Raw genomic sequence first — 115,343 nt, forward strand, 5'->3', positions numbered from 1 at the left:
GATATTCATGAAAAATACTCTATGAAGTTAGCATATCGACTTCATAGAGTATTTTTTAACGCATGAATGAATTTCATAATTACCAAAGTCAGCTTCACCATCACCATATGTAGTTGGGAACGAACCAACTCAACTACATATGGTGATGGCGAAGCATTAAATACGTATTATGAAATTCATTAGCATGTTTCGTAATTTAAAATAAAGATACGGTGGCTAACTATATTTACTGCTATTAGCCACGGCCGGCTGCAGCGCCGAGCGACTATCAAACTTCACACTCCATGAGTTTGTACGTCGCTAAACAGACGCTTCCGCCTTTGTTCTTATTGCAATAGGTCTGTCAGCTTCTCTTCAATTGGTTCATCCACTGCACCTGGCCCACCGAAGATTGCTAGACTTTCAAAGTTCTTCGTGTTCATATAGCTCGCGACAGATGCCGGTACATCGTGGTGAACGAGGAGAATCGCGCTGTTTTCTTTCGCTGCGAGTACTCCGCCCGTTAATGCGTCGGCAAAGTTATTTCCTGTTGCGACATATACATGGTTGCTGTCAACACCGAAGTGACCAGCAATGGCAATATTCGTCTCGTAACGGTCCTTACCGCTTAGACGGGTTGCGTCAGGGAGTGCTTTTTCTACCGCTTCAGAAATTGCTGCTTCGCCTCCAACAACAATCGTTTCTTCCACACCTAAGCTTTCAACTGCTTCTCCGGTAGCTTGAGCAACCCGGTCGTCCAATGTGAGAAGAATTGGCAAGCCTTCTTTTGCCGCGTAAGATGCTACAGAAAGCGCGTCAGGGAAGTCCATTCCGTTTGCAACAACGGCTTCTTTTGTTCCCTCTGGCGCGACGAGGTCAGCGATTAATGCTGCTGTTTCGAAACGGGAATCTCCGTTCAGACGCTCGACTTCCAGTCCTTCTTCCGCTAATACTTCAAAGACATCTTTACTAACTGCTGTCTCTCCACCTAAAATAATGACATTTTCTGCACCGAGACGTTTAATTTCTTTGAGTGTATTTTCCCAAAGTTTATTCGGCTGTGTCATTAAAATTGGCGCGTCCAGCTTGTGTGCTAGTGGTACGCCAGCTAACGCGTCGGCAAAGTCATCACCGCGAGCGATAATAACGGTGTCTGCCTCATCCCAGCCTTGTTTACTTGCTTCGATTGCCGTGTCATATCTTGTATGGCCATAGAGACGCTCTGCTTCCGGTTTTACCGTAAGAACAGCTGCTTTACTTACATTGCCTGCTTTATCTGTTGCTGTTACTGTAATTTCTGTTCCAGCTGCTTGTTTTACAATCGGAATTTCGAATTCACCTGATTCCGGAACAGTGATTCTACCAAGCTGGCTATCTCCTGCATTGGCGATAACGGTAGATTCGGCTTCAGCTGTTCCTGTAATCGTTGTCGTTTTTTCCGAGATTGTGTTGACTTGTGGTGCTGCTGGTGCTGTAATGTCGACTACTTTCACAATGACAGGGTAGCTAATATTGCCCGCTCTGTCTGTTGCTGTCAGTGTAATCGTTGTATCATGCTCCTGTGCCTCAATCTCAATTACGAAACTGCCATCTTCTTCGACTGTTGCAGCACCAATTTCCTCACCAGCAATAACGGCTGATACGGTCGTGCCCGGTTCTGCTGTTCCCGTAATTTCGGTTGCTTCATCTGTCACCTGCTCTACCTCTGGTGATTCAGGTGGAATGACATCCGTAACTTCTACTGTTTTTGTGATCGTTTGCTTGAAGTTATTCGTAAGTTCAAATACAACCTGATCTGTTACCATGTCGTCGATCGTAACCGTAAATTCTCCCCGGTCATCTGATTCGACTGCTTCACCGCGGGTAGCGATATCTAAGAATAGTAACGTCTTTCCTTCAATAGTAACGCTGCGTGATTTGTTCGTTAAATCTTCATTGTATACTTCGAAAGGAACATCGTAAGCTTCTTTACCGATGACACGCTCGTCGATATCATTTGTCCCTTCGAGTTGTACTTCACCTTGATAGATTGGAGTATTAATTTCTTCCGTTAGATTTCTCGCATGAAGCGTACCGTTAACAAACAGGCCGCCCTCACTGCGTAATCCGCCGTAAACGTAAATGTCTCCGTTAATTTTTACGTTATTTTTAATTGTAAGGATGGAGTTCGGACTGATATAAACGTCTGTATTGATAACAGTGTTCGACCATTCTTCGTTACCTTTTGTCACATAATAGTCCTCGTTGTCATCGATTACAATGTCTTTTAAAACATTTGCTTCCTTGTCTTCTGATAGAGCTTCACCAGTTGCGGCAAAGGTTTGCACCGGTAGGAAAATGCTTAGCGCTAGAACGAGTGCCATGAAAATAGATGAAACTCTCTTTGATGATTTGTTGTTCATTTTGTTCTCCTTTCTATTCTAGTTGGTAATTTTTCTCTTTTTCTATTATATATGATAGAACGATAATTTACTAAGAAAGCAGCAATGTTGGCAAAAAAAGAGATGCATATACTCATAGAGAAAGGAAAAGTCTGCATCGTAAAACCGCTCCGGGGATAATCCGCTTGCTATGAACGGCTGGTGTCTCTTATCTTTCCGGAGCTGATTGTTCGTTCGGAGCTAAATAATTCAAATTTCACGGTCTGAAGCAGTAAGTATCCTCCGCTGAATTAATGAAAGCAATCGTTCATTATAGTGATGGACATGATGTTAAGACTTTTTTCGAATGATAGAGGGTTCTAATCGCTCGGGCGAGATAGATTCCTTTTTGTTCGAGTAAATAGAAGGGCGCTAATTGCTCGAGTGAAACAGATTCCGGTTTGTTCAAGTGAATAGAGGCGCTCTAATCGCCCGATTGAAGGATTCCGGTTCGTTCAAGTGAATAGAAGCGCTCTAATCAACCGAATGCACCGAATTTCAGTTCATTCGGGCTGAGAGATCTTATGAACATCTAAATTTCATTGTCCTTGCTCAATTTCGCCAGTGAAACTCACCAGTACGATCATTAAACTTATCTATCAAAACATCTTAAGTATCTTTCATTCTCTATAACCCCTCCGCTACTTTTTAAAGTACCATTTCCACAGAGAAAGGCCGATAATGGCATAGATGATAAGTGAACCGTAGAGCCAGACGGATAGCATTTCATTAACGAACATGGATCTTTCTCCCTTCATTCTGCTTTTGCTAAATCTTCAGCGACTTGCTGCTTATCTTTCATAATGAAAGCGAGTAGAATCATAGAAACGATTCCGATACCCGTGGCGACTGCACCGGCCGTCATCGTGCTTGGTATGATTCCGCCAAAGTATAAAATCAGATAAGCGAGTAAACCGATAATCATGGAACCTTCTGCTGCCCGGGGTGATGCTTTCCGTTTTCCATACACCGCATATAAAATTGGTCCAAGGGTTCCAGCTGCAATCCCGGAAATTCCAATCCACATGACGTCTCCCATATACATCGGTGGTTTGAGAACAATGAGAAATGCGAGCAGCCCGACAACTGGTACTGCTATTCTACTAATCCGTAATGCTATCTTTTCCGCCCTTTCATCATCTACTTGAACAATTCCGCGTTTTACGAGGAATTTCAGGAAAATATCATTCGCAAAGACAGTGGAAATCGATACGAATAATCCATCTGTCGTGGACATCGCCGCAGCAAGAATCACCACTCCGAAGAATGCGACAATAATAGCCGGGAATGCCCATGTGACATATTCCATTAAGGCTAAGTCGGCAACGATATCTGCTGGTCCGAGCGCAACTCTACTGTAAAGTCCACCGAATAAAACAACGACACAGAGAGAAGCCGTGATGACGTAGGTGAGAATCATTTTCCCTAGATCTTTCTCATTTTTCAAGCCCAATACTTTGTTAAATAGATGCGGAGCTGAGGCAAACGCCCACTGAATCGTAATCGCACCGATAACGGCACCAATCGAATAAAAATGGGCAGAATCGGGGTTAAATACTTTCACCAAATTGCCATCTTGCGCAGCTAAATTGTCTACTATTCCGGAGAAAGTGGCTGTAATCCCGTCATTCCAGAAAATCACAATCCCGGAAATGAATACGATAATTCCTGCAATCGCCATTAAGATGACTTGGATCGCATCTGTATAAATATCTGCTAATGCCCCTCCGCCGAAAACATACAGCACAACAACGGCCGTAATGAGAATGAGTCCGACTGTATAATCCAACCCGAGTAAATATTCGAAAATCCTTGCACCTGCTACAAACTGGGCGGCGATATAGAAGATATTAAACAGTAAAATCAAGCCTGTCCCTACCCGTAAAATATCACTATTATAATAGTCGCCTAACCAATCCGGCAGGGAAAGGGACTGCTGCGTTTTATTTAGTGCCCTGATTCGTTTTGCAACCATCAAGACCCCGATGGCTCCTCCGCCAATCATGGCGATCACTAACCAGAGGTTGGTCAGCCCCCAATCATAGGACCAGCCGGGATAACCTAGAAACGTCGCTGCACTTAAATAGGTGGCAGCAAAAGAAAGGCCGAGCACAACCGGGCCAAGTCCTCCACCGATCGCAAAGTCGCGGACGCTTTTTGTTTGCTTCGTTCCGAGTAAGCCGAGTGCCAACATAATCCCAAGAAACAATAGAAAACCAACCCATGTATAGACCGTTACACTGTTCAAGATTTTCCTCCTTCCGATAAAGCATTTTAAAACTTTTTCTCGCGTTTATTATTTTACTAGTGTAGAAATTCTTTTTGCCGGATGATTCGCAGGTAAACGAGCGGAATCGGTATCAAACAGGTTTTCCCGTAATGTTTTTCCTGTGTATTCCTTCCGGTAGATGCCGCGTTTTTGCAATTCCGGTACGACATGATCGACAAACTCACGGAACGTTTCCAAGGAATAGCTTTGTGCGATGTTAAATCCGTCGACATCACCTTCTGTTGCCCATTCTTGGATCCGATCTGCAATTTGCTCTGGTGTCCCAATGAATTTCGCTGTTCCATTGCCGAGGCCATGATTTTGGATTGCTTCTCGTAATGTCCACTTTTTATTCGGGTCCTTCGTATACATGTCCAGATTCCCTTGAACAGCTTCTGTTTCAATATCTTCAATATATTGATCCGGGTCATATTTCGAGAAATCAATTCCTGTATGACCGGAAAGCATTGCTGCCGTTCCTTCATAACTGACATGATTCTTCAAATCCTCGTATTTCTCGTAAGCTTCTTCTTCTGTAGAACCGACAATCGGCAGAACCATTGGGAAGATGCGAACACTATCTGCATTTCTTCCTTGTTCGACGACCCGCTTTCGTAAGTCTTGGGAGTAATTCCTCTGCGCTTCAAGAGAATGTCCTTTCGTAAAGACGCCTTCCGCATGTTTCGCTGCAAAATCCCGCCCCCTTGGGGAAGCACCAGCTTGGAATAATACCGGTGTACGCTGTGGGGATGGTTCCGTTAAATGAATTCCCGGTACATTGAAAAACTCCCCGTGATGATTGATGGCATGAACCTTCTCTGGATCTGCAAACGTATCTTTCGCTCTGTCATGCACTACCGCGTCATCTTCCCAGCTATGTTCCCAAAGCTTATAAACGACTTCTAAAAATTCATCCGCCCGGTCATACCGCTGACGCTTCGGCAGACGCCCAGACAAGCCAAGGTTAATCGCTTCACTTTCCAAATAGGAAGTAACAACGTTCCATGCAATCCGGCCTTTCGTTAAATGATCCAATGTAGACAATTGCCGCGCCAATGCATAGGGCTGGGCATATGTAGCGGAAACGGTTGGTGCAAAGCCAATATGCTCGGTTACTTGTGCCATGGCAGAAATAATTAATAACGGATCATGGGCAGGCAACTGAACCGCATGGCGGATTGCTGCATCATGACTGTTTCCATAAACGGAATAGGTTCCTAACACATCCGCGATAAATACAGCATCAAATTTACCACGTTCCAATACTTTCGCTGTTTCCGCCCAGTAGTTTAGACTATTATGCTTCCGTCCTTCATCTTTTTCATGTTTCCATAGTCCAGTAGAATGTGGGGATGGTGAATTTTGAATGAAACCGTTTAAATGAATTTGTTTCTTGTTGCTCATTTTAGCCACTCCTTTTTTGTTTTCTTACCTTTCTTAATGAATTTCATAATACGTATTTAATGCTTCACCATCACCATATGTAATTGAGTTGGTTCGTTCCCAACTACATATGGTGATGGAAAAGCCGACTTTGGTAATTATGAAATTCATTCTTCTCACTACCATATATTACTTTTCCTATCTTTTTAATCAGATTTAGGGCAATGAAAAAACTCTCCCAAGATGAGGAAGAGTTTGTTTGATAGCTTCACCCCTCATCTTTCAAGCATCTGCTTGCTGGAATTAGCACCTTATTACGAAACGTAATGGTTGCCGCGGGGTCAACGGACCAGATTCCTACCCCGGCTCTTGATAAAGGTAATTCATATGTGATTAGTAAGAATTAAATATCATTCTACATAATGAGCAGGGTGTCTGTCAACAGTTAATTTTCAGAAAAGGTCTTTCCTACCAGTTAATGGGGAAAAAAATCCCCTGTAAAGCAGGTTGTCTGCTCTACAGGGGATTCCTTATACTTACTTCAATCGTTTTGTTAACTCATTTTTGATGGAGTCGTCAACTGCTCCGGTTCCTCCGAAGATGGAGAGACTCTGGAATTTTTGTTTGTTCATATAGGCTGTAACAGATGCCGGGACGCTATGATGGACGAGTAAAATTGCACTGTTCTCTTTCGCTGCAAGTACTCCGCCAGTCAATGCATCAGCATAGTTCTGACCAGTTGCGACATAAATATGCTTGCTGTCTACACCAAAGTGTTTTGCAATTGCAATATTCGTTTCATAACGGTCCTTACCGCTTAAACGCTCGGCTTTCGGCAATGCTTGTGCTACCTTTTTAGAAACTACCGATTCTCCGCCAACGACAAGCGTTTCTTTCACGCCGAGTGATTGCACTGCGGACTCGGTCGCTTTTGCAACACGGTCATCTAGTGTTAAAAGAATTGGCAGACCTTCTTTTGCTGCATAAGATGCGACGGAAAGTGCATCAGGAAAATCCATGCCATTTGCTACGACTACTTTTTTCGTTCCATTTGGTGCAATTTTCTTAGCGATCAATGCTGCTGTTTCGAAACGAGAATCACCATCGATTCGTTCTACTTTCAGTCCCGCTTTTGTTAATTCATTTGCTACTGTTTTACTTACCGCACCTTCTCCACCAAGGATGATCGCATTCTTCGCACCAAGGCGTTTGATTTCTGTGAGACTGTTATCCCATAGTTTGTTGCCTGGTGTCATTAGAATGGGTGCATCCAGTTTATGAGCTAGCGGTACTCCTGCAAGGGCATCTGCAAAATCATCGCCACGCGCGATAATGACCGTTTCTGCTTTATCCCAGCCTCGTTTACTTGCTTCCACTGCTGTGTCGTAGCGCATGTATCCAGAGATACGCTCGACTTGTTTTTTCACGATAATGGTTGCTGCTTTACTTTCGTTACCAGCTTTATCTTTTGCTGTTACGGTAACTTTCGTATCTGCAGCTTGTTTTTTAATCGGCATTTCGAATGTACCGTCAGATTCAGCAGTCACGCGACCGATCTGCTGATCGTTAGCTGTTGCAACTACGACAGATGCTGCTTCTGCTGTTCCAGTGATTTTCGTTGATTGGTCTATTAGTTGGTTAACTGCAGGCGCTTCTGGAGCAGTTACGTCTTTTACAACAACTTTACTTGCCTCGCTAACATTTCCTGCTTTATCTGTCGCGGTGACGACGATTTCTGTTTCAGCAGCTTGTTTAGCGATTTTTATTGTAAAATTACCGTTCGCGCTTGCTGTCGCCTGGCCAATTTCCTCATCTGCTACTTTTGCAATGACCGTTGCATTAGCTTCTGCTTTACCGGTAATTTCCGTTGATTGGTCGGTTACTTCATTAACTTCTGGAGCTGTAGGTGGTGTGGTGTCTGACACCGTTATCTTCGCAGCTTCACTTTCCTTTCCATTCTTTCCAGCTGCAACTACTGTCAACTCTGTTCCCGCAGTTTGTTTTGATATAGCTAGGTTGAATGCACCTTTTGAGTCTGCATGACCTATTACTAATTCTTTTCCTGCAGCACTTACTTTAATGACAGCGTCTGAACTTGATGTACCAGTTACTTTTTCATCTTGGTCTGTCACTTCATTAACAACTGGAATCGCTGCATTCGTAATTATTTCAAGAGTATTTTTTTCGCTTTTATTTCCACTATTATCTTCAGCTGAAATAGAAAGATTGTAATCTTTATTAGCTTCTAGGTTAGTGAATGTATAGCTATTTTCTCCAGTATATACTTCATCAATTTTCTCATCATTTACATATAAATTATAGTGTGAAAGATCAGCATCGTTAACGCCTTCCCAAATTACATTGATAAAATCTGACCCGTACTGGTCAACATTAAAATCTGATACGTTATTTGGTGGCAAAACATCAGCAATGCTTACACTCTTGTATGTTTGGCCGCCAAAAATATCGACCAATTCAAACTCCACGCTATTGGACGTGAAATTATTTAATGTGACTGTAAAGAATCCTTTGTCATCTAAAGTAACTTCTTGTCCTTGAACATATACTTCAAGGAATGGTAGTGTTTGACCTTCAATCATTACCGTACCTGATTCATTTGTTAAATCATCCGTAAACACTACAAATGGAACATGATAAGGTTGATTACCAACATGTACAGAGTAAACAGAGTTTGGACCAGATAATTTAACGCTTCCATGGTAATATGGTCCACCAGTTGTTCCATAGCTTACATTTTTGGCATATAGTGTTCCGCCAACTGATAATCCTCCGCGAGCATCTAACGCGCCATAAACATATAAATCTCCTGGTACGAATCCATAACCGTTAACAATAACAACTGCATCTGGTCCAATATAGACATCGTTGTCAAAAGCAGCAAAATTCCAAGCCTGACTATTTAAAATAACGTCATAGTCCTGCTCAGTTTGTTGAGCAGAAGCTTGGTCTTCCTCTTCAATAATTTCAAGTTCTTCAAAAGTTAGAATTTCTCCAACTTGATCCGTTGCAACATCCTCCGCTTGAGCTGCCAATATAGAGCTTGGCAGGAAAACATTAAGAAATAAGATTAACACCATAAAGCCGTATGTAATTCTACTAAACTTTCTTTTCATCCAATTTCCCTTCCCTTCTGTTATTTTTTCCCTATACCCATTATAGGTGAATCGGGTATATTTTACTAGACAAATAGATAGATAACTTCTATACTTCAAAATAAGTTCATACTGATAACCCTTACAAACTAAAATTAAACACAAAAAAACACCCTACAGAGTATTAGGCTACTCTATAGGATGTTTTCGTAGATTCATACCGAACTTATTCGTTCAGGTAGTCTTCTAGAGCTTGTTTAACATCGTCACTTACTGCATTTTGACCACCAAAGATTGCAGAGAAGTCAACGTCATTTGCTTCTAGGTAAGGTGCGATTTCTGCTGGGATTCTATCATGTACTAATAGAATTGCAGATTCGTCCTTAGCTGATAGAACTGCTCCTGTAAGAGCGTCAGCGTAATCTTTACCTGTAGCAATGTAAAGACCAGCGTCTGCAAAGTCATAGTGTTCTAAGATCGCAACGTTAGTACCGTAACGGTCATCACCAGCTAGACGAGTTGCAGATGGAAGAGCTTCTTCTACATCAGCGTTAACAACTGCTTCTCCACCGACTACTGTAGTTTCAGCTACATTGTACTCATCAAGGAGTGCTTGAGTTGCTTCTGGTACACGGTCATCCAATGTTAATACAATTGGAGTTTCTGTTTGAGCTGCGAATGAACCAATTGTCAGTGCATCCGGGAAGTTTAGTCCGTTTGCTACAACAACTTCATTCAGTTCGCCGCCGTTTAATTCAGCGAATGCTTTTGCAATTTCTGCTGCAGTATCGAAACGAGAGTCACCAGCTAAACGATTGATATCAGGAACTGCTGAAGCTAATCTGTTATACGTTTCTGGAGCAATTGCACCTTCTCCTCCAAGAACGATTGCTTCGTCAGCACCGAGTCTTTCGATTTCAGCTAATGTTTTTTCAACAATTTTATCATTGTCTGTTGTTAAAAGAATTGGTGTATCTAGTAAGTGTGCTAAAGGAACACCTGCTAGAGCGTCTGCATAGTCATCACCACGGGCAACGATTACGGTATCAACAGAGTCGTCTTCCCAAGCTTGGCTAATTTCAATAGCTGTGTCGTATCTGCTATGACCGAAGATACGCTCAAGCTCTTCTGGAGATGGTTCTGGTTCTGGTTCTGGCTCTGGTTCTGGTTCTGGCTCTGGAGCTGGCTCTTCCGCAATTGCATCAACTACTGCTGAAGCATTTACTAGTCCATGACCGAATCCATTGTTAACTTCTTCAGAGAATTCATCGTTCGTTAAGTTTGTTGCTGTTTCAGTTAGAACATTTTCAATTTCTTCAATTGTTGCGTCAGCATTTGCTTGTTTAGCAAGTGCTACAACACCCGCAACTGCTGGAGCTGCCATGGAAGTACCGTCAGCCCATGCAACATCATCAATAGGGTAAGAAAATGGAACTGTTACACCTGGAGCTACAACTTCAGGTTTTACTTCACCATATGGTGATGGTCCTTTTGCTGAGAAATCAGCAAGGCTGTTATCCTTATCAATTGCACCAACTGTAAATGCTTCTGGGTACAGTGCTGGAACGAAGATCGATCCTTCTTCAGGATTATCTAAGTTTCCTGCTGCAAATACTGGGAAGATGTTCGCATCTGTCCAAGAAACAAGTACGTCACGGAACCATTCGTTATCAAAAGTTTCCCCATTTGAGTCAACGCCCCATGAGTTGTTGATAACGTCTGGTGCGTTAGCCGCGTCTCCGCCTGGAGCTAGCATCCACTCTGCAGCTTCAACAAACGCAGGTAGTGGGCCACTTCCGATTGAGTTAAGAGCTTTAGCTGCAATCCAAGTTGAACCTGGTGCAACACCTAAATCACCGGAGTAACCTGCAATTTCAAAGTTTTGACCGGATGTAGTACCAGCTACGTGTGTACCATGTCCGTTGTCATCGTATGCTTCTTCTTCGCCATTAATAGCATCATAGAAGCTTGCTGCGTGATTAACTTCGCCTGTTTCTGCATTATAACCACGGTAGCTATCTTGGACTGCCGGGTGATCCCACTGGACACCAGAGTCAATGTTACCAATTACGATACCTTCACCGTTGAATCCTTTTTCCCAAGCTTCTGGAGCTTGAACATGATCAACGTTCCAGCCTAATGGATATTCATCGATAATACTTTCATTCAGGCTGTTTTCTTTTTGAACCGGATCAATTAGTTTGATTTCCGGGCTAGCTGTAACACTTTTAACTTCAGAGAATGCTGCAACTTCTTCAGCAACTTCCTGAGTTGCTGTTACAACAAGAATGTTAGCGATATAGAAAGAATTAACTTCCGCTACATCTGCGTTATCCTCTAAGTAACTTAAAACATCTGCTTGTGTTGCATCAGCAGTTGTCTGTAAAGCATTAATTACTGCTTCACGTTGCTGAACTTCTGCTTGTTCTTCAGATAGTCCAGATAGGCTTACACTTTGCTTTGCTGCAGTTGTGTCAGCCTTTTCGTTGAATTCTACAACAAATGAAACTTCGTCGTTCTCTTCAAATTCTTGTATTAGGTTACTAGAGAGTTTCCCCTCAACTGAATTAGTCTGTGCAAAAATTGAAATTGGTGAGAATAGTGACGCCACCATGATCAACGCAGTGAACAAACTAAGTAAGTTAAAACGTTTCTTGACCACAAAATCCCTCCTGGAATGGAAATAGATTCAAAGTTATATTACAAACAACAAAGAAATCAGCTGCTATTTTCACCGTCCTTTCTCCTCTTGTCAGCGGTATTGTCCTGGGTGTCTGCTCTATTATGTATGGTGGTAACGATGAATCCGTCACCCGCTTTGCAGAGGTTAAATAGATTTTTTGTTGTTTAGTAAACGAATAGCAAGTTCTGGAAATTATTATAACATACTCCGAGAATAATTGTTTGATATTTTAGTACTAATAGACTTATAGGAAGAAAGGCTAAATTTTGACATATATTTTATTTTTATGAGCATAAAGCGTGATAACTAACCAGATTCCAAAATAGATTATAAAATAAATTATTTCGGCAGGAAGCCCGAAACTTCCCGAGAAATCCATCAAAAGGGTGTTTAGCGAGGTTGATCGTTCTCCAATCGTGACGCTTGTGTTAATGAGCACTGCGTACAGGACGTATTTCCCGAAGTAAACGAGGAAACTATTTCTCCCATATGCTTCTAACACCCAATGTACAGATTTTTTAAACGGTTTTATTTCATTAGATTGGTTTTTATCAAAAATGACATAACAGATTGCTAGAATGAATATCGTAAGTCCCGCTGTAATGATTCCGAACGACGGGGACCATAGTCTTTTATTAAATGGAATAATTACATTCACAACTAGGGATAAGAGGATGAGGGCAGTCGAAAATGTAAATAAGCGCATTCCGACCTTTTTCCCTTTATTTAAGAGAATCTTCCCAGCCACGAAACCGAGCAGCACATTTCCAAGTGCAGAGAATATCGTCGGTATTCCTTCCGGGTCGTGACCACGTTCCCCCTGAGCATATGTATGATTTTCTCCGAATATTACCGGATCGATTATATGGGATGGATTGCACCCCATCTGCGGCAGCGCGTCTTCACATCCCGCTCCTACTACGAGCAAGGATGCACCGTAAATACCGAATATGATAAAGCTCAGAACGATTAATGCTCCAATACGTTTGATATATTTTGTAATCACAACAGTTAGAACACCGAGAACGGCAAATAACTGCAGCACGCCTGTGAATCTGAGAGTAGCTAAGTCTAATGACCAAGCAGCGACCATGTTAAACAACAAACCAAAAATAATCAATCGAAATGTCCGGAGGCCCAGCCGCTTCGCACTGACACCTTTGCGGTAAGCGATGGCCATACTCGTTCCGAAAATCGTAACGAAAGCCGGAAATATCGTATCGAGCATGGTCAGCCCGTACCAAGGAGCATGACTAAATACTCCCGGAACACTAAATGTAAAGATAGATAGAAAAACAATAAACCCTCGTGTGGTATCCAACGAGTAGATTCTGCTCTTCTTTCTAGTAGTTAAATTCGCGTTCATCCTATCACATTCCCTATTCTTATACTTATTAAACATAAATTCTATTATAACCTTTAAAAAGTTTACCATAAACTAATTGTTCGTATCGAATATTGTATATAATAGCAGAGAAAGGAGGTAGCATGATGGATAGAAGAAAGTATCTGACGGCCGGGGTCATCGTACTCGTTTCTGCAATCGTACTGGCAATCTTTTTCCGGTTTGATATTTTACATAAAGATTTAAATGAAGTCATCTATTATATTCCGCATCAGGATGACGAAGTAATTACCTTTGGCGTGTCGATCCATGACCATGTCGAAAAGGGTCATGATGTGCATGTTGTCCTCTTAACTGACGGGGCGAATTCAGCAGTTCGGCATCAGCTTGATTTAACAAAAGAGGAATTTTCCGAAGCAAGGAATCGGGAGTTCGATCTGGCCGTGGAAATCCTCGGAGTTGATGCAGATCATGTGGAAAAGCTTGGGCACGCAGATGGGGATCTGCAAGTAGAAGATGTAGAAGAAGTCATCCGGGAATATCAGGAACGTTATCCGGATGCAAGCCATAAAACATTCAGCTATCACGATCCACATCATGACCACGCGAATGCTGGGCATGCGCTACGTAATCTAATGAAGGAAGGAATCATTGAGGATGGAACCTTTTACTTTGGAAATAACTTTACTCCGCTGGACGTCGAGATAAAAGAAGACCATTATGAGGAGGATTATCTCGAGACCATTATTGAAGCGAGCCGGGCTTATAAGGAAGTAGATATGGATAAAGGCATGTATGGGATCGGCTGGAAGTCAGTACCGGAATATTTTATAACCCTGGAGGAGAACCCGGTTAGTCCGTATCATGAGCTCGAATAAACGCGAGGAATTATATGGATTAGACAAGTTACTTGGAATTCGATAAACTTAAGGGTGTGCTTTATTCACTTTAGGGAGTTTTATAGAATAAAAGCATCGTAAACATTGAAAAAGAAAGCGTGAGATTCATGGATTTATATAAGAAAGCCGACAGAAAGTTCAGGCTGGAAATTGAAGGCTTGCGGGCTGTCGCTTCTATTCTAGTTGCTGTCTATCATATCTGGCTCGGAAATGTGTCCGGCGGGGTCGATGTATTCTTCGTTGTGGCAGGATTTTTAATTACGACTTCCCTGCTTGGCCGCTATGAACGGTCCGGCAAGATTGATTTCAGCGGATTTATTTTGCGGCTGATGAAGCGATTGTTCCCAGCAGCTTTTACCGTGCTGTTTATTACAGGAATTGCCTGTATCATTTGGCTCCCGGAAGTTAGATGGGCTCAAACCGTTCAGGAATTGCTTGCTGCTGCCTTGTATTTCGAAAACTGGCAATTAGCGATTAATTCGGTGGACTATCTTGCACAGAATAATGAAGCGAGCCCGTTCCAACACTTCTGGGCGATGTCCTTACAGGGGCAATTCTATATTATTTGGCCGCTCCTTCTATTCATAACGATTTTGCTTGCTCGTTTTATTTTCAAAAAGCAAGTAAGACCGGTGTTCTTTGGGACATTGATTGTCGTGTTCTTCATTTCCTTTGGTTATTCCATTTACATGACGGATGTTAACCAACCTTGGGCCTATTTCGACACGTTCACGAGAGTATGGGAATTTAGTGCAGGCGGATTGCTTGCTTTACTCATTGCAAATATTAAAGTGAATAAATCACTTAGCTTTGTTTTGAGCTGGCTCGGTCTGATTGGATTAGTTAGCTGTGGTTTAGTTCTGCAAGTATCAACCGTGTTCCCAGGTTACGCGGCATTATGGCCGGTACTGAGTGCGATCTTTATTTTAATCGCTGGAAATCAAGGTGGAAAATATAGTGCTTATGGTTTACTAAGTTCGAAGCCGCTCATTGCGTTTGGCGGAATTTCGTACGGTTTCTACCTCTGGCATTGGCCAATCTTAATCTTTTACTTCCTTATTACAGGGAATGAAACAGCTAGCCTTGTTGAAGGATTACTCATTATGGTACTATCGGCTATTCTTGCTTATGTGACAACAGAATTTGTCGAGAAGCCAATTCGAAACAGAAAGAGCTTGAACGTGAAATGGAAGACAGCAACGGTTGCTGTTCTCTTCCTCCTCCCGGTCTTAGTGCTCTCCGGCTTCTGGTCCCAAACGATTGCTAAGCAGCAGAATCAGTTGGCGGATATGGTGAATGAAGAAGATTATCCAGGTGCTGCGGTAACAGCATTTGCCGAAACGAGCGCCGAGACAGATGAACCGGTCGTTCCTACACCGGTGCAAGCGCGAAATGACCAACCTGATTTATATGCGGATGGTTGTCACCAAGCTATCGGAGAAACGGAAGTCATTGAATGTATTTACGGGGAGACGGAAAATCCGGAATACACCGTGGCACTTGTAGGCGGCTCACATTCTGCCCACTGGCTGCCGGCATTACAAGGATTTGCCGAAGAAGAAAAAATTCAAATCAATTCGTACACGAAAAGTGGTTGTCGTTTTTCCACGGAAGAATTTGATGCAGAAGATTGTACCGATTGGAATACGAATTTAATGGACGTTATTCTTGAATTAGATCCGGATCTCGTATTTACAACGGCAGATGTTACGCAGCATCAAGAAGTTCCTGACGGATATGTTGAGGCATGGGAAATCTTAGAAGAGCATGATATTCAAGTATTTGCCGTTCGGGATAACCCGCGCTTCACCTTTGATGTTCCTTCCTGTGTGGAGGAAAATGGTCCAGATAGTATAGAATGTGCGGTGGAACAAGAAGAGATTCTCCCTGCTGAGGCACCGTGGGATCAGTTAGAGAATCCGCCAGCAAATGTACATTATGCTGATTTCACCGACCGATTCTGTGAGGATGGTTCCTGTAAAGCAGTCGTCGGGAATGTGCTAGTCTATACGGATAGCCATCATATTACAGCAACTTATTCTAGTACACTCGCACCTTTTGTACGAGATGAATTGGTGCCATTACTCAAATAAAGTTAAAAAAATAGAGAAAGTCTCTCGTTGATTTGGAGAGATTTTCTCTATTTTTATGTTTTATTTTAACTTTCGCGTGGCTTACTACCCGAATTCGGGAAGAATGATACTTTTGGGTGTTGAGCGGATTTCTCTCTGCCGGATTATACCGGAATCCGGGTGGAACGGGCGTTGAGAGAGCCTATATTCGACCGAGCCAACCGAATTGCAGCTCAAACGGGCGTTGAGAACACTCCCAAACACCCGTTTGACCCAAAACCGCATTCTAACAGTTGTTAAGAACCTTTAGCGTAAAGCGAGGTCTCTTCCTCTTATGCGAAAATTAGTATTTACTTCACTAGATTGATAATGTTAGTACGCACTTTATCTTGGATCGCACTGTTTCCGCCTAAGAAGTAAATATCCGGTTTTGTCGGTGTGTTTGATTTCAACCATGTATTTACCGATTTAGGAACTTGGTCGGATAGCGTGAGCACGAGCGGGCTCCCTTTCTTCGCTGCTAGTGGAGCGGCACTTAGTGCGTCTGCTATATCCATCCCTTGTGCGACGAAGATATTATCTAATTGGTTCTTGTTGTAATACTTGTTGATGATGGCAAGTCCCGTATCAAAGCGGGCTTTTCCAGAAACGCGTTCGACTTTGCCGGTTAATTTCTTCAGCTCATTTTCCACATTAGCGGAAACAGCTGTCTTCCCGCCGATAATTGTTACTTTAGAAACGTTATTTTTCGTAATAAAGTTTCGTGCTTCCTCACTTAATTTCTTCGTATTCGTAAGCAGGATTGGAATGTTCTTCTCTCCTGCGTATGGTGCGATTGCGAGTGGGTCGGATGACTTCTCGTCTCCTGTTGTAATAAATACTTCATTTACTTTTTTCTTGGAAGCGACTATATCTGCAACTTTAGCAGCTGTACCGTAACGAAGATCTGCTTCGATTCGTTCTACACGGGAGCTTCTAAACATATCTTGTAGTTGCTTCTCCACATTTGTAGAAATTGCACCCTTACCACCTAGAATATAAACATATTTCGGTTGAATTCGTTTTAATTCCTGCTCAACAGCTGGTGTTAAGCGGTCATTTCTCGTTAGCAGTAATGGTGAATCCAGACTTGAAGCGAGCACACTTCCCGTTAATGCGTCAATCGGCAGGTCTCCGCGGCCGATCACAACGTATTCCGGCTGCTCCCAGTGCCAGCCATGGTTCGATATGGCTACACTTGTTTCAAAACGGTTCGGTCCTTCAAGCGGGTAAACATCGACATATTCTCCTGCTGTCACGTAACTGGATGAAACCCAACCGGTTTGTCCAGAGCTTGTACGAACTGGCAGCCAGACGTATTGGTTCACTCGAGAATTATTTCCTCTGTATTCCCCTGTAATCGTTAATTTCGTTCCTTTTGGAAGACTTGCCACGACACTTGAGCTTGTGCTTGGTTCTTTACGCAAGTTCAATGAGCGTGTATTCGTGTATGCTGTCTCACCCTTTTTCAGTGATTGGCTGGAATAATGCTGCGGTCCATCCATTTGATACTTATTCGAACGAAAACGCAGTTGACCATTAGATAACTGATATGGTTCAAGTTTTTGTGTCGGGAACGGTGTAATATCGATTAAGGTTAAATCTCGTAATCTCTTAAACACGTTTTCCTGATAAGCTGTATATGGATTTTCCAATGGGTTGTTTCTCGGCAGCATTCCGTTGTAAGCCATAATAGCGAAATACCAATTTTCGATAACCATCGGATCGCCATTATTCACGGTTGGGATAATAGGGGTTTTAGCATCTTTATAATTCCACTTATCTTTTAAAATACGGATTCCTTCTCGGACGTTAAAGCGGATATCTTCTTTCAAACGTTTGATATATTTATCTTTTGCGGAACCTTCACTTAAATACATATGGTTGGAAACTTGCATAATACCAATACCGATACAATCATAGCCGAGCAGGGCGTTCGTCCCGTCCCAAGCTAGTTTTCTACCATCTGTTGTTTTACAACTATTTTTGACACGGCTTGGTACCTCGTTCCAGAATTGTTGCCAGTTACTTTCCTGGTAAGCAATTGCTTTTACAATTTCTGGGGATACATTGGCATTCAGAGCTTCTTCTGTTAAAATCTTGTTGATTTCTGCATAAGATGGATTTTTGTATTTATAGTTCACTTGTGCGGCAGCTTCTTTTTCTTCTGTAATATCTGTGAGGGATGCTTGTCCAGCTTCCACTTGGCTGCCTTTAATCGTAAAGTGCTGCTCCACCATTCCAGATGGTTCGGTCATTGCATCATCTTCCTCATATTCCGGGTATTCGATTGCGATCCCGTCATTTGTAACGGCAAAATTTGCCCGTTCAAATACGTTAGAAGTGTATACTTTCTCCACTCCTGCTGGGGATAGCTTTACGACATCAAAGTATAGTCCATTTCCTGAACCATCCATGCGATATGTAATAATACCATAAGTCTCACTCTCTGATTCTACTTGGTAAAAGTTCGTGACCTGTACAAAGGAGAGTTCTTCTTGATAAAGTTCCTCACCTGAATCTGTAATCCGTATCGTAGCGTTCTCTTCCTCATTCACTACTTCAACCTGCAAGGTGTCTGTCAGTTCTACATTGTTTTCCCCGAAGTCAAAGGTGATTTCGCCGTTTTCTTCTGCATGTACGTGCTGGAATGATAGAATTCCAAATGCCAGGATTGCGACGGCTATAACGAATAACTTGTTAACCTGTTTCTTCAATGGTTCGTTTCCTCCTCATCATTTCTATACCTCTAAAGATACCATAATTTATACTGGTTTTTCTACCTTGTTTTGACATTTTTCAGACATGTTTTTCCCATAAAAAAGAGGGGGAGTCGAATCCCCCAGATTTAAGCTATTACTTTTGATTTTTTCGTTTTCACCCGTTCCATGCTAAAGTGAACACGGCAGTAGTTGATGAACTCTTCGTATTCGCCTTTCTTCATGCATTTTTCGAACATCTCGATAATCGATGCTTTGTCGACTACTTCCTTACGATAGATGTCGTAAATCTGATAGAGGGTCTTCAAGCTTTCTTCCGCTTCTTCCTCTTTCAAACGCGGCACTCGGATGAGGTACCAGCCGACAAAATAGCTGTTGAAACGGTCTGTCAGGTACAGGTCAAGCAGACCTTCTTCTCTTAAGAATGCATATCTTTCTTTTTCCAAGATGAGATATTTTTCAAAGAAACGCTTCGAAATGCTGTTTGTTACCGATGTCGTGACGGCTGCATAGTAAATATGGATAATCCGATCGACTGCTTTAAATGTATTACAATTCAAAATGAGCTGCTGGAAAAACAAGGTATCCTGTCCGACCGCTCTTTCCACCATTTGTAAGTTGTTGTCTGCAATGATTTCTTTTTTGACGATTAATGCTTGGATACTTTGGGCACGGAGCATCGAGTCGTGCAAATATGCGCGGGTATCGGATACGATGCCGGATGTATCCCATTTGAACGCGTTCTTCGAGTAGTTCATCACTTTGCGTTCGGTATCGTATTTAATAATGTCACCGACAACAAGGTCAAGGTATGGATTATTTTCCATCTCTTCCAGCAAGTATGCATAGCTGTCGTTCACTGCTTCGTTATCTGGGTCAAGATAGGTGATGAGATCTGCTTTTGCAAGCTCGAATCCTTTGTTTCTTGGTCGAGATGCACTGCCGCTTCCACCGTCCGCGAATTTATATGTTTGGATATTCGGGTAGAGGCGCTCGAGACGATCAACCATCTTCAGTGTCTCGTTATCCGTAGAGCCATCGTCCACAAGGATAATATCCATATCATGGAAGATAGAGGAACGCTTTAGACTCATGAAGCATTTGCCGTAAAGATGACGGCCATTATTATAAACTGGAATGATGACGGATAATTTGTATGCTGCACCGTCTTTACGGTCCTCTGCCGGATTCACATCTAGTTCAAGGGAATCAATACTGTAGCCGTTCCCTCTTTCCAGTGAGCCATCTAACTCAAGCAGTTCTTCTACTGTAAAATCATTCGTGTCAAACACCGTTTTATACTTGTCGTTTACAACCGTTACAAAGTCATGCTCCACGCCTTCTTGCAGTTCCCCGTGATTATAGTAGGCGTCTTTCGTAACATAAGCGGAATCGGTATATTTAAAACCGTTGATCAAGTCTTCTAAGTAATACTCGCCATACTCGTAATCCGGGTGGAAGAAAGTAATATAATCAAATTCTTCGTAATGGTCTTGTATATATTCTTGTGTCACGATTGTTTTATGCGGATAAGATTGACGCTCGAAATTCTCAGCTATGTTGTCGTCTTCTTGTTCGACTACGACCGCGATTTTTCGATCTTTAATAAAAGACTGCTCGTAACCGATTTTTTGCAGCAAGTCGTTTAAGCGGTGGAATGTCGTATGCTGCCTCATGACCGTCCGTACGCCTTCCATCTGGTGCATGTACAATTCCTTATCCGTCACGTTATTCATGATGTCTTTAATTTCTTCGGAGCTGTCGATCATGAAGATATTCGGGAATAAATTATTGATACCGAGACTATAATTCGAGAGGATCAGGTTCCCCATTGCCTGCAGCTCATAAACTCGGTTTGCGAACATCGTCTCACTCTTCTGGACGGAATTCAGATTGATGACCCAGTTATACAGTTTGAACACTTTCTGTAATGTCTGGTGCTCGATGCTTGGCGATAAATGACGTATATATTTCCGCGGGAAAAAATGTCGATTCAAGTTCAGATGATAGTTCCGGTCGATGATTTTTAATTCTTTATCTGCATGGATGACTCCGTCGAAAATCATTTTCGTATCTTTTTGACGATGCGGATATTTCTCATACCAGGACCCGGCAAAGATTGCCCCGTCCAGTTTCTCCGTCTGCTTCATTCCAACGGGGTTATTGTAAATCGGGTTGAAGCCGAATTCGAGGGCGAAGACATTGTCATTATTACAGTATTCTCTATAATCATTGATCTTTTCCTTCGCGGTCGTGAAAATATAATCACAGTACTTCGCGATATCGACGAATGCCTCGTAATTTGTCGGGTCTTCCTTCGAGTAGAAAACAATTTTTATATTTTTCGTGCGGTAGTAAGAAATCATGTCATATAATTCTTCACGGAGCTTCGTATTGTTCGGATTCCCTAGCCCCTTCCAGGACAGGTCAAGACCTTTCCAGGCGGAGGCGACGATGAATACGTCGATGTCCTCATGCTCCTTGTAATTCTCTCTTGTAATGTAAACCATGTTTGCGGCATTCTCGTAAGAATAAAAGAGAAATTCATCAGCGATGATTCCAATTTTTAAATCAATCGGTTGATAGTAACGTCCACCGTTTGTGACAGGGACCGTATCAAGGATTGGTTGAATTCTTTCTAAGAAATCGACATCACTCTTCTCTTCCTTAAGCTGTTGATAACCCATCGCCAGTTCTTCTGGACTCAATTGTTCAATAGCTTTTTCAGAGAGTTTCAGTAAGCCAGGATCAACCTCTACTCCTGCATCCTGAAGCATTTCCACTTCTTTCAGCATGCGATTCAGCAGTTCCCTCTTCTTATTTTGAATTGTCTTTAGTCTTGTCTTATTGGAATACATCTAATTACTCCTTTTTCTTCGCCATTTCCAATATTTCGTCGTTAGTTTTCCTAACTTCGATGACTTCAAGTTGTTGTATTTCATACGCAGGCTTTTGATTTCTTCTTCGAGCTGATCGAAATTCCGGAGCAGATTTTCTTCGGCCTGGTATTGCTGGTAAAGCTCTTGCTGGGCTCTTACCTTTTCCATCTTTTCCTGAAGGTATTTATCTTCTGTACTGTCTTTCAGCTCATCCCGTTCTTCCTTTAATGCGAGCAGCTGCTTCACATATTTCCGTTCATGTTGGACGAGGGCTGTCTCAAGTTCCGTAAGCATTGCTTCGTCGATTGGTTTATTCGTTAATGTCTCGTCCTTCTCGTAGAGGGCACCGACCCAACCGTTCAGGAATTTCACCTCGGATAGATGGAGTTCGTTCGTCTGGAACGCATATAAATCTTTAACATAATACGTATGTTTGTGGTCGAAATAATCATTTATTCCGAATGGTACGGTGATGATCAGCTTCCCGCCAGGATTCAGCAAGGTAACTGCCTTCTCGATAAAACGTTCGGGATCGGATAGGTGTTCAAGAATTTCACCCATGATGACACAATCAAAGGTCGTGTCGAAGGTGTGGCTCACAAAATTATCATGAATCAGTTCCAGATGTTTTCTTGTTGGAGCTTCTTCTTGTTCGAGCTGCTCTTTTGCATAGTTAATCGCATCTTCTAAAACATCGATGCCCGTAACCTGCTTCCCTTCTCTAGCAAGCAGAATGGAAACAAGTCCTTGGGAGCAGCCGACATCCAGTATCGTTTCACCTTTACTTGATGCCAGTATCCAGTGAATCCGGTCCCTTACCTTCTTTCCGAACTCTGTTCCCAGCTCATCATAATATGCTTCACTAACTCGATCCGTGTTTTTCTTCATGTTCTAGAACTCCAATCTCACCTATATGTATTTCTTTTGTCTTACCAGTGACCTTCTCACCTGAGGGCAGCATGATGAAGTATTTTATAAAGTATCTTCCAGGCTCTTCCGGTCTATAGGTCATGGTTTGCTTTCCTTGATACATTATTTTATCAATAACTTTGCCATTATAATAGGTATAATAAGCAAATTTAACATTCAATGCGGTATCAAGGTTCAAAGCAAAGTGGATTTCACCGTCTTTTTGTTCAATAGCAGGATTGCAAATGACATTCGTGTCACTGATGAAATGTTCGCCTACATCTTCTCTGTACACGGTATGGTCACCCTTTACGAGACAATAGGCAACCGTAACGTGAGTTGGCTTAGATAAATTTAAATGAAAAAGATGCTTGTTGTTATCGAAATTCATTTCTTTTAAAATATCATCTTCTTCGTAAATGCGAATTTTCGCTGTGTAACCGGCTGGCGGTACGTTGTCTGTCGTCATCCGGAATACATTATCTGCAAACTCATAATGAACAGGATGGACCGTGAACCCATGGATAAGATCCAGCAGTTTATTAACGATGAAATCCGGGTAATATTTTGCTATATCGCCATGACTCTTAATATTTTCATCCAGCAATAAGGTGTACGGATGATTTCGTTTATCCATCTCCTCGACTAGAGGAACGATATGATCGGGGTATTGCTTGTCATGAACGCTTCCTAGAATGGTGAGGAGTGTCTCGTTATTCGTATCCAGCTGGTTATAAATCACATTGTTGAGCTCTGCCACTTTCGCTTCATCGTCCACGTCGCCGAGCATGTATGCTGCGGTTTCTTTGGCATATTGTGTAATATATTCCGCGATTCGCGTTTGCGGGGCGCCAGCGATTGCTTGGCCGAATTTATATTTTAATGCATAGTAAAGGGCTGCACTTGCCCCTTTTGATGTGCCCGCCGTGATTACTTTTGCTTTATCGATATGAAGCTTTGATATCGTGTCCTCGATTAGTTCGCTGACAGACTGTTCAAAGTCGAAGCTCATTTCTTTCCCTAAGTAGTAGCTGCCGCGGGTGCTGTCCTTATCGAGGATAAACAGCTTATGGGCATCTATTCTCCTTAAGGTACGAACATAGTTATAACGGTACTGGTTCAGAGATCTCACCGGTGCGAATCCAGAAAAGACAATGATTAAATAATCCGTATTGTACGCTGCTTCTTCCAAGACATAGGTTACTTCTTTTGTGCTTCCTTGATAAGTTGATTCGTTAAAAATCATGCTGTGTCTCCCCTTTAGCTTTAGTTATAGCTACATGCAGCTTCAGCGCCCAGCGACTGGCGAGACGCCCTTCACCTTCGTGCGATAAAGGAGACTTGCCGATTGGCCTTGCCAAACGTCGCTAAACGGGCGCTTCCGCTTTTGGTTTAGTAGCCTAATCCTAAAAGGACCCCCAGTACTGCCACAATAGACAGCATGACCCCGCTTGTAACGAGATTTTTTGTGTTTCTTTTTTTGATATTTTCTTTTCGTGGAACTAATTCATTGTCTGGTGTGCTTGTTTGACTTGCGAGCATTTTATTTTTATAAGCTCGTTTTTCTTTTGTACTTAATTTATTAAACCAGTTAATGAACTTCTGGTATTCTTTCTGTACCTCTCCTGAATCACCCATCATCTTCATTTCCCCGTAGTGGATCCAAATTGCTGTATCACAGAATTGCTTCACTTGGGCAGCCGAGTGACTGATGAAGAAGATTGTTTTGCCGCGCTCTCTAAATTCATTCATTTTCTCTAAGCTGCGCTGGGCATAAGTCGAGTCACCAACGGATAATGCTTCGTCAATGACTAAAACGTCAGGATCTGTATGAACGGAAATCGCGAACCCGAGACGGGAGCGCATTCCGCTTGAATAGTTTTTCACCGGTTGCTTAATATAATCACCAATTTCGGCGAATTCAATGATATCCGGTGTGAGCCGTTCAATTTCCTCATCCTTCAAGCCGTGCATCATACATTTCAGCTGAATGTTTTCAATACCTGTCAGGTTATTGTTTAACCCTGCCGAAATAGCAATCAAGGACGTTTCCCCATTGATTGTGATTTCACCGCTTGTCGGTTGAATGACGCGGGCAAGCATATTCGAAATAGTCGATTTCCCGGAGCCGTTCAGGCCGATAATCCCGACACTTTCTCCTTCATATACTTTGAAGGAGACATCTTTAACAGCGACGAATTCTCTTCGCTGCTTCCTGCGCTCAATTGAAAAGAGTTCCATTAGTTTCTCTTTCTGCTTGGCATGCATTTCGAATGCTTTATATACATTTTTAAATTCTACTTTTAGTTGTTTTTTCATAACTGACCCTCATTTATTATAAATAATCTACGAAATTCTTCCGGAACTTCAAATGGACGCTGGAACCGATGACGAGAATGGTCAAAGTTAGTGTCCAGAAGTAGATAAGATAGAGTGGGTCTTCAAAGAACCAGCCTCTTCCCAGGAAGGAATCTCTGAAACCTTCAATAATATAGTAAATCGGGTTCAACTGCAGGACGTCAGCCATCCAGTCCGGAACGCGTCCACCTGCCGGGTCCCAAAGGATTGGAGATAAGTACAGAATCATCCGTACCATCGACTGCAGGAGCATCTGATAGTCCCGTATTAACGTCGATATCGTAGAACTGAGTAATGCAAAAGCAAACAGGAAAGCGAACATACTAATGATATAATAAATGATTTGTATGAAATAAATCGTCAGTGTGAACCCGTAAAAGAATAATACGATCATCAACAGTGTCATTAAGATGAAAAACTGCAAGCTGTTGCCGATAATCCGGATGGTCGGCAGTAAGCTGACAGGGAAATTCATTTTGGAAACCATGTTCACTTTTTGATAGACACTGTTTGAGCCTTGGATGATGGATGGGCTGATGAAGAACCAAGGAATGAGTCCCATTAGCATCCATAGGAAAAAGGGAATTTCACCGGTTGATGTTTGTACCGGTTCTCCCCCTCTGATTCCTAATCCAAATACAAACCAGTAAATGCTTACTTGAATGGCTGGGTTGATGACTTGCCAGAGTGATCCGAGGTAATGTAGTTGGTACATTCCTTTGATGTCAAAGCTGGCCATTCGGAAAATAAGATCTTTATGGTCAAGTTGTTCCTTGACTACTTGTCTTACTGAATTAAACATATGCATTAGCTTCCTTTATAAAATAATTTATACATTTAAAAAATCCTTTTACCTGTGCCTCAAACCCCGCTCCAGGAATATACTTCGCTTTCCACGGGCAATGAAGAATTGCAGTTCATTCTTCACTGCTGATGAGCCTCCTCGCGCTGGCGCGCTGCGGGGTCTCATCGATGCCTCTGCTCCCGTTGGAGTCTCCGTATATTCCCGGAGCTGAAAAAGAGTAAGCCACTTCCAACCTAAATTAGTTTAAAGACACGTTAAAGACTTTTATAAATACTCGTATAAATTACCGTAGTTAATATAAGCGATATCGTCTGTGTGTTTTTGGACGATATTTTTGGTGTCGAATATTTGTTTGTTATTCATTTTGTTGAATGCTTCGTCGGTTAGTTCTTTGAATTGGTTGTGGTCGCTTAGGATTAGGACCAGGTCGGATCCGTCGAGTGCTCCCGCGAGGTCTTGTTCGACGAAGCTTAAAGTTACGTGCGGATCGTAGGCTACCACTTCGTATTCTGATTTTTTGTTTAAGATTTCATAGATTTCCATTGCTGGGCTTTCACGGATATCGTCGACGTTTCCTTTGTAGGTAAGGCCGAAGATTGTGATTTTCTTGCCGTTCTGTTTTTTCACTAGTTTTTCCGCTGCGTCGACAACATATTCTGGCATCGAGTTGTTTACGTCACGGGAAAGGCTGATGATTTTTGATGCTTCTGGAGCCTTCGATATGATAAAGTACGGATCGACTGCGAGGCAGTGTCCGCCGACTCCTGGTCCAGGCGTGTGCAAGTTCACACGCGGGTGTTTGTTTGCCATTTCGATTACTTCAAGCGCATTGATGCCAAGCTCGTTCGATACTTTTGCAAGTTCGTTTGCTAGCGCAATGTTCACGTCGCGGTATGTGTTTTCCATTAGTTTAGACATTTCTGCTGTACGGGCATTTGTTTTAATGAGTTCACCTTTAACAAATGTGCGGTAAACGTCAGCGCCTTTATCCGTACAAGCTTCTGTGATACCCCCAACGATACGGTTGTTGTTCACAAGTTCGTCCATGATTTGTCCTGGAAGTACACGTTCCGGGCAATGCACAAGATAGATGTCTTCACCGATTGTAAAGCCTGCTTCTTCGAGACGCGGTTTTACATAGTCATCCATCGTACGTGGTGCGATGGTTGACTCAACAATTACAACATTTCCTTTTTCAAGAACCGGAATCATATTGTCGATTGCTTGCATGACATACGTGATGTCCATGGAGCGGTGCTCGTCCGGTTTGTTTGGTGTTGGGACGGCGATAATGAATGTGTCCGCCTTCTCCGGTGTTAAGGACGCACGGAAGTTTCCTTTTTCCATTGCCTCTTCCAATGCTTCTTGCAGACCTGGTTCTTCTATATGAATGGTTCCATTATTCAACATGTCCACTGCTTCTTTTTTCACATCGACGCCGATTGTTTCTACTCCATAGTTTGCAAACATAATGGAAGTCGGTAGTCCGATATATCCTAATCCGATGGTACATAATTTCACAATGAATTCCTTCTTTCTTTTAAGTATAGATTTTTATATTTAACAACGTCTAGCTCCAGCGCCCAGCGACTAGCGGATTTCCTTCACCTCCGTACGTCGCTACGACGCACAGGATGTGCTAGTGCAAACACCCTTCGGTGGGACGAGTAATCGCAGTCCCAGGTGTTGCGAAACGAATCGCGTTTTTAACCTGCAAGGCGCGCTTCCGCTTTTGATTAATACTTCTCATAAACTTCGAGCAGATATTTTTGCTCTATCTCCCAATTATACTTCTTTCGGGCATTTTTGCAATTAGCGCTGAATTCGGCTCGTTTATCAGGGTTTTCAAGCATATAGTTAACCCCTTTAGCGATTTCCTCCGGTTTGTGCGGGTCGATGGTGACACCGACTTCGCTTTCTTCTACGACTTTTTTAATTTCGGGGAAATCACAAGCAACGACCGGGACTTCATTCATCATATACTCGAATAATTTATTCGATGAAGCCGACCAGTGGTTGAAGTTGATATTGTTCAACACTTGGAACGCGAGATATGCATTTTTCGTATATTTCGGCAGGTCTCTTACGGGAACCTTTGGAATGAAACGGATGCCGTCTTCCAAGTTCCTTTCTTTCACCGTTTGCACAAGCTTGTCTTTAATTTTCCCATCGCCGATAAAAACGAGGGTTCCTTCCTTAAAGAGCGGGTAGGCGTCAATCAGCTTTTCAAGACCCCTTCCTGCTTGAACTCCCCCTTGGTAAAGGAGAATTTTCTCATCTTGCGGTAAACCAAGCATGGCATGCAAATCAACTTTTTCATCCACTTGCTGGATCTCAAGGGATGGGTAATTATGCAATACATGCGGGTAGAAGCCGTAAAGTTCTTCATTAAACTTCGCGCGAGTGTCGTTTTCGACAATCATGCTGTCCATGCGATTAATGAAAAATTGTTCAAACCGTTTATACCACGGGCTGTCATAGCCGGTTCTGCTCGTCTGTACTTCATGCGAGTCATAGATAAGTGGCTTCTTTTTAAAACGCCATTTCGCACTGACATACCCTTGTGGCATCGTGTTCAAGTCATTGGAATGATAGATATCATAGTTGCCACGGTGGCCTTTGATCATCATACGGAGGATCAATGCACCGCGGATCCAAATAACTCTTACTTTTGTTTTTAATAATAGGCCGACTAGAATCGTGAGCAAAATCGTGAGGATTGGGATAAAATAAAGCATCAAGCCCCAGACTGCTAAAATTGGAAGTGCTGGCCATTTATGTCTTGCGGTGAAGCGGTATGCTTTCTGAAGCAGTTCGAGTGTGACCGGGTACCTGCGCATCCGGTGAACTCGGAAATGCTCATTCACTTCTTCATACTGCAACACATCCGGATCGTTCGGGTCATCAATACAGATGAGTTCGACATCATACCCATTTTGGGATAATGCCGTGCATTCCCGTAGAACCCTTGCATCATTTGTGAAATGATTCCATACAAACATTCCTACACGTTTCATTTATTTTTCCCTCATTACTTCATAATATCAATTAACTTCTTGATGTTGTTTTCCCAAAGAAAATATTCCTTGACCGTGCGGATACAATTTTCCCCGAGCTGCTGCTCCATTGCTTTGTCATTTTTCAATTCGACAATTTTCGCAACGATCCCCTCGACGTCTGTCTGGTCGAAGGTGAACCCGGTTTCGTTCTCCGTAATCATATCTGCGGCTGTTCCTTTCACACCGGCAATGATTGGTGTCCTGCACGTCATATAGTCGATGATTTTCCCTGGTAAAACGGTGGAAAACACTTCTTCGTCATTTAAAAAAGCGACTGCAACGTTGCTGTTCTTAATGAGCTCAAGGCTCTTCTTCCTTGTCGTCGGTTTATGAATATGAACGGTGTTTAAGTCATTTTCTGCTAAGTAGTTCACAAATTCTTCCGTCCGCACACCATAACCGATTACATCAAAACGGATTCCTTCCGCATGCAGCAAGTTAGCTACCAGTTTGAGGTGGTCGATATCCTGGGCGAGTCCGAGGTTACCTGTGTACACAACACGGAATTCTTTCGTTTCAGGATTATCTTCTGTAATTTCATGCACCCTCGGTCCGTTTGGCATATAAGTAATTGGCTTGTCTTGCTTGAGTTTTCCTTTGATATGATCATAGAATCCGATACTGTTAATAACAATCGAGTCGGCTTTTCCGTACATCTTCTTTTCAAGAAAGCGGAAGATTTTGATGATCGGTTTATTATGAAAGGTCTTCACTCCAATAAGACTATCCGGCCAAAGATCACGGACTTCAAGAATCAGTTTCGATTTTAGGACGAATTTCCCGACAAAGGCGGAGAATACAATAAAGATTGGCGGTGTACTTACTAATATATAATCGTAGCCGTTCTTCCTCAGCTTCCATAGTTCGAGCAAGAAGCGGTACATGATTTCCAAATAAAAAAATAATCTGCTTAAAATATGATTCTGAAATCGATTATTTTTAATGGGAACTCGTATTATTTTATATTTTTCTTCATTTAATGATTCTTCATCCCAAAATTCGCTGTCTTTGTACATGTTTTTATTCGGGTAGGCCGGTTCGGTTGTTAAAACATCTGCATCTATGCCGTTTTCATTCAGCAATTGATAGATGTTTTTCATCCGATTCCCAGAGCTGCCGATGACAGGATAGAAATTCTGGGTCATGAGTAAAACTTTCTTGGACATGTTTGAACGCTCCTAATCGCAAGTAAACACCCTTACTATTTTATCATAAATTTACATGATACGATAATTACAATGCTATTACAAATCGAATTCATATCCTTTCATACGAGCAGTTCAATCTTAGAAGCATATAATTTATTTAGAAATGAATTAGACGAATACCGCTTTATACACGGGATTTTGTCTCTTAGATGCACTATATTGGACGGATTTCGTTCCATGCACGGGATTAATGTCTCGTAGACGAGCTCTATCAGACAAATTCTGCTGCATGCACGGGATTTTGTCTCTGACAGGAGCTATATCAGACAGATTCTGCTGCATGCACGGGATTTTGTCTCTGACAGGAGCTCTATCGGACAGATTCTGCTGCACGCACGGGATTTTGTCTCTGACAGGAGCTATATCGGACAGATTCTGCTGCATGCACGGGATTTTGTCTCTGACAGGAGCTATATCAGACAGATTCTGCTACATGCGCGGGATTTTGTCTCTGACAGGAGCTCTATCGGACAGATTCTGCTGCACGCACGGGATTTTGTCTCTGACAGGAGCTATATCAGACAGATTCTGCTGCATGCACGGGATTTTGTCTCTGACAGGAGCTATATCAGACAGATTCTGCTACAGGCACGGGATTTTGTCTCTGACAGGAGCTATATCAGACAGATTCTGCTGCATGCATGGGATTTTGTCTCTGACAGGAGCTCTATCGGACAGATTCTGCTGCATGCACGGGATTTTGTCTCTGACAGGAGCTATATCAGACAGATTCTGCTGCATGCATGGGATTTTGTCTCTGACAGGAGCCCTATCGGACAGATTCTGCTACATGCGCGGGATTTTGTCTCTGACAGGAGCTCTATCGGACAGATTCTGCTACATGCGCGGGATTTTGTCTCTGACAGGAGCTCTATCAGACAGATTCTGCTACATGCACGGGATTTTGTCTCTGACAGGAGCTCTATCAGACAGATTCTGCTGCACGCACGGGATTTTGTCTCTGACAGGAGCTCTATCGGACAGACTCTGCTCCACGCCTAGGATTCTGTCTAATAGAAGGCTCCTATTAGACAAATTAGGCACGAAAACCTAGGAGCCTGCTCAAATTATAGATCTGACGGGTATTGTTAATCTGGACGGCGAACAGCCTGGAGGAAGTTCTGTTCTATCATGAACATGGGGTTAAAAAGGTAGAAAATAATAGAAGAAACGGGACGGGTCGTCTATCCTACTCCGTTCATTAAGGATGGACTTCTCGTCCCGCTATGCTGAGCCATTTCAGCAGGCGCTCGCGGCATATATATAATTCTTGGGCGAATTCAAGCGTAACTGCTTCGAATGTCAATTCTTTTCCTGGCTGAATCTGCGCTGCTCTTGAGATATCCTCCGTTATGACGGTGGCAATTCTTGTGTACCCGCCTGTTGGCTGCCTGTCAGCTAGCAAAATAATGGGCTGACCATTCGCCGGTACTTGGATTGCTCCGGGGAAAGTTGCGTCAGATATAATATCCGCCTCATTTGCATGCGTAATTTCCGGTCCGATTAGCCGGGTCCCCATCCGGTCTGTTTGTGATGACTTTTTGTAAGTTCCTGTTAAAAATGTACGGATTCCTTGTTTTGTAAAAGCTTTGGCGTCAGGACCAAGAATCACGCGGATGTTCCTTTGCTTATCATAATCTGGAACGAGACGAGAAGGGAGCACTCTGCCTGAACTTTTCATTATGGGGTCCCCCGTTGGCAGTCTATCGCCTTTTACAAGATATTCCCCATTTAATCCACCGATTTTTGCTTTTACATAAGTTGACCGGCTTCCCATTATTTCCGGCGTCTGAATCCCGCCGCTCACTGCAATATAAGCGTACGTTCCTGTGACAGGCTTTCCAAAGGATAAGGTCTGCCCTGCATAAAGTGAATAGGATTTCCATAATTGAATCGGGGTGCCGTCAACTGCAGGCGACAGGTCGGCACCGCAAATGGCAATGACCGTGTCTTTTAAAAACTTTAGTTTCGGCCCCATTAAGACAACTTCAAGACCTGCTGCATTTCGTCTGTTTCCAACAAGAATATTTCCAACTTGAAGGGCGAAATGGTCCATTGCACCTGCCACTACCATTCCTAATTGCTGATAGCCGCTCCGTCCTAAATCCTGAACAGACGTTGCAAGCCCTGGCTTGATTACTTCAATCATTGCTTTTTCCATTTACTTCCCCACTCTTTTTATCGTAATCCCGTTTCGAACGAGTCCTTGCTGCAGTTCCATTACAAAGGCCAAAGCTGCATCTGTATCACCATGCACACAGATGGTGTCTGCCTTAATCGCCACATCACTTCCGTCTACCGCTTCCACTTTCCCCTCTTGCACCATCCGGATCACCCGGCGCACCGCTTCTTTCGGGTCTTCGATCATTGCATTTGCTTCCGTTCTAGGTGTGAGCGACCCGTCCGGCTGATAAGTACGATCGGCAAAAACTTCATTCGCAACTTGTAGACCAGCCGCTTCTCCCGCTTTTATAAGCTCACTGCCTGCAAGCCCAAACAGGATAAGAGCGGGATCAACATCATAAACCGCCTGAGCAATTGCTTGCGCCTGTCGTGCGTCTTTTGCTGCTAGATTATATAGGGCTCCGTGCGGTTTTATATGATTCAGCTTTTGATTATACAGCTGGGCAAAAGACTGAACAGCACCAATCTGATAAACAATCAGATTATAGATCTCCTCTGGTTCCACGTGAAGGATGCGTCTGCCAAATCCTTGCAGATCCTGGAATCCTGGGTGGACACCAATTCCGACATTGTTTTCAGCTGCTTGTTTTACCGCATGCCTGATCACATTGTGATCACCAGCATGGTAGCCTGCTGCAATATTGGCTGAAGTAATATATTTCATCACGAATTCATCTTGACCAATCTGGTATGCACCAAAGCTTTCGCCTAAATCACTGTTTAAATCGACTAGATATTTTTCCATGCCACTCACTCTCCCTCGTGCTGTATAACATTCGGCTGGTAGGTTCCACGTGATACAGCTATCTCGATTTCTTCAAATTCTGTTTTTGTTATAGAAGAGAACCGAATATAATCTCCTGACCGGAGCAGAATCGGTTGATGACGAAGTGGATGATATAATTTCAATGGGGTCCTGCCGATAATCTGCCAGCCTCCCGGACTCTCCATGGAATAGATTCCCGTTTGAGCTCCGGCTATCCCAACAGCCCCTGCAGGAACGTTTGCCCGAGGTGAGATAAGCCTTGGGGTGGCGATTTTCTTTGACATCCCTCCAAGATATGGAAAACCAGGAGAAAAACCCATCATGTAGATCAGATAATTGCTACTCGTGTGAATATCGATGACCTCGTCCGTAGTAAGCCCGTTATGTTCGGCGACAAATCCGAGATCTGGCCCGTATTCCTCCCCATAATAGACGGGTATCTCCGTAATTATCGGTGGGGGCAATGCTACGAGTGAAAGTTTTTCATATAGAGATTCCATACGATTCTTTAAGGAATCGTATGGAATCAAAAGCGGGTCATAGTAAATCGATAATGCTGTATAAGCTGGAATCCATTCGATGATGCCAGAGATACTTTCTTTTTCCAAAAGGGCAGAGAAATTTCGGATACGTTCGTTCGTCTTTTTTGAAATTGTAGTTCCCAACTGAATTCGAATTCCCCTGTCCCCGTACAGACTGATTTCAAACATCGCTTTCACCATTTCTATCATAATTTCACGTTTTCCATGTGTGTCTCTTTATTCTATCATGATTAGAAAAACTGTGGGAGCATTTGAATCAATGTACGAACTCCGAGTATGGCAGTTAAGATGACAACTAGCGCCCCGAATATCGTCAGCCATACCGGATGCTTGTAGTCTCCCATAATCTTCTTGTTATGGGCGGCAAGCAGCATCGAACCTAAGACAAGCGGCAGAATCAAGCCATTTACCGCTCCAGCAAGCACAAGCAATGTCGTAGCTTCACCAATCACCACAAATACGGCGGTTGAAAAGATTATAAATCCGATAATCCAGTATTTATGAAATTTATCAATGATCGGATGGAAGGATCTCAGGAAGGATACAGATGTATAGGCTGCTCCAATGACGGAGGTAATCCCGGCAACCCAGAGAACGACTCCGAATAATCGATAACCAATATCACCAGCTGCTGATTGGAAAACAGTTGCTGCGGGATTGCTCGGATTAAGGGCAACTCCTTGGGAAACAACTCCTAATACAGCTAAGAAAAGCAGAATTCGCACGAGTGAAGCAACACTAATGCCGAGTACAGCCGTTCTTTTCACTTCCGGAATTGCTGCTTTTCCAGTAATGCCTGCATCGAGTAAACGGTGGCCACCGGAAAATGTAATATACCCGCCAACCGTACCTCCGACAATGGTAATAATCGCATATACATCGAGCTCAAGCGGCACGAACGTCCGATGAATCGCTTCTCCTATCGGTGGTTGACTAACGAACATGACATAGCCGATCAGAAGAACTAACAACCCTCCTAAAATGTATACCATCCGGTCCATCGCTGCCCCAGCTTCTTTTGATAAAAATATAATGATAGCAAGCGCAGCAGAAATTAATGCGCCGATTTTCGGATCAACTCCCAAGACAACGTTAACCCCTAAGCCTGTCCCACCGATATTTCCGATATTAAAGGCAAGACCGCCAATAACGATAAAGACAGCTACAATGGCACCTAAACCTGGCAGTACTTTATTCGCAATTTCTTGACCGCGCAGTCCTGAAACACTGATAATGCGCCAGACATTAAGCTGTGCACCTATATCTAATAGAATCGAAACGAATATGACAAAGCCAAAGCTTGCCAGAAGCGATTCTGTAAATACTGCTGTTTGCGTGAGGAATCCCGGCCCCACTGCAGATGTTGCCATTAAAAACGCCGCTCCCATGAGGGATCTTCTGCGAGCCTTCTGATCCTTCGCTGAAAGTAATGTGTTTTCGTGATTTAAATTTGACATGTTGACCTCCCTCTAAATTCTAGTTGTTTGTAAATATAGCGAGCTTCCCCGCATGAACACAAACAAAGGCGAAAGCGCCCGTTTAGCTGGACGTGGCTGCTGCTAGTTAATATAGTTAGCCATATCACCTTTGCTTTATCGTTTTTTACGATAAAAAACTTGTCAGTATCTTTAGTTTGCTCGTTTGTACGCTACTCATTACACTTCATTACAAAAAAGCAAAATCAAAGATCCGACAAGTCGAAAATATAATATAAACAATCTAACTGGAACATGCAAGTTTAAAAATCACGCTACGAAATCACATAATATTGAGACAAATCTGCCGATGAATATTGGTATAGAAATAATCTTCATGAATAGGGCTGAAGAGACCGAGGATCTTGGGGTTGATAGCTTCCATGTAATAAGCTGGGGGACTTGTTTTTTTATTCAGAGTAAATTTTTGGTGGGATATAGAATCTTATTACCCAAATTAGATTAAAGATAGGGCCTTCGGGTGTTGATAGGCTCTGCCCGAACAAAACAGAATCGTCTTTAAACAGGCGATTAGAGCGCTTCTATATACCCGAACGTAACCAATTTTGGATTAAATCGTCGTTTAGAAGCCCTTTAAACTCCCGAACGTATTCTAATCCAGATCAAACGGGCGCTTGAGAACTCCTATTAAATAAAAAAGGCGAGTAAAATCATCCATTGATGACTTTACCCGCTTTTTTCGTTTGTTTATCATAAGATTCAACTCAAATTCTTACCACCCAGTAAGAATAGATCCTTGGTATGTTTCCTCGACGAATTGTTCAACCTCTTCAGATTGGTAAATGTCGATGAACTGTTGAACGGCTGGGTCGTCTTCGTTTTCTGCGCGAACGGCAATTAGGTTAACGAATGTGGAGTCTTGCTCGATGAAGATGGAGTCTTCACCAGGTACAAGTCCTGCATCCATTGCAAAGTTCGAGTTGATTGCTGCGATATCCACTTCGCCAAGCTGACGCGGGATTTGAGCTGGATCAAGCTCAATGAATTCATAGTTATGTTCGTTTTCCGCAATATCATTGACCGTAGCGTTCACGCCGAGTCCTTCTTCTAGCGTGATTAAGCCAGCTTGTTCGAATAATAATAACGCACGTCCACTGTTTGTCGGGTCACTTGGTAAAGCAATACTTGCACCGTCTTCTAAATCCGCGATATCCGTTATTTTATCAGAATAAATTCCCATTGGGAATGTTACCGTGTCTGCTACTTTTACTAAATCTAGTCCACGTTCTTCATTCATATGATCAAAAAATGGCTCGGTTTGGAAACTGTTGAGATCAAGTTCCTCTTCTGATAGACTCACGTTCGGCATGACATAGTCACTGAATGATACAATTTCAATCGTTAAATCTTCTTCTGCTGCAAGCTCTTTTACTTTTTCTAAAATTTCTTCATGTGGTCCTGCTGTTACTCCAACGGTGAGCTTGCCGTCTTCCAGTAAACCTTCCGCTGCTTCATCGTCCGAGCCGCCGCCACAAGCAGCGAATAGAACGAACACACTTGCAAGAATTGCTGTCAATAATATTTTTTTCATTTACTTTCCCTCATTCTTTCACTTTTTATTTTCGACATGGAAGATTGCTTTTTCCAAGATGTCTTCTGTTACTTTTTCCTCCATTAAATGGATTGATTCTTGCGGAAGTAAAATCTTTTTCATTATTCTTCCCAAAATTTCCGCGTCATGTATATCTACGGCTAAATCTTTTAATGATGTTGGAAAATCCCATTCTTCGTAGTACTCGAGAAGTTTGTTGAGTTCATCCTCTTTTCCCTCAATCGCGAGCTGAACTAACGTACCGTAAGCAACGATTGATCCGTGGAGGAAATCTTTCATACTTGGAGCTTCCGTTAAGCCGTTATGAACCGAGTGGGCACCGGCAATCCGGCCTGCTTTTTCCCCGAATCCGCCGACCATGCCGCCTGTCATAATGATTGTTTCGATAACACGAATAAGCGCATCTGTCACTTTCTTTTCAGAGACGGATTCGAGTGCAGCTTTCCCGTCTTTCAGTAAAATATCACGGCATGCAAGTGCTGCAAATTGGGAAACTTGCAGCCAAACAGGCAGCTCCTCATCCTTGTAAAAGCGGCGGACTAACGCATCTGCTTCATAATATTTTGCCAGCGTGTCACCGATACCTGCTTTCAAATATTCAATCGGTGAAGCGGCGATAATCGCTGGTTCTATGAGGACAAGTGTGTTCGCTAATGGAAACTCTGTATAGTGAGAATGGGTTCCGTCTGCTTCATAGAAAACACTTAGCGGTGTCCAGGCTGCACATGTCGCTGCGATTGTCGGAATGAGAACCGACTTGATGCCAGCTTGTACGGCTGCTGCCTTTGCAATATCAAGAGCTGTTCCTCCACCGATTCCGATGACGGCATCGACTGCTTCGCGTTTATACAGCGTTGCTAGTTGTTCTACTGTTTCTAAGGTACAAGGTCCATCAACGAAAGTTATTGCGGAACGACTGAGTTCTTCTGGCAGATACGGTGAAGCGGCCTCCCAGGCCTTTCTTCCACTTACGATATGAATATTTTTTATATCTAAAGCTGCAAGACGTGTCGGTAATTCTTTTAAAACATCGGCTCCAATCCGGTAATGACCTGGTGCGCCTTTTACAATTGCTGAAGTCATGCTAACGGTCTCCTTTTCGCTCTCTTCGCTTAATCTTTCACAATATGAATATTGCGGGCTGCTTTCACACTAGATGCACCTGCAAGAGCAAGGGATGATCTCGACTGCTGAATAAAGTTGGTGAGTACTTTTTCAACTCCAGCTTGTCCGCCGAGAGCTAAACCATATGCATAAGGTCTGCCGAGTAAGACGGCGTCCGCACCGAGCACAAGTGCTTTCACGACATCTGCGCCGCGGCGAATCCCACTATCGATTAAAATTGGAACTTCTCCCCCTGCTTCTTCCAGAATGGCAGGAAGCGCGTCAATGCTAGAGATAACGCCATCCAGCTGCCGGCCACCATGGTTTGAGACGATAATGCCATCAACACCACTTTCAATTGCAAGTCTTGCATCTGTCGGGTGCAAGATTCCTTTTAGTAAAATTGGAAGGGACGTGCGTTTCTTCAGCTCGGCAACATGCTTCCAGCTTAGTGTCGGATGATAAATATTTTGCAAAATCTCTTCCACAACAGATGCCTCATCGTCCTGCTTTAAAGTGGAGCGGAAGACTTCATCTGTAATATAATTCGCTTTCCCGTAACCTGCTTTCAGCGGGGAGAAACGGTTGCTCATATCTTCTTCACGCCAGCCAAACATTGTCGTATCAACCGTTAGAACGATTGCTTGATAGCCTGCTTCTTCTGCACGTTTTACCATATTAAAGGAAATAGCTTCGTTATTGGACCAGTACAGCTGGAACCATTTCGGACTATTTCCTGAAACTTCCTTTACTTCCTCGATCGAGTAACTGGAAACGGTGCTTTGGATATAAGGTACATCCAGTTTTGCAGCTGCTTTTGCAACCGCAAGTTCTGCCTCTTCATGCGTTGTTTTAAGCATCCCGATCGGAGCAAGCAAGAATGGATGACGGTACGTATGACCAAATAATTCTATAGTCGTGTCCACATTCGAAACATCATTTAAATATTGGGGAACAATCGAATACTTCTCGAACGATGCGATGTTTTTCCGCAATGTCTCCTCCCCTCCGCCTCCAGAACGGGTGTAGCCAAATGCGTTTTTCGACATTTTCTCTTTCGCTTTTGCCTCTAACTCTTCCACACGAAAAGGAAAGTCTTCCTCTATCTCCAAGTTCGCAATAAATGCGTCTGTCGTCTTTGTCGTAGTCGTCAAGACCTCTCCCCCCTTAAAAGTTGAGCTTTCTTCTTCCCATTAATCCTTCTTGAGACGTGCAGCAATCCGGTTACCGAGAGACTGGATTCCTTGAACAAGGATGATCAAGATAAAGACCGTCGCATACATGACGTCCACTTCATAACGCAAGTGACCGAAACGATATGCCAAGTCACCGAGTCCGCCTGCTCCAACGAGGCCGGCCATTGCGGTTGCACCGATCAAGCTGATTGTTACAATCGTTAAGCCTAAGATGATCGATGGACGGGCTTCCCGGAGCATGACGCTCCAAATAATTTTATGCGTTTTAATCCCCATTGCTTTATATGCTTCAATAATTCCGCTATCTACTTCAAGGAGCGAGCTTTCCAGTAAGCGTGCAAGGTATGGCGCTGTATAAATAACAAGCGGCACGATAACGCCTTGTACTCCAATTGTTGTTCCGACCAAGAATTTTGTAAATGGCAGGATGAAGAATAATAAAATAATAAACGGAATCGAGCGGACGATGTTAATTACTAAGTTCAGGAATTGATAGACGAACTTATTTTCCAATGATTGGCCTGGTCGCGTCAGCACAACGAGTATTCCTAATGGCACTCCGATTAAGATCGCGAAAAACAGTGAGATGATGACCATTTGAAATGTTTCCATGACGGCTTGTCCAATAATTGGCAGCCATTGTTCGATAAAGTTTCCCATTTTATTCTCCCTCCACTTCTTCTGTCGCGACCCCTTGTTCGTTTAAGAACTTCAAGGAGGCGTTGATTTGTTCCGGTTCGCCGATAAGATGAAGGATCAAATTTCCGACGATACCGTTTTTCAATTCCATAATATTTGCCGTTAAAATATTCGGCTTTACGTTAAACTTTTCAATTACTTGTGCGAGCAGCGGCTCCCCAGCACTTTCCCCGATAAAGGTCAGGCTTGTCACCGTACCATTTAGTTTCAATTGGCTGATGAGGGATGCAGATAATTTACGCTGCGAAATGGTATCTAAAAACCGCTTTGTCGTTTTATGACGAGGATCGGTGAATAATTCGATGGTGGAGCGCTGTTCGACAATTTCCCCATTTTCTAGAACCGTTACACCGTCACAAATCTTCTGGATTACACTCATCTCATGGGTAATGAGTAAGATCGTTATTCCAAGTTCTTCATTAATCTTAAGGAGTAAATCAAGAATGGAATTGGTTGTTTCGGGGTCAAGGGCACTTGTCGCTTCGTCACTCAGCAGAATTTCCGGTTCCTGTGATAATGCACGCGCAATGGCGACCCGTTGCTTTTGTCCACCAGAGAGTTGAGATGGGTAATTGTTCTTTCTGTCTCCTAAATCAACAATCTCCAAATATTTTTCGACACGTTTCTTCACTTCTTCTTTGTTGTAGCCGAGAAGTTTAAGCGGAGTTGCCACGTTCTCATAAACGGTGGCAGTCTTCATCAAATTGAAATGCTGGAAAATCATGCCGATCTTCTGTCGTGTTTTCCGCAAGTTTTCATTTGATAAAGCTGTTAGCTCTGTACCATTGATCGTTACCGTTCCGCTGTTTGGCTTTTCCAGTAAATTGACGAGCCGGATCAACGTACTTTTTCCTGCACCACTGTAACCAATGACACCGTGGATTTCACCTTTTTCCACATGAAGGCTGACATTATTGACTGCTGCCACATCCCCATTCTTAGATGGGAATATCTTCGTGATGTTATCTAATTTGATCATCTATCTATCTTTCCCTTCCAAATCGTCTCCAGATATAAAAATAGTCGGTGATACATTTTTTGTATTAAAATAGCCTCTCTTTTTTACAAAGAAAGAGAGGCTTGTATGTATGCAAGTTGTCCTCTCTCATCTTTCAAAACATGACGTTTTGCTGGAATTAGCACCTGTTTTATGTTGACCATAAAAAGGTTGCCGAGCTTCAACGGGCCAGTCCCTCAGCTACTCTTGATAAGAGATATAAGCTATTTAATTCTATTGATATAGAGTACAGCAAAAATCGTATTCCGTCAACTTTTAATTTCTTCACCTTTTCGGTCAGGGAAAATATTCAGTTTTTCAATCCGTTCGATTGCTTCCTTCAAACGTGCTTCGTCAACGAGTAAGCCAACCCGGATATAACCTTCCCCGTATGCACCGAAGCCATTTCCTGCAGCAACGGCCACATCCGCTTCGTCCAACAGCAAGTCGGCAAACTCTTCACTCGTATATTCTTCTGGAACCGGCAGCCAAGCAAAGAACGATCCACTAGGAGCCTCTACTTCCCAGCCAATGCGTTTACATGCTGCAATTAATGTATTTCTCCTGTTCTCATATAACTCGACTAACCTTTTTACGCTTGACTGTTCCTCGGTTAAAGCAATTGCTGCCGCATGTTGTACAGCTGGGAACAGACTAACAAATAAATGGTCTTGCAAGAGATTGATCGCTTCAATCATTTTCGCATTCCCGACCGCAAAGCCAACACGCCAGCCGGCCATATTATATGTTTTCGATAACGTATACAGCTCAATCCCGATATCTTTCGCACCTGCTGCCTCAAGAAAACTAACCGGTTTCTTCCCATCAAAGCCAATCGCACCGTACGCAATATCATGAACGATTCCAATGCCGTGTTCCCGGCCTAGCTGTGCCGTCTTTTCGAAAAATTCCTTAGAAGCAATAGCTCCCGTAGGATTATTCGGATAATTTAAGTATAATAATTTCGCTTCTTCTAGCTGTTTCGGCGTTAGCTTGTCATAATCTGGCAGAAATGCATTTTCATGAAGTAATGGCATCACTTCATGCCGCACATTCGCAAGCTTCACACCAGACAGATAGTCTGGATAGCCAGGGTCCGGCAGTAACATCATCTCTCCTTCATTCATTAAGGCGAGGGGTAATTCGACTAAACCGATTTTTGTACCGAATAAAACAGCGACTTCTGTTTCCGGGTCGAGTTCGACATTGTATTCCCGTTTATAAAAGTCAGCTGCTGCTTGCTTCAATTCCACTGTACCGCGAAACGGTGAGTATTGATGTGAATTTGGATCTGCCGCCGCTTTTTGTAAAGCTTCTACAATATGGGTTGGTGTCGGCTGATCTGGGTTCCCTTGCCCTAAATTAATAACATCGCGGCCTTCTGCATATGCTTTTGTCACTTTTTCTACGAGAGTTGCGAAAAATTGAACAGGCAACTCCTTTAAGCGATTCGAAAATTCCATTGACATAACCTCTTTATTCGTTTATTTACTCAATTTTTGCGCCATGAAATAACTAATTATTCCTTTATAAAGCTGTTGATTACTTTCATACAGCGTAAGTGTCCAAAACTCTCTTCTGGAGGTCCGCAGTCCAGACACTTCTCGCACCTGCTGAGCGGCCGGCAAGCCCCCTCGCGCTATCGCGCTGCGGGGTCTCGCCAGGCCTATCCTCCCGCAGAAGTCTCGAGGTGTCTGGACTGCTCCCAGGAAAGGTCGAATTTAGATTACTGTTTAATATTCCAGGAGTTGAATCCTTATCGCGACGGAATAATTTCTATTTAAAATAACCGTCTTACCAGTTCAGTTGCCCGGTGGACGGTGACTCCTGCGGGAACAGCACGAGCCTGGAGACCCCGCAGGGCGGCAGCCCGAGGAGCTCCGGCAGTGCCTAAGGATGCGCATCCGTCCACCGAGCAACTGAACGGTGATTAGAGAGCATTTCAAGAGAATGAGCAAATTATTTACGCTGTATGAAAGCAACAGGCAGTTTATTAATATAATTCCGGGACACGGCTTTCAAAAATTGGAACGCTTTTTCTTACTTCTGTTACTCTTTCTGGATGGATGGTGCCTCGTAATGTTTCTTCTTTATCTTCTGAACCTTTTGCTAGTACGTCGCCCCAGGGGTCAACAATTAGAGAAGCTCCGGTATATTCAACTCCGTTTAATGTACCGACATTGTTGGATGATACGACATACATCTGATTTTCAATCGCACGGGCTAGTTGCAGGCTGACCCAATGATTCGTCCGTGGTTTCGGCCATTCGGCAGGGATGAATAATACTTGTGCCCCGTCCAAAGCTAACTTTCGCGCGAGCTCAGGGAAACGCAGGTCATAACAAATGATGACACCCATGCGGATTCCATCCAGTTCAAAGGTCTGGACTTTTTCCTTGCCGCCCGTTAAAAATCCTGGTTCATTCAACATTGGAACGAGGTGCATTTTACTATATTTATAAATGAGATTGCCAGTACGATCAAAGACGAGACTTGTATTATACAGTTCATCATTTACTTTGTTGGCAATCGAGCCACCGATGATATTGATGTTATGTTCCTTCGCTAAGTCACTTAAAAACGTTTTAGTAGGCTCCAACGCTTCGTCTGCAATGGTCTGGAGCTCCTCTAACACATACGAGGTCGTCCACATTTCAGGCAGTAGGATAAGGTCTGGTTTATCATTTTTCACTTCCGATTCAACCCAGCGCCTCACTTTCTCCCGGTTATCCTGCGGGGAACCCGGTACAAGTTCCATTTGGTAAACTGCAACTTTCATCATATCCATCCCCTTTCAAATATATATCATATTAGCATACTTATACATAAAAAACATGGACGGGGGTAGGGTCCATGTTTGGCTGGGACATCGGGGGCAGAGCAACTGTCCCAGTTGTGATTCAGAGGGTGTAGATCTTGGTTAGCACGGTCGATTCGGTTCCATACCCTCTAGTTGGAGTAAAAATTATTCTTTGATATTGCTGGCGATTTTTTGGATTTCTTTTTGCGGTAGACCAGTTATTTCTTCAATGACACGGAAATCTAAGCCCTTTTCTATCGAGTTTTTAACTAATATTTCTTTCATTTCTCGTTTGCCTTCCTCTACACCTTGCTTCTTCCCTTCTTTCTTTCCTTCCTCACGCAACATATCTGCTAAACTCATCATAATTCCGCTCCCTTCCGGATAATTTTGTTTAATTTTTTTCGAAATTTCATCCATATTTCCTCGTGTCACGTTCGTCGCTGCACTAAAAATATAGTGCAGCATCGTCTCGAAGTATTCTATACCTGCCTGTTTATCTTCTAACTCCCGTAAATAAAAAATGGTTTTATCCATAACTTCAAGTAATTCTTGAATCGTTTCTGCCTTACGGATATCGCGGAGCATCGTAATAACGATCCGAACTCGGGCCTCGCCCTTGATTTCTTCATCTAAATAATCGGTGAAATCGAAAAGCAGGAATTGGTAGTTCGGAATAAAATGACATATTTCCGGTGGCAAGTCGTCATAATTTGCGATTAATTTACTAAGTTTATCAGGAGTATCCCAATTTGATTTTCCGTGATACAAAACTAATGGAATGACAGGTGGCACTGTTTTCAGGTTCTCTTTCCGCATCTTTGCGTCCCAAAGCTCCGCCATGTACTTCAACAATTGAAAGGTAACGGTTTGGTCAGCATAACTTTTGTGTTCGAACAGGAAATATACATACCCTTTTTTCCCAGCAATAGCTGTGCTGAAAAGTAAATCGGAGTAGTTTTCTTCCAGTTCTTTGTTGATGAAGCTGTCCTTCTCAAGTTTCAATGTGTCTGTGTCAAGAAAATTCAGAATAGTGGACGGTAAGTAGTAGTGTAAAAAACTTTTTGTTACTTTAATATGACTAAATGTTTCTTTAAAAAGCTTATCATGCGGATTTTCCACTTTCCTAACCTTCCGTTCGGGGTAACGAGAAGTTTCTTCTTTGACCAATAAGGGGTTCGCCATATTTCTCACTTCCTTCTGAGGATATAATGTTGAGGTGAAATAGTGTAAATTCTGAATCTATTATATCAGCTTCATCTACCCTAAACAACCGCGGGACAAATGCATGAACCCTCTGCCCCAATTAAAAAACATGGACGGGGGTAGGGTCCATGTTTACGCGATTCGTATATATTTAAGGGAGGGTTTCATTTTTAATACTGCTGCTGGAAGCATAATCGGAAAAGCAATGTACATGATTTTCTTCCATTAGATTCCCACTTTCTTCCAGTCTACAATTGTTTCCGGATAACAGATTGCTTGGAATTTTTCCAGTTCGGTTGTGGAAACAAGAACTTCCGGATAGTTTTGCATAAACTTCATTTCTTCAATCGTTTGAATCGTACCGACGATTGGCTGGATGTTCATCCTCTTAAGTACTGCGAGATCGAGCTTTTGCATCGCTTGAAAGTCGAACGTGAGCATATAATAAGAAGCATCCAGTTCTTTCAGTAAAAAGAAGTCATGAGTGTCCGGTTTGTCAGTAAGTAATCCGAGCTTAATTTGTTTTGATAAAATGCGCAGTCTTGCGAGCGAATGATGATTTTCTGAAATGATGAAAACATCTTCCATTGCTTGATGCTGGCGAAGAAGGTCATACACTTTTTCCTCAAGGCCGTAATAGAAACCGCTCTGTTTAATTTCGATAGCGGTTATTATTTTGCCTTTTGTTAGATGGATGACTTCAGCAAGCGTTGGAATCCGTTCGTCATGATTAATCGTGAACTTCAGAAGTTCCGCGTAGGTAAATTGATTGATTTCACCGCGGCCGCTCGTTACACGGTCAATGGTCATCTCCCGCATGACGACAGGGATATCATCTTTGGTCAGATGCACCTCCATCTTTGTATGGGAAAAGTTCAAATCGATTGCTGCCTGAAAAGAAGACATTGTGTTCTCGGGAAATTGTAATGGATAACCACGCTCAGCAACAGCCTGTATTTTCATTAAATTCTCCTCTCGATTGGGCTACATATCGATTCTATGCATCTTTACTTTTTATTATACATGAATACTCCCACCACTTCGTTTCTATGAAACTTGAAGTGGGGGTTTCTGGGGTATCGACTTTCAAGATGACGATTAACCACCAGTGGAGTTGACACATTGGTGTGCTAAAAACACCCAACCCCGCTATCCCATCGGTCTTGCCTTAGGGATTACTTTTATTTTACCATCAATGATACCGGTCTTTCGAACGTATGTGCTGCACTGTTTATAATATCATAAAAGGGAGGGAAATGCCACTATTAAAATACGAAGGTTACAAGGATTTTGGTGACAATATTTTATATATTCTCAACTGCCAAAACCGCCAATTCACCTCCCACCTAAAATCCTATGGAATTTTGAGGAAGGAGTCCTCTTGGCTTTTAAGATAGAGAATGTTAATTTCGGATTAATTGGGTAATAAATGTTTGTAAATTAGGAGGATAAGCGAGATAAAGTGAAACTTCATTCTGTGGGGGATCCCTTCCCTTCACTGAATGTTAATTGAACAGAATCAGGGATTTACGGACTGTATATCTCCCCCATCTTATTGGACTTCCCTTGTGTTTAAAGATGGGGTATTACAGACCGTAAATGCGTGATAAAATAGAAAAAGAAATTAGTAAAGGAGGCCGTGATGTTGTGGGACAGTAAAGTTACTTCCTGGAGAAGTTATCTTTTCCTCATTGCAAGTATCATAACGAGTTTATCGATGATTCTACTTGATCCGCTTTCGCAAGCCACGAGTGAGACGATTTCAGATATTGTAGCGAGTTTCATTATTGTTGGGCTGTTTGTTTCTGTCGTGATGATCGGGGTTACGTTTTTTTCGAAACGGGAGAAGAAGCTGATTCCGACTATTGCACTGATTATTACGTTACTTAATATTGGTGTCATAATTTTTCTTGCGTGGACTTAGGTGGATTTTGCATAGTGTTAGAGGGTACGTGGCCTAGTGTGGCTGCATACCCTCTTTTTAATTAAAAACGAGCTCCATAAGTTCTGTTGTAATATTTTGGAGGTCGTATCGTTCGTAAATGTGCTGATGCTTCGTTCGTTCGTTCATTTCGAGATTTTTAATTTTCTCCACCGCTTCATCCACGCTCGTGACGATGCATTCTTCAGGATAGATGAGATCTGCCCCTTCCCAATTGAACACAATCGGTGTTGCCCCGCTTGCCATCCCTTCCATTGGAGCGAGGTGGAATGCTTCAAGATCACTCGTGGATAAAATGACGCCAATGTTTGTCAGCCATTCGGGAATATCGGAGCCGAACGGGGAAAAGATGATGTTTTCTTTCCATGGTGCTTGATCTATTTTTTCAAAAACCTTCTGGAAATAAGCCATTTCCTCTGAACGCTCCTCGAGCCAAGGCAAGTCTTGTGGTAATCTACCTTTAATATGGAGTTTATAACGATTATCCTCTTGCCAGAGACGTTCAAAAATTTCTACTGCACGGTCGATTCGCTTTAACTTCGGAATAATGCCAATCATGCCAAGATGAAATCTGGCATCGTCTTTCTTCGCCAGCTGGAACTTTTTCGTATCGACCATGTTCGGAATTAAAGTAAGCTTATTACGTGGAATCCGGTGCACCTGATGGAACTCCTCGAGCATTTGCGGACTGATCGTAATAACATTTTCGACCTTCCGATAGTTTACTTTCTTCAAATAATCGGTCTGCAGCTCCTGACGATGAGCGCGGATATACAGCTTTTGACCCTGCTTCACATGATTTTGGTAAAAGACTGCGTTGCCAAGTCCCCATTCACAAAAAATGATATCTGCTTCCGCCAACAATGCGAAACTCTTCTTACGGCTGTGACGCTTATGCCCTTTCCAATTATCTAGCAACACTTTCTTACCAGCACGGGCACACGTTTCAATAAACGGGTAAAGGAATTTAAAATCATGCCCGGCAAATAGAATTGTTTCTTGTTTATTGTTAAGGGAGTGGATCGTCTCGAGTAGCTGTTGTTTGTTTCTTTCATAATCAAAGTTTTCAGCGAGTGTATAACATTTTTTGGTTGCTACGTAATAAATCTCCTCATTTGCAAGTAACTGGGGGAGAATCGTTGTTAAGTCATTTGGGTGCTGGATGAATAATGGATAATCCTCACCAAGTAAAGCGATAAACAGTTCCTTTTCCGGCACGATGACTGGCTTCCCTTTTTTAGCATAATCAAGGAAGGGATGGATATCCTCCTCCAGCACGATTCCAATATCCGTTTCCGTGTCCAGGCTATAATAATCCGTCTCATTCCCTTTGTAGCGCCAGTCGAATGTTGGTGCTTCAAGTTTAATTTTTTCCATAACTTCAGGAAGGGAATCAGTCGTCTCCATTTCCGCAGAAATTTCGGCAATCCCGCGTCTGTTGACGAAGGCAGGAGTCCGAGCCGGGACATTTACTTTCCAAGTTGGTAAATAGATTACCTTTTCCTGCAGTGAGCTGGAATGATTTAAGATTTTCTTTCGCTCCATGGAATCCGTGAGTATAAATGGATAAACTTCAAGCTTGCCCGTTTCCGATTCCTCTTCTGCTGACAGGAAGGGGATAACTTTTTCGGCTGAGATTCTTGTCAGTTTGTTCACTTCCTCGAGTTGCCCCATCCAAATGAGCGTATCGAATTTTTCCATGATTTTTAAATACGTAATGGCTTTTTCTGTCGTATTGATGACAGATGACTTTTCTTCTGAGCGTTTCGCTACTGAAAATAGATTGTTGTTACGTGCATTCTCAGGGATGGATTCCTGGATTTCATCGAGTAACTCCGTTGTTTCCGCGAGAATATCAATTTTTATTCTTGTGTCAGCAGCTAGTATGTTTAAAAGTGAAAAGAATGCATCCGAGTGGGCTGCATAGGTTCTTTCAGCGAGATGGATTAGTATATTGAATCGTTTCACTTCATCTTCTCCTTTGGAACGAACGTCTCCAGCAAACTAGCAAGCGTTTGATGCGTGTTTTTTGCCGTTAGGAAGAATTGAGCAAATACAGGTTTATTTTTCTTGATGGAATAGTCAACAAAAGAAGTCATTCGGAAGTAATACATCATGTTGATACTGTCTTCGATGTAAAAATCGTCGTATTCCCTGCTGCTGTCTACAACTCCAACGTACGTACTCTTCGTCAGCTGCTCAAGCGAGTAATTCTTAACTGCAAAGCTTGCGATATAGACTTTGATGTTATCTGCGGCAAGTAAATGGTTGATTGCTTGTTCGAAACCTGTGAATGGTGTGATAAACAATATCCAGTTGACACGGTTCGCTGTCTGTTTTTCAATCGTGCGGACGACGTTTTGATATTCCTGTTCCGTTCGGATTGAAAAAATAATCGTTGCGGATGGAAGTCTTGTCGAGTGCTCGATTTTAAGACTTTTCGTAATAAAATGCATGAAATCACGATAATTATGCTTCCATCGTATGGTGCGACTGATTGCCCGATAATCATCAGCTGCTTTATCAGGATTATGTTGATAGTCAGTGATCAATTGCTTGAGTTCCGTCTCCGTTTCGACAGTTCGTGCTAAATTTTGGAAAATATTGCTTTTCAAAGCAGATTTTTCACAGATTACAAGATTACCCTTCGAAAGTTGTTCCTCGATTTGTATTTCGATATTAGCGGCTGCTGGGATAGTTTCGATATGAAGCAGCTGCTTGCTCCGTGTTGGTTGTTTTGTTGGTTCTGTTGCTGATTCCGCTTCAAAGCCGGTGTCTGGTTCGGCTATTCTTGGGCTCAGCACCGTTACAGTCGGGTGTTTTTTGAAAACATCGATGGAAGGTGCACCTATTGTGTATGGAATAAGATGTATTGGTGTTTCGCCGGCTGCCTGTTTGTACGCGTCATAGATTTCAGGATCATGGATGAGCACGAATTTGAAATCGGCAAGCCGTTCCTGAAGTTTCTCATACGGTGCCGCTGTTTGTTTATGCCAGACAATCATTGGAATGTCTGACGTTTGGCACCAAAGGATAAGCCTGCCAATTGGAGAAGTCCGGTCATGTATGTCTCCCCAATTGCCATCCTGCAGCTCTCCTGCTTCCAAAAGGATAAAATCAGGAACATTGTTTGCGAGCGTTTTTTCATAAACATCTGGTTGCAGACGAGTTGCTTCGGTGACTGCATTCAGGCTTATGATCGCGCTTTGCGGCAAAACTCCTGCGAACGTCAGGTTATTCAGGTGACGAATCGACGTTTTCTCCTTCTTTTCCACCGGTAAAAATGGTGACGTGAAAATATTGCGTATCTCCATTTCCCCTTCTCCAGCGATACGGATAGCTAAACGGGCAGCCTTCGTTGTCGGTTTCGGAGTAATTTGTTGTAACTGATTTAATTGAATTGTATGTTTTTTCGTCTGCTGATTTTCTTCATCGTATTCAATTAGGTAGATTTGATAGTTGAGCGAGTTTGTCGTATGCCCTTCGATGAAAATTGAGTTTTGAGGATGAAGGATGAGTTTATTATGACGTTCTTCCAGCTTAGAATAGTTGGAATTTGACTCCCAAAAGTTTACATATGTACTGTCCGTTGTTTTTGATTGCAGATGAATTTTATGATTTTCAATAGAAAGATCGATGAGTGACGGTTGATGGAACCAATTTTTACTGTCAAAAAACTTTGCTGGCAGAAAATCGATATGCATCGATTCTGGTTTCTTCAGTTTGTTTTTAATCTTTTCGATAAACAGCATCATAAATCCCTCACCTTATATATTGACTTAAATTATATCACGAAATGCGATTTAAATATATTGAATGAGTGGGAAAAGATAGGTATTTTTGAGGTTTTTCACGAAATGAAAAGAGACGGTTCAGTATACGGCTGGATCGTCTCTTTTCATTTGGAGTCTGTTTTTATTACTTTTTAAGTTCCGTGGCGATTTTTTCTATTTCTTCTTTTGGATTGCCGGTTATCTTTGCGATTAGATTGATTTCCAGCCCTTCATTTAAGGCATTTTTAATCAACGTGACTTTTTCTTCTTTTTACCTTCTTCACGAAGAATTTCTGCTAAACTCATTGCGATTTCGCCTCCTTCTGGATATTTATTTTTTTACTCGTTTTATAAATGCGTCCAGATTTATTCAAATTTTCTTTTCGCATTTTCAAATCCCAAATCTCTGCCATATACTTCAGCAACTGAAAATGAACGGTTTTATCGGGGTAGCTCTTATGTTCAAACAAAAAATAAACATAGCTTTCTTTCCCGTCGATATTCGCGCTGAAAAGTAAATCGGAATAGTTTTCTTTGAGTTCTTTATTGATAAAGCTATCCTTCTCCAAGTTTAATGTGTCCGTATCAAGGTATTTCATCACTTCGGGCGGCAAGTAGTTGTGTAAGAAGCTTTTCGTCACTTTCAGATGACTGAACGTTTCTTTAAAAAGCTTATCATGTGGATTTTCCAATTTTTTCAGGTACGGGTGCGAGTAGCGCGAAGTTTCTTCTTTGACTAGAGTGTTTGCCAAATTTTCACTTCCTTCTGAGGATTTTATTGTAGAGGTAAAATTGCGTGGATGCTGCTTATATTATAGCAATTTTGTGGAGTGCAAACAACTATATGACCATGAACCAACTAATTGAAAAGTGGCTCGCCAGCATATGAATTGACGAACCACTTTTTAAAAATATAACAATAAATTTATTCTTGAACTGACACTTCGATAATTCTTCCTTCTTTTTCAGTTGGAATGTTGTCACTGCCGAGACGCACGAGTTGGTCGCTGAAGTTGCCCCAATCCGATTGTCCAAGGTCGGTTACGCGGCCTTCTGCGTATGCTTCTTCAAAAACGGTAAACCCGTCTCCACCTTTTGCAGTGAATGCATTGGTAGCAATCGTGTAGGTTTGATCATCTTCCACTTCTACAAAACTGCCATCTGCCGTTTCATACGCTACAGATACAACACGGTTTCCAGCTGGCTCGGATGCATCAAATTCAACTTTACCGCCGGCAACATGCAGGAATCCGCCATTTTCGCTTGGATAATTACCAACACTTATTTCAAAAGCTTCCTTCAATTCAGCACCAGTTACATCTGCAATTGCCAGGGTGTTGCCGAATGGAAGAACAGTAATGACTTCTCCGACTGTAACGGGACCAGCATCGATTGGCGCTCGGATTCCGCCGCCATTTTGCAGTGCCATCATTACGTTCTCATCATAATCCTTTGCAGCACGCAGCATGCCATCGGTAATAATGTTTCCGAGGATCGTTTCGTTTTTACGTACACTTTCACCTGTTTCATTGCCTTCGTCCCCAGCTCGTGGGTTCGTTAGCGGTTCTTCCAACGTTACACCAATTTCTTCTCCGGAAACTTCTTCTACTTGCTCTTTATATTTTTGAAGCATAAGTGCTGCTGTCGGGTCTTCTGCTTGTTCGCTGACTGGAATTAATTCACCCGATTGGCCAACGATTACCCCGTTCTCATCGAATTCAACGTCAAGCTGACCGAGATTCGCATTGCCGTTTCCTGTCTGTACGATGACGGTAGGATCCTTCGCTTCGCCAAATTCATTCGTTTCCACGATGACTGGTTCTTCGAGTACAGTATGACTATGTCCGCCAACGATGACATCGACACCATCAACCTGTGCAGCAAGTTCTAAGTCATTGTCCACGGCAGGGTTATCATCGAAACCGATATGGGTGATTGCAACGATTTTATCGACGCCTTGATCTTCAAATGCTTGAACTGCTTTTTCCGCTTCTTCCAGATAGTCCTCAAATTCGATATCTCCAGGACTTGAAATGCCGACTGTATCTGCTGTCGTCAGTCCGAAGATTCCAACTTGCTCCCCTTCAACCTCTTTGATGATTCCATTGTAAATTTTCCCGTTTTCTGGTTCAGAGGACACAAGATCACTGAAGAGACCAGTGAATTTCTCATCCTTGCTGAAATCGACATTACTGCTGACAAATGGGAACATGGCACCTTCGACAAAGTCAACAAGCGCTTGGTGTCCTTCTGGTGATGAGCCAAGGTCGAACTCATGGTTTCCGAATGTCATTGCGTCATACTGCATATAATTCATGAATTCCAAGTCTGCTTGTCCAAGGAATTCATTGAAGTACAATGTGCCTGTGAAAACATCCCCTGCATCTAGAAGTAATGCTTCAGGATTTTCAGCCCGCACGTTTTTCACTGCTGTTGCCCGTTTTGCGACCTCATCGAGACTAGCATGAGTGTCGTTCGTATGCATAATCGTTAAGTTGAAATGCTCTTCTTCCTCTGCTGGTTTCACGTAACCTTGCAGTTGTTCATAGATCGATGAACTAACCGCAGCTTCTCCACCAAAAATTGAAATTTTTCCCGGCTCGTTTTCTTCTAAATATGGTGCAAGAGATGCTGGTATCCGGTCATGAACAAGTGTTAATGCCGCTCCTTCTTTTGCTGCAAGCACTCCGCTCGTGAGGGCATCGGCATAATCTTTACCAGATGCTACATAGACATTTTCCGGGTTCACATTAAAAGCTTCAAGTAGGGCGATATTTGTTTCATAACGGTCTTTTCCTCGAATTCTTTCCGCTCCTGGAAGCTCGCTTGCAACATCTTCAGAAATTACATTTTCTCCACCGACGATAATCGTTTCGGTAACACCGAGTTTTTCCAATTCTGCATTTGTTGCTTCAGGTAAACGATCTGAAAGACTGAGAAGAACTGGGATACTTTCTTGCGCTGCGATGCTAGCAATCGACAATGCATCCGCGAAAGATTGGCCGCTTGCGATTACTGCCTTTTCCGCTTGACCGCCAGTAAGTTCCGCTGCAATCTCGGCTGCTGTCTCATATCTCGTATCTCCGAAAATACGGTTGACGTTGTAGCCAGCTTTTTCAATTGCTTCAGCCGCTTCATCGCTTACTGCTGTTTTCCCACCAAGAATATGTACTTCAGAAGCTCCTAAGCGCTCTAATTCTTCCAATGTATCTTCCAGCACGCGATCATTCGGTGTTAATAGAATCGGTGCATCCCACGCATGAGCAAGTGGCACACCTGCAAGCGCATCAGCGAATTCCAATCCATTTGCGATAATTACGTTTTCAGCTGAACCATCTTCCCAGCCCTCTTGGCTAATTTCAATAGAAGTGCGATAACGATCTGCACCGAAAATTCGTTCGATGACCTCAGCTTTATATTGAGCCTCGGCTTGGGGTTCGTCGGGTTGAATCGGGTCTGCGAGCACATTGAAAGGAATTGTTCCGGAAGCAACGATTGCTGCTGCTGATAATCCTGCTACCATTTTTCTTTTTAATGACATGATATTTTCTCCTCCTCGAATTTTACCTCTACCATCACTATACGAAATGAATGTTAAATTCGATGGAAGGTTTTGTTAAAAACTTTTAATATAGGTCTTTTGCTATAGTTTTATAGTATTGAAAATAAAAAAGAGAGGCTTTATGAATTGATCCATAAAGTCCTCCCTTTTTATATTGAAGTTTCACTTTATATCGCTTTGATGTAATATTCCCCTGCATCAAGTCCAACATGGGTACATTCGTCTCCCATTAAGGATATCTTTTTTCCAAAACTTGCATACGTATTGTTCTTCCCGTCGAGGATCGCAAGTGTAATATTATTCGTTCTTTTTGCTCCCTCTGTATTGATGCAAGCGGTAAATTTACCAGGTTTATCCAACCTGAGTTTGTAATAATCTTTTTCACTGCTTTTTATAATAGTTCCGTTATATTCCTTCCCAACCGTGATTGGCGTGGCGCTGTAAAAGTCATCGTTAAATTCTTTTTCAAATTTGTTGCCGGCTGTAAAGTCTACTTTTACTTTGTAATTGTAGTAAGTTATTTGCATATCTATCGTTAATTCGGATGTAGTATTCACCTTTAGGAAGTCCATTACAGTTCTTTTAGTTAATGAATTTCATAATACGTATTTAATGCTTCACCATCACCATATGTAGTTGAGTTGGTTCGTTCCCAACTACATATGGTGATGGAATAGCCGACTTGGGTAATTATGAAATTCATTCTAGTATGTATTTTTTACTTAATAAGCAATTTGGACTAGTAATTGGCAAAGTAATTATATCATAAGAGGGTTTTTTTGACTGTAAAACTTTTCACAGAGCTCAAAAAGGACAATTGAATGAGTCAATTGTCCTGGTAACTTTCCTTTTTATTCTTTTTGTCTGATTTTGGCTTCGGCTTTTTATATTTCCAGCGGATTCTTCTTAAGCGGTCAACTACTGGACGCTTTCCTCCCATGACGATACCTCCCAGTTCGGCAAAGATGTGGAGGAATAGAAATACGAAAACACTAATGAGGAGTGCAAATTTTAAACTTGCCTCGGAAAACAAAATCGCAAGGCCACCAAAGGCTGCACTAAACATATAAATGATGATAACCGTTTTCCGGTGGCTATAACCGGCATTGATCAACTGGTAATGGATGTGCTTGTTATCGGCTCCCATGATGTTTTCCTTATTATAAGCACGGCGAATAATAGCAACGATTGTGTCAAAAATCGGTACAGCAAGTACGATAATTGGTACGATGAAACTTAAAAATGCTATGTTTTTAAATAGACCGAGCATCGAGATGACGGCAATCATGAAGCCGAGAAAATTCGATCCGGTGTCCCCCATATATATTTTTGCCGGGTAAAAGTTATGATAAAGGAACCCAAGATTCGCACCAATCAGTACAATAGCAAGATAAGCTGCCATCACCTGCGCATCTGTGACTGCCATAATAAAGATACTAATTAAGGCAATCGTTGTTACGCCGGTTGCGAGCCCGTCCAAGCCATCAATAAGGTTGATGGCATTCGTAATCCCGACAATCCAGAGGACGGTGATGAGAACGCTAAAAAAACCGAGGTCAATCATACCGATGACAGGCAATGTAATCCGCTCGATAATCAGACCGGATGAGACGATAAAAGATGCGGCGATGAGCTGGCCGGTTAGTTTTGCTATCGGTTTAATACTGAAACGGTCGTCAAGGGCACCGGTCAGGATGATGACGAATGCTCCAGCGAGTATCTCTGGCAAATGCTCATGGTGAGGCTGTAAATACAGCATACCTAGCACTGCACCTAAAAATATGGCAATGCCCCCTAATCTGGGCTTCACTTCTTTATGGATTTTACGATAGTTCGGGAAATCTACAGCTCCAACTTTCACCGCGAACTTCTTTACTGCGTACGTAAGCAGAAAGCTCGAAACAAGTGCTATCGTAAAAGCAATTGCTAGATCGACAAAGTTAAACATAATATTCTCCTAATTAACATATTCACCAAACAACTTACACGTATCGTTTAAATTATAACGAAAGAAAGGCTGGTTGGGCAAATTTAATCGAAGGATTGCCGGCAGGACACCGGGTTCGGGGCGGGACACTGGGGTCAGTGCAGTTGTCCCAGTGGGGCACTTGGGGACGGAGGCGTTGTCCCAGTTTTGGAAGAGATGGGACAAGGGGTCAGAGCTTTTGTCCCAATCTCACATCTGCTTCCTTCTATAATTTAGTAAATTTAGGGGTATTTTTGTAGCCCAGGCTTTGTTAGAATGAGGAATATATGAATTAAATACATAGACAAAGGGGGATATTTATGGGGGTATACATTTTTGTCATAGCTGCTGCGCTAGCTGTATTTGGAATATTAATGATGTATAAGAAAAATGTGGAGCGGCTGAAAGAAGATCCGAGTCAAGTCGGAGAAGCACACAGGAGTTTCTTCATTAGTACAGCAGTTATTGAAGCTTTACCGATTGTTTTACTTATCCTTGGATTAGTCAATATGGAGCCTGTACCAATGGAGGATATTTATCTACCTGCGATTATCATTGTCATGCTCGCTGCATTCTCGATTTTTTTCATCTTCTTACAACGGAGCGTTGGAACAGATGATGAAAGCAAGCAGGCCGTAAATAACCTTTCCATGATTGCGATTATGATGTCAAACGCTATTCCTATTATTGCACTTATATTTTTATTTCTGTCTGTGCAGAGCTGAGTGTAGTGGCACTTAAAAGATTGAAAGGGAAAGCACTTATTTAGATGAGTGCTTTTTTAGATTAAATTTTTAGAAATGAACGGAACAAATGCACTGACCCCCTTGCCCGATCCAATCAATCGTGGGACATTGCCTCTGACCCCATTGTCTCACCCGCTCGAACTGGGACAGTTGCTCTGACCCCATGTCCCAGTGTATGATTTGGGTAGGTGTTTTTGTTTTGGTGGGAGGTTGATGGTGTTGGTGATTGGTTCGCGGGATGAGGCTCGTGTGGAGAAAGTTTGTATGATTGCTGGGAAGATTATGCTGATGAGCGGAGCGGAGACGCATCGTGTGGAGGATACGATGAACCGGATGGCGCATGCTTTTGGTGTGGAAAATGCACAAAGCCATGCGACGCCTACTGGAATTAACTTTTCAGCAGGGATGACGGAAGTGAATAATTTTGTCCGGATATCCAAGCGCCCGACCGATTTACATAAAATTGCTGAGGTAAATAGTATTTCCCGGAAAATTGTTGCCGGGGAATTAAGTCTTGAAACAGCATACGACCATCTGCAAAAAGTTGAAGCGGAACCCTCTGTCTATAAAGTCTGGCTGCAGATATTAATTGCTGCGCTTGTAAGCGGCTGTTTTGTCATTATGTTCCAAGGGACGTGGATTGATTTTCTGCCTGCCTTTATTGCTGGAGGTCTAGGCTTTGCAGTAATGACGGGAATGGACCGGCTCCTTGAAATCCGTTATTTGGCAGAGTTTTTCGGTGCTTTCGTCATCGGGGTCAGTGCCTACCTTTTCATTTATTACGGTTTCGGCCTGGAGCTTGATAAAGTGATTATTGGGGCGGTGATGCCGCTTGTACCAGGGCTCCATATTACGAATGCGATTCGCGATATGGTGGCAGGACATCTGCTTTCCGGAATATCCAAGGGCGTAGAAGCGACATTGACTGCATTCTCAATCGGTGCTGGTATATCGCTCATTTTCGCCTTTATCTAGGAGGGATTCTTTTGACGATAGCTGCACAACTTCTTACAAGCTTCATTGCGTCAAGCGGGTTCGGAATTTTATTCAGTGCCCCGAAAAGATCCCTCATCCAATGCGGATTTGTCGGGATGTCCGGCTGGATGCTTTATTATTTTCTAACACCGGCCATAATGAATAATGTGCCCGCGACGATTTTCGCTGCCATGTTCGTGTCGGTGCTCAGTTATTTCTGTGCCCGCCTCTTTAAAGTACCGATTATTATTTTCAATATTTCGGGGATTATCCCACTTGTTCCGGGAGGACTTGCCTACAATGCGATGCGCCATTTTGTCGAAAATGATTATACGACAGCGGTTGAATTGTCGGTTGAGGTAACACTCCTTGCCGGCGGAATTGCGATTGGATTAATGTTTTCTGAGGTCATCCGGCAAATTATCGTGAAATTGACGGTTCAAAAATAATATCCATTATTTAATTTTTGAAAAGCTGCACACTTCTGAATATACTTTCTCTTGAACAATTCACTGACTTTTAGTTCGTTTCTATTGCTAAATTTTCAAACTCCATTACAATAAAATAAAACTTCATTCTGTTTGCGTTTATTTACCCCTGCGGAATGATAGTTGAATCAATCGGGCCGTTACTGGGCGTGCGGACCTACCGCTTAAAATCTGTAAAGTGGGAGTTTTACAGCCAGTTACACGAACAATAAATTTAATTCCAACAAAGTGAGGGAAGTTTTATGAGTGAACAAATAAAGCCAAAAGTTTTAATTACGATCTTTGGAGCAACAGGGGACTTAGCAAAACGAAAGCTATACCCTTCCATATACCGCCTCGTGCGGAATAATACGATTAGTAGAGATTTCGCTGTCATTGGGCTCGCGCGAAGAGACTGGTCCAATGAGGTATTCCGCGATAATGTAAAGGAATCAGTCGAGCAGGCATTTGGTGAATGTGAACGGCTGGATGATTTCGCATCGCATTTCCACTACCAATCGTTTGATGTGACGGATGATACAGCTTACGACCGCATGAAAGAATTGGTGGAACAGCTTGAAACACAGTATGATACAGAAGGAAATCGGCTATTTTACTTAGCTATGGCGCCCGAATTTTTCGGGGGAATTGCAAATAGTCTTCAGGAATACGGCTTGAAAGAAACACCGGGCTGGACTCGCTTGATTATTGAGAAGCCATTTGGGCATGATCTGGAATCAGCAAAAGAATTGAATAACCAGATTCGTGCAGCGTTTGATGAGGAACAAATTTACCGGATTGACCATTATCTTGGTAAACAAATGGTGCAAAATATTGAAGTGATCCGATTTGCAAATGGAATTTTTGAACATTTGTGGAATAACCGTTTTATTTCCAATATCCAAATCACATCGAGTGAAACGCTCGGTGTCGAGGACCGTTCGCGCTATTATGATGATTCGGGAGCAATCCGGGATATGGTGCAGAACCATATTCTGCAGATGGTTGCATTGCTTGCGATGGAGCCGCCAATTAGTCTAACAACCGATGAAGTCCGTTCAGAGAAAATTAAAGTGCTGCGCGCACTTCGGGAGCTGGATCTCGAGCAAGTACATGAGCATTTCGTCCGCGGACAATACGGGGCTGGTGTGCTGGATGATGAGGAAGTAGTTGGCTACCGGAAAGAATCAGAAGACCTCGTCTTTTCCAATACAGAAACGTTTGTCGCTGGAAAAATTTTAATTGATAACTACCGCTGGGCCGGGGTTCCGTTCTATATTCGGACTGGAAAACGGATGGCGCAAAAGCAGACGAGAATCGTAATTGAGTTCAAAGATATTCCGATGAATCTCTATTTCAAGAGCGAGCGGGAGCATCATCCGAACTTACTAGTCATCAATATTCAACCGGATGAAGGAATTGCCCTTTATCTGAATGCGAAAAAATCTGGTTCTGAGGCGCTTGCCGAGCCGATTGAACTTAGTTATAAACAAGGTGCGATGCCTGCAATCAACACGCCGGAAGCATATGAAAAGCTTTTATATGATTGCATGATCGGGGATGCAACAAACTTTACACACTGGGATGAAGTTGCTTTATCTTGGAAATATATCGATCCGATTTTAGAAGTATGGGAAAAAGAACAACCGAACTTCCCGAACTATGAATCCGGCTCAACCGGACCGAAAAAATCAGACGAACTCTTAAGCCAAGACGGCAACCACTGGTGGGAAGTCTAATCGGGACATTGGGGTCAGAGCTTTTGTCCCAACCTATAAAACGGGTTATTCAAGAAAATATCTTGAATAACCCGTTTCTTTTTTGTATGCGCGATGAACACGAGGCTCTGGCTAGGTGGGACAGTTACACTGACCCCTCGTCCCCGTGTCTTGCTTATTAACGGTTGCGGGTGTCGTCTCTGTCGAGTTCTTTTTCTCTGTCTGTTTCGTCTCTTTCCATCATGTCAGCGTCGTCGTTGTCTTCGTTATCATTGTTTTCTAGGTTGTCTCCGTTATCTTGGTTGTCTTCGTTTTGGTCAAGAGGTGTTTCGTCGATTGGTTCGTTATCATTATTGTCATCATTTGTTGCACACCCTGTGATCAATGTAAGTGCCAACACAAGGGAACCAATACGGAGAAGCCATTTATTCATCATCTGTGTATGCCTCCTTTTCCATCAAAGTAATTACTCGAATTTAGCATAACCACTTTACCCGAAAGTCATACATCATACACATTGACGAATTAACGCTCCACCAACTTACTCACCTACTGAATCGAAAACGTAATTTCCGCTTCACAAGCCAGCTCGCCATCAACGGTTGCCCGGCCTTTCCCTTTCCCGATCGGGCCTTTCATGCGGGTGATTTCCACTTCAAGACGCAGCTGGTCGCCTGGCTTTACTTGTCGTTTAAAACGGCATTTATCGAGCCCTGCGAGAAAGCCGATTTTCCCTTTATTCTCTTCCATATTCAATACTGCAATTGCACCTACCTGAGCCATTGCCTCAACAATCAGAACACCTGGCATGACTGGATAGTCGGGGAAATGCCCCTCGAAAAACGGTTCATTGATTGTTACATTTTTAATGCCGACTGCGCGTTTCGCCTCGTCGATCTCCTCAATTTTATCGACTAACAGAAATGGATAACGGTGTGGAATAATTGCTTTAATTTCTTCTATATTCATCGTTGATTCTCCTCTTTTCTTTATGGTAAAGCAGGATATTTCAAGTGAGTAAATCCATATCCTCTTGCTTGCTCGTTTTGATTATATCAAGTTTATAGGTTTGACTCCAAGTGAAAACGGAAAAAGAAAGATAAGCGCATTTACAAGAAGGCATTTTAAAATTACTGAAGGAGGATACACTATGCTTTGGTCAATTATTGTTCTATTGCTCGTATTATGGCTATTAGGCTTTTCATTTGATGTTGGTGGCGGTCTTGTCCACTTACTCTTAGTCGTTGCGTTAATCGTGCTTATTTTCCGCTTAGTTACTGGAAGACGAGTCGACTGACCGATTTAAAAATGCAAGATTTTACAACGCTCCTATACTTGCATTAAAAAGGACATAGGCTTTCACCAACCTATGTCCTTTTTAATATATTATTATTTTATAACGATGTCGATGATATGCCGCCAGGTTTCCACTTTTAACGCGTCTATCGGGTTTCCATCACCAATTATCCCAAAACCAATCATAAGCCCTGCTACAAGGGCAAATATGGCGAGAATGATAACGATGATGATCCGCAGCCAAATCGGAAACACCCGTACTCTTAACGAGTTGTTCCGCTTTTCATTTCGCTTCTCCTGCTCTTTTTTCGAACCTTTTGTTTTTTGTTCCTTCGCTGTTTCAGCTTGCTTCAATTGCTTTGTTGACATCGTTCGATCTCCTTAATGTTAACTTCTCAGTTGATTGATAAGACCCATCATCTGATCGGTCGTTGAAATCGTCCGGGCATTGAATTGGTAGGCGCGTTGTGCCATTAGTAATTCTGACATCTGAGCTGCTAAATCAACATTCGCCTGCTCCAGTATCCCGCTTTCAACTAATGAATCGATAATACCAACCGGCAAAGCGACTTCATTTACCGCAAACCCGTGTTCATCAGCGTCTGGTAAGCGGAAGAGATTGCCACCCACTGCTTCCAGTACATGCGGCCGGGTAATTTCAACAATGGCGATTGCTCCAGCTACTTCAAGCTGGCCTCCCCGCTCAACTACGATTTGCCCGTTATCCCGAACTTCGATTCCTTCAAATCCGTTCGCAATGACGATCGGGCCACCATTTTGCCCAAGGACTGGCTCGCCGTCACCATTTGTCAGCATCACCGAATCCGCTGCCGCACTCGTCCTCTGCAAATAAAAACTTCCATCACGTGTATAATTCGTCTCAATCGCTCCCGGCTCACCAGTTTGAATCTGGAAAAAATGCCGCCCGTTGCGAAGCGCAAGGTCAAGCGCCCGGTTCGTCGTCTGCAAGGCACCAATGGATAAATCATTGTTGATTGCTCCTAGCCTTGCCCCTGAACCGACACGAATACCTTCTGGCGTAAGACGATTCACCGCGTTTTCCGGGGTGTTCAGATTATTGATTTGCTGGGTTAATAAAGAGGAAAATTCCGCATTTCTCGTTTTGTAGCCTGGTGTTTGGCTATTTGCCATATTATGTCCAATCAAGTCCAGTTTCTGTTGCAGCTGATTCATTGTCACCGCTGCTTGGATCATCGTTCGTGACATGGATTAAAACCTCCAATCCGCTCCAAAATTAACCGAGACGGCCGATTTCAGATACTGTTTTCCCTAAGCTTTCATCGTATGCCCGTAAGACACGCTGATTGAGTTCAAACATCCGGTAAGCATTCAACTGGTCCGTCATTGTCGTTGCACCGTCCACATTCGATCCTTCAAGAAAGCCTTGCTGAACGGCAAATCGAGCATCAGCTGGCATTGCTCCCGCTTCTCCGTTGTACAGATTGTCGCCTTCTTTCGTCAGTTCATTCACATCAGCTGTATAGGCTAGTCCAAGCTGAATCGTTTCCGTATCCATCTGAAGCAATCCCGCATTTGTTACGGTAAAATCTCTGCCTCCTGTTTCAATCGGCGCACCAGCACTGTTTAACACGTAATAGCCCTGATTCGTGACAAGAAAACCGTTCCCGTCAACGGTAAAATTTCCGTTCCGAGTAAGGCGCTCTTCCCCTGCTTCATTTTGCACACGGAAAAAGATGCCGCCTGTCTCGTCCGGTACTTCCCCTTGCGTAATGGCGAGGTCTGTACTGATAGTTGTTTCCTGGATGTCGCCCTGGGCAAAGTCAGGCACGAATTCCTGGACGTAGACACCCGTATTCATGGAACCGATCGTCTCATTTATACGGAGATTCGCATTCCGGTTCACGGGAAGCTGTTTTTTCCCTTGGGCTTGCAGCAGCATTTCCGGGAAAGATCGGATTGTTGCTTGATCTGCTTTGTATCCAGGTGTATTCATATTCGCCATATTATTCCCTAGTGCTTCCTGGTGGCGCTGCTGGGTTATCATGCCACTTGCAGCGGTGTAGAATCCTCGTAACACATGGTTTCCTCCTTTTAGCGTTCAGGATTTTTTAAATTATGGATAGCTAAAGTTGCTAAACGTGCGCTTCCGCCTTGCTTTTAGCCAATCTTCTTCCGTTCAATCTTATCAATATTCTCAAGCATGATCCCTGTTCCTTTGGCAACACAGCTCATCGGCTCTTCTGCTACAAATACAGGCACTTTCAATTCTTCTGCGAGCAATTGGTCCATCCCGTGAATCAGAGCACCGCCACCTGTAAGGATGACACCGCGGTCGATAATATCAGCAGATAATTCCGGTGGAGTTTGCTCGAGGACTGTTTTAGCTGCTTGTACAATTAAATAAACATGCTCACGGAGAGCCTCTTCAATTTCTTTGGAGTTTACGGTAATTGTTTGCGGAAGACCACTCACCATGTCCCGACCACGAATCTCAAGGGATTCATCACGCGAACCTTCAAACACGGTTGCGACACTGATTTTAATTTCTTCAGCTGTCCGCTCCCCGATTAAAAGCTTATACTTTTTCTTAATATACTGTAAAATTTCCGCATCAAAATTATCCCCTGCCATTTTAATGGATTCAGAGGTTACAATGCCACCCATGGAAAGAACGGCCACATCTGTCGTTCCACCACCGATATCGACAACCATGTTTCCGCTTGGCTGGTAAATTTCCATTCCAGCACCGATTGCTGCAACCTTGGGCTCTTCTTCCAGATATACTTTTTTCCCGCCTGATTTTTCCGCTGCTTCTTTAATCGCTTTCTGTTCGACTTTCGTAATGTTCGTCGGGCAGCAAATGAGCATGCGTGGTTTTGTAAACAGGCCTTTTACATTGATTTTATTAATAAAATGCTTTAACATCGCTTCCGTTACGTCAAAATCAGCAATTACCCCATCCTTCAGCGGGCGAATTGCTTCTATATTTCCCGGTGTCCGACCAACCATGCGACGAGCTTCTTCTCCGACTTCAAGCACTCTTCCAGTATTTCGGTCCATCGCTACTACAGCTGGTTCATTCAACACAATTCCTTTTCCTTTTACATGAATTAAAACGTTGGCGGTTCCAAGGTCTATTCCAATATCTCTAGAAAACATTCTATCTAGGTCCTCCCAAATTAACTTGTCTTACATCGTGGTTTAGACACAATGCTACTAATAACATATTTTATCACAGTTTGCCTCATTTAACTTCTTTTATTGATAATTATTTTGTGAAATTTTGATTGGCTTTGCCTGAGGATGATGGAGCGGATAAATGCTTGAAGAAACTTGTTAAAAAAATGGGCTACTAATCCGGGGTAGCGACTAGTAGCATGAAGTTTTATCAATTCCGGGAGATGTTCACTTCACGAGGTTCTCCTGTTTATATTTTTGTCTCGTCGCTTCCCCGCCGCGCAAGTGCCTGATCGCTTTATGATATTCGAGCACTTCTTTTACCTGACCGGCAAGTTCGGGATTGATTTCGGGTAAACGTTCAGTCAAATCTTTATGGACGGTACTTTTCGAGACCCCGAATTCTTTGGCGATTTTGCGGACTGTCTTTCTCGTTTCAATCACATGCTGTCCAATACGGATTGCTCTTTCTTTGATGTAATCATGCACACCGTTCGCCTCCTAAGTTGATCGTTCTGAGGTGTCATCTCTTATCTCTTCAACCGGGGCTTATTATTCAATGCTGTCAACTGAACCGAAAAGTTAGTCTATGTAATTTGCATCATTGCAGGATTAGAAAAAGTCACTAGTATGCTCATTCACCTCAGCACTAAAATCTTGGTTGGTTTGTAACATTTTATTACAAGCACCAACCGAATATGAATAAATCTTTTGGGACAGGGGGTCAGAGCGTTTGTCCCAGTTCGGAGGGACAACGGGGTCAGAGGCAATGTCCCACTGGGACAAATGCTCTCACCCCATCACCCCATCTGTTCCGCCGCCACGTAAAAACACCTTGGCTTCTAGGGCCAAGGTGTTTTCTCAAAATTTATTCTTCTGTGTTTTCTTCTGTTTCCTCTTGATCTTCTGGTTGTTCTTCTTCTGCTCCAGCGTCAGATTCGTCGTTTTCGGCATCAGCATCTTCGTCCTGTTCGTCCGTTTCCTCTGGCTGATCGACTGCATCTGTTTCCTCTGCCGGCTCTGTTTCTTCAGCTTCTTCTGTTACATCTTCAGACTCTTCAGCTTCATCCGCTACATCTTCTGTTGATTCGCCTGAATCGATGATCCCATCAAGCTTTGCGAGCGGTTGATTCAACACTGCTTCAGGGTTAACTGGTGTGTCGCCTTTTCGGACTTCGAAATGGACATGATTGCCATGCTCGGTTCCGAATTTATTTTGTCCGGCTGTACCAATTGCTTCTCCCTGTTTTACTTCAGCATCTGCTTCAACATTCACTTCACCAAGACTTGCATAATAGGTTTTCACGTCGTCCGCGTGATCGATTACGACAACATTCCCTAATAGCGGATCTTCTTTAACCTCAGCGACTGTTCCACTTAACGCAGCGACTACTTCAAAGCTTTCCCCATCTTCAGTTGCGATATCAATTCCTGTGCTTTGATAATAACGATTGTTGTAATGGATTAGGGCATTTACCTTCTCTGATTCGTCTGCGTTATAATCAAAAAACTTCGTTACAATTTGTGCTTCTTCACTGTCTGCTACAGGCAATTGAACGACTTCCTGCTGTTCCATTACAGGTTCAGCGTCCTCATCATTCAGGACCGGAGAATACTCATCCGTCTGATCCCACTCCTCGACAATATCCTGCTCGTCTCCATTGTTTTGATACCAGACGACAGCTGAGATTAATAGAGCTGCTAGGACCAAATAAAGACTTGGGAAGAACCACCGTTTACGGAAAATGCGTGTCCAACGTTTTTTTGGACCGAATTTGTTTTCCTCATTCATTTCTTCATCACCTCAACAACCATTCTGTTCAGAAAATAGAAAACCTATACATCTGCAAGGCAATATTTTTCAAAAACATGTATTATTTCAGTTGTTAAGGGGAAATTAAGGGATTATATAACAAAGGCGGAAGCGCCCTTGCAGGTTAAAAACGCGATTGTCTTCGCAACACCTGCACTAGCACATCCAGTAGTCGCAGCACCGTACAAACTGTGCCTCCCAGGATGGGAGGTAAAGGAAACTCAGGCGACGATAGTGAGTTGATGTTGACTTTCACCACAAGGGTATAAGGGCGACTAAGCCTCACAAAGATCGAACGGCCGAGTCTTCTTTATCGATTGGAGGATTGTGAAGTTTGATAGTTGCTGGCGCAGCGCGGACGTGGCTAACGCTAGTAATTAAAGTTATCCACTGTATTTTTATTTTATTGTTTCCTATGAAATCAGGAAAACCCCCGTCTATCTTGAGACGAGGGTTGGAGCTGCTTCATCTAGTGTACTTATATCAATTCCTTGGTAATAATGTTTCACGATTTCTTCATAGTTTTTTCCTTCTTTTGCCATGCTATCCGCACCAAACTGACTCATCCCGATGCCATGACCATTTCCTTTCGTCGTGAAAATATAATGATCATTCGTTTGTTTGACGGAAAAATCAGTGGAACGGAGCTCAAGCTTATCGCGAATTTCCCTACCCGTAAATGTATTGTCTTCAACCATAAACTGGCTGACTCGGCCGCTGTCGAGCCGGGCTATCGTAATATGCTCGGCGGCATCTTCGGATATCGTAATGGCAAGACGCTCTTCCAGTTCCGCTTTCGTAAATGTTTCTTGATTAACAAGCTTCGGGTTTTCTAAATCCCATGGGCTTGGCACACTTCGCAAATAAGGCAGTTCATTTTCCCAATAGTCCTCCGAGTTTTCCGTGTAACCATTACTCATTGAAAAATAGGCAGGCATAATCGGGTCATCTTCATACGTTAGAATCTCTCCGCGTGTTGCTTCCACCGCCGCCTTAATCTTTTGCATATTATCTTCATAGGCACTGCCCCATTGCTGCTTCAGCTCCTCACTATTCTTATATACTTGGTGTTGCACCGTATCGGTAATATCATAGGAATCCTCATCATTTGCGAGGAGATGATTGACCGTATATGTCCGAGCTGCGAGCGCTTGAGCTTTCAGTGCCTCTATTTCAAAGGTTGCAGGCATTTCCGCAGCGACGACACCGACGATATAATCTTCTAATGAAACATCTTCAACGACATCTGCTTTTGTCCGCATGACTGCGACGGATATTGCCTTCTGATTTGCTTCTTGACTTTCATTCGTTATCGTAAAATCATCCGCTGGCTCTGTTGCTTCGTTACTTTTGTTGAGCGGCAGTACAATCAGACTCGGGACGGCAATAATGAGGATAAGCAGGGATGCAAACAGCAGGATGAGCGGCAGCCGGTAAGAGAACTGATGATGCCTGAAATAAGCGGAACCCTTTCGGTTGATGGAAGGGGGGGGCTTTCGTTTCATTGTTTGAAGCTTTGGCTTGCTCGATATTGCTTTCAATTGTGATTTTTTCTTGAGCAGTTTCTGGATATGGGCGTTTTTCTTCGGACTTTTCACAAATTCCCTCCTTGTCGCTGACTTGCCGTGCAGGGAGATTCGATTTTCACTCCTTCTTCTGCACAGCCTAGTATTGCAATCTACTATTATATTTATACGAAAAAACGAGAAATAGACCTGTGAAATTGCAGTTTATTAAGAAATTCGTGTGATATCCAAGTCGGAGAAAATACAAATAACCCCTACCAGATATTTTTTTCTGAAATAGGGGTGTTTTATTTTGTACCCGGGCTGGAATGACCGGGGAATTTATTTATGATAACTTTGCAACTGTTTCTTCGTTTAATTCATTTATTTCTGTAGTTGTTTCAATCACATTGTCGAACTCATCAACACGCACAATATCTGCACCTAATGCAGCAAGCTTTCCAACAAGATTCACGTATCCGCGGTCAAGATGCTTTAGTTGTGTAACGCGGGTATGTCCTTCTGCTACAAGGCCTGCTAAAATAAGCGCAGCAGCAGCGCGCAGATCAGTTGCTGCGACCTCTGCGCCTTGAAGGTCATTTAAGCCCTCAATGATCACACTACGCCCTTCTATTTTGATTTTGGCGTTCATTCTCCTGAACTCTTCCACATGCATAAAACGATTCTCAAAAACCGTTTCTGTCAGCACACTTGTGCCATTTGCTTTCAACATGAGAGCCATCATCTGGGATTGCATGTCGGTTGGGAAACCTGGGTATGGCAGTGTTTTGACGTCGGTTGATTTAAAGTATTCCGGTCCGATAACACGGAGGCCGGTCCCTTCTTCTTCAATCGATACACCCATTTCTTCCATCTTTGAAATAACGGAACGAAGATGCTCACTCTCCACATTTTCCACTAAAACATTTCCGCCTGTAATTGCAGCTGCAGCCATGAAGGTGCCTGCTTCGACACGGTCGGGAATGATTGTGTGGCTTGTGCCGTGAAGCTTTTCCACCCCGTGAATACGAATCGTTTCTGTTCCTGCTCCAACGATATCAGCACCCATTTTATTCAGATAGTTAGCTAAGTCAACGATTTCAGGTTCTTTCGCTGCATTTTCGATAATCGTCGTTCCCTCTGCAAGGGATGCTGCCATCATGATATTCTCTGTTGCACCGACACTCGGCATATCGAGATAAATTTTTGCACCTTGAAGACGACCATCCGCTTTTGCTTCAACGAAACCATTGCCGACGTGAATGTCTGCTCCCATAGCTTCAAAGCCTTTCAGATGAAGGTCGATTGGACGAGATCCGATTGCACAGCCGCCGGGCATCGCGACGTTAGCATGGCCGTATCGGGCAAGTAATGGTCCCAAGACAAGCACAGATGCGCGCATTTTACGTACATATTCAAATGGGGCCTCTGTTCGTAATTCCTTGGAAGCATCAATTTCTACGGTATTTGTATTTGCATTAAATTCTACATCTGCATTTAAATTCTTTAGTACTTCATTGATGGTATAGACATCAGCTAAAACAGGGACGTCTGTTATGACACTCTTGCCTTCGCTGGCAATTAAGCTCGCAGCCAAAACCGGCAGTACGGCATTCTTGGCACCTTCTATTTTTACTGTGCCGCGTAGTTGCTGTCCACCTCTTACGATGATTTTTTCCATATTTATAAATCTCCTTCAAATCCTTATTTCTAGATATTAGTATTCAGTAATTAGGATAGGTGTTCCTATCATGTAAACTAGCTCTCCCGAATCCTTTTCGGCTGTAGCAATTTGCAAGTTGTAAGGTATACCTTCGACAATAAACTTATCATTCCATAATGGTGTATACCCGTATATCATCTTTTTAAGCTTGGACATTTCGAATGAATCATACTGTTCTTCTCTATGTACCAACTGGAGAGATTCTGAAAAAAGTTCAATAATCGCTCTACTCTCTATTGTATCACCTTCTACTACTTCGATACAAGTAAATGATTTGACATTTTTGTAGAACAGTTTATTCAGAAGATTTTCACGTGCTTGGTCATATTCCTTTTGAACAGACTCATTCCATGTGTCCCCTTTTAGGACAGCGATCAATTCAATTTGTCTTGGATTATCCTTCGTTATAACCATTCGTTTTTCAACTGTAATTTGTGCCGGTTTTTCAGCACTCACAAAGTTAAATTTTATACTATTTTCATCTTCTGTTCTAGATACGAAATGACTATTTCGGTTATTATTCACAATTCGTTCGAAATTAGTTGTGTGAATCGTTTCTTTTAATGTCACTTCCCAGCCTGTTAGCGGTAATTCATTTGTGGATGTAATATTAGTTAGGGTATGTAGTGGGTCTATTTGTGTGTTTGCAGGAGTTGATCCTGTCAGTGTTATAAATGTTGCGATTAGAAAAGATAAAAGAATATGTTGCATCATAATTGCCCCTCTCCATTTGATTAATTCCAGTATGGACAAGTGTCGGGGATTTATTCATAGATTGATAGAATTGGAGAAAATCCGAGCAATTCATTCCCAAAGATTGGCAACAGATTTGTTCGGATTTAATCCACTTAGGCGTAACTTTACGCTATGCTAATTCAGCTGATAGCGCTAATAGTTAAAACAGGTAGAGCAAATCCTGTGACCATTGTAAGATGTCGAGGACGAATCTGCTGACACCTGTTCCAATCACGATAGCGAGGAAGAGCAAGAAAATCCTGCCTTCTTGCGGATGACCTTTTCGGATGATTGGGTCGAAATTTAACTTGAGCATGACTCGCCATGCGAGCCAAATGAAAAACAGGTGCGAAACCATTCCAATTAGCGCAAACTGTCCAATTGAAAACATAAAAAGCCCTCCCAAAAGGAATATTATTGTCGATATTTCCCGGGAAATGATATCCGGAAACCGGGACAGGGGGTCAGAGCGATTGTCCCACCCCTGAGTGGGACAGACGCTCTGAGCCCCTGTCCCAATGAAAAAATCTCTTATAACATGTGGTGTCATAAGAGATTTTGTTTTTTATTTTCCGCCTACGTCAAGGCGATTCATTGCGCGTTTGAGTGCTAATTCAGCTCTCCGGAAGTCGGTATCGTCTTGTTTCGCTTGTAAGCGACGTTCTGCCCGTTCTTTCGCCTCTTTTGCGCGGGCGACATCAATGTCGCTTGCTTTTTCGGCAGTTTGCGCTAAGATAGTTACTTTATCAGGTCGTACTTCCATGAAACCGCCACTTACTGCCACTTTATAAGTTTCGTCATTTTTCTTTAAACGAGCGACACCTATCGCTAATGGAGCTACTAAAGGAATATGATTTGGCAGAATACCTAATTCCCCATCTTCCGTCATACAGACGATCATTTCATAATCCTCTTCCAGAACTGTACCACTAGGAGTTACAACACTCACATTTAGTGTTTTCAGGATAAACCCCTCCTAATATTGGTAAGAAGCAAGCAGGAAAATCTCATCCTTACTCACTTCTTCCATTTTTTATTGTGATTGTTTTGCTTTTTCCACAACTTCTTCAATGCTTCCTACCAGACGGAATGCATCCTCTGGAAGATCGTCATATTTACCTTCAAGAATTTCTTTGAACCCTTTTACCGTTTCGCTTACTGGCACGTAAGAACCTGGCTGACCAGTGAACTGCTCGGCAACGTGGAAGTTTTGTGATAAGAAGAACTGGATACGTCGTGCACGAGCAACCGTCAATTTGTCCTCTTCACTCAACTCATCCATCCCAAGGATTGCGATGATATCTTGTAGTTCACGATATTTCTGAAGTGTTTGTTGTACTTCTGTCGCTACTTGGTAGTGCTCTTCCCCTACGATTTCCGGGTCAAGGGCACGGGATGTGGATGCTAATGGATCCACTGCCGGGTAGATACCTTGCTCGGAAAGCTTACGGTCAAGGTTCGTTGTCGCGTCAAGGTGTGCGAATGTCGTTGCCGGAGCCGGGTCCGTGTAGTCATCCGCAGGTACGTAAATCGCTTGGATCGATGTTACGGAACCTTTTTGCGTTGATGTAATTCGTTCTTGTAACTGTCCCATTTCTGTTGCAAGTGTCGGCTGGTAACCTACCGCTGAAGGCATACGGCCTAGTAGCGCAGAAACCTCGGAACCTGCTTGTGTGAAACGGAAGATGTTATCAATGAACAGTAAAACGTTCTGGCCTTGTTCATCACGGAAATATTCAGCCATCGTTAGACCCGTCAAGGCAACACGCATACGTGCCCCAGGTGGTTCGTTCATTTGACCGAATACCATTGCTGTTTTCGCAATAACTCCAGAGTCTTTCATTTCAAAGTAAAGGTCATTACCTTCACGTGTACGCTCTCCAACTCCAGCAAATACCGAAATACCGCCGTGCTCTTGAGCGATGTTGTTGATTAGTTCCTGAATCAGTACGGTTTTACCTACACCGGCACCACCGAACAATCCAATTTTACCACCTTTAATATAAGGAGCAAGCAAGTCAACAACTTTAATTCCTGTCTCAAGGATTTCTGTTTCTGTTGACAGCTCTTCAAATTCAGGTGCATTACGGTGAATCGGGTCTAAACGAACGTCTGAAGCGAGTGGTTCGTCCAGGTCAATGTTCTCACCTAATACGTTAAATACTCTTCCTAATGTAACATCTCCGACTGGTACAGAGATTGGTCTGCCTAAGTCTGTAGCAGGCGCACCGCGTTGTACGCCATCCGTAGATGACATTGCAATCGTACGGACACTGTTGTCACCAAGGTGAAGTGCAACTTCCAATGTAAGCTTGCTTTCCGCTCCATTTACGTTGATATCTACTTCAAGGGCGTTGTAAATATCAGGAAGCTGTCCGTCTTCGAACTTTACGTCGACAACAGGACCCATTACTTGTGTAACATGTCCCTTACTCATGGATTTCCCTCCTAACAAAATTCTCGAACTTAGAAAACTATAAAATAAAATGCTGTGAATAACTTAAATTTCCAGCGATAGCCACGTCCTGAGGCAACATCGAACTACCTCCCGTCCTGGAAGGCACAGTTTGTACGTTGCTGCGACTACTGAATGTGCTAGTACAGGCGTTGCGAAGACGATCGCGTACTTAGCCTATAAGGACGCTTCCGCCTTTGTTATTCAAGTGCAGCTGCTCCACCAACAATTTCAGTGATTTCTTGTGTAATTGCTGCTTGACGTGCACGGTTATATGCGAGTGATAGGTCGTCGATCAATTCATTCGCATTATCAGTCGCACTCTTCATCGCAGTCATACTTGCCGCATGCTCACTCGCTTTTGCGTCTAATAATGCACCGAAAATCAGACTTTCTGCGTATTGTGGGAGCAATACATCTAAAATTTTCTGTTCATTTGGTTCATATTCGTATTCGCTGTTTGCATTTCCATGCTCCGCGATATCTTCTATCGGTAGTAACTGCTTCTGTGTAACAACCTGTGAAATTGCACTGACATAATGGTTATGGAAAATGATTAATTCATCAATTTCCCCATCTGTATACATTTGCACGGTTTCAGAGGCCAGTTCTCTAATTTCAGCGTATTCCGGTTGATCTGCAACACCGAGAATACTTTTGGCAATTGGTAAATTACGTCTTCTACAAAACTCAAAGCCTTTTGATCCCATGACGATGAGGGTATATTCCGATGGGTCGTTATGACGCTCTTCAATCGTCTTCATGAGGTCCCGTAACACGTGACTGTTATACGCTCCGACAAGACCTTTGTCTGATGTAATGATCAAATAACCAGTCTTGTTTACGTTGCGTTTTGTCAGCATTGGGTGCGAGACATCCGTGTGGCTGTTGGCAATACTGCCGACAACTTGCTGAATCTTGTCGCTATAAGGGCCAAAACCTTTCGCGTTACGTTCTGCTTTCCCCATTTTAGAAGCAGATACCATTTCCATCGCAGCGGTAATTTGCTTTGTCTTTTTTGTAGAGTCAATTCGTGCTTTCAAATCTCTTAGTGATGCCAAGCTATTTCACCACCCTTTCGCAGTGATATGGAGAGGGCCGGCACATACATTCACCGGACCCCGGATTATATTTTCAATCAGTTGCTTACGCTAGTTCGACTAGCTTCGGTGACCAGGGACTTCCCGAACTTCCTGGGCTTCCGGTCGATAAAGTAGACTTGCCGATTGGCTAAGACATGAGGCCGAGCCGCACTTATACCCAAGTAGTGAAAAGTCAACATCGACTCCCGCTGGTCTGCGTGTTTCCCTTATCTTCCTTCATCCCAGTCCAGTCCGTGAATCCCTAAACGGTCACCTACGCTTTTGATGGCAAGAATGTATTCTTGAATGCTGCCACTGCACCATCCATCTTCTCTGCATCTGGAAGTTGTCCGGTTGTACGGATTTCTTCTAGTAGTTCACTCTGGTTCGTAGCGAGCCAGATGTTCATTTCATCTTCAAAGCGGACAATATCCTCCACTGGAATATCATCGAGGAAACCTTTTGTAAGTGCATAGATAATCATTACTTGGTTTTCTACCGCAAGTGGCTTATGCAGCCCTTGTTTCAGCACTTCAACTGTACGTTCCCCACGACTCAGCTTGGCTTGTGTTGCCGCATCAAGGTCTGAACCAAACTGAGAGAAGGCCTCTAGCTCACGGAACGCGGCAAGGTCAAGACGCAGTGTACCTGCAACCTTCTTCATCGCTTTAATTTGCGCATCTCCACCTACACGGGATACAGATAGACCTGGGTTAATCGCCGGACGTACACCGGAGAAGAATAGGTCGGATTGTAAGAAGATTTGTCCGTCTGTAATGGAAATTACGTTTGTTGGAATATAGGCAGAAATATCTCCTGCTTGCGTTTCAACGAATGGCAGTGCAGTTAAAGAACCGCCACCTTGTGCATCACTCAATTTTGCTGCACGCTCAAGCAGACGGGAGTGGAGATAGAATACGTCTCCCGGGAATGCTTCACGTCCTGGCGGGCGGCGCAGTAGCAAGGAAAGTTCACGGTATGCTGTCGCTTGCTTCGATAAGTCATCATAAACAACGAGTACGTGCTTTCCGTTATACATGAATTCTTCACCCATTGCTACACCTGCATATGGTGCAAGGTAGAGGGATGGTGCCGGATCAGATGCACCAGCAGATACAACAATTGTATAGTCTAGTGCGCCGTAGCGGCGAAGGACTTCAACTGTAGAACGTACAGTGGATTCTTTTTGTCCGATTGCAACATAAATACAGATCATGTCTTGATCTTTTTGGTTAATAATCGTGTCGATTGCTACCGTTGTTTTCCCAGTCTGACGGTCACCGATGATTAACTCACGCTGTCCGCGTCCTACTGGTACAAGCGCGTCAATCGCTTTAATACCTGTCTGTAATGGTTCGAATACCGATTGACGGTCCATTACTCCTGGAGCAGCTGCTTCAATTGGACGTGTTTTTGTTGTATTGATTGGGCCCTGACCATCGATTGGCTGACCTAATGTGTTGACAACGCGTCCCAGTAGCTCCTCTCCAACTGGTACTTGCATGATTCTTCCTGTACGGCGAACTTCATCGCCTTCTTTAATGCCGATATATTCACCGAGGATAACGATACCTACGTTACTTTCCTCAAGGTTCTGTGCGAGCCCCATGACTCCATTTTCAAATTCGAGTAGTTCTCCAGCCATTGCATTCTCAAGGCCGTGTGCACGTGCAATCCCGTCCCCGATTTCAATAACTGTTCCAACATCTGAAACTTCGATATCCGTTTCAAAGTTTTCGATTTGCTGTTTTATCAGCTTACTAATCTCTTCTGCATTAATGCTCATACCATTTCACCCCTATCATCATTTGTTTGCTACTGCAATTTTCCGCTCAATCCGGCGTAATTTCCCACTGACTGAACCGTCATAAATCGTATTCCCGACACGAATTTTAATGCCGCCTACTAAGGACGGATCAATGATATTCTCAAATTCGAGGGTCGTTTTACCGATTCGTTCAGCAAAAGATATTTTCAAATTTTGCTTCTCATCAGCGGTCAGTTCGCGGACAGAATAGACAGTTGCAACTTCAATTCCTTTTGCTTCGTTCACTCGTTTAATGAACGCTTCAACAATGGAGGGAATAAGCAATGTACGATGGCGCTGTACGAGGAGTTTCACCGTATTAACGACATCTGTATGTAAGCCTTTGAAGCTTGCTGCTACAAGCTGTTCTTTTTGTTCCCCATTCACTCTTGGATGCAATAGGAATGCATTTAATTCTTCATTATTTTGAAAGACGTCACGGACGACTTCTACATCATCCATCAATTGGTCCAATATGGACTTTTCTAAAGCTAGTTGAAAAAGAGCATCTGCATAACGCTTGGCTACTACGATTTCACTCATCGCTCTTCTCCTACTTCTTTAATGTAGTCGTTAATGAATTCCGTCTGGTCTTGTTCATTGATTTCTTTTTCAATTACTTTACTTGCCACTAACACAGATAGGGAAGCAACCTGTGCTTGAAGCGCTTGAATTGCCTGCTCTTTTTCATTTTGGATATCCGCCTGCGCTTGTTCTTTAATACGCTCGGCTTCCGCGCGAGCAGATTCGATGATGTCCTGCTCTTGTCTTACACCGGCAGTTTTCGCATCTTCAATAATCTTCTGTGCTTCCTGTCTTACACTATTAAGCTGGTCGGTGGCGGCTTTTGCATCCTTTTCTGCTTCTGCGCGGCTTTTCTCTGCTGCATCGATCTCATTTGCAACATAATTCTCACGCTTTTCCATCATATTCATGAGGGGACCCCATGCGAATATTCTCAGCAGTACCATCAGGATTAAGAAGAAGATTAAGGTAACTAACATATCTCCAATTCGCAGTCCCCCGACCGATGCTCCTAGAGTCATAAAGTCAACATATGAATGCACTGATTTCACTCCTTTAACGGTATCTAACTCATCTTTTCACTACATAAAGGAATGGCGAAGATTCCAATATCCGATCCCCGCCATCATAAACTTATTAAAGAACCATGAATGCAATAACTACTGCCATAATCGGAATCGCTTCTACTACCCCAACCCCGATAAACATTGTTCCTTGTAGTGAACCTTTCAATTCTGGCTGTCTTGCAATACCTTCCAGTGCTTTACTAACGATCATCCCGTTACCTAGACCCGCACCTAATGCTGCTAGTCCAACTGCTATTGCTGCTGCTAAAGCTCCCATTTACAATTTCCTCCTTTTTATAGTAAACCTAAATTGTTTTTTATTTAATGGTCTTCGCTCACTTTATGAGACATGTATACCATTGATAACATGATAAATACGTATACCTGAATTGCTCCGATGAAGAGCTTGAAGCCCATCCAGGCAAGTGTTGGCAATGCTGCTAAAACGCCGCCTAAAACTGAAGTTGTTGCTAATCCAATAAGCAAACCTAACAAAATTTCTCCTGCATACATATTTCCAAATAGACGCAAGCCTAATGTTAACGTGTTTGCAAACTCCTCGACTATTTTAAGGGGCAACAGAATCGGCGTAGGACTTAAAAACGTCTTGAAATAATGCTTTGTCCCCCGCATCTTAATACCATAATAATGCGTCAAGACAATAACCATGGTTGATAATGTTAATGTGATGGTTGCGTCCGCAGTTGGTGCTTTCCACCATAGGTCTGTTCCAACGACACCAATTGTTACAATCCCTGCTATGTTACCAAACAAGATGAAGAATGCTAGTGTCAGAATCAGCGGCATGAAAACTTTCCCAGTTTTCCAATCCATCGTATCGCTAATTACACCTCTAACGAATTCGACAATCCATTCCATGAAATTCTGCTTTCCTGTTGGTTTCATTTGGAGACTGCGAGTTGCCCATACAACTACGATAAAGACTAGAATGGATACAACTGCAAGCATGAATACGTTGGCAAGGTTAAAGTCGAGCCAGGAGATTCCAAAAACATCTTCAACTATTGGAGCTGTATGATCCAAAATTATCACCCCTTTACATCGATGGTTTTCGAACATTTGACTGTCCTTTGAATGTGACAGTCAAGTTGCGATTGAGCGGATATTTTAAATACCCGCCTTAAAACCTACATATTACAGCTGCAGGTAGTATGTAGTGCAGTTATCTTGATTTTTTGTTAAATACAAAACGAAGCATTCCATCAAGACCGAGTATGACGTACGATAGCATCAAACCAATGACTACAGCAATAATATGAAAGTTTTCCTCATAGCGAATTGCGATAAGCACACCTAGTACTGCTGCCGCCATTCTTGAGAACGTTCCCAACCCACCACGTGCTTCACCTGATTCTGCCACACTATCACCGAGTTGTTTTGTCTTATGCTGGAGCAGCCATAAATTGTAAAAACTGATTGCCCCTCCTAACAGAAGTCCGTTAAAAACCCGTGTATAGGGAAGAAATCCAACTCCAAGCACTAAAAGTGCCAGTAAATAGAGCATCCATTTACGTTGGCGCGTTATCATACTTTCAAATTCATTCATTTGTATTCTACGCTCCTACTGTGAAACATGCGCAGGCAGGTAATGAACATTTCCCACTTGCGAGGCGCAGTTCTTCTACCCGATAGCAGAAGGTGATGTACCTCCAGTTGCCAGAAACTTGCAAGAATCAGCGACCTATACTTATGTACTTGTGAGTTTGTAAAAAGGGCAACAATATCGTTTTCCCTATCTGTATGTTTTTTAACAAATTCAGACAAATTTTTGAAAAATTAACGAATAATTATCGAAAAATGCCCATACTCACACTAAGTTAGTTTACCTTACTGTAACGGTCATTGTCAATTAATTTCTGCAATACGAGACATTCATTTTCCATCACGTTTCCAAGGCCTGCCATTTCGGAATAATCCTGCCACACTGCTTTTAATCCCCTATCATTATAAAGGAAATCCCGCACAACGAATATGACGTTTTTGTGAACATATTTTTAACATTCCAGATGTTCGGTTAATGAATAGGACGCTGGGGTCGGAGGCGTTGTCCGCGTGGGACATTGCCTGCGACCCCAGCGTCCCGTTTTCATTCGATATGAAGGGGAATTTCCGTTGTTTCGATTTCTTTGTCATTGTTGATGGCAGTGATGATGCCAAGATAGTTTCCTGGTGCTAATTTGTAGCTTGGAATCTCGCCTTCGTTCATTCCGACTGAGGGTTCTTTTAACTCCAGTAAATTCCCGCGGTACGTTAAAGTGTCCGGGTCATATAAATCAATCGACACGAGTTGCAGTTCTTCAGTCGTATAAAGGGTATAACTGTAAATGTCATCGCTGAACGGCTTCAGACTGAATTCAATTCCGGCTATTTTCGGCTGGTCGGCGGATTGGTTCACGAAAAGATATGGTAAATGATAGGTTTTATTTTCTGTTTGTTCCTTTAATGTAAGGAAATCTTCCTGAATCCCTTCTAGGAGCTTGGGGCTTGTAACCTTTAACGCGACTTTTATTTCCTCTGTTGCATGCGGCTCGATTTTAAAGGATAAAGGGAGTTTCCATTCCATGCCTTGCTTCCTTTTTGGAACATCAAATGTAAATTGCTGGGTTTCTGATGTGCGGTTTTCCAGTTGGATGGTGAATTGCTTTTCTTCCCGGCGATCCGTTATCTTCCCAGCTTCAAGCGTCCCATTTGAAATGATTGTTGGGGCTTCGATTGCTTGATGCGGTTGGATGACGCCATGTCCTTGGATAGAAGGTGCCTGAAATTCACCGGTTTCAGTTTGAAGTGGTGTTGCCGTCGTTTCCAAAGCATGATAAATTTTATCTACACTCCAGTCTGGATGGGCTTCTTTCAGTAGCGCAACGGCTCCTGCGACATACGGTGCTGCCATACTCGTTCCACTCAAATGCTCATAGCCTCCAGGCACGGTGCTGTTTATTGCAGCTCCAGGCGCCGCTACATTCGGCTTGATCTGCCAATTAACCGTTGCGGGCCCACGCGAGCTAAAAGGTGCGATTGTCGTATCTAGAGATTCATAAACGGTGTCGATATATGTCCCAGTATATTCCGTGAGCCATTCCCCGTCTTCTTGCGTGATTCCGGCAACTGGGATTTTTACTGCCCCGTCTTCATTATCCAAGCCTCCATGTAGTTCACCAGGCTCGTTATTATAGATTAAAACAGCTGCCGCTCCATTTTCCTGGGCCTTTAATGCAAGATCGCGAAAGGTTATCTCGCTCCGTTTGAACAGCGCAATTTTCCCGTTAAGATCTGTCCTATTTTCGTCTGCATTAATGAGCTTATAATCTTTTGCAAGCTCCCAGGCCGGGGCGCCCTGCATCGCGGTTAAGGAAATCTCCTGCTTTTCTTGTGCATGATAAAGATACGGCATCTCGGTAGGAGCTTGAACCGCTCCGACTGCTAAAGCATTTTTTGCCGTTGCCGGACTTCCGACAGTCCACGGTGCAGGCCCGCTGTTGCCATTTGCGATGATGACGGGGATACCGAGTTCTACTGCTTTATCAACGGCTAAGCTTGTCGGATAATCAGGACCGTTCACCTCATTTCCAAGGGAAAGATTGATTACATCCATCTCATCTTTTACCGCTTGTTCCAGAGCAGCAAGCACATGAACAGTCGAACCAAATCCACCCGGACCAAGTGCGCGGTAAGCATAGAGCGATGCGTCGGGGGCAATGCCTTGCAACTTGCCATTTGCCGCGATAATCCCCGCAACATGTGTCCCGTGACTCGTCGGCATCCCCTCTCCAGGCATCGTTTCCATCGGATCCTCATCCAAATCAAAGAGATCATAGCCACCTGCAAAATTATCTTTTAAATCGGGATGCGTGTAATCAATTCCAGTATCGATGACACCAACTTTGATATTTTTCCCTGTATGAGCATGAGCGGGCACTTCGCCTGCTTGCTGTGTTTGCGGTTGTCCTGACGAACGGACCGGCTCTGCTTTGTAAGTCTGCACGTCATGAATGCCAGTTATGAACTCAGCTGTGTGCAGACGCTCGAGTTGCTGCGGTTTTCCTTGTAAGGCAATCCCATTGAAAAGAGTCGAATAAGTCGCGACGACTTCAATAAATGGATGATATTTTTTGATATAGTCCGCGTGCACCTCTGCGTCTCCTTCCACTTCGATAATGACTGTTTCCAGTTCTTCTGCCTGGACAATGGGGAGAAAGAAGAAGCTTGCGATTAAGAAAAAAATAATCCCTCTCATGTTGGCCGCTCCTTTTATTATGATAGGGTTAGTTTTTAATAAAAGTGTAAATATATGTATGTTTTTTTGAGCTGGGAGACGGGAGTGGCGGTTATAAAAGACTGGGTACGGAAGAGGAAGCCGGGTTAAGGTGATAAGAATAATTGTCAACTACCGAGTGGAGTGGAAACGCTCGAGTTCGGGCAATAAGAGGCATTAAAAACGACTGGACTCATCATAGCTAGCTAACGATGGCTGTTGATAGCTCCAGCCTCTCCCTCTTCCCCAAACCAAAAACAGCTAAAGAAAAAAGTATGCATCCCCTTTACAAGAGCCTGCATACTTCCTGTTTACTTCGTACCGAATAAACGGTCACCAGCATCACCAAAGCCTGGTACAATATAGCCGTTCTCATTTAAACCTTCATCGATTGCAGCTAGATAAATGTCAACGTCCGGGTGGTCTTCTTTAATAACTTCGACACCTTCTGGGGCACCGATTAAGCACATGAGTTTGATATGTTTCGCACCGCGTTTTTTAAGTGAATGAATGGCGTCGTTTGCTGAACCGCCTGTTGCAAGCATCGGGTCGATTACGATCAGTTCACGCTCCGAAATATCAGACGGAAGCTTGATATAATATTCGACCGGCTTTAATGTTTCGGGATCACGGTAAAGTCCAACGTGTCCTACTTTTGCTGCAGGGATTAGTTTACGTACTCCCTCAACCATTCCAAGTCCGGCGCGAAGGATTGGAATAAGGCCGATCTTTTTCCCAACAAGTTCTTTTGTTTTCGCAACGGTTACAGGCGTTTCTGTTTCCACGTCCATTAAAGGAAGATCTCTTGTGATTTCAAATGCCATTAACATGGCAACTTCATCAACTAGTTCACGAAATTCTTTGGTGCCTGTGTTTTTATCACGGATTTTCGTTAATTTATGTTGAATTAACGGATGATCTAATACGAATACTCTACTCAATTGCAGATCACTCCTTTAAAGTTTTCAAATCTCTAAAAGTATACAGAAAAACAATCAATTATTCAAGTCGGATTAGGTGATTTCGAGAAAATGTTGAATTAATTTTCAGGACGCAATATTTTCCGGGATATTGATGCACAAAAACCGAGGAGGGGATCATCCCTTCCTCGGTTGTTTATTAATTCTTATATAACGGAAAACGTGCGTTCAAGCTGAGGACACGCTGTTTTAATTCTTCAAGAACCTCTTTGTTTTCGTGGTTCTTAAGTGCTGTAACCATAATATCTGCAACTTCTTTGATTTCTTCTTCTTTGAAGCCGCGCGTTGTGACAGCAGCTGTTCCGATACGGACACCGCTCGTGATAAACGGTCCTTCCGTGTCGAATGGAACGGTGTTTTTATTCGTTGTGATTAATACGCTGTCGAGCACTTCTTCTGCATCTTTACCTGTGAATCCAAGTGGCTTCACGTCGAGCAGCAAGAGATGGTTATCTGTACCGCCAGAAACGAGACGGACACCTGCTTTTGATAATTCTTCTGCAAAGACTGCAGCGTTTTTAACAACTTGTTTGGCGTATCCTTTGAAATCATCGGATAATGCTTCTTTGAATGCAGTAGCTTTTGCTGCAATAACATGCATTAATGGACCTCCTTGCATGCCAGGGAATACGGAGCTGTCGATTTTCTTCGCGAATTCTTGTTCACAAAGGATGACACCTCCACGTGGGCCGCGTAACGTTTTATGTGTTGTCGTCGTTACGAAATGGGCATGCGGTACTGGGTTTGGATGAATACCCGCAGCAACAAGACCAGCGATATGAGCCATGTCAACCATCAAGTAAGCATCGACGGCATCCGCGATTTCACGGAATTTCTTGAAATCGATTGTACGGGAATAAGCACTTGCACCGGCCACGATCAGCTTCGGTTTTACTTCTTTTGCTTTAGCTAAAACAGCGTCATAATCGAGCTGTTCATTTTCTTCATCTACACCATACTCTTCAAAATTATACAATTTCCCGCTGAAGTTAACTGGGCTTCCGTGGGTGAGGTGACCGCCATGGTTTAAGTTCATTCCAAGCACGGTGTCTCCAGGGTTCAAAATCGCTGAATAAACAGCCATGTTTGCCTGTGCTCCGGAGTGTGGCTGGACGTTCGCATGATCCGCTCCGAAAAGTTGTTTCACACGGTCACGTGCGAGGTCTTCTGCTACGTCGACATACGTACAACCGCCATAGTAACGTTTCCCCGGATAACCTTCCGCATATTTATTCGTCAAGACAGATCCCATTGCCTCCATGACTGCTTCTGATACGAAGTTCTCGGAAGCAATGAGTTCGATGTTGTCTTGTTGACGTTTCTTTTCATCCTCAATTGCTCGATATAATTCCGGATCCGTATGCTCTAATCCGGTTTGCTTCACTTGTTCCATTGTAGAGTCCCCCCTGTAAGTTGATAAATATGATGAAAAGGACATATATCCTTCCATTAATTGCTTCGACTGTCTTTATAAACGGCACGCTCACCGCCAATTAATTTCGGTCTCGTCCGTGCAAGACCAATTCGGGCTTCCCCGATATACTTCTTACTGAAGCGCAAAGGTACAACGACCGGTTTTAAATGCATGGCAATCATCGTTTCACCAATATCGAGCCCGGCATGGGCTTTTGCCTTAAGTGATTCAACGACGACTGGGTCATCCATATGTTTATAGGCGAAAGATGCCATCGAGCCGCCAGCTTCCGGAACAGGTATGACCGTTACCTCATCAAGGGCGAATGCTTTAGCAGCAGCCCGCTCCACAACGAGAGCACGGTTTAAATGTTCACAGCACTGGAAAGCAAGCTGAATCTTCGTCTCTTGTTTTAAACGGTTCAATTCTCTGAAAATGCGGGCGGCAATATCCTCTGTACCTGCTGTACCGATTTTTTTCCCTGCCACTTCGCTTGTGGAACAACCGATTACGAAAAGCTCATCTTCCTGCAAATACTCAGTCGCAAGCCATTCATCGACGATTTCGCCTAAATCAGTTTTTACTTGTTCGTTTAACGTCATTTTAGGTTCCTCCTTTTTCAGAAAAACAACCATGCTACTACTATACTACTTATTCGCCTTCATAGGAATGGATTTTTTCAATTCTTTTTGCATGACGGTTTCCTTGGAATTCGGTTTCGAGCCAAACTTTGGCAATCTCTCTTCCAAGGGATGGACCGATAACACGCTCCCCCATCGCAAGGACATTGGAATTATTATGTTCTCTTGTTGCGCGGGCACTGAATACATCATGCACTAAAGCACAGCGAATCCCTTTTACTTTATTCGCAGCAATTGACATGCCGATTCCCGTCCCACAAATGAAAATTCCGCGGTCAAACTCTCCACTGGCAATTCGTTCTGCTGCTGGCAGCGCATAATCCGGATAATCGACAGAAGTTGTACAGCTTGCTCCGGCGTCTTCGTATTCAATTCCCATTTCATCCATTAAATCTGCCACTTCACTTCTTAATGTTAGACCTGCATGGTCACCCGTTATTAAAACTTTCATATTGTTTCTTCCTTTCTTTTTTAAAGTTGGAATTGCCGAATTTGTTTCTTCAGTTGATTTGCATGTTCTTCAATCTCTGCTGCAAGGCGGTCGACATCTTCAATGCTTGCCACCTGCTCCTGGATTGCTGCGTTCACTTCCTCGGCACCGGCTGAAGTTTCTTCCGCAATCGCTGCCACTTCCTGGGATTCACGGCTCGTATCTTGAATTGATTGTAACTGTTTGTCGACAAGCTGGGAAATCGTTTCAATTTCAGTTGCTACTTCCATAACAGAACTGGACATTTCTTCAAACGTCTCGTTCGTCTGTTCGCCATTTTTCGCTTCGTTATTGGCAAAAACGACATTTTGATTAATATTTTCGACAACATTTTTCACGTCTACTTGAATCGAACCGATAAGACCTGAGATTTGCTGAACGGCTCCAGCACTTTGGTCAGCGAGCTTCCGGATTTCCTCTGCAACAACGGCAAAGCCTTGTCCATGTTCTCCAGCCCGCGCTGCTTCAATGGAGGCATTAAGTGCAAGGAGATTCGTCTGTTCGGCAATTTCACCAACCATCGAGATGATGGTTTCGACTTGAATCGCATTTTCTTTTAAATTGTTAACACTCGTTAAGGATACTTGCTGTTCTTTTGCAATCCGGTCGATGCCAGAAATGAGGCTGCTCACAACCCGCTTCGTCGTGTTCAATGTGCCAAGCATTTGATTGGATTTACCTTTTGACCCACTTGCCCGGTCTTGGACTTTTATAGCAAGGTCAGAGGCGATTTCGACCGATTCCGCTGTATTTTGAATTGCTACCGATGAATCTTCCGCACCCTTTGAAATCTCGCTGATCGATGTCCCGATCATCTGGGAATGGGTGTGGGCGGTGGTTGAGGATTCCTTCATTTGTACAACCGCTTGATTCGTCTTGTCAAAATTTTCATCAATATTTTGCACGATACTATTTAAATTCGTCAGCATGGCGTTAAATGAGAGGGCCAGGCCGCGGATTTCGTCATTTGACTTCGGAATTTGCACGGTTTGGTTCAAGTTACCTTCCGCTGCAATTGTTGCTGCTTTTTCCAATTTTTCAATTGGTTTCGTAATGAGGCTCGCGAAGAAAAAGGCGAGGATTCCCGACCACGTGATTCCAAGTATAAAGGTAATGACGGTGAACCACTCCAGACTGAATGGGATATAATCTTGGAAAAAGTCATATAGGAAAAAGATAAAAACGAATGAAGTACTGTATGTAATAATCGCTAATGATATCGTAAATAAAACGAGCTTCTTACGGATACTGAATGAATATTTCCTCTCCATTTGCCCTTACTCCCCCTTGATTGATTCTATTTTTTCAATTAGGCGGTCGATTTGATCTTCTAACTCTGCACGAGTCGATCGGTATGCGTGCAAGTCACCACCGTATGGGTCGGAAATATCGTAGTCGTGACTTTCTTCATCTGTATATTCTTTCAATGTGTACAACTTCTCTGTAAAATCCGGATATTCCATGGTGAGCAGTTGTTTATGCTGGCTCGTCATCGTGAGAACAAGTTCTGCCCATTCGAGCAATTCTTCTGTAGCTGGCTGGGAACGGTGATCAAGTGTAATACCATTCTCCTCAAGCGCTTGATAGGTATGGTCACTAGCAGATGCCCCGTCTGCAGCAAAAACTCCCGCTGATTGGACCTCAACCTGTGGATATCTATCACGCAAAATCGCTTCTGCCATCGGACTCCGGCACGTATTCCCTGTACAAACAAATAAAATATTCATTTCTTTTACCCCCAAGAATGATAAAGTGAAACTTCCTTCAGTGAGGGTTCTTTTTCCCTCACTGAAGGTTAGTTGAACGAATCGGGCCGTTACGGGCTGTTGGATCTCCCACTTGGATTAATGAATTTCATAATACGTATTTAATGCTTCACCATGGAAAAGCCGACTTTGGTAATTATGAAATTCATTCAGATATAAGAAGTTTCTTCCATATCTTGATGTGGAAAATTTACAGCCCGTTACACTGCGATAAAGTGAAACTTCCTTTGGTAACACTTACTATCTACCTATAAATATACCACAATCCGAAAGCCACGGACAGAGAAATCAGACAAGGGGTCCGTGCATTTGCAGGATAAATGCACGGACCCCTTGTCCCTTTTCATGCGAGTAGGACAAATAGCCCGAATCCGAAAAGAATGCTTCCGCCAAGGAGTTCGCTGTATCTTCCCAGGAATCCTTGGACGCGGCGCCCGATTAATAAGGCCAAACAAGAAAGCAATGCACTGGAAGCACCGAATAATATAAGAGCAAGTACAACATGGACTCCAGTAATCCCTAAACCAAAGCCGACTGTGAAGCTATCCAGGCTTACGGTAAAGCTGAGAATAAGAAGACCAAACCCAGCAGGTTGGATAATCAATTTCTTTTCTTCGGTAAAAGCGCCAAAAAACATTTGAGCACCGATGAAAACAAGAAGCGCTCCGCCAATCAGCTGAGCATAGCTTTCAAATGGCCCTGCTACCATTTTTCCCATGAGAATTCCTACGAATGGCATGAAAATATGGAACGCCCCGATGACTAAGCTTATCCACAGAATACGTTTCAACCGGATCTGCTGCATGCCGAGCCCGAGACAGACCGAAAAGGCATCAAGCGCAAGAGCTTGAGCCATGAAAATAAGCGTGACAAGTTCGCCAGTTGAAAAGCCCAACAACAATCCCCCCTTGGACATGCTTATACACTATATGCATGTCCAAGGGGGGATATGTGGAAAATTAACAAAGGAGGCAGCAGCTTACGCAAGAAGGAATACAATTCGGCAATGTTTTAGCGCGGTGCGAACGTGCTATTTCCTGCAATATTAGTTATCCACAATACTTTTACGTTTCTATTACGAATGAATTTCATCATTACCAAAGTCGGCTTTCCCATCACCGTATGTAGTTGGCAACGAACCAACTCAACTACATATGGTGATGGTGAAGCATTAAATACGTATTATGAAATTCATTAATTACAACTAAATTATGAGATATAAGCTGTCATCGCTTTTTTCAAGCGGTTCATGATCGCTTGTCCGATGCCCGATTCGGGAAAAACTTCGGAAACCATTAAGTCTGCATCAGACTTTTTGATTTTCCGTAAATTATCATAGAGCTTATTTGCAACATCTTCTAAACTGGATCCGAGGCTCAAGCTTACATCCGCCTCGACAAGTTCGAGTATCGCATCACGTGCGAGAAGTGCCACTTTTTTTCCTTTTTCCCTCTCTTCAGCGATTACCTTTTGAATTTTTTCTGTGTCGCCATCCACAAGCCAAAGCGGAACATCTGGTGAATAATGTTTATATTTCATCCCAGGAGAAGCTGGTTTATCCACAATTTCATTCCTGAGTTCCGTGACAGGGACAATTTTTTCAATCTGTTCTTTCGTAATTCCGCCTGGGCGTAGAATGACGACATCGTTTTCCCGGCAGGAAATGACGGTTGATTCCACGCCAACCCCTGTAGGTCCCCCGTCTACAATCCCAGCAATCCTTCCAGTTAAATCCTCATATACATGGTCTGCTGTCGTCGGACTTGGTTTACCGGAAATATTGGCACTCGGACCAGCGACTGGAAAATTACAGGCTCGAAGCAACTCGAGGGCAACCGGGTGATCTGGGATACGCACAGCGATTGTGGATAGACCGGCCGTCACATTTTCCGCACAAACCCCATTGCTTTCTACCACATATGTTAGCGGGCCGGGCGAGAAGGCAGCAATTAGATCATCCACATAATCGGGCAGGTTATCCACAAGTTGTTGAAATTGTTCCACATTTGCGACATGGGCGATAAGCGGATTATCTTGCGGTCTGCCCTTCGCTGCAAATATTTTCGCAACAGCTGACTGATTTGTTGCATCCGCCCCGAGGCCATATACCGTCTCCGTTGGAAAAGCAACAGTCTCTCCCGCTCTTAGGAGTGCAGCAGCCTCGCTTATGAATTGTTTATTTATCTCCGTTTCGCGTTGTATGTTCCATCGTTTCGTTTCCATTTTGTTAAATCCTCGTTTCTCTTTCATTAACCTTTGCTACTATGTTTCTTAGTTTAGTTGATATTTTCCCATTGTGCAATCTGCTGTATAAACTGCCACTTATCCACAAAATATCCTGTGGAGATTTATCCACAGGAATCTATTAAAAATAAGGGGCGATATAAACGTTTTTAAAATTTAAATGGTTGTTATCAACAAGTTATACACAAGAAAATGTGGAAAAGAAAACAATTGTTCATGAGACTTGGTAACTCCACCAACACCCTGATTTTATAGGCCTTTCAGGGATAATCTGTTTATTTTTTTCCGGTTGGAAATCAAGCGACTCAAGCAGGATATCCACAACCGGTTGATGACTGTGGACATATACGGTCCCTGCTTCTTGTTTACGGGCGATTTGTAATATTGTTTCCAGTAAAATAGGCAATTTTGCAGCATGTGATTGTGTAATATAAAGCTGTTTTAACCAGCATCCACCTGAATCGAGCTCATCCAGAATAAAGCTCGCCTCAATTTGCCCACCTATCTCTACAACAAATCCCTTATCAAAGAGTAACGGTTTATCGAGGCGTTCATTCCTGCTTAGAAATTCATCCAGCTGCTCATAAGTCGCGTGTTTGACGGGCATTACTTTCATTTCGATTCACCTCTACTAGATTTGTTTACTTCCTTTCTGACATATTATGCGTAACGCAGGGAAACTATGACCAACCAAGCCATTCAAAAAGGAAAAATTTAACCTCGGTCTCTTCTTCTGCTTCTTCCTCTTCTAGTTCAGGCTCAGAAACTGGTTCGCCGTCTTTTGCTTCTACTGTTGTCCCGAAGGAGAAGTCGAGAAAACAGAGAGGGGGAAATAACACACACCACCAGTTGGAACCATCACCTTCACCAAGTGTAATTAAAATCGCTTCATACTCACCCGGCGGATAAAGATAATCGCCATAGAGCTTCATTGGAAATGTAATATTGCTGTCGTAATCTACCGTGTACTCCCTATTTTCACCGGAAGCTTGCAAAACTTCCTCGACAAGCTGATCGATTTCAGGCAGACGCTCTTGAATGAGTTCCCGCGCTTCCCCGATATCCGTAATTTCTGCCACCCAGCTGCTTATTACTTCATTAACTTCGTCTCTTACCTTATGCTTGATTTGCTGATCTTCTTCCTGATCACTGTTTGCTAGAATACGGAGGCGAATCGCTTCGTCAGGAATCACTTGATAATCCAGCGTTTCCTCATGTTCTTGATATTTTTGATATTCTTCGGGAGTCCATCCCGCAAGACTTGTGCCCCATATCGTTATTATAAAAATAAAAAATACTAGTTTTTTCATTTTCGGTACCCCTTTTTCAACTGAATTATCCACAGTATGACCAGAGAAACGAAAATTTAAACTAGTATTCTAGTAAAAAGTCTTTTATTTGATTTTTGCCATAATGATACGATTTTTACCGTTAATATCCTGCACGATTTCCGCATTGCTGCCAGGGAAACTTTCCTCCACAAGTTGTTTCACTGCCTCACCTTGCATATGTCCGATTTCAAAAGCGATTAAACTATTTCGGTTCATGAGTGTTGTTGCTTGTTTCATCATTTTTTTATATGCCGCAAGCCCGTCATCTGCTGCGAAAAGCGCAAGTTCAGGATCAAAGTTTTTTACCGTGTCATGAAGCTCTTCCCGTTCCGTTTCAGCAATATAAGGCGGATTTGAAACAAGGATATCCACAGGCAATTGTTCATCTGTGAGCGGTTGTAAAAAATCACCTTCCATAAGCGTAATAGTTGCTCCGAGTCGCGCTGCATTAGTTTGTGCCACTTGCAGTGCTTCCGGTGAAATATCAGTTGCAATCACTTCGGCTTCCGGAAGTTCAAGTGCAAGTGTAATCGCAATAATCCCGCTTCCCGTACCTGCATCAACGATTCTTACCTTTTGATTCTCTCTTGAAGTTACCGCTCTAATCGTATGCTGTACGAGTTCTTCTGTTTCCGGACGGGGGATGAGGACGGATTCGTTCACTTGAAAACGCCGGCCATAAAACTCTTCATATCCAGTAAGATGCTGTAATGGAATGCCTGTATTGGCATGCTTTTCTAAATCCGTTTGAAAAGCTTGATACACTTCACTCGGAATCGTTTCGCGCATATTTGCGAAAAATGCTGATCGGGTAAAACCAAGATGATGCTGGAGGAGCAGCTCGGCAACTCGAGCTTCCCGGTTATTTTCTTCTAAAAAAAGAGAAGCCCATTTCAGGACTTCATATTGTTTTAACTTCATGTTATTCACCAATTTGCTCTAATTTTGCTGTCTGTTCTTCTAAAACAAGTGCTTCGATGAATTCATCGAGTTTCCCATCAAGAATTTGATCGAGTTTTTGAATCGTCAGACTGATACGGTGGTCGGTTACACGGTTTTGCGGGAAGTTATACGTCCGGATCCGCTCTGAACGGTCACCTGTACCAACCGCAGATTTACGGTTTTCATCATATTCGGCTTGCGCTTCTTGCTGATATTTATCGTAAATTCTTGCGCGCAGGACTTTCATCGCTTTTTCTTTGTTTTTAATTTGTGATTTCTCATCTTGAATCGAGACGACAATCCCGGTCGGTTCGTGAGTAAGACGAACAGCTGACATTGTCGTGTTAACACTTTGTCCACCCGGGCCACTTGAGGCAAATGTATCAACACGGATATCTTTATCATGGACTTCCACTTCAACTTCTTCTGCTTCCGGAAGAACAGCTACCGTTGCCGTTGAAGTATGGATTCTGCCGCCGGATTCTGTTTCCGGAACCCGCTGCACGCGGTGGGCACCATTTTCATATTTTAAACGGGAATAAACATCTTTACCATTAATCATGAAAATGATTTCTTTATAGCCGCCGACACCTGTCGAGTTCGCTTCCATCACTTCCGTCTTCCAACCCTTTTCTTCCGCATAACGCGAATACATCCGGTATAAATCACCGGCAAAAAGTGCAGCTTCGTCCCCACCTGCTGCTCCGCGGATTTCCATGATAACGTTTTTGCCATCGTTCGGGTCTTTCGGTAAGAGGAGGACTTTCATATTTTCTTCTAATTGCACAATCTGCTCTTCCAGTTCACCGATTTCCATTTTCACCATTTCTTCCATGTCGCCATCGAGGTCATCTTCGAGCATTTCTTTCGCATCAGAAAGCTCCGTCGATAAACCTTTATATTCCCGATATGCTTGAACAACATCTTCCAGGTCAGATTGTTCTTTTCCGTAATCACGCAATTTATTCGGATCACTTGAAACTTCCGGGTCACTTAATAATTCATTCAATTTATTATAACGATCTTCCAACGCTTGTAAGCGATCTAACATCACGAACACCTCTTTTTGAATTAACACTCTAATTATAGTATACCCAATACAGTTGGTCAAAATATTTTTAAATTGCAGGCGGTGATAAACGATTGGCGGGTGTGGTTGATTGAATATTACTGCTTCTAAACGACGCGAAGTTGTATGGGCTTTTCTTTACGGCAATTATTAGTGCTCTAATCGACTGAAGTAAGAGCGAGGCATGCTTGTATGGGTGATTAGAGCACTTGTAATGAACGAAAGCTATGCGCTTGGCAGCTCGTTCGGGCGTTTAGAACCTTTCAATCAACCGAAGTAAGACGCGAATCGGATCTATTCGGGTGTTTAGATCCTGCTTCATCAAGCGAAGCACAATAATATTGATAATTCCAGCCAATTAAAAATATCTTCACTAAAACTAATGAAATTCATTCAAACAAAAATAAAAGAGCATAACGAAATGCTCTATTTTGTGCTATTTATTAACTTTTTAACGAAACCCATTCTACTCGGTTTGTTCGGTACTTCGTGATGGTGTCTGCATCTTGGTTCGTAAGATTCAGAGGCACCAACGAGGATGACCGGATCATCGTAGGAAGCAGGTTTTCCATTGATTAATCGTTGCGTGCGCGTTGCAGGTGATCCGCAAATCGGGCAGATGGCGTTGAGTTTCGTCACATATTCGCTCATCGCCATTAATCTTGGCATTGGTCCGAATGGTTCACCGCGGAAATCGGTGTCGAGTCCGGCCGCAATGACAAGGATGCCGCGATTGGCAAGTTCATTAATTACCTCGATGATTGATTCATCAAAAAATTGCACTTCATCGACGCCGACAACTTCAACCGTTTCGTCGACATACTTGAATATATCTTCTGCATGTTTGATTGGACGAGCCATAATTGTCGTTCCGTTATGGGATACGACAGACTCTTCATCATACCGGTCGTCAATTGCCGGTTTAAACACGCGAATCTGCATATTTGCATAGGTGGCACGGCGAATCCGGCGTATAAGTTCTTCTGATTTTCCTGAAAACATGCTGCCGCAAATCACTTCGATCCAGCCGCTTTGCTTCATCATATACATGTTCGTTGACCTCTTTTCTTGCGTTAACAGATTGCTTATACAAGTGTATACCAATTTGACGTGTATTTTAACCCTGTTGGAGAAAAATATTAAATTTATTTAGGGTAGGGTAGGATTTAACAATTTTAAAAATAAAAAGACAGGCAAATTGGCTTTCGACATTTTGCCTGTCTTTTTAGTTAATATCAATCTTGGTTCAAGAGCTAGTGACTCGAGACATAAGCAAGGGACTCGAATAGCGGGAAGTTCACCCGCTTTTCGGTCCCTTACTTATGCGTCTGTTTCTAAACAGTCGCCTTACCTTTTTACTAATCTAGGTTCGGCTCCTAGAAACTGCCGTCATAAGCAAGGGACTCGAATAGCGGGAAAGTTCGCCCGCTTTTCGGTCCCTTTGCTTATGCGTCTGTTTCTAAACAGTCGCCTTACCTTTTTACTAGTCCAGCTTCGGCTCCTAGAAACAGTCGCCTCAGCCTTCTATTATTTCATATTATATTTCTTCTTGAATCGGTCTACTCGTCCGCCTACGCGATCGGCTTTTTGTTTGCCTGTGTAGAACGGGTGGGAGTCTGAGCTGATTTCAACTTTGATTAGTGGGTACGTGTTGCCGTCTTCCCATTCAATCGTTTCGTTAGACTCTTTTGTAGAGCCGCTTAAGAATTTGAAATCTGAGCTTGTATCAAGAAAAACTACTTTACGGTATTCTGGATGAATATCCTTTTTCATTTCATTCCACTCCTTTTTGCCCTGAATCCTGTGGAAACAGAGTTATTGTAAGAGCCGTCATAAGTGATAAAAAACTTATCAAAACTCACATAAAAGAATTATACCAGCATCAGTTTAAGTTTGCAATGTTTTTTTGCGGCTTAAAGAATGATTTATCACGCGTTAACGGTCTGTAATACCCGACCTTTAATCATAAAAGAAACCCAAAATGGGAAGGTGAGAAAGCCCCCGCTGCATGAAGTTTCACTTTATCTTTCCGTCCGTTTGATTCCTTTGCGCTTCATTTCCTCTTCCATTTCAGCAAGAAATTCTTCATTTGCTTTTGTGTTTTTGAGTTTTTTCAAGAAGCGTTCGAGAAAATCATTGGAATCTTGCATTGTTCTGCGGAGCGTCCATATTTTATCTAAATGATTTTTATCGACAAGTAATTCCTCTTTCCGTGTACCAGAACGAAGAATATCGATGGCAGGGAAAATGCGACGGTTTGCGAGATTACGATCGAGATGTAATTCCATATTCCCTGTTCCTTTAAACTCCTCATAAATAACGTCATCCATCCGTGATCCCGTGTCGACTAAGGCTGTTGCTAAAATGGTGAAGCTGCCGCCTTCTTCAATATTTCGTGCTGCTCCGAAAAAGCGTTTGGGACGGTGGAATGCTGCAGGATCAATACCACCAGATAACGTCCGTCCACTTGGCGGAATTACAAGGTTATATGCGCGGGCAAGTCGTGTAATACTATCCATCAGCACAATAACATCACGTTTATGCTCAACGAGACGCATTGCGCGTTCCAAGACAAGTTCTGAGACGCGAATATGACTTTCCGGCACTTCGTCAAAAGTAGAACTTACAACATCGACATCTGGTGCAACAGATCGTTCAATATCAGTCACTTCTTCTGGACGCTCGTCCACTAACAAGATAATCAGCTTTGCTTCCGGGTGGTTTTTGGAAATACTATTTGCAATTTCTTTAATAAGCATCGTTTTCCCGGCTTTTGGCGGGGCAACGATCAAGCCACGTTGCCCGTATCCAACTGGTGTCATCAAGTCTATGATTCTTGTTGATAATTTATTAGATTCTGTTTCCAATTTCATAAATCGGTCCGGGTAAAGGGCTGTTAGCGCTGGAAAATGGACACGGTCTTTGGAAGAATCCGGATCTTCGCCATTTACAGCATCTACATGAAGCAGGCCGTAATAGCGTTCATTTTCTTTTGGTGGTCGTACTTTACCAGAGATTTTATCCCCATTCCGAAGATCGAATCTACGAATTTGGGAAGCTGAAATATAAATGTCTTCTGCGCTCGGTGAATAGTTGATCGGACGCAAGAAACCGAATCCTTCCGACGGGATGATTTCCAGAATTCCATCCATGAACAAGAAACCATCCTTTTCCGCTTGCCCTTTTAAGATGGCAAAGATAAGTTCTTTTTTCGTTAATTTCGCATAGTAGGAAATTTTATACTCCTTGGCTAGTGCATATAATTCTTTTAATGTTTTTGTTTCTAACTGGGAAATTGTTAATTCCGCCATACATATATCACGCCTATTCTTTTGTCTTTGGTTTACTATTTATTGTTATATATTATGTCCATTTCTATGGTTGAATGGTGTTCCTGGAAGAAATGAAAAGAAAATTGGAAGTAAGATTGGAAGTGTGCGACTGGCTAGCTTTCATTCTTATTGATAAGAATAACCAAATAACATGTGTTCTAAACATCTCTTATATTACACGTTTGCAGTAGATTATTCAACATCATCTCGTCCATTTACAGTATTCTTTTGCTGAAAATTTTCTTTTGGGGAAAATCAGGAGGAAAGAGGTTGAGACTTCCATTCTAGTCACAACCTCTTCCTAAATATTTCAAGTTCTATTCAGTATCATTCATTACTAGATTCGGTTTTTTAATCAGACTGTGTTCGCCTTGGATGAAACGGACAGTGCCGCTCTTTGCACGCATGACGACGCTTTCGGTTGTTGCCTTGGATCCTTTGAACTGGACACCTTTCAGCAATTCACCATCGGTTATACCAGTTGCAGCGAAGATAGCGTCATCTCCTTTACAGAAGTCATCCATCTTGAATACTTTATTGATGTCTTCAATTCCCATTGTTTTACAACGAGCAAGTTCTTCATCATTTTTCGGCAGCAGTTTCCCTTGAATCTCACCGCCGAGACATTTTAATGCAGCAGCTGCAAGTACACCTTCCGGGGCACCACCGCTTCCGAGTAAAATATCAACACCTGTCCAATCAAAAGCAGTATTAATTGCACCTGCTACGTCACCATCTGCAATCACTTTAATCCTGGCACCTGCTTCACGGATTTCTTGAATGAGCTCGGCATGACGCGGACGCTCAAGCACCGTGACAAGCACGTCTTCGATTTTTTTATTCTTCGCTTCGGCTACACTTCGTAAATTATCGATGACAGGAGCGTTAATATCTATTTTCCCGACTGCTGCCGGACCGACTGCAATTTTATCCATATACATATCCGGGGCATGTAGCAGTGTGCCTTTATCTGCAATCGCAACGACGGACAGTGCATTCCAGGAGCCATGGGCAACTAGAGCGGTACCTTCTAATGGGTCGACAGCAACATCTACCTCAGGACCATCTCCAGTACCGAGTTCTTCTCCAATATAGAGCATTGGCGCCTCGTCCATTTCTCCTTCTCCGATAACGACTTCCCCTTCCATCGGAATCGTATCGAAGACATTTCGCATTGCTGATGTTGCGGCATCATCTGCGTCATTCTTCTCGCCTCTTCCCATCCAGCGGGCGGATGATAGTGCAGCTGCTTCTGTTACTCGAACTAATTCCATTGATAAACTTCTTTCCATCTGTTGTCCTCTCCCCTTCAATAAAATATCCTCATCCCAAAGGGAAATTTTATTTTTCATCAAAAGACTTTACAGAACAGAAATCAATCACTATGAATTCTGCAATTGGATAATTTCTTCTTCTGTCATTTCTTCGCGCCAGATACTGGCACCAAGAGCGGAAAGTTTCTCTGTGATCTGTTCATAACCTCTATCAATATGGTCTACTCCAGTAATCTCTGTAATTCCGTTAGCCATTAAACCAGCGATAATCAGGGAAGCGCCTGCTCGCAGGTCAGATGCTTTCACCTTTGCCCCTTCCAGCTGAACTGGACCAGAGACAATGACCGAACCGCCTTCTACTTTGATAACAGCGTTCATGCGCCTTAATTCATCAATATGCTTTAAACGAGCGGAATAAATCGTATCTGTAATAACACCTGTATCTTCGGCTTTCGTCAACAAAGATGTAAACGGTTGCTGGAGATCGGTTGGAAATCCAGGGTAAACCAACGTTTTGACGTCGACACTGTGCAACTTTTTACATGGTTTAATTAGAAGTTGTTCATCGCTTTCCTCAATGATGACGCCCATTTCGCGCAGCTTGGCGATGAGTGACTCGATATGCTGAGGGATCACATTGTCAATAATGACCTCTTCCCCCTGCGCTGCTGCTGCGATTACGTATGTACCTGCTTCAATCCGGTCAGGGATAATCGTATGTGTACAGCCTCTCAGACTTGGAACCCCTTCAATACGAATGACATCGGTTCCGACGCCTTTGATCTTTGCGCCCATATTACTGAGGAGGGTTGCTACATCAATGATTTCGGGTTCTTTTGCCGCATTTTCAATTACGGTTTTCCCTTTTGCCCTCACCGCTGCAAGCATAATATTAATCGTTGCTCCGACACTGACGACATCCAGATAAATCCTTGCACCGCGCAATTCCTCGGCACGAAGGTAAATGGCTCCCTGTTCATTCGTGACGGTTGCCCCTAATGCTTCAAAGCCTTTAATATGCTGATCAATCGGTCTTGGTCCAAGATAGCATCCACCCGGTAAGCCAATGACGGCTTTTTTAAACTTGCCGAGCATTGCTCCCATGAAATAATAAGAAGCACGGAGTTTTTTCACTTTTCCGTTTGGAAGCGGCATAGCTACCATGTTTTCCGGGTTGATTGTAATATCATTCCCGTTTCGTGTTGTTGTTCCGCCGATTTCTTCTAAGAGGTCGCTTAGGGTGTGTACGTCGGATATGTTTGGCAGGCCTTCAATCGTTACTTCCGAGTCGGCTAAAATTGCTGCTGGAAGTAATGCGACTGCACTGTTTTTTGCGCCACTTACTCTTATTTTTCCGTTAAGCGGATGTCCACCTTCAATTAATATTTTCTGCATATCTTCTATTCGCTCCTAAATGAGGCTATTTGAAATCTGTTCTTAAGGCCAGAGGTAGATATCCCGGCCTCAAGTTCACTCCGAATGAACAGATTCCCATTCTTTTTATCTTTCCTGTGTTTTTCGATTTTATACTATTTGTTTGCGTTGTTCCAGTCAGCCAAGAAGCGTTCAATTCCTTGGTCTGTTAGCGGATGCTTCACAAGTTGCTCGAGTACATTGTAAGGAATCGTTGAAATATGTGCACCGTTTAGTGCTGCGTCTGTGACGTGCAGCGGGTGACGAATAGATGCTGCGATAATTTCTGTTTTGATATCATGACGGTCAAAGATTTCTGCGATTGTCGCAATTAAATCCATTCCATTATGACCGATATCATCAAGGCGTCCTAAGAATGGCGATACGTAGGTTGCGCCTGCGCGAGCTGCAAGAAGTGCTTGGTTCGCGTTGAAGATCAGGGTAACGTTTGTTTTAATATTAAGGTCGCTGAATGCTTTTACAGCTTTCAAACCTTCTAATGTCATAGGCACTTTAACCGTAATATTCGGCGCGATTGCCGCCAATTCTTTCCCTTCTTCAATCATACCTTCTGCATCTTCTGCAATTACTTCAGCACTAACAGATCCGGTTGTTACTTCTGTTGTAATTTCACGAAGTCTGTCATGGAAAGATACGCCTTCCTTCGCTACTAGAGATGGGTTGGTCGTTACACCAGCCAGTACCCCTAAAGCATTTGCCGCTTTGATTTCCTCAATATTCGCTGTATCAATAAAAAATTTCATCGTAATCCCTCCAAGTGAAATTTGATGGTAAATTTTTTACGCTTGCTGTGCGGAACCGAATTCACGCATTTTCTCTTTAACGGTTGCTTTAATTGCTTCTGTACCTGGTCCTAAATATTTACGCGGATCATATAGGTCTGGTTTTTCGTTCAGAACTTTACGTACTGCTTCTGCTTGTGCCATTTGGTTTTCTGTGTTTACGTTAATTTTTGCGGTTCCAAGTGAGATTGCTTTCTGGATATCTTTTAAAGGAATTCCTGTTCCGCCGTGAAGTACAAGTGGGACCTGAACGAGGTTCAAGATTTCTTCCATTTCTTCAAATCCAAGATTCGGCTCTCCTTGGTATGGTCCGTGAACAGAACCTAATGCTGGAGCAAGACAGTCCACATTCGTTTCTTGAACGAGCTGTTTACATTCGTTCGGGTCAGCGTACATAATTCCGCCGATGATTCCGTCTTCTTCTCCACCAACTGTACCTACTTCCGCTTCAACAGATACACCGTGGATATGTGCGAGTTCGACTACTTTTTTCGTTGTTGCGATATTTTCTTCAATTGGTGAGTGGGATGCATCAATCATAACGGACGTAAAGCCAGCGTGGATTGCTTCTGCACAAAGCTCAAAGCTTGTACCATGGTCCAAGTGGATCGCAACAGGTACGGTTGTGCCGTATGATTCCATTAACGATTTAACCATTGCTACAACAACTTTCAAACCACCCATATATTTACCAGCACCTGCTGAGACTCCTAGAATAACCGGAGATTGCTCCTCTTCTGCAGCTTGTAGAATCGCTTGTGCGTATTCTAAGTTATTAATATTGAACTGACCAACAGCATACCCGTTTTCTTTCGCTTTTTCGAGCATGTCTTTCATTGATACTAATGACATGGTAATTCCTCCTTTGATGTATGAAAACAATTGCCCAATTCGAATTCGACCCTTAGAACGACATCTTTTTCGTTTTTAGAGCAAAAAATCCTCATTGGCATTTACACTATAAGAATACCAACTACTCACCATTGGTGCAACTGATTCTCATGCTTATCTCTTAGATGTATTTTTCCCTTATGATCTGAAAAAGTCTGATATAGCGGTATTACAGGCTGATAGCGGCTGATTGGTTGTGAAAAATTTAACAAAATTTTCGAGTTTACCCCTTAAACTCTGTTGATTGCTTTCTCTACGATAACTGGAATGTCTTCAATATTGAACGGTTTTGCCAAAATTTGTTTTACATGCGGAAATTCTTTCAGCTCCGTTTCAATTTTCTCAACGAGTCCGCTCATTACAATCGTCGGGACAGATTGTCCCATTTCTTTTATTTTCTCTAGAACTCCAAGCCCGTCAATCAATGGTAACTTGTAATCCAACATTACTAAAGCAAATTGCCTCTCCCCAAGCAAATCTACTGCTTCTCTCCCGTCGGATGCTGTCGTGACCTCATAACCCGCGTTCATTAGAATGTCCGTAAGCAGCAGGCGTATCCCCGGTTGGTCATCTACAACTAATAACTCCTTTGTCATTTTTTTGCCCCCTTCTATCATTCTCCCCATATCTTAAGTTCGCTAAAAATAGAAAATATCCTGCTTCTTTATTGAATTATCCGAATTGTTATTTCAGGGGAAAATATGGTTAAAGGCGTATTTTTGAGTTATTAAGTCAACTTTCGCACTGGAGGACTGGATGATATATAAAAAACCACCAACGAACTGTCAATCGTTTTCATTCAGTGTAAGTGTCTGAAACTCTCTTCTGGCGGTCCGCAGTCCAGACACCTCTCGCACCTGCTGAGCGGCTGGTGAGCCTCCTCGCAGCAAGCCTGCTGCGGGGTCTCACCAAGCCTATCCTCCCGCAGGAGTCTCGAGGTGTCTGGACTGCTACCAGGAAAGGCCAAATTTGAATCACTGTTTATTATTCCAAAAATATTATTTTTATCGTGATATGGCACTGAAATAAATGCTATTCATAATAATCATCCTTACCAGTTCAGTTGCCCGGTGGACGGTGACTCCTGCGGGAACAGCACGAGCCTGGAGACCCCTTAGTGCTTAGCCCGAGGAGCTCTAGCAGTGCCCATGGATGCGCATCCGTACACCGGGCAACTGAACGGCGATTAAAGCTCCGAACGAAATGAACGTGCAAAACGCTTACGCTGAATGAAAGCGTTTAAAAGGTACCGATAAAAAAAGCTGATGCATGTTGCATCAGCTTTTTTCTCCATTTGCGATTTTTTCAATAAAGCCCTTGAACAGCGGTTGTGGGCGGGTTGGTCGGGATGTGAATTCTGGATGGAACTGACATGCGACGAACCATGGATGGTCTTTTAATTCGATGATTTCTACCAACCTTTCATCTGGACTCAGACCTGAAATAATGAATCCATTTTCCTCAAGCTGCCCGCGATATGCATTGTTCACTTCATAACGATGACGGTGGCGTTCTTCAATCATATCTTTCCCGTCGTAAGCCGCTTTGGCTTTCGTTCCTTCCACTAATTTACATGGATAAGCACCGAGCCGAAGTGTTCCGCCGAGTTCTTCAACATCCTCTTGCTCCGGACGAAGCGAGATGACTGGATGGGCTGCTTCCGGATCAATTTCTGTGGAGTGAGCATCTTTTAGTCCGAGTACATTACGGGCAAATTCAACTGTCGCAAGCTGCATGCCTAAGCAAATTCCGAGGAACGGAACTTTATTTTCCCGTGCATAGCGGATTGCTTCAATTTTCCCTTCAATACCACGGGTACCAAATCCGCCTGGTACAACGATACCGTCCACATGAGATAACTCTTCTTCAATTGCTTCTTTCGTCAGCGTCTCTGAATTGATCCAGTGTACATTAATATCTGTATCATATTCGTAGCCAGCATGTTTCAATGATTCAACAACGGAAAGGTATGCGTCCTGCAATTCCACATATTTCCCGACAAGTCCGATGTCGATCGTTTTCGAAAGGTTTCTCACCTTTTCAAGCAACTGAATCCAGTCGTCCATCTCAGCTTGCGGATATTCCAAACCGAAATGCTTCAATACGATATCATCTAAATGCTGCTCCTGAAGCGAGATTGGCACTTGATAGAGTGTATCTGCGTCAGGCATTTCAATTACGGCGTTCTCTGCTATATCACAGAATAAAGCAATTTTTTCTTTTTGTTCTTTTGATACTTCGACTTCCGTACGAAGCACGATAATATCTGGCTGAATCCCTAAAGAACGCAATTCCTTCACACTATGCTGTGTCGGTTTTGTTTTCAGTTCACCGGCTGCTGCAAGGTATGGAACGAGCGTACAATGGATGTACATCACACTGTCTCTTCCAACTTCATTTTTAATTTGACGAATGGCTTCAAGGAAAGGAAGTGACTCGATATCGCCGACCGTACCACCTATTTCAGTAATGACGACATCTGCATTCGTTGCACTGCCCGCACGGAAAACTTGGTCTTTAATCTCGTTCGTTATATGCGGGATGACTTGTACGGTGCCGCCGAGATAATCGCCACGTCTTTCTTTTTTAATAACAGTGGAATACACTTTACCTGTTGTGATATTACTGTATTTATTCAGATTAATATCAATAAACCGTTCATAGTGGCCAAGGTCCAAATCCGTTTCCGCGCCATCGTTCGTTACGAAAACTTCTCCATGCTGATACGGGCTCATCGTACCAGGGTCCACGTTGATATACGGGTCAAACTTCTGAATGGTCACCTTCAGCCCACGGTTTTTCAATAAGCGACCAAGTGAGGCAGCCGTAATACCTTTTCCTAATGAAGAGACAACTCCACCTGTAACAAATATATATTTAGTCACTGCTCTTTCCCTCTTTCTTTCCTAAGATTCTATTTATACGTTGCCCGAAGACAAACATTTATAACTCTTTTGGCAGCACCCTTAAAAATAATAAAAGCGCCTTCCCATTTTTTTCTGGGAAAACGCCTGTTTGTCGATTAAGGAGCCCAAATAAAATTCTACTTATCCTATGAAAAAAAGTCAAGTAGGCTTCCTGATTTTTTTATTCTTCGTCTTCTTCATCGTCAAGGTCGATTTCTACTTCGAGCTCTTCCTCTTCTTCTTCATCTAAATCTTCGTCATAGTCTTCATCGAATTCGTCGATTTCATCTACGACCTCTTCTTCCTCTTCTTCGCCAAGTTCAACGAGGTCTGCTTCATATTCCAGTTCTTCCTCATCAAATTCGTCTGCCTTTTTCTTTTTCCGTTTCTTCGGTGCTGCTGTGATTTGTTCATCTGCTTGGTCGACCGGGTACCATTCTTTCAGTCCCCAGACATTTGAGCCAAGTGTGATGAAGCGGCCGTCAACATTGAGTTCGGTATAAAACTGAGCGATTTGATTCTCTTTTGCCTGTTTGGTGAGTCCTTTTAGTTCTGCAATTTGATTATAAAGTTCTTGGAAGTCCAATGCTTTCTTCGTGTCTTTTAGAATAAGACTAGCTAAGACAAGCATAGACTTTCCTTTTAATTCTTCGCGGCTGTATTGATCTAACACAAATACGCACTCCTTTTACTGTATATTAATGAATGATGGTTACATTTCTATATTACTAAGATAAACATACCTTTCATTATATACAAGTATGTTGTGTTTATGCTAGGGTTTTTAGTTAAAAGTTTACATATTCCGTCGATATTGTCCGCCGACTTCATACAAAGCAGTTGTGATTTGGCCAAGGCTTGCAACTTTGACGGTTTCAAGGAGTTCAGCGAAGATGTTGTCTCCTGATACTGCGGCTTGTTTGAGCCGATTGAGAGCAGCTTCTGTTTCATCTGCGTGCTGCTTTTGGAACTTGCGCAGTTCCGTGATTTGGTGCTGCTTTTCTTCCTGGGATGCGCGGGCTAGTTCCATCGAATCAATCTCTTCATCACTTGGCGGGTTCGGGTTTACATACGTGTTCACCCCGATAATCGGCAGTTCGCCGGAATGTTTCTTGCTTTCATAGTAAAGGGATTCTTCTTGGATTTTACCACGCTGGTATTGCCGTTCCATCGCTCCGAGCACACCGCCTCTGTCATTCATCCGCTCAAACTCCTGGAGCACCGCTTCTTCGACAAGATCTGTCAATTCCTCGACAATAAAAGATCCTTGGGTGGAGTTTTCATTTTTCGTCAGTCCAAATTCTTTGTTGATGATCATTTGAATCGCCATCGCCCGGCGCACGGATTCTTCTGTCGGTGTCGTAATCGCTTCGTCATATGCATTCGTGTGCAAGGAGTTCGTGTTGTCCTGGATGGCTAGGAGTGCTTGCAGTGTCGTACGAATGTCATTAAAGTCAATCTCTTGGGCGTGCAAGGAGCGTCCGGAAGTCTGGACATGGTATTTCAGCTTTTGACTCCGCTCATTTGCCCCGTATTTTTCCTTAAGAACGATTGACCAAATTCTGCGGGCAACACGCCCGATTACGGTATACTCTGGATCTAGGCCATTCGAGAAGAAGAAGGACAGGTTTTGTGCGAATTTATTCACGTCCATACCTCGGCTTAAATAATATTCCACATACGTGAAGCCATTTGCGAGCGTGAAGGCGAGCTGGGTAATTGGGTTTGCGCCAGCTTCTGCAATATGGTAGCCCGAGATGGAAACAGAATAATAGTTGCGCACATTTTTTTCAATAAAATATTCCTGGATATCCCCCATCATACGCAAGGCGAATTCTGTAGAGAAAATACAAGTGTTCTGCCCCTGATCTTCTTTTAAAATATCTGCTTGAACGGTTCCGCGAATGACGGAAATTGTTTTATTTTTAATGTCTTCATATTCTTCGGCTGTCGGTTTCCGGCTATTCTTTTCCGTGAATGTATCGACTTGCTGGTCGATTGCTGTATTGAAATACATCGCTAAAATAATTGGGGCCGGTCCGTTAATCGTCATTGACACAGAGGTGAGCGGGCTCGTCAAATCAAAGCCGGCATATAGTTTTTTCATATCTTCAAGCGTACAAATGTTGACCCCGCTTTCTCCGACTTTCCCGTAAATATCGGGGCGCTCTGCCGGATCTTCTCCGTAAAGGGTGACAGAATCAAAGGCGGTGGATAGCCGTTTTGCCTCAGCGTCCTTCGATAAATAATGGAATCTCCGGTTCGTCCGCTCTGGTGTTCCTTCCCCAGCAAATTGACGGGTCGGATCCTCTCCTTCCCGCTTGAACGGAAATACGCCTGCTGTGAATGGGAATCTTCCCGGGACGTTTTCTTTCATCAGCCAGCGGAGACGTTCGCCCCAATCTTGGAATTTCGGGAAGGCGACTTTCGGAATCTTCAGGCCTGATAAAGATTCTGTTGTGATTTCTGTTACGATTTCCTTATCACGAATTTTGAAGACAATCGTGTCCTGGCTATATTGTTCCTTCATTTCATCCCATGATTCGAGCAGTTCAACTGAATGATTGCTCAACTGTTTTTTATATTGGGTTATCGTTTGTTCAAGAAGTTCCCTCACTTCCGGGTCTTCGATGATGTCCAGCGTTCCTTGCAGCTGATACAGTTTTCGCGCTATCTCGCTTTGTTTTTCCGTCTGTTTAGTATAATCACGGACGATACTGGCAATCTCACGCAAATAATGGCGGCGATCCCCGGAAATGATCTGATTTTGCTTTTCAGAAAGGACATGCCTTGCAAAATCAACTTCTTCCTCCCAGCCGTACCGCTCGTTCAGCGTATCGATGATGGAAGCGAATAGAGAGTTCGTGCCTGTATCATTAAACTGGCTCGCAATTGTTCCGAATACGGGATATTTCGTTTTGTCTTGGCCAAAAAGCATCCGGCTCCGTTCATATTGTTTACGCACTTGATTCAACGCATCTTCTGAACCCCGTTGTTCGAACTTATTTATAACGATAAAATCTGCGTAATCAATCATATCAATCTTCTCAAGCTGGGTCGGGGCACCGAATTCAGCTGTCATGACATACATCGAAAGATCGGTAACATCGGTAATTGCAGCATTACCTTGTCCGATTCCACTCGTCTCTACAATCACAAAGTCAAAACCTGTTGCCCGGATGACATCGAGAATATCATTGATAGCGGTTGACAGTTCATCTCTTGATTCTCTTGTTGCAAGGGAGCGCATATAGACGCGGTTATGAAAAATAGCGTTCATGCGAATCCGGTCACCGAGCAATGCCCCGCCAGTTTTCCGTTTTGTCGGGTCAATGGAGATGACCGCGATTTTTTTATCCGGAACTTTATTCAAGAAGCGGCGGATGAGTTCATCGGTAAGCGAACTTTTACCCGCACCACCAGTTCCAGTGATCCCGAGTACTGGGATTGCTTTAGCTGCTTTACCGCGAAATTCCTTCAGAAGCTGCTGTTTCTCCTCGGAATCATTCGGCGTGTTTTCCATATACGTAATGAACTTCGCAATCGCATCACGTTCACTGTTGTAGAGGCGCTCTTTCTCCTTTTTTATTTGAATCGGTGTTAAAAAATCGCTCTGTTCCATCATGCGGTTAATCATCCCTTGAAGACCGTATTTCCGGCCGTCTTCTGGAGAAAATATCCAATCAACACCGTAATGATGGAGTTCTTTGATTTCACGGGGGATAATCGTTCCTCCCCCGCCACCGAAAACTTTAATATGGCTAGCATCATTTTCTTTCAGTAAATCAATAATGTATTTAAAATATTCGACGTGCCCGCCTTGATAGGAAGAGACGGCAATGGCCCCTGCATCTTCCTGAATTGCGGCGTAGACGACTTCTTCCACGGAGCGGTTATGGCCAAGGTGGATCACTTCTGCCCCTGTTGCTTGCAAGATCCGGCGCATAATATTGACCGAGGCGTCGTGGCCATCAAACAAGCTTGATGACGTGACAAAACGAATCGGATTTTTCGGTTTGTAAACCTCTACTTGTTGCATGATGTTTCTCCTCCCCTTTTAATCATCCCTTTTTATGCAAGAGGCCATGAAGATTGAGCTTTATTTGGGTATTGATATATTCTTCAAGCGTGAATTTCTGTTGCAGAATCCAGCGACGGAAGCCCCACATATGACCTTGAACAAAGATATTATTCGCTGCGATGCTTACTTCCTCTTCAGTTATAGCATCCCGGTAGCAAGAAAGGATAAGCTTCTCAAGCATGGCGACCATATCTTTTTCCTTTTGCAGCACATATTTCCTTGTTTCCTTATTTAAGCCTTTTATTTCTTGATAGAGAACAAGGATTTCTTCCTGCATGTCATCCATCAGCTCGTAATAAAACGTAAGGACTGCTTTCAAATTTTCTTCAGAGGGGTTTTTCAGTTGCAGTTCGGTTTCAAAATGCTCGCGCACCCCGTCATAGATGTAATCGCATACAAGAAAGAGGACATCTTCCTTCTTTCTAATATATTCATAAAGGGTGCCGATACTGAATCCGGATTCTTTGGCTATTTCCCTCGTTGTCGTTCGGTGGAAGCCCTTCTCTTTAAAAAGCCGAATCGCACCTTGAATCATCTGATCGCGACGCTTTTTGATCAGGTCTTCGTCTTTTACAGACGAGATAATTTGACTCTTATCCATCATCTGTAAAGCCTCCCTCCTTCTTCCATCTTGTGTACCAGTCTATCGCAAGCTTGTAAGGATCTGCATCTGCTTCGATTGGCTCAAGCTGCCGCTTTGATTCGACAAATTGTTTCACTTCTCGCCAAATTTCTTCGCGGATGAGTTCATAGACTTCCAGTTCCTGCTGCATCGTTCGTTTTCTTTTTCCTTCGTGGGTTTTGTAGAGATAGTCATGATGTTCTTTGATTTTCCCCCACAGTTTATCGATTCCTTTATTTTCCGTTGTGATGGTCTTGATAATTGGTGTCTCCCGGTCTGCGGTTGCGGTAATCATGACAAGTTCTTTCAGTAATGCCTTCAATTTACCGAAGCCTGGGAGGTCTGCTTTGTTGACGACGAAAAGGTCGGCGATTTCCATAATGCCTGCTTTAAAAATCTGGAGCACGTCTCCGCTGTTCGGCGTAAGGACGACGGCTGTTGTGTCGACGATTTTCATGATGTCGAGCTCGGACTGGCCGACACCGACTGTTTCGACTAAAATCACATCAAACCCGTAGGCATCACATATGCGCACCGCATCCTTCGTCGCACGGGCAAGACCGCCGAGACTGCCGCGCGTCGCCATACTGCGGATGAATACGCCGTCATCAAGGAAATGTTCATTCATCCGGACCCGGTCGCCGAGGAGTGCACCGCCACTGAACGGACTTGTCGGATCAACGGCAATGACAGCAACAGTTTTTCCCTCATTCCGGATTTGGGTGACAAGCCGGTTTACAAGGGAGCTTTTGCCTGCGCCTGGTGAGCCGGTCAGCCCAACATAGACAGCGTGTTTCCGCTCGCTGAAGACCGCACTTAACAGCTCAAGCTTTTCCGGATGATCATTTTCCACCATTGTAATCGCCCGAGCCAGCGCACGTACATCCTTTCGTTTCATCCGTTCCACTATCGTCTGCATGATGCTCCTCCTTTCTGCCGAGACATTGGGGTCAGAGCTGTTGTCCCATTTCGTTTTGGGACAAGTGCTCTGACCCTAATGTCCCACTTCACACTGGGACAACAGCTCTGACCCTAATGACACTGGGACAAGCGCTCTGACCCCGTGTCCCAGTTACTTTGTGACGGTGCGGCCGATGACGAGGCGTTGGACTTCTTGGGTACCTTCGTAGATTTGGGTGATTTTGGCGTCGCGCATGTAGCGTTCGACTGGGTAATCTTTCGTGTAGCCGTAACCGCCGAAGATTTGGACTGCTTCTACCGTAATCCGCATGGCTGCGTCTCCTGCGAATAGTTTGGACATGGCGGATTCTTTCCCATATGGTTTTCCGTTACTCTCAAGCCATGCTGCCTGATAGGTTAATAAACGGGCTGCCTCTACCTCTGTTGCCATGTCAGCAAGTTTAAAAGATATTCCTTGGGTTTCGGCAATCGGTTTTCCGAACTGCTCTCTTTCTTTCGCGTAATTGATTGATGCATCAAGCGCTCCTTGGGCAATCCCGACAGCTTGAGCGGCAATTCCGTTTCTCCCGCCATCCAGCGTCGTCATTGCAATTTTAAAGCCCTCCCCTTCTTCACCGAGCAGATTTTCTTTTGGAATACGACAGTTTTCAAAAATCAGTTCGGTCGTTGGGGAAGAACGAATGCCAAGCTTTTTCTCCTTCTTCCCAAAGGTGAAGCCTTCTGTTCCCTTCTCCACGATGAATGCACTAATGCCTTTGTGGTTTGCCGCAGGATCCGTTTTCGCAAAAACAATATAAAGATCGGCAACTCCACCATTTGTAATCCAAACTTTATTACCATTCAACACATAATCGTCGCCATCTTTTTTCGCAACAGTCTTCATTGCAGCGACGTCACTTCCTGCACCTGGTTCTGATAAAGCATAGGCACCAAGCGCTTCACCAGTCGCAAGCAGCTGAAGAAACGTCTTCTTCTGTTCTTCCGTGCCATACTTATAAATCGGCCAGCTGGCAAGGGATAGATGGGCGGACAATGTCACTCCGGTTGACGCACAGACGCGGGATAATTCTTCAACCGCCATACAATAGCTTACAAAGTCTGCACCGATTCCACCGTATTCTTCCGGCCACGGGATTCCAGTCAGGCCGAGTTCAGCCATTTTATCGAAAATCTCCCGGTCAAAGCGTTCTTCTTCGTCCCGCTCAGCAGCAGTCGGTTCCACTTCATTTATCGCGAAATCACGGACCATTTTCCGCAGCATTTCCTGTTCTTCCGTCAGTTGAAAATTCATTCTTGTTCACTCCTATTCCAGTAAGTTTTTCGAGATGACAACATGTTGAATTTCATTGGTACCTTCATAAATCTGAGTAACTTTCGCTTCCCGGAAAAATCGTTCGACGGCGTAATCTTCGGTATAGCCGTAGCCGCCATGGATTTGGACCGCTTCAATTGCCGTCTTCATTGCCGTATTTGATGCATACATTTTCGCCATGGATGCTTCTTTGCTGAGCGGCAGATTATTTTCGACATGATCCACCGCCCGGTAGACTAATAGCTTGGCAGCTTCGACCTCTGTTGCCATATCAGCGAGTTTAAAAGAGATTCCTTGGAGACGTGCGATTGGCTTGCCGAATTGAACACGTGCTTTCGCATAATGGATTGCATGTTCAAGTGCCGCTTCTGCAATACCAAGACCTTGAGCGGCAATCCCGATACGCCCGACACTCAAGTTCGCCATCGCAATTTTAAAGCCTTCCGTTTCTTCTCCGAGGAGCTGCTCTTTCGGCACTTTGCAGTGGTCAAAATTCAATGTGACCGTCCCGGTACCATGCAGTCCCATTTTCTTTTCTGCTTTCCCGATGGAAAAACCGGGAGTGTTCCTTTCCACGATAAAAGCGCTAATCCCCTTCGTCCCTTCACCGGTTCTCGCAAATGTAATAAACGTATCTGCATGGGTTCCATTCGTGATGAACAGTTTCGAGCCGTTTAAAATATAGTGTTCCCCGTCCCGTTTCGCCGTCGTTTTAATAGTTGCGGCATCTGACCCAGCACCTGGCTCCGTGAGTGCAAAAGCTCCTACATATTCTCCGCTTGCGAGCTTCGGAATATATTTCTCTCTCTGTTTTTCTGTACCAAATTTTAAAATCGGGTTCGTACCAACGGATGTGTGGACAGATAAAATAGCACCAACACCGGCACTCACCTTTGATATTTCATTAATCGCGATAATGTAAGATGTGAAGTCCATTCCACTTCCACCGTATTTTTCTGGAATCGGGATTCCCATTAAACCGAGCTCACCCATTTTCCGGACCACTTCTTCTGGAAAGCGGTCTTTCCGCTCCATCCGTTCCACTTCACTTGCAATCTCTGCCTCAGCAAAATCGCGGACCATTTTACGCATCATTTCCTGTTCTTCGGTAAACGTCAAGTCCATTCCGGTTACCCCCTTAACTGTTCTCACGCTGTATTAGTTATATACGTAAAAACCGCGACCGGATTTCTTACCGAGCCAGCCTGCTTTCACATATTTTCTTAGTAATGGGCACGGACGATATTTACTGTCTGCGAAACCATCATAGAGCACTTCCATAATGTAGAGGCATGTATCAAGTCCGATGAAGTCTGCGAGTTCGAGCGGTCCCATCGGGTGATTCATACCGAGCTTCATCACCGTATCAATGTCTTCTGGTGAAGCGACACCTTCATAAACCGCATAAATCGCTTCGTTGATCATCGGCATTAAAATCCGGTTCGCTGCAAAGCCTGGGAAATCCGCAACTTCAACAGCCGTTTTCCCGAGTTTATCTGCCATCTGAGCAATTTTTTCATACGTTTCATCATTCGTTTGAATTCCGCGAATGACTTCGACGAGCTTCATCACCGGGACCGGGTTCATAAAATGCATGCCGATAACTTGCTCCGGGCGCTTCGTTACAGCTGCAATTTCCGTAATCGGTAATGATGATGTGTTCGTCGCTAGAATCGTATGAGCCAGGGCAATTTCATCCAGTTCACGGAAAAGCTTTGTTTTCACGTCCATATTTTCAACAATAGCTTCGATGACTAAATCACACGTTCGCGCATCTTCTAGTTTCTCTGCCCGCTTCAGATTGTTCAGCGTTGATGTCTTCTCTTCATCCGTGATTCTCGTCTTTTGGACGGCGCGAATGAGCAGTTTTTCGATTCGTTGCATCCCTTTATCAAGGGCTGTTTCATTTGCATCGTGTAACAGAACTTCAAAACCAGCTTGAGCTGCGACTTGAGCGATACCTGCCCCCATCTGCCCTGCACCAATTACCATTACGCGTTTAATTGCCATCATCGTTCCCCCTTTATTTCACTTCGATAAGAATCGCATCTCCTTGACCGCCGCCACTACAAATCGCGGCGATTCCAAGACCGCCACCTCTTCTTTTCAGTTCATGGATAAGCGTTAAAATAATTCTTCCGCCACTTGCTCCAATCGGGTGGCCTAGTGCAACTGCCCCGCCGTTAACATTTACCTTCTCCATATCAATCCCAGCAATTTCCCCGCTTGCAAGCGACACAACAGCAAATGCCTCGTTGATTTCATAAAGATCGATATCTTCTTTTGTATAACCCGTTTTCTTTAAAAGTTCATTAATGACAAGACCTGGCGTTTGCGGGAAATTCGCTGCTTCAACCGCAACTTCCGCATGACCGAGAATTGTCGCGAGCGGTGTTTTCCCAAGTTCTTCTGCTTTATCGTCACCCATCACGACAAATGCACAGGCTCCGTCGTTTACTCCCGGTGCGTTACCTGCTGTGATTGTTCCGTCTTTATCAAAAGCTGGGCGCAGTTGAGCAAGTTTTTCGATGCTCGTATTCTTCCGCGGTGCTTCATCTGTAGATATTAGGACGGGGTCCCCTTTTCGCTGCGGAATTTCAACTGGGACAATTTCATCTTTGAATTTCCCATCTTCAATTGCTTCGACTGCCCGCTTATGACTACGGTAAGCCCATTCATCCTGAGCTTCGCGGCTGATATTGAATTGATCTGCTGTACTGTTTCCATAATTCCCCATATGGACACCATCAAAAGCGCAGGTGAGTCCATCATGGATCATTAAATCAACAACAGGTTTGTCGCCCATCCGGTGTCCCCAGCGAGCATCTTTTAAAATATATGGAGCATTACTCATGCTTTCCATCCCACCTGCTACGATTGTGTCCTCATCACCTAGACGAATAAGCTGATCGGCAAGCGTAACCGCACGGAGTCCGGAGGCACAGACTTTATTGATTGTTTCTGTTTTCACGTTCCACGTGAGTCCAGCTTTTCTTGCTGCTTGGCGAGAAGGGATTTGACCTTGACCACCTTGAAGTACGGTTCCCATAATTACTTCATCGATTTGGTCACCTTCCAGGTTTGCTTGTTTCACTGCTTCGGCGATTACTTTTCCGCCGAGGTCAGATGCTTGGAGAGGTTGTAATCCACCCCCGAATCTTCCAAATGGGGTTCTTGCTCCCGACACAATTACTGATTTTCTCATCATAATCCTCCTAAGTGATTGTATTTTTCCTAAAGTAACTCTGCTTTACCTACCGTCCGAGTTCGTTCCGGGCGGATGCTTTCCGCGGGCACGGCCACAGCCTCCTCGGAAGAAGAGCACTTCCTGCTAAGGTCAGGACTCGTGCTTTTCCCGCAGGAGTCACCGCCCTGCACTCACTCGGACTAGTTAGATACGTCGATGTTTAATAGATGTTCATTAAGTTAATCTTATTTTAACATTATTTGATTGAACGAACGCTCGCTCATTAATTTAGTTAAAAACAAGAGGAAAAGATACCGATCCTCTAATGTAGAGAAAATCCGAACATACCTCTTCCCTAGCTCCGGGAATATACGGAGACTCCCGCAAGAGGCATAGGTGAGACCCTACAGGGCGACAGCCCGAGGAGGCTCACCAGCCGCCAAAGGATGCGCGAAGTATATTCCCAGAGCGGCGGCTGACGCTCAATATATGATTTTGTTCGGATTTTCAGCCTAACTCAAAGCGGTATCCAACCTCAATCTAATCTTACGCTCTTTTCGCTTCTTCTTCAGAAAAAACGGAGATTGCTAGAATTTCTGCTACGTCAAGCGTGCTGATGTCTTCGTCGACTTCCTTTGCTTTTGTTCCGTCGCTGATCATCGTCAAGCAATATGGACAGCCTGTCGAGATCATCGATGGGCTCACTTGTAATGCTTGTTCTGTCCGGGCAACATTGATGCGGTTTCCAGTTGTTTCCTCTGTCCACATCAAGCCACCTCCAGCCCCGCAGCACATACCATTTTCCCGATTACGAACCATTTCTACTAATTCAAGACCCGGAATTGATTTCAAGATTTCCCTTGGCGGATCATATACACCATTGTATCTACCGAGGTAACAGGAGTCATGATACGTCAGGCGTTCATTAATCTGCCCGGTTGGCTGCAGTTTTTCTTCCATGATTAAATCATAGAGTAATTGTGTATGATGGTAGATTTCCGCTTCAAAACCAAAGTCCGGATACTCGTTTTTAAAAATATTATAGGCGTGCGGGTCAATCGTAACGATTTTCTTCACATCGTATTTGGTGAATTGCTTAATATTCTTTTCCGCAATCTCTTGGAAAAGAAATTCATTTCCAATCCGGCGGGCTGTGTCTCCAGAGTTTGCTTCGGTATTTCCTAAAATGGCAAAGCTGACGCCAGCGCGGTTCATCAGTTTCGCAAAGGCGAGCGCGATTTTTTGGCTACGGCTGTCATAAGCTCCCATCGAACTCACCCAGAACAAGTATTCAAACTCTTTATCTTCTTTCTTTAATTCTTTTACTGTCGGAATATAAACCGACTCATCTTCATCGCGCCATTTCACGCGATCTTTTTTTGATAGTCCCCAAGGGTTTCCTTGGCGCTCGATGTTTTGCACGGCACGTTGGATATCGGAATCCATCTGCCCTTCCGTCATCACTAAATAACGGCGCAGATCGATAATCGTTCCAACGTGTTCATTATTTACCGGGCAAGCATCTTCACAGTTCCGGCAAGTCGTACATGCAGAAAGTTCTTCTGCTGTAATAACGTCCCCTGCTAGACTCATATTTTGAATGGTAGCTGCAGCCTCTCCCTCGCCACTAGCGATATTTCCAGCAGAATTCGAGAATGCATAGCTTGGTACCCAAGGGGAATTTCCAGTTACTGCAGCCCCTTTTTCCGTGAGATGGTCACGGAGCTTAATCATAATATCCATCGGGGAAAGCATCTTTCCGGTACCTGCTGCTGGACAGACGTCCGTACAACGGCCACATTCCACGCAGGCGTAAAAGTCGATCATCTGGTGTTGGCTGAAGTCCTCAACTTTCCCAACACCGAAGGAAATTTCTTCTTCCTCGTCCTCCGCGTCCATTTCAAAGTCAATTTTTTCTAATTTTCCAGGTACCTTTTTACTTAAAAATACGTTGATTGGTGCTGCAATCAAGTGGAAGTGCTTGGATTGCGGGACGTACACTAAAAAGGAAAGCAAAGTGATTGTATGCACCCACCAAGCGATGAAAAATAGGACCATAGCTGCTTCTGGCGACAGGAAGCTGAAGGCTGATGCGATGAGACTCGCAACAGGCTCTGTCCAGGTCACTGCCCGTTCCTGCCAGAGCATGAGCATACCATTTCCAGCAAGGACAGAAAGCATAAGCGTCCCGATGAAAATAAGCACGAGTCCCGCTTTAAAACCGCGCTTCAGCCGGACAAGCTTTTCCATATAGCGGCGGTAAAATGCCCAAACAACCGCTACAAGAATCATCAAGGTGACGAGTTCCTGGAAAAAGACGAACCCTGGATAAAGGGCTCCAAGCGGCAAATGGTTGCCCGGCGCCAGTCCTTTGATGAACATGTCGATAGCGCCGAACTGGACAAGGATGAAGCCATAGAACATCATGACGTGAATAATTCCTGACTTCTTATCCTTCAGCAGCTTTGATTGCCCGAACACAATTTTTCCTACGCGCCCCAAGCGTAATTTGATTTCGCCATCAAACTCTGACTTTCTCCCAAGTTTGATATAGGACATTCTCGTTGCGATGACTCTAGCAAATAAATAGATTGCATAGATGGTTACAACTAAGAATGCGATCCAGTTAATGATTTGAAATGTATCCATTTAAATGCCCCCTTCTTTCATTCGTTTGGAATGATAGCGATTACATGATGTTTTAAAAAAAATTCTCGTCTTGATTAGCTGCAGATATATATCATTATAGTACATACTACTTTATAGGTGAATGACCATTCAGTCAATAGTCTGTATGAAATTATTTTAGTTTATTTTGAAAGATAGGGAGTGAACTGTTTATTGCTTTCATTCAGCGTAAGTGTTTTGCGCATTCACTAGTTTAGAGCACTAATCGCCGTTTAGTTGCCCGGGGGGACGGATACTTTCCACGGGCACGGCCTCAGCCTCCTCGG

At 43.3% G+C, this 115,343-nt stretch carries 95 protein-coding genes and 2 riboswitches; of the genes, 8 read left to right on the plus strand and 87 right to left on the minus strand.

Translation table 11 applies throughout. The features are described from left to right. Positions 1-326 precede the first annotated feature (326 nt). From LZD48_RS05855 to LZD48_RS05880, 6 genes are all read right to left on the minus strand, one after another. Positions 327-2,381, minus strand: a complete 2,055-nt coding sequence (locus LZD48_RS05855) for a cell wall-binding repeat-containing protein (RefSeq protein ID WP_235761809.1) — start codon at positions 2,379-2,381, stop codon at positions 327-329. A 772-nt stretch (positions 2,382-3,153) separates the two neighbouring features. After that, entirely contained in the window at positions 3,154-4,647 is a 1,494-nt protein-coding gene (locus tag LZD48_RS05860) for a sodium:solute symporter family protein (protein ID WP_235761810.1), read from the minus strand. A gap of 48 nt (positions 4,648-4,695) precedes the next feature. Further along, entirely contained in the window at positions 4,696-6,072 is a 1,377-nt protein-coding gene (locus tag LZD48_RS05865) for an LLM class flavin-dependent oxidoreductase (protein WP_235761811.1), read from the minus strand. 251 nt (positions 6,073-6,323) lie between these two features. After that, positions 6,324-6,430: riboswitch (SAM riboswitch) on the minus strand. Between the two features lie 157 nt (positions 6,431-6,587). Next, positions 6,588-9,185, minus strand: coding sequence for a cell wall-binding repeat-containing protein (locus tag LZD48_RS05870; RefSeq protein ID WP_235761812.1), 2,598 nt, complete (start codon positions 9,183-9,185; stop codon positions 6,588-6,590). Positions 9,186-9,390: 205 nt separating this feature from the next. Next, on the minus strand, positions 9,391-11,826 hold the full coding sequence (locus LZD48_RS05875; protein ID WP_235761813.1) for a cell wall-binding repeat-containing protein: 2,436 nt from the start codon (positions 11,824-11,826) through the stop codon (positions 9,391-9,393). Between the two features lie 280 nt (positions 11,827-12,106). Continuing rightward, entirely contained in the window at positions 12,107-13,168 is a 1,062-nt protein-coding gene (locus LZD48_RS05880; protein WP_235761814.1) for a heparan-alpha-glucosaminide N-acetyltransferase domain-containing protein, read from the minus strand. Positions 13,169-13,338: 170 nt separating this feature from the next. On the opposite strand from LZD48_RS05880, the gene LZD48_RS05885 reads away from it, so the two are divergent. Together LZD48_RS05885 and LZD48_RS05890 are read left to right on the plus strand one after the other, a co-directional pair. Beyond that, positions 13,339-14,070: a PIG-L deacetylase family protein gene (locus LZD48_RS05885; RefSeq protein ID WP_235761815.1), complete on the plus strand. Its 732-nt coding sequence runs from the start codon at positions 13,339-13,341 to the stop codon at positions 14,068-14,070. Between the two features lie 128 nt (positions 14,071-14,198). Next, on the plus strand, positions 14,199-16,184 hold the full coding sequence (locus LZD48_RS05890) for an acyltransferase family protein (RefSeq protein WP_235761816.1): 1,986 nt from the start codon (positions 14,199-14,201) through the stop codon (positions 16,182-16,184). Between the two features lie 329 nt (positions 16,185-16,513). Here the strand turns inward: LZD48_RS05890 and LZD48_RS05895 are convergent, their stop codons facing one another. The 22 genes from LZD48_RS05895 to LZD48_RS06000 form a co-directional block, all read right to left on the minus strand. Next, positions 16,514-18,919, minus strand: a complete 2,406-nt coding sequence (locus LZD48_RS05895; protein WP_235761817.1) for a cell wall-binding repeat-containing protein — start codon at positions 18,917-18,919, stop codon at positions 16,514-16,516. A gap of 131 nt (positions 18,920-19,050) precedes the next feature. Beyond that, on the minus strand, positions 19,051-21,780 hold the full coding sequence (locus LZD48_RS05900; RefSeq protein WP_235761818.1) for a glycosyltransferase: 2,730 nt from the start codon (positions 21,778-21,780) through the stop codon (positions 19,051-19,053). Beyond that, a complete protein-coding gene (locus LZD48_RS05905; protein WP_235761819.1) occupies positions 21,781-22,689 on the minus strand; it encodes a class I SAM-dependent methyltransferase in 909 nt (302 codons plus the stop codon). Next, positions 22,664-23,956: an accessory Sec system protein Asp2 gene (locus tag LZD48_RS05910; RefSeq protein ID WP_235761820.1), complete on the minus strand. Its 1,293-nt coding sequence runs from the start codon at positions 23,954-23,956 to the stop codon at positions 22,664-22,666. The genes LZD48_RS05905 and LZD48_RS05910 overlap by 26 nt, the downstream gene beginning before the upstream one ends. A gap of 146 nt (positions 23,957-24,102) precedes the next feature. Continuing rightward, entirely contained in the window at positions 24,103-25,029 is a 927-nt protein-coding gene (locus tag LZD48_RS05915) for an ABC transporter ATP-binding protein (protein ID WP_235761821.1), read from the minus strand. A 16-nt stretch (positions 25,030-25,045) separates the two neighbouring features. Continuing rightward, the gene (locus LZD48_RS05920) at positions 25,046-25,870 is read right to left on the minus strand and encodes an ABC transporter permease (protein WP_235761822.1); all 825 of its coding nucleotides are present in this window, start codon (positions 25,868-25,870) and stop codon (positions 25,046-25,048) included. A gap of 267 nt (positions 25,871-26,137) precedes the next feature. Next, complete coding sequence (locus LZD48_RS05925) at positions 26,138-27,394, minus strand: nucleotide sugar dehydrogenase (protein ID WP_235761823.1); 1,257 nt, start codon at positions 27,392-27,394, stop codon at positions 26,138-26,140. Between the two features lie 215 nt (positions 27,395-27,609). Beyond that, positions 27,610-28,890 (minus strand): glycosyltransferase, encoded by a 1,281-nt coding sequence (locus LZD48_RS05930; protein WP_235761824.1) that lies wholly within the window; start codon positions 28,888-28,890, stop codon positions 27,610-27,612. 14 nt (positions 28,891-28,904) lie between these two features. Then, positions 28,905-30,098, minus strand: coding sequence for a glycosyltransferase family 4 protein (locus LZD48_RS05935; protein ID WP_235761825.1), 1,194 nt, complete (start codon positions 30,096-30,098; stop codon positions 28,905-28,907). Positions 30,099-31,341: 1,243 nt separating this feature from the next. Next, the gene (locus LZD48_RS05940) at positions 31,342-32,301 is read right to left on the minus strand and encodes a 5-oxoprolinase subunit C family protein (protein WP_235761826.1); all 960 of its coding nucleotides are present in this window, start codon (positions 32,299-32,301) and stop codon (positions 31,342-31,344) included. Continuing rightward, the gene (locus LZD48_RS05945) at positions 32,302-33,069 is read right to left on the minus strand and encodes a LamB/YcsF family protein (RefSeq protein WP_235761827.1); all 768 of its coding nucleotides are present in this window, start codon (positions 33,067-33,069) and stop codon (positions 32,302-32,304) included. A 5-nt stretch (positions 33,070-33,074) separates the two neighbouring features. Then, the gene (gene pxpB, locus LZD48_RS05950) at positions 33,075-33,821 is read right to left on the minus strand and encodes a 5-oxoprolinase subunit PxpB (RefSeq protein WP_235761828.1); all 747 of its coding nucleotides are present in this window, start codon (positions 33,819-33,821) and stop codon (positions 33,075-33,077) included. Between the two features lie 41 nt (positions 33,822-33,862). Beyond that, entirely contained in the window at positions 33,863-35,089 is a 1,227-nt protein-coding gene (locus LZD48_RS05955; RefSeq protein WP_310739780.1) for an NRAMP family divalent metal transporter, read from the minus strand. Positions 35,090-35,840: 751 nt separating this feature from the next. Continuing rightward, a complete protein-coding gene (locus LZD48_RS05960; protein WP_235761829.1) occupies positions 35,841-36,659 on the minus strand; it encodes a MetQ/NlpA family ABC transporter substrate-binding protein in 819 nt (272 codons plus the stop codon). 18 nt (positions 36,660-36,677) lie between these two features. Further along, positions 36,678-37,763, minus strand: coding sequence for an iron-containing alcohol dehydrogenase family protein (locus LZD48_RS05965; RefSeq protein ID WP_235761830.1), 1,086 nt, complete (start codon positions 37,761-37,763; stop codon positions 36,678-36,680). A 29-nt stretch (positions 37,764-37,792) separates the two neighbouring features. Next, a complete protein-coding gene (locus LZD48_RS05970; protein ID WP_235761831.1) occupies positions 37,793-38,938 on the minus strand; it encodes an alpha-hydroxy-acid oxidizing protein in 1,146 nt (381 codons plus the stop codon). Positions 38,939-38,977: 39 nt separating this feature from the next. Beyond that, positions 38,978-39,640, minus strand: a complete 663-nt coding sequence (locus tag LZD48_RS05975; protein ID WP_235761832.1) for a methionine ABC transporter permease — start codon at positions 39,638-39,640, stop codon at positions 38,978-38,980. A 1-nt stretch (position 39,641) separates the two neighbouring features. Next, positions 39,642-40,658, minus strand: coding sequence for a methionine ABC transporter ATP-binding protein (locus tag LZD48_RS05980; protein ID WP_235761833.1), 1,017 nt, complete (start codon positions 40,656-40,658; stop codon positions 39,642-39,644). A 123-nt stretch (positions 40,659-40,781) separates the two neighbouring features. Continuing rightward, positions 40,782-40,893, minus strand: a riboswitch (SAM riboswitch). A 52-nt stretch (positions 40,894-40,945) separates the two neighbouring features. Continuing rightward, a complete protein-coding gene (locus LZD48_RS05985; protein ID WP_305082615.1) occupies positions 40,946-42,139 on the minus strand; it encodes a pyridoxal phosphate-dependent aminotransferase in 1,194 nt (397 codons plus the stop codon). A 530-nt stretch (positions 42,140-42,669) separates the two neighbouring features. Then, on the minus strand, positions 42,670-43,455 hold the full coding sequence (locus tag LZD48_RS05990) for a carbon-nitrogen family hydrolase (RefSeq protein ID WP_235761835.1): 786 nt from the start codon (positions 43,453-43,455) through the stop codon (positions 42,670-42,672). Positions 43,456-43,641: 186 nt separating this feature from the next. Continuing rightward, positions 43,642-44,661, minus strand: a complete 1,020-nt coding sequence (locus LZD48_RS05995) for an Rpn family recombination-promoting nuclease/putative transposase (protein WP_235761836.1) — start codon at positions 44,659-44,661, stop codon at positions 43,642-43,644. Positions 44,662-44,907: 246 nt separating this feature from the next. Further along, positions 44,908-45,645, minus strand: a complete 738-nt coding sequence (locus LZD48_RS06000) for a glycerophosphodiester phosphodiesterase (protein ID WP_235761837.1) — start codon at positions 45,643-45,645, stop codon at positions 44,908-44,910. Positions 45,646-46,324: 679 nt separating this feature from the next. Here LZD48_RS06000 and LZD48_RS06005 point away from each other — a divergent pair. Beyond that, positions 46,325-46,606, plus strand: coding sequence for a hypothetical protein (locus LZD48_RS06005; RefSeq protein ID WP_235761838.1), 282 nt, complete (start codon positions 46,325-46,327; stop codon positions 46,604-46,606). Between the two features lie 57 nt (positions 46,607-46,663). Here the strand turns inward: LZD48_RS06005 and LZD48_RS18860 are convergent, their stop codons facing one another. The 6 genes from LZD48_RS18860 to LZD48_RS06035 form a co-directional block, all read right to left on the minus strand. After that, a complete protein-coding gene (locus LZD48_RS18860; protein WP_235761839.1) occupies positions 46,664-48,592 on the minus strand; it encodes a glycosyltransferase family 4 protein in 1,929 nt (642 codons plus the stop codon). After that, positions 48,589-50,379 carry a hypothetical protein gene (locus LZD48_RS06015; RefSeq protein WP_235761840.1) on the minus strand — a complete coding sequence of 597 codons (1,791 nt, stop codon included), beginning with the start codon at positions 50,377-50,379 and terminating at the stop codon, positions 48,589-48,591. The genes LZD48_RS18860 and LZD48_RS06015 overlap by 4 nt, the downstream gene beginning before the upstream one ends. Positions 50,380-50,699: 320 nt before the next feature. Beyond that, entirely contained in the window at positions 50,700-51,149 is a 450-nt protein-coding gene (locus LZD48_RS06020; protein ID WP_235761841.1) for an Rpn family recombination-promoting nuclease/putative transposase, read from the minus strand. Between the two features lie 173 nt (positions 51,150-51,322). Beyond that, the gene (locus LZD48_RS06025) at positions 51,323-53,938 is read right to left on the minus strand and encodes a cell wall-binding repeat-containing protein (protein WP_235761842.1); all 2,616 of its coding nucleotides are present in this window, start codon (positions 53,936-53,938) and stop codon (positions 51,323-51,325) included. 188 nt (positions 53,939-54,126) lie between these two features. After that, entirely contained in the window at positions 54,127-54,516 is a 390-nt protein-coding gene (locus LZD48_RS06030; RefSeq protein WP_235761843.1) for a hypothetical protein, read from the minus strand. A gap of 269 nt (positions 54,517-54,785) precedes the next feature. After that, positions 54,786-55,907, minus strand: a complete 1,122-nt coding sequence (locus LZD48_RS06035; protein WP_235761844.1) for a glycosyltransferase family 4 protein — start codon at positions 55,905-55,907, stop codon at positions 54,786-54,788. A gap of 338 nt (positions 55,908-56,245) precedes the next feature. On the opposite strand from LZD48_RS06035, the gene LZD48_RS06040 reads away from it, so the two are divergent. From LZD48_RS06040 to zwf, 4 genes are all read left to right on the plus strand, one after another. Beyond that, positions 56,246-56,650 (plus strand): hypothetical protein, encoded by a 405-nt coding sequence (locus LZD48_RS06040; protein ID WP_235761845.1) that lies wholly within the window; start codon positions 56,246-56,248, stop codon positions 56,648-56,650. A 234-nt stretch (positions 56,651-56,884) separates the two neighbouring features. Next, on the plus strand, positions 56,885-57,646 hold the full coding sequence (locus LZD48_RS06045) for a threonine/serine exporter family protein (RefSeq protein WP_438822747.1): 762 nt from the start codon (positions 56,885-56,887) through the stop codon (positions 57,644-57,646). 11 nt (positions 57,647-57,657) lie between these two features. Next, positions 57,658-58,095: a threonine/serine exporter family protein gene (locus tag LZD48_RS06050; RefSeq protein WP_255770725.1), complete on the plus strand. Its 438-nt coding sequence runs from the start codon at positions 57,658-57,660 to the stop codon at positions 58,093-58,095. 281 nt (positions 58,096-58,376) lie between these two features. Then, positions 58,377-59,852, plus strand: coding sequence for a glucose-6-phosphate dehydrogenase (gene zwf / locus LZD48_RS06055; RefSeq protein ID WP_235761846.1), 1,476 nt, complete (start codon positions 58,377-58,379; stop codon positions 59,850-59,852). Positions 59,853-60,009: 157 nt separating this feature from the next. Here the strand turns inward: zwf and LZD48_RS06060 are convergent, their stop codons facing one another. Both LZD48_RS06060 and fabZ read right to left on the minus strand, forming a co-directional pair. Beyond that, complete coding sequence (locus LZD48_RS06060; RefSeq protein ID WP_235761847.1) at positions 60,010-60,264, minus strand: hypothetical protein; 255 nt, start codon at positions 60,262-60,264, stop codon at positions 60,010-60,012. A gap of 116 nt (positions 60,265-60,380) precedes the next feature. Next, on the minus strand, positions 60,381-60,800 hold the full coding sequence (gene fabZ / locus LZD48_RS06065; protein ID WP_235761848.1) for a 3-hydroxyacyl-ACP dehydratase FabZ: 420 nt from the start codon (positions 60,798-60,800) through the stop codon (positions 60,381-60,383). A gap of 181 nt (positions 60,801-60,981) precedes the next feature. Here fabZ and LZD48_RS06070 point away from each other — a divergent pair, with 181 nt between their 5' ends. Then, a complete protein-coding gene (locus tag LZD48_RS06070; protein ID WP_235761849.1) occupies positions 60,982-61,128 on the plus strand; it encodes a lmo0937 family membrane protein in 147 nt (48 codons plus the stop codon). Positions 61,129-61,220: 92 nt separating this feature from the next. Here the strand turns inward: LZD48_RS06070 and LZD48_RS06075 are convergent, their stop codons facing one another. The 51 genes from LZD48_RS06075 to LZD48_RS06325 all read right to left on the minus strand — a co-directional run bounded on the left by LZD48_RS06075 (position 61,221) and on the right by LZD48_RS06325 (position 115,038). After that, a complete protein-coding gene (locus LZD48_RS06075; protein WP_235761850.1) occupies positions 61,221-61,496 on the minus strand; it encodes a DNA-directed RNA polymerase subunit beta in 276 nt (91 codons plus the stop codon). Positions 61,497-61,514: 18 nt separating this feature from the next. Continuing rightward, positions 61,515-62,354: a flagellar hook-basal body protein gene (locus tag LZD48_RS06080; protein WP_235761851.1), complete on the minus strand. Its 840-nt coding sequence runs from the start codon at positions 62,352-62,354 to the stop codon at positions 61,515-61,517. Positions 62,355-62,382: 28 nt separating this feature from the next. Beyond that, the gene (locus LZD48_RS06085) at positions 62,383-63,186 is read right to left on the minus strand and encodes a flagellar hook-basal body protein (protein WP_235761852.1); all 804 of its coding nucleotides are present in this window, start codon (positions 63,184-63,186) and stop codon (positions 62,383-62,385) included. An 80-nt stretch (positions 63,187-63,266) separates the two neighbouring features. After that, the gene (locus LZD48_RS06090) at positions 63,267-64,268 is read right to left on the minus strand and encodes a rod shape-determining protein (protein WP_235761853.1); all 1,002 of its coding nucleotides are present in this window, start codon (positions 64,266-64,268) and stop codon (positions 63,267-63,269) included. A gap of 246 nt (positions 64,269-64,514) precedes the next feature. Next, a complete protein-coding gene (gene spoIIID, locus LZD48_RS06095; RefSeq protein ID WP_310739782.1) occupies positions 64,515-64,775 on the minus strand; it encodes a sporulation transcriptional regulator SpoIIID in 261 nt (86 codons plus the stop codon). Between the two features lie 379 nt (positions 64,776-65,154). Then, the gene (spoIIQ, locus tag LZD48_RS06100) at positions 65,155-66,078 is read right to left on the minus strand and encodes a stage II sporulation protein SpoIIQ (RefSeq protein ID WP_235761854.1); all 924 of its coding nucleotides are present in this window, start codon (positions 66,076-66,078) and stop codon (positions 65,155-65,157) included. 458 nt (positions 66,079-66,536) lie between these two features. After that, positions 66,537-67,697 carry a stage II sporulation protein D gene (spoIID, locus tag LZD48_RS06105; RefSeq protein ID WP_235761855.1) on the minus strand — a complete coding sequence of 387 codons (1,161 nt, stop codon included), beginning with the start codon at positions 67,695-67,697 and terminating at the stop codon, positions 66,537-66,539. Between the two features lie 253 nt (positions 67,698-67,950). Then, positions 67,951-69,285, minus strand: coding sequence for a UDP-N-acetylglucosamine 1-carboxyvinyltransferase (gene murA, locus LZD48_RS06110; RefSeq protein ID WP_235761856.1), 1,335 nt, complete (start codon positions 69,283-69,285; stop codon positions 67,951-67,953). A gap of 36 nt (positions 69,286-69,321) precedes the next feature. Next, positions 69,322-70,041 (minus strand): YwmB family TATA-box binding protein, encoded by a 720-nt coding sequence (locus tag LZD48_RS06115; protein WP_235761857.1) that lies wholly within the window; start codon positions 70,039-70,041, stop codon positions 69,322-69,324. A 181-nt stretch (positions 70,042-70,222) separates the two neighbouring features. Further along, complete coding sequence (locus LZD48_RS06120; RefSeq protein WP_235761858.1) at positions 70,223-70,453, minus strand: DUF1146 family protein; 231 nt, start codon at positions 70,451-70,453, stop codon at positions 70,223-70,225. 174 nt (positions 70,454-70,627) lie between these two features. Continuing rightward, positions 70,628-71,026 (minus strand): F0F1 ATP synthase subunit epsilon, encoded by a 399-nt coding sequence (locus LZD48_RS06125; RefSeq protein WP_235761928.1) that lies wholly within the window; start codon positions 71,024-71,026, stop codon positions 70,628-70,630. Between the two features lie 69 nt (positions 71,027-71,095). Next, complete coding sequence (atpD, locus tag LZD48_RS06130; protein ID WP_235761859.1) at positions 71,096-72,499, minus strand: F0F1 ATP synthase subunit beta; 1,404 nt, start codon at positions 72,497-72,499, stop codon at positions 71,096-71,098. Positions 72,500-72,717: 218 nt separating this feature from the next. After that, positions 72,718-73,578 carry an ATP synthase F1 subunit gamma gene (atpG, locus tag LZD48_RS06135; RefSeq protein ID WP_235761860.1) on the minus strand — a complete coding sequence of 287 codons (861 nt, stop codon included), beginning with the start codon at positions 73,576-73,578 and terminating at the stop codon, positions 72,718-72,720. 295 nt (positions 73,579-73,873) lie between these two features. After that, entirely contained in the window at positions 73,874-75,385 is a 1,512-nt protein-coding gene (gene atpA, locus LZD48_RS06140; protein WP_235761861.1) for a F0F1 ATP synthase subunit alpha, read from the minus strand. A gap of 18 nt (positions 75,386-75,403) precedes the next feature. After that, the gene (locus tag LZD48_RS06145) at positions 75,404-75,949 is read right to left on the minus strand and encodes a F0F1 ATP synthase subunit delta (protein WP_235761862.1); all 546 of its coding nucleotides are present in this window, start codon (positions 75,947-75,949) and stop codon (positions 75,404-75,406) included. Then, positions 75,946-76,473 (minus strand): F0F1 ATP synthase subunit B, encoded by a 528-nt coding sequence (gene atpF / locus LZD48_RS06150; RefSeq protein WP_235761863.1) that lies wholly within the window; start codon positions 76,471-76,473, stop codon positions 75,946-75,948. Before atpF ends, LZD48_RS06145 begins: the two co-directional genes overlap by 4 nt. Before the next feature lie 94 nt (positions 76,474-76,567). Further along, on the minus strand, positions 76,568-76,774 hold the full coding sequence (gene atpE / locus LZD48_RS06155) for a F0F1 ATP synthase subunit C (protein WP_235761864.1): 207 nt from the start codon (positions 76,772-76,774) through the stop codon (positions 76,568-76,570). 44 nt (positions 76,775-76,818) lie between these two features. After that, a complete protein-coding gene (gene atpB / locus LZD48_RS06160; protein ID WP_235761865.1) occupies positions 76,819-77,541 on the minus strand; it encodes a F0F1 ATP synthase subunit A in 723 nt (240 codons plus the stop codon). A gap of 139 nt (positions 77,542-77,680) precedes the next feature. Beyond that, positions 77,681-78,064 (minus strand): ATP synthase subunit I, encoded by a 384-nt coding sequence (locus LZD48_RS06165; protein ID WP_235761866.1) that lies wholly within the window; start codon positions 78,062-78,064, stop codon positions 77,681-77,683. A 540-nt stretch (positions 78,065-78,604) separates the two neighbouring features. Further along, positions 78,605-80,752: a S8 family serine peptidase gene (locus LZD48_RS06170; protein WP_235761867.1), complete on the minus strand. Its 2,148-nt coding sequence runs from the start codon at positions 80,750-80,752 to the stop codon at positions 78,605-78,607. Positions 80,753-81,081: 329 nt separating this feature from the next. Continuing rightward, entirely contained in the window at positions 81,082-81,711 is a 630-nt protein-coding gene (gene upp / locus LZD48_RS06175) for a uracil phosphoribosyltransferase (RefSeq protein ID WP_235761868.1), read from the minus strand. A gap of 178 nt (positions 81,712-81,889) precedes the next feature. Continuing rightward, positions 81,890-83,143 (minus strand): serine hydroxymethyltransferase, encoded by a 1,254-nt coding sequence (glyA, locus tag LZD48_RS06180; RefSeq protein WP_235761869.1) that lies wholly within the window; start codon positions 83,141-83,143, stop codon positions 81,890-81,892. Between the two features lie 56 nt (positions 83,144-83,199). After that, on the minus strand, positions 83,200-83,766 hold the full coding sequence (locus LZD48_RS06185) for a TIGR01440 family protein (protein ID WP_235761870.1): 567 nt from the start codon (positions 83,764-83,766) through the stop codon (positions 83,200-83,202). Between the two features lie 49 nt (positions 83,767-83,815). Beyond that, positions 83,816-84,256, minus strand: a complete 441-nt coding sequence (gene rpiB / locus LZD48_RS06190; protein WP_235761871.1) for a ribose 5-phosphate isomerase B — start codon at positions 84,254-84,256, stop codon at positions 83,816-83,818. Between the two features lie 20 nt (positions 84,257-84,276). Beyond that, positions 84,277-85,566, minus strand: coding sequence for a methyl-accepting chemotaxis protein (locus tag LZD48_RS06195; RefSeq protein WP_235761872.1), 1,290 nt, complete (start codon positions 85,564-85,566; stop codon positions 84,277-84,279). Between the two features lie 6 nt (positions 85,567-85,572). Further along, positions 85,573-86,022, minus strand: coding sequence for a low molecular weight protein arginine phosphatase (locus LZD48_RS06200; protein ID WP_305082616.1), 450 nt, complete (start codon positions 86,020-86,022; stop codon positions 85,573-85,575). Between the two features lie 117 nt (positions 86,023-86,139). Next, positions 86,140-86,298 carry a hypothetical protein gene (locus LZD48_RS06205; RefSeq protein WP_235761874.1) on the minus strand — a complete coding sequence of 53 codons (159 nt, stop codon included), beginning with the start codon at positions 86,296-86,298 and terminating at the stop codon, positions 86,140-86,142. Between the two features lie 106 nt (positions 86,299-86,404). Continuing rightward, on the minus strand, positions 86,405-86,956 hold the full coding sequence (locus LZD48_RS06210) for a manganese efflux pump MntP (protein WP_235761875.1): 552 nt from the start codon (positions 86,954-86,956) through the stop codon (positions 86,405-86,407). 314 nt (positions 86,957-87,270) lie between these two features. Further along, positions 87,271-88,284 carry an L-threonylcarbamoyladenylate synthase gene (locus LZD48_RS06215; protein WP_235761876.1) on the minus strand — a complete coding sequence of 338 codons (1,014 nt, stop codon included), beginning with the start codon at positions 88,282-88,284 and terminating at the stop codon, positions 87,271-87,273. A 235-nt stretch (positions 88,285-88,519) separates the two neighbouring features. After that, positions 88,520-88,921 carry a GNAT family N-acetyltransferase gene (locus LZD48_RS06220; RefSeq protein WP_235761877.1) on the minus strand — a complete coding sequence of 134 codons (402 nt, stop codon included), beginning with the start codon at positions 88,919-88,921 and terminating at the stop codon, positions 88,520-88,522. A 64-nt stretch (positions 88,922-88,985) separates the two neighbouring features. Further along, positions 88,986-89,615: a stage II sporulation protein R gene (spoIIR, locus tag LZD48_RS06225; protein WP_235761878.1), complete on the minus strand. Its 630-nt coding sequence runs from the start codon at positions 89,613-89,615 to the stop codon at positions 88,986-88,988. 84 nt (positions 89,616-89,699) lie between these two features. Beyond that, entirely contained in the window at positions 89,700-90,557 is an 858-nt protein-coding gene (prmC, locus tag LZD48_RS06230; RefSeq protein ID WP_235761879.1) for a peptide chain release factor N(5)-glutamine methyltransferase, read from the minus strand. 1 nt (position 90,558) lies between these two features. Beyond that, the gene (gene prfA / locus LZD48_RS06235; protein ID WP_235761880.1) at positions 90,559-91,629 is read right to left on the minus strand and encodes a peptide chain release factor 1; all 1,071 of its coding nucleotides are present in this window, start codon (positions 91,627-91,629) and stop codon (positions 90,559-90,561) included. A gap of 444 nt (positions 91,630-92,073) precedes the next feature. Further along, a complete protein-coding gene (locus tag LZD48_RS06240; RefSeq protein ID WP_235761881.1) occupies positions 92,074-92,697 on the minus strand; it encodes a thymidine kinase in 624 nt (207 codons plus the stop codon). A gap of 477 nt (positions 92,698-93,174) precedes the next feature. Continuing rightward, complete coding sequence (locus LZD48_RS06245; RefSeq protein WP_188855793.1) at positions 93,175-93,420, minus strand: type B 50S ribosomal protein L31; 246 nt, start codon at positions 93,418-93,420, stop codon at positions 93,175-93,177. A gap of 248 nt (positions 93,421-93,668) precedes the next feature. Further along, complete coding sequence (gene rho, locus LZD48_RS06250; protein WP_235761882.1) at positions 93,669-94,958, minus strand: transcription termination factor Rho; 1,290 nt, start codon at positions 94,956-94,958, stop codon at positions 93,669-93,671. A gap of 338 nt (positions 94,959-95,296) precedes the next feature. After that, positions 95,297-96,271, minus strand: coding sequence for a class II fructose-bisphosphatase (gene glpX, locus LZD48_RS06255; RefSeq protein WP_235761883.1), 975 nt, complete (start codon positions 96,269-96,271; stop codon positions 95,297-95,299). 90 nt (positions 96,272-96,361) lie between these two features. Continuing rightward, positions 96,362-97,648 (minus strand): UDP-N-acetylglucosamine 1-carboxyvinyltransferase, encoded by a 1,287-nt coding sequence (murA, locus tag LZD48_RS06260; RefSeq protein ID WP_235761884.1) that lies wholly within the window; start codon positions 97,646-97,648, stop codon positions 96,362-96,364. A 134-nt stretch (positions 97,649-97,782) separates the two neighbouring features. Continuing rightward, on the minus strand, positions 97,783-98,430 hold the full coding sequence (gene fsa / locus LZD48_RS06265) for a fructose-6-phosphate aldolase (RefSeq protein ID WP_235761885.1): 648 nt from the start codon (positions 98,428-98,430) through the stop codon (positions 97,783-97,785). Between the two features lie 36 nt (positions 98,431-98,466). Continuing rightward, complete coding sequence (gene fba, locus LZD48_RS06270; RefSeq protein WP_235761886.1) at positions 98,467-99,321, minus strand: class II fructose-1,6-bisphosphate aldolase; 855 nt, start codon at positions 99,319-99,321, stop codon at positions 98,467-98,469. 269 nt (positions 99,322-99,590) lie between these two features. Further along, the gene (locus LZD48_RS06275; RefSeq protein ID WP_235761887.1) at positions 99,591-99,956 is read right to left on the minus strand and encodes a response regulator; all 366 of its coding nucleotides are present in this window, start codon (positions 99,954-99,956) and stop codon (positions 99,591-99,593) included. A 681-nt stretch (positions 99,957-100,637) separates the two neighbouring features. After that, positions 100,638-102,245: a CTP synthase gene (gene pyrG, locus LZD48_RS06280; protein ID WP_235761888.1), complete on the minus strand. Its 1,608-nt coding sequence runs from the start codon at positions 102,243-102,245 to the stop codon at positions 100,638-100,640. A gap of 202 nt (positions 102,246-102,447) precedes the next feature. Then, positions 102,448-102,939, minus strand: coding sequence for a DNA-directed RNA polymerase subunit delta (gene rpoE / locus LZD48_RS06285; RefSeq protein ID WP_235761889.1), 492 nt, complete (start codon positions 102,937-102,939; stop codon positions 102,448-102,450). A 123-nt stretch (positions 102,940-103,062) separates the two neighbouring features. Beyond that, positions 103,063-106,305 carry a fused isobutyryl-CoA mutase/GTPase IcmF gene (icmF, locus tag LZD48_RS06290; protein ID WP_235761890.1) on the minus strand — a complete coding sequence of 1,081 codons (3,243 nt, stop codon included), beginning with the start codon at positions 106,303-106,305 and terminating at the stop codon, positions 103,063-103,065. A gap of 22 nt (positions 106,306-106,327) precedes the next feature. After that, positions 106,328-106,948 (minus strand): TetR/AcrR family transcriptional regulator, encoded by a 621-nt coding sequence (locus LZD48_RS06295; protein ID WP_235761929.1) that lies wholly within the window; start codon positions 106,946-106,948, stop codon positions 106,328-106,330. After that, positions 106,941-107,888, minus strand: coding sequence for a methylmalonyl Co-A mutase-associated GTPase MeaB (gene meaB, locus LZD48_RS06300; protein ID WP_235761891.1), 948 nt, complete (start codon positions 107,886-107,888; stop codon positions 106,941-106,943). The genes LZD48_RS06295 and meaB overlap by 8 nt, the downstream gene beginning before the upstream one ends. A 153-nt stretch (positions 107,889-108,041) precedes the next feature. Then, positions 108,042-109,181, minus strand: coding sequence for an acyl-CoA dehydrogenase (locus LZD48_RS06305; protein WP_235761892.1), 1,140 nt, complete (start codon positions 109,179-109,181; stop codon positions 108,042-108,044). A gap of 12 nt (positions 109,182-109,193) precedes the next feature. Continuing rightward, complete coding sequence (locus LZD48_RS06310) at positions 109,194-110,327, minus strand: acyl-CoA dehydrogenase (RefSeq protein WP_235761893.1); 1,134 nt, start codon at positions 110,325-110,327, stop codon at positions 109,194-109,196. Positions 110,328-110,360: 33 nt separating this feature from the next. Beyond that, on the minus strand, positions 110,361-111,212 hold the full coding sequence (locus LZD48_RS06315) for a 3-hydroxybutyryl-CoA dehydrogenase (protein ID WP_235761894.1): 852 nt from the start codon (positions 111,210-111,212) through the stop codon (positions 110,361-110,363). Between the two features lie 13 nt (positions 111,213-111,225). After that, on the minus strand, positions 111,226-112,407 hold the full coding sequence (locus LZD48_RS06320; protein ID WP_235761895.1) for an acetyl-CoA C-acetyltransferase: 1,182 nt from the start codon (positions 112,405-112,407) through the stop codon (positions 111,226-111,228). Between the two features lie 528 nt (positions 112,408-112,935). Further along, entirely contained in the window at positions 112,936-115,038 is a 2,103-nt protein-coding gene (locus LZD48_RS06325; RefSeq protein ID WP_235761896.1) for a (Fe-S)-binding protein, read from the minus strand. Between the last annotated feature and the right edge of the window lie 305 nt (positions 115,039-115,343).

The sequence above is a fragment of the Oceanobacillus alkalisoli genome (assembly GCF_021556485.1).
Taxonomy (GTDB): Bacteria; Bacillota; Bacilli; order Bacillales; family Amphibacillaceae; genus Oceanobacillus; species Oceanobacillus alkalisoli.

What these genes read in the sequence shown, in the direction of transcription:
- pxpB (WP_235761828.1), bottom strand. Translation starts at nt 33,821, where the DNA reads ATGATAGAAATGGTGAAAGCGATGTTTGAAATCAGTCTGTACGGGGAC.
- atpE (WP_235761864.1), bottom strand. Translation starts at nt 76,774, where the DNA reads ATGGGAGCTTTAGCAGCAGCAATAGCAGTTGGACTAGCAGCATTAGGT.
- LZD48_RS06185 (WP_235761870.1), bottom strand. Translation starts at nt 83,766, where the DNA reads ATGACGTTAAACGAACAAGTAAAAACTGATTTAGGCGAAATCGTCGAT.
- rpiB (WP_235761871.1), bottom strand. Translation starts at nt 84,256, where the DNA reads ATGAAAGTTTTAATAACGGGTGACCATGCAGGTCTAACATTAAGAAGT.
- LZD48_RS05965 (WP_235761830.1), bottom strand. Translation starts at nt 37,763, where the DNA reads ATGACTTCAGCAATTGTAAAAGGCGCACCAGGTCATTACCGGATTGGA.
- LZD48_RS05940 (WP_235761826.1), bottom strand. Translation starts at nt 32,301, where the DNA reads ATGGAAAAAGCAATGATTGAAGTAATCAAGCCAGGGCTTGCAACGTCT.
- LZD48_RS06060 (WP_235761847.1), bottom strand. Translation starts at nt 60,264, where the DNA reads ATGAATAAATGGCTTCTCCGTATTGGTTCCCTTGTGTTGGCACTTACA.
- LZD48_RS06325 (WP_235761896.1), bottom strand. Translation starts at nt 115,038, where the DNA reads ATGGATACATTTCAAATCATTAACTGGATCGCATTCTTAGTTGTAACC.
- LZD48_RS06245 (WP_188855793.1), bottom strand. Translation starts at nt 93,420, where the DNA reads ATGAAAAAGGATATTCATCCAGAATACCGTAAAGTAGTTTTTCTTGAT.
- LZD48_RS05945 (WP_235761827.1), bottom strand. Translation starts at nt 33,069, where the DNA reads ATGGAAAAATATCTAGTCGATTTAAACAGTGATTTAGGCGAAAGCTTT.
- LZD48_RS06215 (WP_235761876.1), bottom strand. Translation starts at nt 88,284, where the DNA reads ATGGAAACGAAACGATGGAACATACAACGCGAAACGGAGATAAATAAA.
- LZD48_RS05930 (WP_235761824.1), bottom strand. Translation starts at nt 28,890, where the DNA reads ATGAAACGTGTAGGAATGTTTGTATGGAATCATTTCACAAATGATGCA.
- LZD48_RS05905 (WP_235761819.1), bottom strand. Translation starts at nt 22,689, where the DNA reads ATGAAGAAAAACACGGATCGAGTTAGTGAAGCATATTATGATGAGCTG.
- LZD48_RS06070 (WP_235761849.1), top strand. Translation starts at nt 60,982, where the DNA reads ATGCTTTGGTCAATTATTGTTCTATTGCTCGTATTATGGCTATTAGGC.
- LZD48_RS05920 (WP_235761822.1), bottom strand. Translation starts at nt 25,870, where the DNA reads ATGTTTAATTCAGTAAGACAAGTAGTCAAGGAACAACTTGACCATAAA.
- fba (WP_235761886.1), bottom strand. Translation starts at nt 99,321, where the DNA reads ATGTCATTAGTATCAATGAAAGACATGCTCGAAAAAGCGAAAGAAAAC.
- LZD48_RS06080 (WP_235761851.1), bottom strand. Translation starts at nt 62,354, where the DNA reads ATGTCACGAACGATGATCCAAGCAGCGGTGACAATGAATCAGCTGCAA.
- zwf (WP_235761846.1), top strand. Translation starts at nt 58,377, where the DNA reads ATGAGTGAACAAATAAAGCCAAAAGTTTTAATTACGATCTTTGGAGCA.
- LZD48_RS06170 (WP_235761867.1), bottom strand. Translation starts at nt 80,752, where the DNA reads ATGAGAGGGATTATTTTTTTCTTAATCGCAAGCTTCTTCTTTCTCCCC.
- LZD48_RS05935 (WP_235761825.1), bottom strand. Translation starts at nt 30,098, where the DNA reads ATGTCCAAGAAAGTTTTACTCATGACCCAGAATTTCTATCCTGTCATC.
- LZD48_RS06045 (WP_438822747.1), top strand. Translation starts at nt 56,885, where the DNA reads ATGGTGTTGGTGATTGGTTCGCGGGATGAGGCTCGTGTGGAGAAAGTT.
- LZD48_RS06320 (WP_235761895.1), bottom strand. Translation starts at nt 112,407, where the DNA reads ATGAGAAAATCAGTAATTGTGTCGGGAGCAAGAACCCCATTTGGAAGA.
- LZD48_RS05995 (WP_235761836.1), bottom strand. Translation starts at nt 44,661, where the DNA reads ATGGCGAACCCCTTATTGGTCAAAGAAGAAACTTCTCGTTACCCCGAA.
- LZD48_RS06015 (WP_235761840.1), bottom strand. Translation starts at nt 50,379, where the DNA reads ATGATGCTGTTTATCGAAAAGATTAAAAACAAACTGAAGAAACCAGAA.
- LZD48_RS06275 (WP_235761887.1), bottom strand. Translation starts at nt 99,956, where the DNA reads ATGACAAAGGAGTTATTAGTTGTAGATGACCAACCGGGGATACGCCTG.
- murA (WP_235761884.1), bottom strand. Translation starts at nt 97,648, where the DNA reads ATGCAGAAAATATTAATTGAAGGTGGACATCCGCTTAACGGAAAAATA.
- LZD48_RS05900 (WP_235761818.1), bottom strand. Translation starts at nt 21,780, where the DNA reads ATGTATTCCAATAAGACAAGACTAAAGACAATTCAAAATAAGAAGAGG.
- LZD48_RS06075 (WP_235761850.1), bottom strand. Translation starts at nt 61,496, where the DNA reads ATGTCAACAAAGCAATTGAAGCAAGCTGAAACAGCGAAGGAACAAAAA.
- LZD48_RS06315 (WP_235761894.1), bottom strand. Translation starts at nt 111,212, where the DNA reads ATGGCAATTAAACGCGTAATGGTAATTGGTGCAGGGCAGATGGGGGCA.
- LZD48_RS05975 (WP_235761832.1), bottom strand. Translation starts at nt 39,640, where the DNA reads ATGGGAAACTTTATCGAACAATGGCTGCCAATTATTGGACAAGCCGTC.
- LZD48_RS06035 (WP_235761844.1), bottom strand. Translation starts at nt 55,907, where the DNA reads ATGTTTAACTTTGTCGATCTAGCAATTGCTTTTACGATAGCACTTGTT.
- LZD48_RS05885 (WP_235761815.1), top strand. Translation starts at nt 13,339, where the DNA reads ATGGATAGAAGAAAGTATCTGACGGCCGGGGTCATCGTACTCGTTTCT.
- meaB (WP_235761891.1), bottom strand. Translation starts at nt 107,888, where the DNA reads ATGCAGACGATAGTGGAACGGATGAAACGAAAGGATGTACGTGCGCTG.
- LZD48_RS06240 (WP_235761881.1), bottom strand. Translation starts at nt 92,697, where the DNA reads ATGTATATGATGAAGCAAAGCGGCTGGATCGAAGTGATTTGCGGCAGC.
- prfA (WP_235761880.1), bottom strand. Translation starts at nt 91,629, where the DNA reads ATGTTAGATCGCTTACAAGCGTTGGAAGATCGTTATAATAAATTGAAT.
- LZD48_RS06115 (WP_235761857.1), bottom strand. Translation starts at nt 70,041, where the DNA reads ATGATGCAACATATTCTTTTATCTTTTCTAATCGCAACATTTATAACA.
- LZD48_RS05980 (WP_235761833.1), bottom strand. Translation starts at nt 40,658, where the DNA reads ATGATCAAATTAGATAACATCACGAAGATATTCCCATCTAAGAATGGG.
- LZD48_RS06220 (WP_235761877.1), bottom strand. Translation starts at nt 88,921, where the DNA reads ATGAAAGTAATGCCCGTCAAACACGCGACTTATGAGCAGCTGGATGAA.
- LZD48_RS05890 (WP_235761816.1), top strand. Translation starts at nt 14,199, where the DNA reads ATGGATTTATATAAGAAAGCCGACAGAAAGTTCAGGCTGGAAATTGAA.
- LZD48_RS06165 (WP_235761866.1), bottom strand. Translation starts at nt 78,064, where the DNA reads ATGAATGAATTTGAAAGTATGATAACGCGCCAACGTAAATGGATGCTC.
- LZD48_RS05910 (WP_235761820.1), bottom strand. Translation starts at nt 23,956, where the DNA reads ATGATTTTTAACGAATCAACTTATCAAGGAAGCACAAAAGAAGTAACC.
- LZD48_RS06000 (WP_235761837.1), bottom strand. Translation starts at nt 45,645, where the DNA reads ATGAAAATACAGGCTGTTGCTGAGCGTGGTTATCCATTACAATTTCCC.
- LZD48_RS05985 (WP_305082615.1), bottom strand. Translation starts at nt 42,139, where the DNA reads ATGGAATTTTCGAATCGCTTAAAGGAGTTGCCTGTTCAATTTTTCGCA.
- LZD48_RS06120 (WP_235761858.1), bottom strand. Translation starts at nt 70,453, where the DNA reads ATGTTTTCAATTGGACAGTTTGCGCTAATTGGAATGGTTTCGCACCTG.
- atpA (WP_235761861.1), bottom strand. Translation starts at nt 75,385, where the DNA reads ATGAGCATTAATGCAGAAGAGATTAGTAAGCTGATAAAACAGCAAATC.
- murA (WP_235761856.1), bottom strand. Translation starts at nt 69,285, where the DNA reads ATGGAAAAAATCATCGTAAGAGGTGGACAGCAACTACGCGGCACAGTA.
- LZD48_RS06305 (WP_235761892.1), bottom strand. Translation starts at nt 109,181, where the DNA reads ATGAATTTTCAACTGACGGAAGAACAGGAAATGCTGCGGAAAATGGTC.
- prmC (WP_235761879.1), bottom strand. Translation starts at nt 90,557, where the DNA reads ATGAAGTTAAAACAATATGAAGTCCTGAAATGGGCTTCTCTTTTTTTA.
- LZD48_RS06295 (WP_235761929.1), bottom strand. Translation starts at nt 106,948, where the DNA reads ATGGATAAGAGTCAAATTATCTCGTCTGTAAAAGACGAAGACCTGATC.
- LZD48_RS05855 (WP_235761809.1), bottom strand. Translation starts at nt 2,381, where the DNA reads ATGAACAACAAATCATCAAAGAGAGTTTCATCTATTTTCATGGCACTC.
- fsa (WP_235761885.1), bottom strand. Translation starts at nt 98,430, where the DNA reads ATGAAATTTTTTATTGATACAGCGAATATTGAGGAAATCAAAGCGGCA.
- glyA (WP_235761869.1), bottom strand. Translation starts at nt 83,143, where the DNA reads ATGGAACAAGTGAAGCAAACCGGATTAGAGCATACGGATCCGGAATTA.
- LZD48_RS06195 (WP_235761872.1), bottom strand. Translation starts at nt 85,566, where the DNA reads ATGGAGAGGAAATATTCATTCAGTATCCGTAAGAAGCTCGTTTTATTT.
- LZD48_RS05960 (WP_235761829.1), bottom strand. Translation starts at nt 36,659, where the DNA reads ATGAAAAAAATATTATTGACAGCAATTCTTGCAAGTGTGTTCGTTCTA.
- spoIIQ (WP_235761854.1), bottom strand. Translation starts at nt 66,078, where the DNA reads ATGAATGAGGAAAACAAATTCGGTCCAAAAAAACGTTGGACACGCATT.
- LZD48_RS05990 (WP_235761835.1), bottom strand. Translation starts at nt 43,455, where the DNA reads ATGAAAGTTGCAGTTTACCAAATGGAACTTGTACCGGGTTCCCCGCAG.
- LZD48_RS05915 (WP_235761821.1), bottom strand. Translation starts at nt 25,029, where the DNA reads ATGAAAAAACAACTAAAAGTAGAATTTAAAAATGTATATAAAGCATTC.
- LZD48_RS06200 (WP_305082616.1), bottom strand. Translation starts at nt 86,022, where the DNA reads ATGAATATTTTATTTGTTTGTACAGGGAATACGTGCCGGAGTCCGATG.
- spoIIR (WP_235761878.1), bottom strand. Translation starts at nt 89,615, where the DNA reads ATGAAAAAACTAGTATTTTTTATTTTTATAATAACGATATGGGGCACA.
- LZD48_RS05955 (WP_310739780.1), bottom strand. Translation starts at nt 35,089, where the DNA reads ATGTCAAATTTAAATCACGAAAACACATTACTTTCAGCGAAGGATCAG.
- LZD48_RS06025 (WP_235761842.1), bottom strand. Translation starts at nt 53,938, where the DNA reads ATGTCATTAAAAAGAAAAATGGTAGCAGGATTATCAGCAGCAGCAATC.
- rho (WP_235761882.1), bottom strand. Translation starts at nt 94,958, where the DNA reads ATGGCGGAATTAACAATTTCCCAGTTAGAAACAAAAACATTAAAAGAA.
- icmF (WP_235761890.1), bottom strand. Translation starts at nt 106,305, where the DNA reads ATGCAACAAGTAGAGGTTTACAAACCGAAAAATCCGATTCGTTTTGTC.
- LZD48_RS06040 (WP_235761845.1), top strand. Translation starts at nt 56,246, where the DNA reads ATGGGGGTATACATTTTTGTCATAGCTGCTGCGCTAGCTGTATTTGGA.
- glpX (WP_235761883.1), bottom strand. Translation starts at nt 96,271, where the DNA reads ATGGAAAGAAGTTTATCAATGGAATTAGTTCGAGTAACAGAAGCAGCT.
- atpD (WP_235761859.1), bottom strand. Translation starts at nt 72,499, where the DNA reads ATGAGTAAGGGACATGTTACACAAGTAATGGGTCCTGTTGTCGACGTA.
- LZD48_RS06090 (WP_235761853.1), bottom strand. Translation starts at nt 64,268, where the DNA reads ATGTTTTCTAGAGATATTGGAATAGACCTTGGAACCGCCAACGTTTTA.
- LZD48_RS06310 (WP_235761893.1), bottom strand. Translation starts at nt 110,327, where the DNA reads ATGGACTTGACGTTTACCGAAGAACAGGAAATGATGCGTAAAATGGTC.
- LZD48_RS05870 (WP_235761812.1), bottom strand. Translation starts at nt 9,185, where the DNA reads ATGAAAAGAAAGTTTAGTAGAATTACATACGGCTTTATGGTGTTAATC.
- LZD48_RS06145 (WP_235761862.1), bottom strand. Translation starts at nt 75,949, where the DNA reads ATGAGTGAAATCGTAGTAGCCAAGCGTTATGCAGATGCTCTTTTTCAA.
- LZD48_RS06005 (WP_235761838.1), top strand. Translation starts at nt 46,325, where the DNA reads ATGTTGTGGGACAGTAAAGTTACTTCCTGGAGAAGTTATCTTTTCCTC.
- fabZ (WP_235761848.1), bottom strand. Translation starts at nt 60,800, where the DNA reads ATGAATATAGAAGAAATTAAAGCAATTATTCCACACCGTTATCCATTT.
- LZD48_RS05865 (WP_235761811.1), bottom strand. Translation starts at nt 6,072, where the DNA reads ATGAGCAACAAGAAACAAATTCATTTAAACGGTTTCATTCAAAATTCA.